Source organism: Streptococcus sp. 22.1, assembly GCF_016648645.1.
In the GTDB taxonomy this organism is placed as follows: Bacteria; Bacillota; Bacilli; order Lactobacillales; family Streptococcaceae; genus Streptococcus.
The window spans coordinates 1-115,343 of sequence record NZ_JACLQK010000002.1 but is presented as its reverse complement, the minus strand read 5'-3'; the positions used below and the strand labels follow the sequence as shown (position 1 = coordinate 115,343).

Genomic DNA, 115,343 nt, shown 5'->3' with positions numbered 1-115,343 from the left:
GCTAAAAAGGCCTATCAAGAAGGGATAATCTTGGCTAGATTGCTAGGAGACACCTCTTTAACTGACATCATATCAGAGAAAATGAGAGATGCTATGAAAGAATAGAGCAGGACATACGTGTCCTGTTCTTTTTTTCTAATATGCAGTATATTATACCCATAAGAAGAATTAAAGAATATAACTTATTTCATTGAGATTTTTGAAAATGACACAGTCTAAAATAGAGTAATAAGGAGAATTATTATGAAACCTGCTACAAAACGTTTCACAACTTTAACCGCACTCGCTTTAACTTCCGTTCTATTACTTGGTGCATGTGGTAATAACAAGAAGGAAGCTACATTAACATCGAGCTCTAGTAAGGTTAGTCAGAAAGTGAAATCGACAAAACCATCTTCAAAAGAAAAAACGAAGAAGTCTGAGCAAAAGACAAAATCTTCTAGTTCAGAAGAGGTCTCAAAGGCAACCTCTGGAGAAACGGCTTCACAACCATCAGCCGGAAATGTTGCTGGATCTACTCAACAAGAAGTTGCTCCAACAAATCCTAGTGAAGAAACAGCTGGAGTAAATCAAGGAACTCCTACAGAACAACCAGCTGCTTCAGCGGAACAAACACCAGCTACCACAGTGGTTGATGCTACGGCAATGGCTAATGGTGATTTCTCTAGTGTTGCTGGTACCTATCAAAATGACTTAGGGGACACAATTACAGTATCCCCATCCGGTAGTGTAACCCGTGTTGGTGCTGAAAGTGGTTATAGTGATACAAGTAGTCAGCTCTTTAATGGTTTTGCTCAAGATGGCGGTTATGTAGCAGGATTTGCTCATAATGATGGACCAACTAGTGACCCAATTTTCTTTGATAGTAATGGACAGATTCGTTTCGGTTCTGATGCGATATATGGTCGAATGCATGTTTACAATAAATTAGATTAATGGTATTGTCCCTCGGTACTTAAGAAAAGGAAATTACAAGTAGTAGAAGGAGTACGCTTTAAAAATGTCTCAAAAAGAACATGGAGAAGTGAGAAGTACTAGTGGTACCTTAAAGGGGACCTATCACTATTTGGATTCTCCCAGTCCTCATTTGTTTCCGTTTGTCTTTATTAGTAACGTAACAGATAGCCTTCAGATGTTTTGCGTGTGTAAGAATGGAAAGCCAATTGCCTTTCCATTACTTCTACCAAATCAGTATAAAATTGTTTACATTAAGGACTTTCAAAATGTTAGCTCCTGCGATGAGATTACAGTGACTGAACATTTAGAAGAATACATCTATGATGAATCATAGTTAGACCAGATTGATACCTATAGTCAAATCAACCCAGAATGAATTAATTAATCTATTCAGATTTGCTTAATGTGTCAAGGAATTAGATGTAGCAAAAGCCCTCAGGTAGTTCTTGGGGGTTTTCTTAATTATAGTTATTTGAAAGAATTAGATATCAATTTTCTACAAAATAAAGTTTAGTAATAATATTGAAATAATTGTAAAAAATATTTCAAAGGGGTATAATAGAAATGTGAAAACGGTTCCAAGTTTTATCAAACAGCCTAGAAAGTGAGAGTGATCAAAATGAGAAAGGCATATGTTGTTAAGGAACGTCAACGTTACTCAATTCGTAAATATTCTTTTGGAGCTGCATCAGTCTTGATTGGTGCGAGCTTGATGCTTGGTGGACATGCTTTGGCTCAGGAACAAGCCAATGGCGCAAGTTCCAGCAAGGATTATGAAGTTTTTGTAAATAATTCTGAACCACTTCAAATCGACCAGGCGACTTCAGAAGCTGTTACCGATGTCCTCAATCAACCAGCTTCAAGATCTGAAGCGCCAAGACCTAAGCTTGCCAGCAGTGAAGTTGCTTCTTCTGAAGCTAGTAGTGTAGTAGCTAGCGAGGCTGCTTCTTTGGAAGTACCGGCAGAGGTTGCTCATTCTGCATCTGCTGTTGCTACTGTTTCTAGATCAGAAGTGGCTAGTCCACGTTCTGAAGTGTCATCAGTAGCTAGCTCTGAAGCAGCAAGTGAGACTAACCGTTCCGCAACTTCAGAAGTAGCAGAAGTTAGAGGTACTGACCGTGAAGCTGTCGAAACACGTCAACCTGGTGTAGATGGTCCAGTGACTGCTGATGGTTCTCTTGATATCCCATCAAACGGTACTTTTTATTTCCGTCGCACAACTGAAATTCGTACAGCGCCTATCATGGATATCAAACCTGCCTTTGTCTTTAGTGCAGGTGACCATGTTATCTATGATAAGGTCTTGAAGAGAGACAATCATCAATGGATTTCTTACATTGGCTACGACTATGAACGCTACTACGCTGATATCGCAGCATTGAAGGCTGAAAACACTAATAGCACCACTGAAGCAACTAGAGATGAAGTCATCCCTGAACGTGGTACTTATTACTTTACTAAACCTGCAGATGTGAAGAACCAACCTAGCTTGACTGCCAAGACTGAGTTCAATTTTGATCCAGGCATGTCAGTCAACTACGATAGATCTTTGCTTGCTGACAACCACCGTTGGATTTCCTATGTGTCATACAATGGTACTCGTCGTTACGTCGATCTAGGTGCTGCAGCAGAGGCTGTAGCTAAACCAAGAGGCGATATTGCTATTGAAAGCCATGATAATGGTGACTTTAGTGTGGTTATCAGTAATGTTTCAGATCAAAACGGTGTCCTTGGGGTATCTGTTCCAATCTGGTCTGAAAAGAATGGTCAAGATGACATCATCTGGTACAATGCGACTCGTCTTAACAATGGTAACTACAAGGTTAACGTCAGTCTAACTGACCACAAGAATGAACGTGGCCTCTACAATGTTCATCTTTACTATGTTGAAACTAATGGTAAATTAGTTGGTGTGGGTGGCATAACTTACACAGTTCCTGCCAAAGTTGAAGAAACTCATACAACTACTAGCTATAGCCTTCCTGATGCAGGAACTTACACCTTCAAAGAACGTTCTAGCATCAAGGCAGAACCTCGTGTGGCAAGTCCAGAGTTGGCCTACTACGATGCTGGCATGTCAGTCAACTACGACAAGATTGTCAGTGGTGATGGTTACCAATGGCTTTCTTACCTCAGCTACAATGGCAACCGCCGTTATGTAGCCGTGTCTAAACTTGCTCAACAAGAAAGCAAACCAAGCGGTACTATCAATATTGAAAATCTCTCTAACCTTGGTTTTGACGTTCATATCACTAATGTTTCTGGTGGTGATAAAGCTATCCAAGGCGTAAGTGTTCCAGTTTGGACAGCTCAAAACGGTCAAGACGATCTTGTATGGCACCAAGCTAGCAGACAAAATGATGGTAGCTACAAGGTTCGTATCAATGTTAGTGACCATAAGGCTGAAGCAGGTGAATACATTGTCCATCTCTACTATGTCCAAGATGGTAAAATGGTAGGTATCGGAGGCACTAGCACAACTGTTCCAGTTCAAAATGCAACCCGCCACAACCTTCCAGCTTCAGGTTCATACACCTTTACTGCTCGTTCTGGCATTAAGACTCAACCTTTGGTAGCCAACCCAGATGTTAGCTACTACGATGCTGGTATGTCAGTCAACTATGACAAGGTTGTCAATAATGATGGCTATACATGGCTTTCTTATCTCAGCTATTCAGGACATCGTTTCTATGTTGCTATCGCACCAACAAGTGTAACTAAACCTGTAGAACAACCAGTCCAACCAAGTACACCTTCATCTGGTACCTATACTTTCAAGGAACGCTCTAGCATTAAAGCAGAACCAAGTGTGGCAAGTCCAGAGTTGGCCTACTATGATGCTGGTATGTCCGTTAACTATGACAGATTGGTGACTGCAGATGGTCATACCTGGCTCTCTTATGTTAGCCATGGAGGCAACCGCCGTTACATTGCTATTGATGCTAAGGCAACAGCAGTTGCTCAACCAGCAAGTCCAAGCCTAGCGGCAACTGGCACCTATACCTTTACCAAACCTAGCTCTATCAAGGATCAACCAAGCGTTGCAAGCCCAGAGTTAGCCTACTATGATAAAGGCATGTCCGTTCGCTATGACAAGGTCCTTACAGCTGATGGCCACACCTGGTTGTCTTATGTAACCTATAGCGGTGCAAGACGCTATGTGGATATTTCTTAAGATTCGTAACATCACTCTCTTTTGAGGGTGGTGTTTTTTAGTTTCAAGAGTTGAATAAATATATTGTTCAATATGTTTTGAAAATATTTGCCGTAAATTAGAGAAAGTTGTAGAATCAAAATGAAAGTATAGGATTCGTTCTATAAGTAGCTAATTCATCAAGTTATTGAAAGGAAATGTTATAAAACGGAGGTATTGAGCATGTTAGATATTTTTGTTTTAGAAGAAGATTATTTTCAACAAGCTCGTCTTGAGGATGCCATCCACAAGTCTAAACAAATATATATTTTAAGAATTGGGAAGGTCAATTTATACGATAAACCCAATCAATTATTAGAGCGTATTACGGAAAGGGGCTCGCATTTACTGTTTTTTCTAGATATTGGATCTGATAGTGATATCGAAGGGGGAGTATTGGTTGCTCAACAGATTCGTGAGCGAGATCCTTATGCTAGTATTGTTTTCATCACAGCACATCCCGAACTCCTACCTTCAACCTTTCAGTATCGCTTAGCTGCACTTGATTTTATTGACAAGAATTTGCCTGATATTGAATATGAAGATAGGATTATTTCTGATATTGGATTAGTACTTTCTAAAAATGGTTTGAGCCAAATAGAGTGTGCTTTTACGGTAGATACAAAGAATGCAACTATACAAGTTCCTTTTCATAAGATTCTTTATTTTGAAACATCTCCAACAGTTCATAAGGTGATTCTTCATACAACGGAAGAGCAGATTGAGTTCTATGGTCAATTGTCAAAAATTGTGAAACAAGACTGCAGACTATATAAATGCCATAAATCATTTGTTGTAAATCCCGAAAACATTGTGAGATTGGACAAAGAGTTAGGTGTAATTTATTTTGAAAATGGAGAGTCATGCTTGGTTTCGAAAGCTAAACAAAAAGAGATTGTTGCTAAGATGCTTGTTCCAAAACCCATGGCAGTTTGATATATATATATAGTATTTTTATTTTAAATGTTATTTTCTGATTATGACGAAAAAACGACCGTTTATGACTTCAATGAAAAATTTAGCTGTTTTTGTATTATAATATCCGAGTAAATTATCAGTAAAGGACATCACTCATGAAAAATACAAGTAAACTTATTGGTTTAGTATTAGCCCTTATCGTAGTTATCCTCGCTATCTTTTTGGTGTCTAAATTTAACAGCCATGAATCAGCTCGTGTTAGCACAAGTAGCAGTCCAGTCAAAACGGTTAAGAAGTCATCTTCAAGCTCAAGTAAGGCTGTTAAGAAGGATAAGAAATCAGTTCAATCATCATCTTCAGCAGTCACAAATGAAGAAAATGACAATCAGGCCTCAGCAGTAGCACCTAAAGTTTCCTCTCAAGAACAAGCTCAAGCAGGCACTACAGATGGTGGACAAGTGGCTGAATCTGCAGCTGGAACAGATAAGGCTAAATCTGAGAAGAACACAAATAATAGTCAATCATCGCTTGACTTTGGTGCCCTTGACAATGGTGATATTAGCTCTCTTGTGGGAACTTGGACTAATGCGAATGGTGAATCAGTTACAATTAATGCTGATGGTACAATTATTAAAAACTCAACAGGTTATACTGCTCAATTGAAGCCTCAAAGAGTTTCAGATAATATTTTCTATGCAGGAGTTTTCTCAGATACAAGCTCAGCTGCATTGAGAGCGATTTCTGGAGGTAGTAACGGCTCTGATTACCTTGTTATTGGTCAGGACCAAACTGCTGAAGGTGTCCCTTATTATCGTAACTAGTACGAAAAAGATTGCTATTTATGAACTGCACCCCAAAAGTTAGACAGATAAAATCTAACTTTGTGGGGTGTTTTTTTGGTTGATTGGAGCAAAAAAATGTTACAAACTATTGTTTTTTTTTGTAATAAAAATGTAAAATAAGTAAAGAGAACAATAAATCTCATTTTGAATAAATAAGAGAGGTTCATTTATTAAAGAAATGCTCTAACTTAGAATTTCTCTTAAGATTATGCTAAAGGAAGTTATGCCATGCTTAACATCTATGTTTTAGAAGATCATTTTATCCAACAAAATCGTATTGAAGAGGTTATTCATACGATTCTTAAGAAAAATAATATTAAAGTGGGGGACTTTGAGGTTTTTGACAAACCCAATCAACTGTTAGAGTCTATTACCGAGCGAGGGTCTCATCAGCTCTTTTTCTTGGACATTCAAATTAAAGACGATACTAAAAAAGGTTTGGAAGTGGCTAAGCAGATTCGCAAGAATGATCCCTATGCCAGTATTGTTTTCTTCACGACTCATTCAGAGTATCTTCCCTTAACTTTTCAATACCAACTGGTAGCTCTAGACTTTATTGATAAGTCTTTGGAGGGTGAGGACTTTCAAAAGCGTGTGGAAAGTATTATCTTATTAACCTGCAAAAAGATACAGAGTCAGAATCCAGAAGACGCTTTTCGGATTGAGAATGCTAAGACCGTTATTCAGGTTCCCTTTCATGATATCTTGTACTTTGAGACCTCGGATATCGTTCATAAGGTTATCCTTTATACTAAAGAGGAGCAGATTGAGTTTTATGGCAGTCTCTCACAAATTGAAAAGAGTGACCCTAGACTGTTTAAATGCCACAAATCTTTCCTTATCAACCCAGAAAATGTCATCAAATTAGATAAAAGTACGGGGACAGTCTATTTTGAAAATGGTGGCGTTTGCTATGTTTCAAAGTTGAAACTAAAGAAATTGCTTGAGAGAATCAGCCTATGACAGCAATCAATTTTTTGTTGGATAATCTAGACTTTTTAGCGGAGATTATCCTCTTTATTGTCATTTATCAATACATTACCTCCGAGAAGATAAAGCTAAGATGGTATATCATCATCCCCTTGATTATCCGATTTTTGTTTGTGCTTTCTCCAGCCCTATCCTATGTTTTAGGGCATGCCTTCTTGGTTGTTTATTCCCTCTACAGAAATCGTTATGGCAATAGGTTATTAGATATTTTCTATGGCTTGTTTCCAATCGTCATAGAGAGTCTTGTTCACAATCTTATTATTTATGGGATTGCCTTAGTCATCAATCGACATTATTTGATTGTACTTAACCATTTTCATTTAAACCTTGTCATTGAGTTGCTAGTCTTTCCTGTGTTTTGGTTAATCATTAAGACCTTAAAAGTAGATTTCAAAGCACTGAACTATGGTTTTAGAAAGTCATTTTCAAAGTACTTTTTATTGCTTATAGATATATCAATGTTATCTTATGCTCCCCTTCTCCAATATATCACCTTTTTTGTGCAACAGAGCCCTGGAGGAAGAGATTGGCATGTTTATCTCGTGGTGACCTATGCTTTACTCTTTCTTGCGACACTTGTTTACATTAATGCGACTTTCAGTGAAAGACTAAAAGAAGAAGTCCTACTCCAAAAAGATAGGCAAATTAGTGATTTGGCTCATTATAGTCAACAAATCGAGCAACTCTATACGGATATTCGTCGCTTCAGGCATGATTACCTAAATGTTTTGTCTAGTATCAAATATGGCATTGACTCCAAGGATATAGCTATGATTTCCGATATCTACGATAATATCCTTGAAAAAACAAAGACTCGGATTGAGGGAAAACAGTACGAAATTGCCAACTTGATTAATATTAAAGATGAAGCTGTTAAAGGTGTCCTGACTAGTAAAATCTTGGAAGCACAGGGACAGTCTATTACCGTTCACCTTGAGGTCAGCGACGTCTTTGAAGTATCGAGGATGGAATTGTTGGATTTCATAACGGTGCTGTCCATCTTCTTGGATAATGCTATTGAGGCTAGTTTGGATAGCAGTACTAAAGAAGTAAACATTGCTCTTATCAGTGGAGAGACAAAGGTAGTAATAGTGGAAAATACCATTGCTCCAGAATCTATCAATACAGTCGGTATCTTTAAACTTGGTCGCTCAAGTAAAGGAGAGGGACGTGGTATAGGTCTGTCCACTGTTCGAGAGATTTTAGGGAAGTATCCTAATTGTTCTTTGTCAACACAATCTAAAGACTATCGTTTTAAACAGACACTAAAAATAGAAGATGTGGTTTGATTATGACGAAAAAACCACCGTTTATGACTTCAATGAAAAATTTAGCTGTCTATATATTATAATAACCTAGTAAATTATCAGAAAAGGAACATCACTCATGAAAAATACAAGCAAACTTATTGGTATCGTGGCAGCTCTTATCGTAGTTATTCTTGCCATCTTCCTGGTGACTAAGTTTAACAGCCATGAATCAGCTCGTGTTAGCACAAGTAGCAGTCCAGTCAAAACGGTTAAGAAGTCATCTTCAAGCTCAAGTAAATCTACTAAGAACGATAAGAAAAATTCAAACCCGCATGTAAAAAATGAAGACACAAAAGATGAAACAGTTGAGGTTAGTGAGTCTTCTGTTGCCAAAGATTCTGCAACTAAAGACACTGATGAAACGGTCTTATCTTCAGGAGAAGTTTCTGAGCCTACAAAAGAAAAAACAGGAGAAGAAACACAATCATCATCATCGTTTAATGGGAAGCAACTAAGTTCAGGTGATTATAGTTCAATCGCTGGTACTTGGACAAACTCTCGAGGAGAATTTGTTACAATTTCACCAGATGGCACAGTACAAAATGGGAGTGGTTATACTTATCATCTCTATTCTGGACATTTAAATAATGGAAATTTTTCAGGAACAATTGCTTCTGATATTGATAGCGCAGCTTTTTGGGCTATTCCTGGAACTGGTAATGGCGATTCAGACCATCTTGTTATTGGTCAAAGTGATGATGCAGAAAATTATCCATTTTATCGCAATTAACATGAAAAAAGATTGCTATTTTAATAGTGATCTTTTATATTTCTCTTAACTTTTTTCTAACAAAATTACGAATAAATTAGTATGGCTTGCTTCGACTTTCGATTATGACAAAAATTGGACAGTTTATGATTTAGGTGTGAACAAGTCAAATAAATTTGGTATACTAATGGACAAGTGAGAAATATTCAGTAATATTCTGTAAAATACTTGTAATGTTTGTCACCGAGTGTTACAATCAAACAGTAACATCAATTCGATAGAGAGAATAATTGATATGAAACGAGAAAAATTTTTACACGAACAACAACGTTTTTCCATTCGTAAATATTCATTTGGGGCAGCATCAGTCCTTTTAGGAGCAAGTTTGGTCTTTGCAGGTCAAGCTTTGGCTGATGAGCATCATGAAGTTTCAACACCTTCAGATGCCACTTTGCGTGCTACCTCAGATAGTGATGCTGTGACAGCAGCTGATATTTTCAATGGTGTAGCGACCGATGGGGTAGCATCAAGCGAGAAAGCTAGCCAAGTCTCAACAACTAGCCAAACCGCTAGTGAAACTGCTACTAGCGAGGCTAGAAGTGAAGTGAGTGCTAGTACCTCACAAGCAGCTGATAAAATTTCTGAATCAACAGCTGCCAGCTCAGAAGTGACAAGGAACACAAATGCTTCATCTGAAACAGCCACTAACCTTGAGGTATCTGCCTTAACGAGAGCAGCTGTCAATACTAGTTTGGTGAGCCAACCAGCTACAACTACAGACAGCGACCTTCCAAGTCAAGGGACTCATGTCTACAAGGAACGTACAGAGATTAAGAATCAACCCAAGGTGTCTGCCAAGGCTGAATTTTATGTAAATCCAGGAGACAGCGTCCTTTACGATCAAGTCGTGACGGCTGACGGCTACCAATGGATTAGCTACAAATCATACTCTGGCGTGCGTCGTTATGCGCCAGTGAAACCAGTGGCAGCTGGTAGTGGTAACGGTAATAGTGGTAATGGGGATGGTAAGCCTTCTAATGGCACTCAAGCCACAACAGGTGCTTTGAACATCCCAGCGACAGGAACTTTCTACTTTACACGTGACACAGATATTAAGAAAGAACCAAAAGCAGACCTCAAACCTACTTTTGTTTTCAGTAAGGGTGACCATGTTATCTATGACAAAGTTTTGACTGCGGATAATCACCAATGGATTTCTTACCTTGGGTATGACTATGTTCGCTATTATGCCGATATTGCGACTTTGACACCTGCTAAAGCTGAAACACCAACTGTTAAACCAACAGAGACTAATCAAGCAAAACCAGAAACTACTGGTGCTGAAAAACTTCCAGCAAGTGGTACTTATAATGTGACACGTAGCTTGAATGTTAAAAACGAACCTAAGGCCTCTGCAGAAACGCTTTATACCTTGGAAAAAGGCTACAAAGTGAACTATGACAAGGTCTTGACTGCGGATAACCACCAATGGATTTCTTACATTAGCTACAGTGGTACACGTCGTTATGTGGATATTGCGACCTTGAAAACTACTGAGTCTAAACCACAAGAAAACCGTGTTTCTGGTAACCTTACCATCAACAACCAAACCTCTAATGGCTTTGATGTTGTCGTTACCAATGTTTCAGGTGGTGGCAAGGCAGTCCAAGAAGTTCGTGTTCCAATTTGGTCAAATAAAGATGGTCAAGACGACCTCACTTGGTATCATGCTGACAAACAATCGGACGGTAGCTACAAGGTTCATGTAGATACAGCCAGCCATAAGGGCGATGCTGGTACCTATTCTGTGCATCTTTACTATATGTTGAATGGTAAGAGAACCTATATCACAGAAACCAAAGCCACAGTCCCTGAATCTCAAGTAACAGGGAAATTGACTATCGACAACCAAACGTCTAATGGCTTTGATGTTGTCGTAACTAATGTTTCAGGTGGTGGCAAAGAAGTTAACGAAGTCCGTGTTCCAATCTGGTCAGATAAGAATGGTCAAGATGATCTTACTTGGTATCATGCCGATAAACAATCAGATGGAAGCTACAAGGTTCATGTAGATAAAGCCAGCCATAAGGGTGATGCTGGTACCTATTCTGTGCATCTTTACTATATGTTAGATGGTAAACGAACTTATATTACCGAAACTACAGCCACAGTTCCTGAATCTCAAGTGACAGGGAAATTGACCATCAGCAACCAAACGTCTAATGGCTTTGATGTTGTCGTAACTAATGTTTCAGGCGGTGGCAAAGAAGTTAAAGAAGTGCGTGTTCCAATTTGGTCAGATAAGAATGGTCAAGATGACCTTACTTGGTATCATGCCGACAAACAATCAGACGGTAGCTACAAGGTTCATGTAGACACAGCTAGCCATAAGGGTGATGCGGGTACTTATTCTGTGCATCTTTACTACATGTTGGATGGTAAACGAACTTATATTACCGAAACTACAGCCACAGTTCCTGAATCTCAAGTAACAGGAAAATTGACGATTACCAACCAAACGTCTAACGGCTTTGATGTTGTCGTTACCAATGTTTCAGGTGGTGGCAAAGAAGTTAAAGAAGTCCGTGTTCCAATCTGGTCAGATAAGAATGGCCAAGATGACCTCACTTGGTATCATGCCGACAAACAATCAGACGGTAGCTATAAGGTTCATGTAGATAAAGCCAGCCATAAGGGTGATGCGGGTACTTATTCTGTGCATCTTTACTATATGTTGGATGGTAAGAGAACCTATATCACAGAAACTACAGCTACAGTCCCTCAAATCACTGAAACTCAAGTGACAGGGAAATTGACCAATAACGGTTCTTACTATAGTGTTCGTGGTAAATATGATGATATTATCATTGTCAATAAGAAGCATGGTCTTTCTAAGGACTATAATCCAGGTGAAAATCCTACAGCTAAGGCAGCCTTTGTTCGCCTTCGTGATGATATGATTAACCAAGGTTTGAATGTCGGACGTTCATACAGTGGTTTCCGTTCTTATGACTATCAAAAGACTCTTTACGACAATTATGTTAGCCGTGATGGTCAGGCAGCTGCAGATCGTTACTCAGCTCGTCCTGGATATAGCGAACACCAAACTGGTTTGGTCTTTGATTTGACTGATAAATCAGGTAACTTGCTTGAGGATGCACGAGCTAGTCAATGGCTTAAAGACAATGCACATAACTATGGCTTTATCGTGCGTTTCCAAGCAGGTAAAGAAGCTTCAACCGGCTACATGCCAGAAGCATGGCATATCCGCTATGTGGGTAAAGAAGCTAAAGACATCCACGATTCAGGATTGAGCTTGGAAGAGTACTTTGGTATCGAAGGTGGCGATTATGCTACTAGCAGCAAACCTGCTGAAAGCAAACCAGCCACTACAGGTGCCATCAACCTTCCAGCGACAGGAACTTATACCTTCACAGGTCGTGCGTCAATCAAGGCAGAAGCTAAGGTTTCAAGCCCAGAGTTGGCCTACTATGACAAGGGCATGAGTGTTAACTATGACAAAGTTTTGACAGCCGATGGTCATCAATGGCTTTCATACATGACATCAAGCGGTGCCCGTCGTTACGTTGATATTGCAACAGTTAAAGCTACAGAAACTAAACCAGAAGTTAAACCGGTTGCTAAACCAGCGGACCAACCAAGTCTTCCAGAATCAGGCACTTATACCTTCACAGGTCGTGCGTCAATTAAGGCAGAAGCTAAGGTTTCAAGCCCAGAATTAGCCTACTATGACAAGGGTATGAGCGTTAACTACGATAAGGTTCTCACAGCCGATGGCCGTCAATGGCTTTCATACATGACAACAAGTGGTGCTCGTCGTTACGTTGACATTGCAGCAGCCAGGGCAGAGTCTAAGCCGGCAAGTCAACCAGAAGTTAAACCAGCGGATAAACCAAGTCTGCCAGAATCAGGCACTTATACCTTCACAGGTCGTGCGTCAATTAAGGCAGAAGCTAAGGTTTCAAGCCCAGAGTTGGCCTACTATGATAAGGGTATGAGCGTTAACTACGACAAGTTTTTGACAGCTGATGGTCGTCAATGGCTTTCATACATGACAGTAAGTGGTGCTCGTCGTTATGTTGATATTGCAGCAGCCAAGGCAGAAGCTAAACCAGAAACAAAACCCGTTGCTAAGCCAGCCGATAAACCAAGTCTCCCAGAGTCAGGTCGTTATACCTTCACAGGTCGTGCGTCAATCAAGGCAGAAGCTAAGGTTTCAAGCCCAGAGTTGGCCTACTATGACAAGGGCATGAGTGTTAACTACGATAAGGTTTTGACAGCGGACGGTCACACATGGCTTTCATACATGACAGTGAGCGGTGCTCGTCGTTACGTTGATATTGCTTAGTGTAATAATGATTAGGTTGGACATTATGTCCAGCCTTTTTTGATAGCCTTTCTTTATCATGAGATTGAATTTTTCAATTTTTGTGACGTCTTTTGGAGTGCTATAATGGTTAATATAGAATCGAGGTTATTATGAAAATTGCGTTGGTACAGATGGATGTCGTTCACGGGCAGCCTGTGGAAAATAAAAAACACGTCATAGAGATGTTGGAGAGGGCGCTTGATGACAATCATGATGTTATTGTGCTTCCTGAAATGTGGAATACAGGCTATGCTTTAAATGAACTTGATGGGCTTGCGGATAAGGATGGATTGGACTCTCAAGAACTCTTGTCTCATTTTGCTAGGAAACATGCTGTAGCTATTATTGGAGGGTCCGTTGCTATTGAGAAAGATGGCAAATTTTACAACACGACCTATGTCTACAATAAGTCTGGGGACTTAATCAATACCTATAGCAAGGTCCATCTCTTTGGCCTTATGGCAGAGGATCAGTACATGTCTGCTGGGTCGAATGAGTCTGTTTTTGAGCTTGATGGTGTGATAGCTGCCAGTGTCATTTGTTATGATATCCGTTTTCCTGAATGGGTGCGAACACAGATGGCACAAGGGGCAAAGGTACTTTTTGTGGTAGCGCAGTGGCCGGAACCTCGAGTGCAGCAATGGGAGATTTTGTTAAAGGCGCGTGCGGTTGAAAATCAAGCTTTTGTAGTTGCTGTCAATCGTGTTGGAGCAGGACCCAACGATATCTTTTCAGGACATTCTATGGTTATAGATCCACTTGGAAATGTGGTCTTACAAACCAAGGAGCATGAAGAGGGCATTTTTACGGCTGATATTAATCTTGAAGAGGTAGATAAGGTTCGAGGTCAGATTCCTGTTTTTGAGGATCGTCGCACGGACTTGTATCATTAAGGAGCGTTTATGTTATTTGAAGAATCTGACTTATTGAAGGCATTGCCAGAACAGTTTTTTGCAGGTTTGGTTGCTAAGGTTAATGCCAAGGTGGCGGAAGGAGCAGATGTTATCAATCTTGGTCAGGGTAATCCAGACCAACCAACCTATGACCATATTGTTGAGGCGCTTTGTACCTCAGCGAAAAATCCTGCTAGCCATAAGTATTCACAGTTTCGAGGCAATCGTCCTTTTAAAGAAGCTGCTGCTAGTTTTTACAAGAAACATTATGGGGTAGATTTGGATGCGGAGCGTGAGATTTGTGTCATGGGAGGTGCTAAAATTGGGCTTGTGGAATTACCCCTAGCTTTGATGAATCCAGGTGACCTCCTGCTCCTACCTGACCCAGGATATCCTGATTATTTATCAGGAGTGAGTTAGGACGTGTAGCCTATGAGACCTTTCCTTTGACGGCTGAAAATGATTTCTTGCCAGATTTGGATGCCATTCCTGAAGAGACAGCTCGGCGTGCTAAGTTTATCTATATCAATTATCCAAATAATCCTACGGGTGCTGTGGCGACTAAGGCCTTTTATGAAAAGTTGGTTGTCTGGGCTAAGACTTACGAAGTTGGCGTGGTGAGTGATTTAGCTTACGGAGCTTTGGGCTATCGAGGCTATGAGAATCCTAGCTTCTTATCAACACCTGGTGCTAAAGATGTGGGCATTGAGTTCTATACTTTCTCGAAAACCTTCAATATGGCTGGTTGGCGTTTGGCCTTTGCTGCTGGGAATGACCAGATGATTGAAGCCTTAAATCTGATTCAAGACCATCTTTTTGTGGGAATCTTTCCTGCCTTGCAGGAGGCTGGGATTGCAGCCCTCTTAGATCCTAAATCTGAGGAGGCTGTTGCTCAACTGAATGCGACTTATGATAGCCGTCGAGATGCTTTTGTCCAGGCAGCTGCTAAGATTGGCTGGAAGGCCTTTCCATCCAAAGGTTCTTTCTATGCTTGGATGCCTATACCAGAGGGTTACACTAGTGAGAGTTTTGCGGATCTTTTGCTTGAGAAGGCCCATGTTGCTGTGGCACCAGGTAAAGGATTTGGTCCTGCAGGAGATGCTTATGTTCGTATTGGGCTTTTGGTAGAGCCAGAACGTCTGGTCGAAGCAGTCGATCGTATTGCCAACTTGCAATTATTTAATAACTAGATAACAATCATGAAACAAGTAGTTGGAAAAGACTGCTTGTTTTTTTCATGTTAATTTCAATTCTTCCTTGACAAATGAATAAAAATACAATAAACTAGTTACATATTTATTCAAAAGGAGTGCATAAATGGAAGTTTCAATCGTTGGTATCACTGGTTATAGTGGTTTAGAGTTAGTTAAAATTTTGAATAATCATAAAAAAGTGGAACTTGTTTCTATTCACGCAACCAAGGAAGTGGGCCGACGATTGTCTGATGTGTATCCCTATCTGACAGGTGTTTGTGACTTAGAAATTGAAGCTTACGATGCGGAAAAGATTATGCAAAAGGCGGATTTGGTTTTCTTTGCCACACCTTCAGGAGTCGCTAGCTCGCTAGCAGAGGAATTTGTTCTAGCTGATTTTCCTATTATTGATTTGTCTGGCGATCATCGCTTGCCAGCAGATGTTTATCAAGAATGGTATAAAAAATCACCTGCTAAGCAGAGTGTTTTGAATAAATTTACATATGTATTATCAGAATATGCAGATGTGAAGGATAAGAAATTTATTGCCAATCCTGGATGCTATGCAACAGCGACAGAGTTGGCCTTGCTTCCTTTGGTTGCTACTGGTCTGATTGAGACGGATAGTGTCATTGTGGATGCCAAGTCTGGTTTAACTGGTGCGGGTAAGGCTTTGAGTGAGTCTAGTCATTTTGTCAATGTTCATGATAATTACGTGACTTATAAACTCAATCATCATCAGCATATTCCTGAGATTGTTCAAACCTTGCAGTTCTTTAATCCGGAAATGCCTGAGATTCAGTTTTCAACGTCGCTTTTACCCGTTAATCGTGGAATCATGGCTACGGTTTATTGTAAGTTGAAGAAGGACGTGACTGTAGCTGATGTAGCTTCAGCATTCACAAAGGCTTATAGTGATAAACCCTTTGTACGTGTGCAAGACAGTTTGCCAGAACTACACAACGTTATTGGATCGAATTTTACAGATATTGGCTTTGCCTATAATGAGAAAACCAATGTTCTGACAGTTATTTCAGTGATTGATAATTTGATTAAGGGTGCTGCTGGTCAAGCGGTTCAAAATCTTAACCTCATGCAGGGGTGGGATGAGACGGAAGGTTTGCTTCTGACACCGTCATACTTGTAGATGTAAGCATAGAGTTAGGAGAAAAAAAATGAAAGTCATAGATGGAACAATTGCTAGTCCGCTGGGATTCTCAGCAGATGGGCTACATGCAGGATTTAAAAAGAGAAAAATGGATTTTGGTTGGATTGTCTCTGAAAAACCAGCCAGTGTGGCAGGGGTTTACACGACTAATAAGGTTATCGCAGCTCCTTTGATTGTGACCAAGACCTCAGTTAAAAAGGCTGGGAAAATGAAGGCCATCGTTGTTAACTCAGGTGTAGCCAATTCTTGTACAGGGACTCAAGGATTGGAGGATGCTTACACCATGCAGGAGTGGACCGCTGAAAAGCTAGGTGTTGAACCAGATTTGGTTGGTGTGGCTTCTACAGGGGTTATCGGTGAGTTGCTACCAATGGATACACTGAAAAATGGTCTTTCCAAGTTGGTGGTCAATGGGAATGCTGATGATTTTGCCAAGGCGATTTTGACGACGGATACAGCAACTAAGACTATTGCTGTGACGGAGACTTTTGGTCGTGATGTTGTCACTATGGCTGGTGTCGCTAAGGGTTCAGGCATGATTCACCCGAATATGGCAACCATGCTTGGGTTTATTACTTGTGATGCCAATATTTCTAGTGACACCCTTCAATTGGCCTTGAGTCAAAATGTGGAAAAAACCTTTAATCAGATTACAGTTGATGGGGATACATCAACTAATGATATGGTTCTTGTCATGTCAAATGGTTGCACGCTCAATGAAGAGATTCTGCCAGGTACACCAGAGTTCGAAAAATTTTCGAAAATGCTTAATTTCGTGATGCAAGAACTGGCTAAGAAAATTGCCAAGGACGGTGAAGGTGCCAATAAGCTCATCCAAGTTGATGTGGTTAATGCCCCTAATGCCCTTGATGCTCGTATGATGGCAAAATCTGTTGTCGGTTCAAGCCTGGTCAAAACAGCCATTTTTGGTGAAGATCCTAACTGGGGGCGTATTCTAGCTGCTGTTGGCTATGCCGGTGTGGACGTTCCTGTGGACAATGTTGATATTATGCTTGGCGGTCTGCCAGTCATGCTTGCCTCTAGTCCTGTGACCTTTGATGATGAGGAAATGAAAGACATCATGCATGAGGATGAAGTGACCATTACGGTAGATCTTCATGCTGGACATGAAAAGGGAACCGCATGGGGGTGTGATCTTTCTTACGATTACGTTAAGATTAATGCCCTCTATCACACTTAGACTATCTAAGGAAAAGGAGTTAACTGATGACTGCTGAATATATTGTAATTAAGATTGGTGGAGTAGCCAGTAAGCAGCTAACTCCCGAGATATTGGCTAAACTGTCAGAATGGCAGCAGGCTGGTCAGAAAATTGTTATCGTCCATGGGGGTGGTTTTGCTATCAACCAACTCATGGAGGAACATGACATCCCAATTCATAAGGTTAATGGTCTTCGTGTGACGGGTCAGTCAGATATGGACTTGATTAAAGAAGCCTTGGTTGACATAGTTGGGAAAAACTTAGCAGGTGAGCTGACAACTGCAGGTTTGCCAGCCTATCAGCTTGTAGATGAATTGCCAGACCTTGTTCATGCTGATTTTTTGGATCAAGAGACTTATGGCTTTGTGGGTGAGGTCAAAAACATCGCCAATCAGACCTTAGTAGCACTCCTTGCTCAAGGTAAGATCCCCTTGATTCCTAGTTTGGGTTACAGTGAGCAGGGTGATTTGCTCAATATCAATGCGGATTACCTTGCTAGAGCTGTGGCAATTAGTCTAGGTGCCAAAAAACTTATCCTTATGACAGATGTCAAGGGAGTTTTAGAAAATGGTCAGGTTTTGGAGCATCTGAATTTTGTGGACGTTCAGAAAGAAATAGAGTCATGCGTGATAACTGGGGGCATGATTCCTAAAATTCAAAGCGCTGTTCAGACAGTTCAAGCCGGTGTTGAGCAGGTCATTATTGGTGATAACCTGACAGATGGTACCATAATCAAGGAGTAAGAGATGACAAAACTATTTTCAAACTATAAGCGGGCAGCGATTGATTTTGCTTCGGCACAGGGCAATTATTTGACAGATACAACTGGCAAGACCTACTTGGATTTTTCATCAGGTATCGGGGTAACCAATCTGGGCTATCATCCCTCTGTCAATCAGGCTCTAACAGATCAGGTAGGCAAGATTTTGCACCAGCCTAATCTTTATCACAATCAGTTGCAAGAAGATGTTGCTGGACTTTTAATTGGTGACAAGGACTATCTAGCCTTTTTCTGTAATAGTGGTGCAGAGGCCAATGAAGCAGCCATAAAAATCGCTCGTAAGGCATCAGGTAAACAAGAAATCATTACCTTTCAAAATTCCTTCCATGGTCGAACGTTTGGATCCATGTCTGCCACTGGTCAGGATAAAATCAAACAAGGCTTTGGTGAAGGTGTGCCCCACTTTAGCTATGCTATTTTCAATGACATAGATAGTGTCAAGGCCCTAGCTAGTGACGAAACAGCGGCTATTATGTTGGAGTTGGTTCAAGGGGAATCAGGTGTTCAACCTGCTGATAAGGACTTTGTTAAGGCTTTGGCTGACTTTTGTAAGGAGATGGGTATTTATCTTATTGTAGATGAGGTTCAGACAGGCCTTGGTCGTACTGGTAAGCTTTATGCTTATGAGCACTACGATATTGAACCAGATATCTTTACTCTGGCAAAAGGTTTGGCAAATGGGGTGCCAGTTGGTGCCATGCTTGCTAAGTCATCTCTTGGAGAAGCCTTCTCTTACGGAAGTCACGGCTCTACCTTTGGAGGAAATAAACTGGCTATGGCGGCGGCCAAAGCTACGCTTGAAGTTATGTTGGTCCCAGGTTTTCTAGATACTGCCCTTGAAAATGGAAACCAGCTACAAGCAAAATTGCAGGCAGCTTTATCTGATAAAGAGACGGTTACCACTGTACGTGGCTTGGGCTATATGATTGGGATTGAGACTACTGGCAATTTAGGAGAATTGGTCCAGTCGGCTCGAGATAAGGGGTTAATTGTCTTAACTGCAGGGACAAGCGTGATTCGTCTTTTGCCACCAATCACCCTAAGTGATGCTGAAATTGAAAAGGGTGTGGCTATCCTATCAGAAATATTTGACTAGAACATAAAAATCACTTGATTCTTGAATCAAGTGATTTCTTTTACTCATTGTCAGTATCAATCTCGCTGAGAAGTCCTTTAGCTGTTGTTGTTGGCAGAATACGGACACGATTAAGTGAGAGAAGACCATCCTTGGCACTGGCTAGCCCTTCGTTGGTTGTTAGTCCTAACTTGTAAGTTTTCTTAGCTAGGTCAAGTGTCGTTTGATTATAGCGACCTGATGGGTAGGCAATGGTATTGACCTTGGTATTGAGTTTATTTTCAAGGAAGTCAATAGAATCCGTTAATTCAACCTTTTGTGTCGCCTTATCAGTGGTTGACAAATCGGGGTGGTTAACCGTATGAGATTGGAAACTCATACCGTGAGCCATCATTTCTTTCATCTGTTTGACGGTTAGATTTCCAGCATTCCCTTTCTTGACAAAGCCAGTGATAATATTATTGGTTGCCTTAGCCTTGTATTTTTTGAGAATAGGATAGGCAATAGTATAGAAATCTTCGTTACCATCGTCAAAGGTCAGCCAGACAACCTTCTTAGCAGGTAGGGCGTTTTCAGTGAAGGCTTTGTAGGCTTCTTCAGGCGTTAGGAAGTAGTATCCTGCCTTCGCCAAGGCCTTGATTTGTGCCTCGAAGAGGTCTGGGTCAACGATAAGGTTGGCGTTGGAGGCTTCAGATGGATCCATGACGTGTACTGCATGATACATGAGGATAGGGATTTGGACAGGATCGTCATAGGTTTTCCATTTAGCTGTCGTCTTAGACTGACTGGTCTGAGCTTGTTGTTGCTTGCTTTTCGAATGATTTGGTCGGTTAAGCATAAAGACTGCTAGTAAGCCAAGAAGGACAATATTTAGGAAAAGCAGAAGAAGGTTCAGTTTCTTTCTGTTAGCTTGAGTTGTTTTTTTCTTTTGAGAAGTCATTGTATCCCCTTTCAAATAGGTCTAGTTATTATTCTAACAAAAATGGGATGGAAATGCACAGAATTTTCAGTAAAAAGAATACTTGCCTCCTTAAATGGCAACAATATTCTGTCAATTCCGATAGAAATGTGGTACAATTAAAGAAATGTATGTTTTTAAGGAGAAATCGTAAATGTCTATTAAAATTGGATTGCTTGGCTTTGGTACAGTAGCTAGCGGTATTCCTTTCCTCTTGAAGGAAAATGGTGAAAAGGTTCTTGCGGCCTCACGTGACCAACTCGAAATTGCCAAAGTTTTGGTTAAAGATGACGAGGAAAAAAATCGTCTTATCGCTTCCGGAAACGACTACAATTTTGTCACAAATGTTGACGAAATCCTTAATGATGAAGAGATTCAAATCGTGGTTGAATTGATGGGTCGTATCGAGCCAGCTCGTACCTTCATCACAAAAGCACTTGAAGCAGGTAAAAACGTTGTTTCTGCTAACAAAGACTTGATTGCTACTCATGGAAAAGAGTTGATTTCTCTTGCCCAAGATAAGGGAGTGGCTTTCTACTATGAAGCTGCTGTTGCTGGTGGTATTCCAATTTTGCGTACTTTGGCTAACTCTTTGACGTCTGATAAGGTGACACGTATCCTTGGTGTGCTTAACGGAACATCTAACTTCATGATGACTAAGATGGTTGACGAAGGTTGGTCATATGAGGACGCTCTTAAGACTGCTCAAGAACTTGGTTATGCCGAAAGTGATCCAACTAACGACGTTGAAGGTATTGATGCTGCTTATAAAGCTGTTATCCTTAGCCAATTTGGATTTGGTGCCACAATTGATTTCGACGATGTGACTCACAAGGGGATTACAAACATCTCTACTGATGATGTAGCTGTTGCTCAAGAATTAGGTTATGTCATCAAATTGGTTGGTGATGTGCGTGAAGTAGAATCAGGTATCTCAGCAGAAGTGTCCCCAACATTCTTGCCAAAAAATCACCCACTTGCTAGCGTCAACGATGTCATGAATGCAGTCTTTGTTGAATCTATCGGTATTGGCGAATCAATGTACTACGGTCCAGGTGCTGGTCAAAAACCAACAGCAACATCTGTTTTGGCAGACATTATCCGTATTGCTCGTCGTCTTTCAGATGGCAATGTGGGTAAACCATTTAATGAGTTCCGTCGTGACTTGCCATTGGCTAATCCAGCAGATGTTAAGAGCAACTACTACTTTGCCCTTGATACGCCAGACGAAAAAGGTAAAATCCTTCACTTGTCTGAAATCTTCAACTCAGAAGATATTTCATTTGAACAAGTCTTGCAACAAAAAGCAAATGGTACAACAGCTCGTATCGTTGTGATTACACATGCTATGTCTAAGACACAACTCAAAGCTGTTACTGAAAAACTTGAAGCAGCAGAAGACTTCACTGTTGTCAATACATTGAAAGTTTTGTCTAACTAATTGATAAGCCCATACTGGTGCGTATAAGAAAGGTATTCAAGGAGAAAAGTCGCTGATGGCTTTCCTCCTTTTGGTGTATTATTATGAAAATTACTGTTCCAGCAACATCTGCCAATATTGGTCCAGGTTTTGATTCTGTGGGTGTTGCCGTTTCTAAATATTTGACAATCGAGGTGCTTGAACCAGCGGATGCATGGCATATCGAACATGAATTGGGAGATATTCCTTCAGATGAAAATAACCTCCTCATTTCAACTGCCTTGCAAGTTAAGTCTGATTTGCAGCCCCATAAATTGGTGATGGCATCAGATATTCCCTTGGCGCGTGGGCTAGGTTCTTCAAGTTCTGTTATTGTCGCAGGAATCGAGTTGGCCAATCAATTGGCAAACTTGCAGCTCTCAGACGATGATAAACTTGATATTGCAACCAAGATTGAAGGTCATCCGGACAATGTTGCCCCAGCTATTTTTGGGAATCTCGTTGTAGCCTCTTATGTGGATGAACATGTTAATAGCATCGTGACAGACTTTCCAGAGTGTGCCTTTGTAGCCTTCATTCCGAGCTATGAGCTTAAGACGTCTGATTCACGTGGGGTACTTCCAAGTGACCTGTCTTACAAAGAAGCTGTAGCTGCATCATCTATTGCCAACGTTGCCATTGCTGCCCTCTTTGCAGGCGATTTGGTTAAGGCGGGACATGCTATTCAAGGGGATATGTTCCACGAACGCTACCGCCAAAAATTGGTCAAGGAATTTGCGACTATTAAGGAATTGTCAGGTCAATATGGTGCTTATGCGACCTATCTCTCAGGCGCTGGCCCAACAGTTATGACCTTGACGCCAAATGATCAGGCTGAAGCTCTTAAAACGGCTATCGATGGTCTTGGTTTAGATGGTGAAACCTTCATCCTGTCTGTGGATAAAGCAGGTGTTGTCGTTGACTAGAAAAAATCAAGGGCTACTCTTTGGTCTGGCCACCTATATTCAATGGGGATTTTTATCCCTTTTTTGGAAGCTTTTAGCAGGTGTTTCGGCTTACAACACCTTCTCGTGGCGCATTGTTTTTACAGTGGTGACTATGCTGACTTACGCCCTAGTCGCTAAGCAAAGTACACGTTTCAAAAAGGAGCTTGTGGAACTTTGGCAGGATAAGAAAGCCTTGCTTCGTATGCTACTTGCTAGTTTTCTCATAGCAGCTAACTGGTTGATTTATATCTATGCTGTGGGTCATGGTCAAGCGACGCAGGCTAGCCTGGGCTATTACATTATGCCTATTGTTTCTATCCTGCTTGCCCTCATTTTTCTTCGTGAATCATTGAGTAGGACCATGTGGGCAGCAGTAGTATTGGCCTTTATAGGAGTACTGGTTCTTGTTGCCAATACAGGAAAACTTCCCATGGTTTCATTGGGGTTAGCTCTGAGCTTTGGTTTCTATGGTCTAATCAAAAAAGGGGTTAGACTCTCCAGTGACGTAGCCATGCTAGTAGAAAGCGGCTTGCTACTACCTTTTGTAGCTATCTATCTCGTTTTCTTTTCTCCAGAATCATTTTCTTCCTATTCGAGCATGGAAATGTTTCTCCTAGCCATATCCGGTGTGGTGACGGCTGTTCCATTGCTTTGCTTCTCAGAAGCAGTCAAAAGGGCACCGCTTAACCTTATTGGTTTCATCCAGTATCTTAATCCTACGATTCAACTTCTCGTAGCCATCCTCATTTTTGGTGAGACGGTCAGCTTTGGAGAGTTGAAAGGCTTCCTCTTTATCTGGATGGCCATACTAGTCTTTGTAACTGGCCAAATAGTAACATTTCGTAGAAGTTCCTGATAGCTATCGGGAACTTTTTATGATGTTGTCCTAAAAATGAGCCAAGTTTATCTGACAATTTTAGAACTTTAAGATATAATAGTAGTATTAGATTAAAATAGCGGAGAATTTTATGCGAAAAATGAAAAAGCTAGCGGGCTATCTGCTTCTGCTCGCTATCCCAGTTGCCATCGCTGCAGGCCTGTTTATCTTTAACGGTTCAGGTTATCGCTTGTCAGAACAAGATGCGGCAGACATTGCTTACAAAAATGCAGGTGTCAAAACTTCTGAGATTTCTCAATCAACAGTTTCGAAAGCACGTTCTGGGCTTCACGGAAGTTATGAGATTAGTTTCACAACGTCAGACAACCATTTTGAGTATACAATTGATGGTCAGTCAGGATCTATTTTGAAACATAAGAGTGACCATCCAACAACTAAGGATGAGGATGACGCTCAAAAAGGTGAAGAACCTAAAGACGAGACTCAACCTAGTGAAAGCAAGGAAGAGACAGCTGTATCAAAAGAGACTGCGCAAACAACAGCTCTTAACCATGCTGGCCTAGCTGAAGGTTCTGTGACAAACTTGAAAACGGAATTGAAGACTGAAGGAGATGGTAAGGTCTACAATATCAGCTTTGACTATGCTGCTAGCGGTCTACGTTATAAATACGCGGTAAATGCTGATTCGGGAGCTATCGTAGCCTATACGACTGAGTATCTCACAGGGGCTGCGACTCCTGCTCAGTAGGTCGCAGATAGAGTGAAAGCTCTCCTTATTATTAAGGAAAATCCTTGCAATTTCTCTGAAATGGTGTAAACTAAAGGTGAAAACGGTAACAGTAGCTGTAGATCTTGCCGTAGAATCAAGGAGGCTTTGACCATGAAAGAATTCCAAGCATTTAAAGACACGCTTAGCAATAAGGCTCTCAAAGCCATTTACGAAGAAAGTAAATTGGAAGTCCAAGACGAAACAACTGAAGGTACAGAAGCCTTCTCGCTAGCCTTGGCAACCCAAATGGCTATCAATCTACTCGAAAGCTATGAAAAATGGCTAAAAGAAGAAAGAGCTAAGGAAGAAAAATAAGATGAAATCCTTGTCGGAAGACAGGGATTTTTCTAATAGAAAATAAAGTTATCTAGAATGTAGATTATCTGTCTTGAAATATCTATAATACCATCATTCATGTACTTAAAATAAAATAAATGCTTTTACTTATGATAAGTGAGCCATTTCTTGTGAAAACGGTCTCGATTTTAGCCGATGTTTTGTTACAATGGTTTCAGCAAGTTCCTTAAGAGAGGAGTAGAGAGATGATTTTCTTGGTGGTTAGGATAATTACTATGATGTTAGGGGTTATAGTTACTTACCTGCTATTGTGTTATTTTATTAGTCATACACAGTCCGAACATGTTTTAATTAGAGCACATCAAAGACGAGTTGCAGCTGGGAAAAAGCTCAAAGATGTTTGTGGGCTTGAATTAAAAGTTCATAAAGAACATTTTCAGAAGGATTTTGAAGGAAAGTGATGGTGAACTTCATGGAGTTAATTAAATCATTTCTTGTGGCGCCCTATTTTCTTGGGATGATTCTTGGTGGTGTATTTTTAGGGATTTATGTGTTGATAGATAAGATTATTAAGAATCCGATAAAAGATATCGATTATTACAAACAGTTTGTAGAATCTTACAAAGAAGAAGCAGTTTTTTATAAAATGTCCTCCGAAGAGTATAAAACGATGGCAATAACTTACCGTAAGAGATATTTGGAAAGCCAAGCAAAGTTAGAACTTGTCATGAAAGGTAATAGTAGCCATTGAAAATTGTGAGGAAAAGTAGGACAAAGGACATACTTTCAAATTCAAAAATCAATAAGATTTCCATCAAAATTTCATTTGTCTTGGTCTTAAAATTGTGATAAAATAAGACCATTCAGAGGTGCTTTGAAGCCCATTTGTCACAGGAAGCGGTGGTACTGAGAAATCCGCACAAATGTCAAAGCTGGTTGCTGATGGTCAAATTGAATCAAGAAAGCTGTGAGTGGTTACCACTCAAAACTGGGTGGTACCGCGGATACACATTCGTCCCTGTCATAGTTATGGCAGGGATTTTCTATAGCTTTTAAAGAACCAAGACCGAAGGTCGCAGGTGAATTTAGAGATATTGATGCAGACAGAGCGCAAGCGAGGTCTACGTTCCTATCAGAGGAGGGTGACATGAAGCAATCTTTTGAGACCAGTAAATTGTACTATGGTTTTCCCATTTTTATCTTGGGTTACCAGGACCAGACCTATGGCTATAATGTGACGACTTGTAGTTCTTCTTATAGTCTAGGAGATTGGCTCGTTATAGGGGTCGGTAGCGAGGAAAATGCGGCAGACCAGATTAAACATTATCAGAAGTTCACAGTGAATATTCCTGATGAAAGTTTTATGCTGGAGATGGAGCAGGCTGGTTTTATTAGTCATCGTGAGAAGATTGCTAAACTCGGCATAGATTTTCAACCTTCTGATTTGACACAAGCACCTATCCTGGATGCCTGTCCAGTCGTTCTGGATTGTGAGGTCGACAGAATTATTGAGGAAGATCGTATCTGTCATATCTTTGCTAAGATCCTAGACCGCCTTGCTGATCCTGGTTTGCTAGATGACAAGGGACATTTCCGTAATGATTCTTTTGCACCGACTTACTTTATGGGAGATGGTCATAAACGTGTCTATCGCTATCTAGATGACCGAGTCGACCACATGGGAAGCTTTATCAAGAAAGCGAGGAAGAGGGATGAAAAGAGCTGAGTTACCAGAACTAGTCGCTGAGAAGCTTGGCTTTACCCTTGAAGCTCGCATTCGAGACCGCAAAGATGCTTGAGGCAAGCGCTGTGATAAGTTGAGGCATGGCTTTCTTAGGAGTGAGTGGGAGGAGGAGAAATGAAATGGTTTGTTATCTTATTGCTTATACTTCTAAGTTTTTACTTTTATAAAAAAGAAAAAAAAGAAAAAGTTGGATATTAGTTATTCTAATGAAATTATCCCAAATACTGATTATGAAGTATCTCCAATAAACGAGGAATTTTTAGCTCTAATGCCTAAAATTGAGTTCTTACCTACAGAGATTAATCTTGATGAAAAACCTATTCATGAGATTTCAGATGGAAATGTTGTAGCGAAATTAGATGCTCTTGTGCCTCAAATTGTTCAAAACTTCAACAATCATGTCAAAAATAAATCTATTGAAGAGTTATTAAATAAAGTTAAAGAAGGTAATATTTATCAAGTAATTATCCCACCTGAAGCAAAACTTTATGATTCGAAAAAATTACAGGGAGCTTTTCGCGGTGGTTACAACATAAATAATAAGCTTGCAGGTCAAGCCAATCTTATACCAATAGATGCTGAAAATTTAACAGCTATCTCAAATACAGTAGCTGATGTAATGAATATTTCCTCCATGGTTGTAGGTCAATATTATATGGCTCAAATTGATACTAAAATGACCGAAATGCAAGAAGGAATCGATAAAATATATGATTTTCAACAGACTGAATTTAAAGCTAGAATAATAGCTTTAATAGGAAAAGTTGGTAACATATCCAAATTTAATATCGAAATCATTGAAAATGATGAATTGAGAAAACGTTCTCTAGATGACTTAAGTCGATATAGAGATGATGCAGTTGAATTATTACAGCAAGTCAATTTAACGATAGAAAATATTGTTTCTAAAGGTCATAACAATGAATTTGATAAGTACAAAGAGAGTATCGAGGAAGTTGATAGATTAATTAGCTTTCAACAATACTTGCTCTCGATTTTAGAAGAAATTGGAAGGTTAATTTATCTATTAAACAAGGGTACCGTATCTTCTGATCATTGTTATTCTTTATATAACATTTATATTGAACAATCTACTGATGCTAGAAATTTATTAAATCAATGGCATGATGAGAGCATCAAAACATTTGCACTTGATTTGGATAATAAGAGATATGCTAAGCAAGGTTGGGAAGGATTATTATTCGAAATTCCTGGAATGATTGTCAATGATTGGAAATATAATGAAATACCTAATTCTGTAATCACACAAATTTATAAACAATTAGATAATTCACTTGAGATAAAAAATACAACTGAGAATTTACTCAAAAAAGAAACTAAAATAATATCAAAAGACGGCAAATATTATTATTTAACAGAATAAAAGGAGAACACACATGTCTAAAGAACTTTCACCTAAATACAATCCAGCCGAGGTTGAGGCTGGTCGTTACCAAAAATGGCTTGATGAGGATGTTTTCAAGCCTTCTGGCGATAAAAAGGCTAAGCCTTATTCAATCGTTATTCCACCACCAAACGTAACTGGTAAACTTCACCTTGGTCACGCTTGGGATACTACTTTGCAAGATATTATCATCCGTCAAAAACGTATGCAAGGTTTTGATACGCTTTGGCTTCCTGGTATGGACCACGCAGGTATTGCCACTCAAGCTAAGGTTGAAGCACGTTTGGCTGAAGACGACATTTCTCGTTATGACCTTGGCCGTGAAAAATTCCTTGATAAAGTTTGGGAATGGAAAGACGAGTATGCCTCAACTATCAAGCAACAATGGGGTAAGATGGGACTCTCTGTAGACTACTCTCGTGAGCGTTTCACCCTTGACGAAGGTTTGTCAAAAGCCGTTCGCAAGGTCTTTGTAGAGCTTTACAAAAAAGGTTGGATTTACCGTGGTGAATTCATCATCAACTGGGATCCCAAAGCCCGTACAGCCCTCTCTGATATCGAGGTTATTCACAAGGATGTGGAAGGTGCCTTCTACCACATGAACTACATGTTGGAAGATGGTTCACGTGCCCTTGAAGTGGCAACAACACGTCCTGAAACTATGTTTGGGGATACTGCCGTAGCGGTTAACCCAAACGATGACCGCTATAAAGATTTGATTGGTAAAAATGTTATCTTGCCAATCTTGAACAAGCCAATCCCAATCGTTGGGGACGAACACGCAGACCCTGAGTTTGGTACTGGTGTGGTTAAAATCACACCTGCCCATGACCCTAATGACTTCTTGGTTGGTCAACGTCATAACTTGCCACAAGTCAATGTCATGAACGATGATGGTACCATGAATGAATTGGCTGGTGAATTCAACGGCATGGACCGCTTTGAAGCTCGTAAGGCTGTTGTTAAGAAATTGGAAGAAATCGGTGCCCTTGTTGAAATTGAGAAAATGACTCACTCAGTTGGTCACTCAGAGCGTACAGGTGTGCCTGTTGAGCCACGCTTGTCTACACAATGGTTCGTTAAGATGGATCAATTGGCGAAAAATGCTATCGCAAACCAAGATACAGACGACAAAGTAGAATTCTACCCACCTCGTTTCAACGATACCTTCCTTCAATGGATGGAAAATGTCCACGATTGGGTTATTTCTCGTCAGCTCTGGTGGGGTCACCAAATCCCTGCCTGGTACAATGCTGAGGGTGAAATGTACGTTGGTGAAGAAGCACCAGAAGGTGATGGATGGAAACAAGACGAAGATGTCTTGGATACTTGGTTCAGTTCTGCCCTCTGGCCATTCTCAACTATGGGTTGGCCTGAAGTGGAAGCAGAAGACTTCAAACGTTACTTCCCAACTTCAACCTTGGTTACTGGTTACGATATCATCTTCTTCTGGGTGTCTCGTATGATCTTCCAATCATTGGAATTCACAGGACGCCAACCATTTAAGAATGTCCTTATCCACGGACTTATTCGTGATGAGCAAGGACGTAAGATGTCTAAATCACTCGGTAACGGTATTGACCCAATGGATGTTATCGAGAAATACGGTGCCGATGCCCTCCGTTGGTTCCTTTCAAACGGTTCTGCACCAGGGCAAGACGTGCGTTTCTCTTATGAGAAAATGGATGCGTCTTGGAACTTCATTAACAAGATTTGGAATATCTCTCGTTACATTCTCATGAACAATGAAGGATTGACCTTGGATGTGGCGCGTGAAAATGTAGCTAAAGTGGCTGTTGGCCAAGCAGGTAACGTGACAGACCGTTGGATTCTCCACAACCTCAACGAAACTATTGGAAAAGTCACTGAAAACTTTGATAAGTTTGAATTCGGTGTGGCTGGTCACATCCTCTACAACTTCATCTGGGATGAGTTTGCGGACTGGTATGTTGAGTTAACTAAGGAAGTGCTTTATAGCGACAATGAGGACGAAAAAGTCATCACTCGTTCGGTTCTTCTTTACACCTTGGATCAAATCTTGCGTCTCCTTCACCCAATCATGCCATTCGTGACTGAAGAAATCTATGGCCAAATCTCTGAAGGAACAATCGTGACTGCTGAATACCCAGTGGTTCGTCCAGAGTTTGAAAACGAAGCAGCAGCAGCTGGTGTAGAAGCTCTTAAAGACGTGATTCGCTCCGTTCGTAACTCACGTGCTGAAGTGAATGTAGCACCAAGCAAGCCAATCACCATCTTGATCAAGACTAGTGATAGCAAGCTCGATGCCTTCTTCAATGACAATGTCAACTACATCAAACGCTTCACAAACCCAGAACACTTGGAAATTGCAGCAGATGTCGAAGTACCTGACTTGGTTATGTCAAGCATCATCACAGGCGCAGAAATCTACTTGCCACTCGCTGACCTTCTTAATGTCGAAGAAGAATTGGCCCGTCTTGAAAAAGAATTGGCTAAATGGCAAAAAGAACTGGCTATGGTTGGTAAGAAACTCTCTAACGAGCGCTTCGTAGCCAATGCCAAACCAGAAGTCGTCCAAAAAGAACGCGACAAACAAGAAGATTACCAAGCTAAATACGATGCGACAGTCGTACGTATTGAAGAAATGAAGAAATTGGTTAAATAAACAAAGAAGCACGGCGGAATGCCGTGTTTTTTTGGTATAATTGATCTCATACTAAATGATTAAGGAGAAGATAATGAATATAATTACTATGGAATTAAATTTTCTAGGAGTTAGTGAAACAGATTTGAAGCTGTTTAATTTTATTAGAGATAGTGATGAGATTAGTGTATCTATAAAAGTTGACCTATCTAAAAATTATTTTTTAAATCACAAGAAATTTTCAAAACAATTTAAAGAATATTTTGGTAGTGTCAGATTAGAAGAATTTTTGAATAAATTATCTTTGATTGAAGAAATAAAATTTTCGCATGAGGATAAATTAAATCATCAACAATTGGCTAGTGAAGCTATAAAAAACCAAAAAATTAAAGAGCTTGCTGATAGAGTTTACGGCGAGTATTATTATAATCTTCTAATTAAATTTGTCTCTTTATCAACTGCTATTTGGCTTTTGAAAGATTCTTGTGTACAATCGAATTTAGCTTATACGATTATTGAGAATGGGTATTATTCTGCTTCAAATTCTGATATGAATTATACAATGGCAAATGGGAGTCATCAAGTGGTTTCAGTTGACGGCAGAGAAATTAAGAGTATAAAAAAATATTATGAATTAGTATTTCCAATTATAAATTCTCGTATAGGAACCAAAGAAATTGAGAGAAATCATATTACCAATCATTATACTTCATTTGAAAACGATAAAATAGATAGAAGTAAATTTGCAAGTTATTCTAGAGCCCTTGTCTATTTACAAGAAGCACGTAAGAATAGTTTACTCGCTTCTAAAATTGATAAATATATGCAAGTTCTACAGTGCTTATATGCCTTTGGAGACGGTACGCGTAGAATGGGAAGAAAGCTAAAGTATATTACAGCTAATTTATTGTCAGAGGAATCGACAGAAAAGCAAAAAATAGTTGATAACATTGCCATTGCATATAAGATTAGGTCGCAGCATACTCATGGAAATAGAATAAAATTTGACCAAAATGAGATTGAGCGCATTTCAATAGTTCTTGACGATTATGTTAGGGAGGTTCTAAAAAAGTTATTACCGAATAAAGAATTAGAATATTCAGATGAAAAGACAAGACTTTTTGTTGAAAAACAAATGCGAAGATTTAATGAAGGAAAATTTTCGAATTTCTTTAAGAAAATTTTTAGATAAAATAAAACTAACTTCCGAAAAACTACATCAAAACTAAACTATCTTTTATTTCAAGAAGCAGTAATTTTATGGCTATATCAACTTTAGTCCGTTCGTCAGATGAACTGAATGAAAAACTGTCTTTATAGACGAGATAGACGAGTGCTTACAATATTCTAAATCAGATTTTTTTCATAGATTTTGACTGAAAAAGATAGCGGATCTTTATGGGAACCAAGAAGCTGACTTTGCGAAGCAGGAGTGTTTTAATGGTAGCTAAGAACTCTATTCTCATGATGAGAGGATTATGCGTAATAGCTAGATATTAGGTTTGCTATATTTTAACTTTTTCAAGACCATTAATAAATTGGATAGAAGGGCACAGCATTTCATTATCAAGTGGAATGCTAAACACTTGGTAAATGTTGACTTTCCTAAGGGAGGAGTGAAAGATTATGAAAACTATTAACTTTAGGGCACTAATTTAAGATAAAAACATGATTAAATATCCTTTTTGAGGTATAATTGTGATAGATTAATTTTTGAGGAAATGTTTATGGCTAAGAATACTGAAAATTATAATTTGCTTTTACATTGATGTTAGTATGATTTTATGGACACGTTTTGGTGGAATAGTATCTAACCAAAAGGAGATGTCCAAATGAGCCAAAAATATACCAAAGAGTTCAAGGAAACAATTGTTCAATTGCATGAAGCAGGACAGCCTGTTTCAGATTTAGTCAAAGAGTACGGAGTTGCCAACCAAACTATATACAAATGGCTTCAACTATATGGGAAATTTAAAGATCAAAATGTATCCCTTCATGAACTCCAACAAATGCGCAAAGAGATGGCTAAAATGAAGGAGGAAAATGAAATCTTAAAAAAGCCTTGACGATCTTTGCGAAGAAATAAAAGATTCTACTATCTTTCAAATGATCGATCATCTTTATGCTAGTCACCAGTTTTATATTAAGGTGACGTGTAACCTATTCCAAGTTTCACGGTCTAGCTACTACGCCTTTAAAAGCCACCAACCAAGCCAACGAGATCAAGAAAATAAACTTCTTTAAAAAGGAGATTATGATCTCTTATCTTGCCTCTTCTAAGCGATATGGTGCTCCAAAAATCCATAAAGATTTATTGGAAAAGGGATACCAGATTTCTGAAAAGAGAGTACAAAAACTGATGACTGAATTAAATATTCGTTCGATCGTCAGAAAGAAATACCGACCTGCTTCATTGTCAAAACAAGAAGCTAAAGAATACCCTGATTTGTTAAATCGTGATTTTTCAACAGATAAAATCAATCAAAAGTGGGTAACTGACATAACATATATCTACACACTTTCGGATGGGTGGCGAAGAATAAATAATTATTTTCATATTTTATAAATAATTCCCGCCTTCAGCTTTCTTTAAGGAACTCAAGTTATACTATAGTCATCCTAATAAGTATTACTGAACGTCGTTCGGTAGCGCTCACATGTTCTGGTTTTAAGTCAGACAGTGTATCTTTCTTTTTTCATAAATCTCCCAAACAAGTCTAATCTCACAAGGTTAGGCTTGTTTTTATGAAATAAGCAGAAAGTTTTTCATTAAAAGTAAACGCTTGTGTAAGTAAAATGAAAACGTTAGGTAAAGTCAGTGAAAACGTCTTAAAAACCGTCAATTCATTGACTTTCGTGGAAAATAGGACTAAAATAACAGGGTAAAAAAAATTAAAAGGAGAATTCTACTATGAATCTAACTATCTTAGCCCTCGGTTTGGCCGTTATGGGTGTATCTGTTGGTGAGGGTATCCTCGTTGCCAATATCGCTAAAGCTGCAGCTCGCCAACCTGAGATGTTTAGCAAACTTCAAACATTGATGTTTACTGGTGTTGCCTTTATCGAAGGTACCTTCTTCGTATTGTTTGCCCTTAGCTACATTGTCTAATAGACAAATAAAAGATGAAGGAGGGATGAGCAGTGGAAACTACAAGTAATCCAACCGTCTCATTATTTGGGATTGATTTTGACTTGACTGTCCTTGCCATGTCTCTCTTGACAGTAATTATCGTTTTTGGAGTGGTTTTTTGGTCAAGTCGTAAGATGACCATTAAACCAAAGGGAAAACAAAATGTGCTTGAGTTCATCTATGAGTTTGTGAATAGTACCATTTCTCAAAGTCTTGGGAAATTCACGAAGAATTATAGTTTGCTCTTGTTTGTAATTTTCACCTTTGTTTTTACAGCAAACAACTTAGGTTTGCTTGTGTCTGTAAAAAGTGAGCATTACAATTTTTGGACTTCTCCAACATCGAACTTCGGTGTTACTATCACTCTTTCTTTGATTATTACCCTCATTAGTCATATTGAGGGGATCCGTAAAAAAGGGTTTAAAGGCTATCTAAAGGGCTACCTTTCACCATACCCAGCTATGCTCCCAATGAACATTTTGGAACAATTAACCAACCCTGCTTCATTGGCCTTGCGTTTGTTTGGTAACATTTATTCTGGTGAGGTACTTACTGGCTTGATTCTTCAATTGGTGACCTGGTCTGCTTTTGCAGCACCTGTATCCTTTGCTTTGAACCTTGTCTGGGTTGCCTTTTCAGCCTTTATCGGCTTTATCCAAGCCTATGTCTTTATTATCCTAAGTTCAAACTATATTGGTGATAAAGTCAACGAAGAATAATTAAGAAAGGGAGAAATGAAATGTCAATACTTATTAATAGTACGACACTTGGTAATATCATTATCACACTCGGCTCAGTTTTTCTCTTGTATTACCTCATCCGTAAATTCGCATGGGATCAAATTACAGGAATCTTTGCTGCTCGTGAAAAGAAAATTGCCACAGATATTGATAGTGCTGAAAATGCTCGTCAAGAAGCAGAAAGCTTGGCACAAAAACGTCAAGATGAGTTGGCAGGTGCTCGCACTGAGGCAGCTCAAATTATTGATGGGGCCAAGGAAACTGGTAAAACTCAAGAATCAAAAATCATTGCAGAAGCACATGATGAAGCTAAACGCTTGAAAGAAAAAGCAAATCAAGACATTGCCCAAAGCCGTGTGGAAGCACTTGCTGGCGTTAAAGGTGAAGTTGCAGACTTGACTGTCCTCTTGGCGGAAAAAGTTATGAAACAAAACCTTGATGCTAAAGCGCAATCTGACTTGATTGATAGCTATCTTGATCAATTAGGAGATGCTTAATGGATAAGAAAACACAAGCTCTTGTTGAGCAGTATGCCAGAAGCCTGGTAGAAGTCGCTTTTGAACAAGACGCCGTGTCAACAATCCAAGAAGAAGTAAGGCAAATCCTAACAGTTTTTGCTGAAACAAATCTAAAAACCTTCTTGTCGCAGGAAAATGTGACAAGTGAAGCTAAAAAAGAAAGTTTGAGCTTGTTTCAAGAGTCTTGTTCAGTGTATATGAACAATTTTCTTGAGGTAATCTTACTCAATGACCGTGCCAACATTCTCTATGATGTGTTGAAATTGGTCCTTGAGCTCTTTGACCAAGAAGACAATAGTTACGATGTCACAGTGACATCAGCAAGTCCCTTGTCTGAGGAACAAAAAGCCCGACTTTTGGCGATTGTTTCACAAAAATTTGAGATTAAGACACGTCGTTTAGTAGAAAAAATTGATGAGGACCTCATCGGAGGATTCGTCATCAAAGCAAAAAATAAGGTTGTTGACACGTCAATTCGCAGTCAATTGCAAACCTTTAAAACGAATTTGAAATAGAAAGTGGTGTGACTTTTGGCAATTAACGCACAAGAAATTAGCGCTTTAATTAAAAAGCAAATTGAAAACTTCCAGCCAAACTTTGACGTCACTGAAACTGGTGTCGTTACCTATATCGGTGACGGTATCGCACGTGCTCGTGGTCTTGATAATGCCATGAGTGGTGAGTTGCTCGAATTTGAAAATGGTGCCTATGGTATGGCCCAAAACCTTGAATCTAATGATGTCGGTATCATTATCTTGGGGGATTTCGTAGCAATTCGTGAAGGCGATATTGTTAAACGTACTGGAAAAATCATGGAAGTTCCAGTTGGTGAAGCCCTTATTGGTCGTGTAGTAAACCCACTTGGGCAACCAGTTGATGGTCTTGGTGACATCGAAACAACAGGTTTCCGTCCAGTTGAAACACCTGCTCCAGGTGTTATGCAACGTAAATCAGTTTCTGAGCCATTGCAAACTGGTCTTAAGGCCATTGATGCCTTGGTTCCAATTGGACGTGGTCAACGTGAGTTGGTCATCGGAGACCGCCAAACTGGTAAAACTTCAGTAGCCATTGATGCTATCTTGAACCAAAAAGGACAAGATATGATCTGTATTTATGTGGCTATTGGTCAAAAAGAATCAACAGTTCGTACACAAGTAGAAACTCTCCGTAAACATGGTGCTCTTGATTACACAATCGTTGTGACTGCCTCAGCATCACAACCATCACCATTGCTTTACATCGCACCTTACGCTGGTGTTGCAATGGCTGAAGAGTTCATGTATAACGGAAAACACGTCTTGATTGTTTATGATGATTTGTCTAAACAAGCCGTGGCCTACCGTGAACTTTCATTGCTTCTCCGTCGTCCACCAGGTCGTGAAGCCTACCCAGGGGATGTCTTCTATCTCCACTCACGTCTTTTGGAACGTTCAGCTAAAGTTTCAGATGATCTTGGTGGTGGTTCAATTACTGCCTTGCCAATCATCCAAACGCAAGCCGGAGATATCTCAGCTTATATCGCAACAAACGTTATCTCAATCACAGATGGACAAATCTTCTTGCAAGAAAACTTGTTTAACTCAGGTATTCGTCCAGCCATTGATGCGGGTTCTTCCGTATCACGTGTAGGTGGATCAGCGCAAATTAAAGCGATGAAGAAGGTTGCTGGTACACTTCGTCTTGACTTGGCTTCATATCGTGAACTTGAAGCCTTTACGCAATTTGGTTCAGATTTGGATGCTGCGACTCAAGCGAAATTGAACCGTGGTCGTCGTACAATCGAAGTTTTGAAACAACCGCTTCATAAACCACTTCCAGTTGAGAAACAAGTTGTTATCCTTTACGCTTTGACACACGGTTTCTTGGATAGTGTTCCGGTTGATCAAATCTTGGATTTTGAAGAAGCACTCTATGACTACTTTGATAGTCACCATGAGGATATCTTTGAAACTATTCGTACAACTAAGGATATTCCTGAGGAATCTGTACTTAATGAAGCTATCCAAGCTTTCAAAGATCAGTCAGAATACAAATAGAAATAGGGAGGACAGCATATGGCAGGCTCTCTAAGAGAAATCCAAGCAAAAATTGCTTCAACAAAGAAAACGAGTCAGATCACAGGAGCCATGCAAATGGTTTCTGCATCAAAATTGACACGTTCTGAGCAAGCTGCTAAAGATTTCCAAATCTATGCCTCAAAAATTAGACAGATCACAACAGATCTTCTACATTCAGAATTAATTAATGGTTCGTCAAATCCAATGTTGGATGCACGTCCAGTTCGTAAGACAGGTTACATTGTCATTACTTCAGATAAAGGACTTGTTGGAGGTTATAACTCAACAATTCTTAAAGCTGTGTTGGACATGATTAAACGTGACCATGATTCTGAAGATGAATATGCTATCATTTCCATTGGTGGAACAGGTTCAGATTTCTTCAAGGCTCGTAACATGAATGTTGCTTTTGAACTTCGTGGCCTTGAAGATCAACCTAGTTTTGATCAAGTCGGAAAAATCATTTCTAAAGCTGTAGGAATGTATCAAAATGAACTTTTTGATGAACTCTATGTGTGCTATAACCACCATGTTAACAGTTTGTCTAGCGAAGTTCGTGTGGAACAAATGCTTCCTATCGCTGATTTGGATCCCAATGAATCAGAAGGTCATGTGTTGACCAAGTTTGAATTGGAACCAGATCGTGACACTATTTTGGATCAACTCTTACCACAATATGCGGAGAGTCTTATCTACGGTGCTATCGTAGATGCCAAAACAGCTGAGCACGCAGCGGGTATGACTGCAATGCAGACAGCCACTGATAATGCTAAGAATGTGATTAACGATTTGACAATCCAATATAACCGTGCGCGTCAAGCTGCCATCACTCAGGAAATTACTGAAATTGTTGGTGGTGCAAGTGCACTTGAATAGCTAGAGATTTGTCTTAATTAGACACACATGAAAAAGGGATGATTGTCATCCAAAAAACTATCATAAGGAGAAAACAATGAGCTCAGGCAAAATTGCTCAGGTTGTTGGTCCTGTTGTAGACGTAGCGTTTGCAGCCGGTGATAAACTCCCTGAGATTAACAATGCATTGGTCGTTTATACTGATGAACAAAAGTCTAAACGTATCGTGCTCGAAGTAGCTCTTGAACTTGGAGAAGGTGTGGTTCGTACCATTGCCATGGAATCTACTGATGGATTGACTCGTGGACTAGAAGTTCTGGACACTGGTCGTCCAATCAGCGTTCCTGTTGGTAAAGATACCCTTGGACGTGTCTTTAACGTTCTTGGTGATACCATTGACTTGGAAGCACCTTTTGCAGAAGATGCAGAGCGTGAACCAATTCACAAAAAAGCACCAACTTTCGATGAATTGTCAACATCTACTGAAATCCTTGAAACAGGGATTAAAGTTATCGACTTGCTTGCCCCTTACCTTAAAGGTGGTAAAGTCGGACTCTTTGGTGGTGCCGGTGTTGGTAAAACCGTTCTTATTCAAGAGTTGATTCACAACATTGCCCAAGAGCACGGTGGTATTTCCGTGTTTACAGGTGTTGGTGAACGTACACGTGAAGGTAATGACCTTTACTGGGAAATGAAAGAATCTGGCGTTATTGAGAAAACAGCCATGGTCTTCGGTCAAATGAACGAACCACCTGGAGCACGTATGCGTGTTGCACTTACTGGTTTGACAATTGCGGAATACTTCCGTGATGTCGAAGGTCAAGACGTGCTTCTCTTCATCGATAACATCTTCCGTTTCACTCAAGCAGGTTCTGAGGTTTCTGCCCTTCTTGGTCGTATGCCATCAGCCGTTGGTTACCAACCTACACTTGCTACTGAAATGGGTCAATTGCAAGAACGTATCACATCAACTAAAAAAGGTTCTGTTACATCAATCCAAGCCATCTACGTTCCAGCCGATGACTATACTGACCCAGCGCCAGCTACAGCATTTGCTCACTTGGATTCAACAACCAACCTTGAACGTAAGTTGACACAAATGGGTATTTACCCAGCCGTTGACCCATTGGCATCAAGCTCACGTGCCCTTTCACCTGAAATTGTTGGTGAAGAACACTATGCTGTTGCGACTGAAGTTCAACGTGTGCTTCAACGTTACCGTGAATTGCAAGATATTATCGCTATCCTTGGTATGGATGAATTGTCAGACGAAGAAAAAACATTGGTTGGACGTGCTCGTCGTATCCAATTCTTCTTGTCACAAAACTTTAACGTTGCTGAACAGTTTACAGGTCAACCAGGTTCTTATGTTCCAGTTGCTGAAACCGTTCGTAGCTTTAAAGAAATCCTTGAAGGTAAATATGACAATCTTCCAGAAGATGCCTTCCGTAGCGTAGGTCCAATTGAGGATGTAGTAGCTAAAGCTAAAGCTATGGGCTACTAATGAGGTGAAGATATGGCACAAATGACCGTACAAGTGGTAACTCCGGATGGTCTGAAATATGACCACCATGCCAGCTTTATCCACGCGGTTACTAAAGATGGTCAAATTGGTATCTTGCCAGGCCATATTAACTTGATTGCGCCACTTGAAGTGGATGAACTCAAGGTTCGTCGTGTGGATGACGAGAGTCACGTCGATTGGATTGCCGTAAACGGTGGTATCATCGAAGTTAAAGATGATTTTATTACTATCGTTGCCGATTCAGCAGAACGTGAACGCGACATTGACGTTTCTCGTGCCGAACGTGCCAAGCAACGTGCCGAACGTGACTTGGAAGAAGCAACTAAATCTGACCGTATTGATGAAGTTCAACGTGCTCAGGTTGCTCTCCGTCGAGCACTTAATCGTATCAGTGTCGGTACAAAATAAGACAAAAAAAACGAGACTTTGGTCCCGTTTTTTATTTGTCGTAAAAGAAAACATGAGAAGTAGCAAAGTTATCAAAGAAAGTTCATTGTAAAACCTATCTGAAGGTAAGATAAAAAATCAGATTTCCAGTCCTGAAAACGGTTAATTTAGCTTTTACTTTAGTTTAAGGTATCAAAGTGTTATAATATAAGCTGTTAGCTTTATATTTTAAGAGAAAATGTAGAGTAACGTAATAGAAAGTATGAGTTTTTTAAAGATATGAAAATTGAAAAGAAGCATCTTTTAGATTACACCATCTTGATACCTTATTTAATCTTATCCATAGTTGGTTTAATAGTAGTGTATTCAACAACAAGTGCTCGTTTAGTAGCCTTGGGAGCCAATCCCTTCGCATCTGTTATAAACCAAGGAGCCTTTTGGTTGGTATCCTTGTTCTCTATTTTTTTCATCTACCGACTGAAATTGAACTTTCTCAGGAAAGATAAGCTTTTGGGTGTTGTTATTGCCTTTGAGATTTTACTTTTGGTCATTGCCAAATTTTTCACCAGGGAAATCAATGGTGCCAATGGTTGGATTGTGCTAGGTCCCTTGTCTTTCCAACCAGCGGAGTACCTTAAAATCATTGTTGTTTGGTTTTTGGCACACACCTTTTCAAAAAAACAGTCTGCCATAGAACGTTATGACTACCAAGCCCTGACGAAGAATAGATGGATTCCTAGGAATGGTAAGGAACTTAATGACTGGCGTGTCTATTTGCTTGTAATGATCGGTTTGGTTGCTATCCAACCTGACTTGGGGAATGCGGCTATCATTGTGTTGACTACAGTAGTGATGTTTTCAATTTCTGGTGTTGGCTACCGTTGGTTTACGGCCTTGTTTGCCAGTATTGTTGGGATTTCGTCAGCCTTCCTTGGGTTAATTGCCTTGGTTGGGGTTCAAACCATGGCTAAGGTACCTATCTTTGGATATGTTGCCAAGCGTTTCGCAGCATATTTTAATCCGTTCAAGGATTTGACAGGATCTGGTCTTCAGCTATCTCATTCATACTATGCTATGAGTAATGGGGGCTGGTTCGGCCTTGGACTTGGAAATTCGATTGAAAAAACTGGTTATCTCCCAGAAGCTACAACAGACTTTGTGTTTTCAATTGTAATTGAAGAGTTAGGTCTTATCGGAGCTGGCTTGATTCTGGCCCTCCTCTTTTTCCTCATTCTTCGTGTTATGATTGTGGGAGTCAAGGCACGAAATCCTTTTAACTCTATGATGGCATTGGGTGTAGGTGCCTTAATGCTAATGCAGGTCTTCGTTAACATCGGAGGAATCTCAGGGCTGATTCCATCAACAGGGGTTACCTTCCCCTTCCTTTCGCAAGGAGGTAACTCTCTTTTAGTGACTTCAGTTGGGATAGCCTTTGTCTTGAACATCGCTGCTAATGAAAAGCGTGATAATATTGTTCAAGCGATTGAGGATGAGTTATCTCAGACTCAAGAATTGGAAAATCAAGATGAAAAAATCGTGCCTTTAAGAAGAAGTCGTTAATACGGCTTCTTTTTTCGTTAGATGGTGTTAGGCAGTAGTATGAAGATAGTGAAAGCTAATAGGAGCAGTAGAAATAGAATTATTGAAAGGAATATTTGTAATTACTCTAAAGAAAAACTGAAAACTATATAAAATACTTGCAATTCTATGACATTTTGATAGAATAGTAGAGTAAAGTTAGACTGTATTGCCTACTGTCTATCTATAAAATATATTTTATTGGAGGCTTTTCCTAAATGGCAAAAGAAAAATACGATCGTAGTAAACCACACGTTAACATTGGTACAATCGGACACGTTGACCACGGTAAAACTACTTTGACAGCTGCTATCACAACTGTATTGGCTCGTCGTCTTCCTAGCGCAGTTAACACACCAAAAGACTACGCTTCAATCGACGCTGCTCCAGAAGAACGTGAACGTGGTATCACAATCAACACTGCACACGTTGAGTACGAAACTGAAAAACGTCACTACGCTCACATCGATGCGCCAGGACACGCGGACTACGTTAAAAACATGATCACTGGTGCCGCTCAAATGGACGGTGCGATCCTTGTAGTAGCATCTACTGACGGACCAATGCCACAAACTCGTGAGCACATCCTTCTTTCACGTCAGGTTGGTGTTAAACACCTTATCGTCTTCATGAACAAAGTTGACTTGGTTGACGATGAAGAATTGCTTGAATTGGTTGAAATGGAAATCCGTGACCTTCTTTCAGAATACGATTTCCCAGGTGATGACATTCCAGTTATCCAAGGTTCAGCTCTTAAAGCTCTTGAAGGTGATTCTAAATACGAAGACATCATCATGGACTTGATGAACACTGTTGACGAATACATTCCAGAACCAGAACGTGACACTGACAAACCATTGTTGCTTCCAGTCGAAGACGTATTCTCAATCACTGGTCGTGGTACTGTTGCTTCAGGACGTATCGACCGTGGTGTTGTTCGTGTCAATGACGAAGTTGAAATCGTTGGTCTTAAAGAAGACATCCAAAAAGCAGTTGTTACTGGTGTTGAAATGTTCCGTAAACAACTTGACGAAGGTATTGCCGGAGATAACGTCGGTGTTCTTCTTCGTGGTATCCAACGTGATGAAATCGAACGTGGTCAAGTATTGGCTGCACCTGGTTCAATCAACCCACACACTAAATTCAAAGGTGAAGTTTACATCCTTTCTAAAGAAGAAGGTGGACGTCACACTCCATTCTTCAACAACTACCGTCCACAGTTCTACTTCCGTACAACTGACGTAACAGGTTCAATCGAACTTCCTGCAGGTACTGAAATGGTTATGCCTGGTGATAACGTGACTATCGACGTTGAGTTGATCCACCCAATCGCCGTTGAACAAGGTACAACATTCTCTATCCGTGAAGGTGGACGTACTGTTGGTTCAGGTATCGTATCTGAAATCGAAGCTTAATTAATATTAAGTTCCCAATACAATTATTCGTCAGACAATAATTGAGAGAGTCGAGTTTACTCGGCTCTTTTTGGTGTTTAAAAATACTTGTGATTTTATACTTTTAAGGTATTTTAGATGCTTAAGCTAAGTTTTGATAGTGATAAATAGACATAAAGCAGGTTGAGTTTTCGGAATTTTCCTAAAATCCTAGTAATAGTAAGGGATTTGTGATAAAATAAACGAGTAAATAAATAAAAGAAGAGGTATGTGAAATGTCACGTAAACCATTTATCGCTGGTAACTGGAAAATGAACAAAAATCCAGAAGAAGCAAAAGCATTCGTTGAAGCTGTAGCATCAAAACTTCCTTCATCAGATCTTGTTGAAGCTGGTATCGCAGCTCCTGCAGTTGACTTGACAGCTGTACTTGCTGCCGCTAAAGGTTCAGACCTTAAAGTTGCTGCACAAAACACTTACTTTGAAAATGCTGGTGCCTTCACTGGTGAAACTAGCCCACAAGTTTTGAAAGAAATCGGTACTGACTACGTTGTTATCGGTCACTCAGAACGTCGTGACTACTTCCACGAAACTGATGAAGACATCAACAAAAAAGCAAAAGCAATCTTTGCTAACGGTATGCTTCCAATCATCTGTTGTGGTGAATCACTTGAAACTTACGAAGCTGGTAAAGCAGCAGAATTCGTAGGTGCTCAAGTTTCAGCTGCTCTTGCTGGATTGACTGCAGAACAAGTCGCTTCAACAGTAATCGCCTACGAACCAATCTGGGCTATCGGTACTGGTAAATCAGCTTCACAAGACGACGCACAAAAAATGTGTAAAGTTGTTCGTGACGTTGTAGCTGCTGATTTTGGTCAAGAAGTTGCCGACAAAGTACGTGTTCAATACGGTGGATCAGTTAAACCTGAAAACGTTGCTGAATACATGGCTTGTCCAGACGTTGACGGAGCTCTTGTAGGTGGTGCATCACTTGAAGCTGAAAGCTTCTTGGCATTGCTTGACTTCGTTAAATAATTTTAGATAAAGTCGAGGTTTCCCTCGGCTTTTTTCTTGTTTGTCTTAAGTGTTTTTCTAAAAAAAGCCAGGTTTCTCTTATCCTGTTTTGGGGAGCAAAGGTGCTTAAATGTAGAACAAAAACTCCTATTTTGTAAGCCCTATCTTTTTGTTTGGATTTTTTAAAACTTTGAGCCTAGGCAAGTACAATTGGATTGTCCCAAGAGGCAGATAATATGCTATAATGAGAGTAGTATAACTAGAGCGCAGGCACTGATAGTCTGTTTGCTCCGCATTTTTCCAAGAAGAGGAGAATTAGAAATCATGACTTTTGATGCAATTGACCAAATGGCGGTCAGCACTATTCGTTCGCTTTCGATCGAGGCCATTCAAGCCGCGAATTCTGGACACCCAGGTCTTCCTATGGGTGCAGCGCCAATGGCATATGTACTTTGGAACCATGTGATGAATGTTAATCCAAAGACTAGCCGTAACTGGACAAACCGTGACCGTTTTGTTCTTTCTGCAGGTCATGGTTCTGCTTTGCTTTATAGCCTCTTGCACCTTTCAGGCTATGATGTATCAATGGATGATTTGAAGAACTTCCGTCAATGGGGTTCTAAGACTCCAGGTCACCCTGAAGTTAATCATACTGATGGTGTTGAAGCAACATCAGGTCCTCTTGGTCAAGGAATTGCTAATGCTGTAGGTATGGCAATGGCTGAAGCGCACTTGGCAGCTAAATTTAACAAACCTGGTTTTGATATTGTTGACCATTATACTTATGCCCTCCATGGCGATGGTTGTTTGATGGAAGGTGTTTCTCAAGAAGCTGCTAGTCTTGCTGGTCACCTTAAACTTGGTAAGTTGGTACTTCTTTACGATTCAAATGATATCTCACTTGATGGACCAACTTCAATGGCTTTCACAGAAGATGTTAAGGCTAAGTTTGAAGCTTATGGTTGGCAACACATTCTTGTTAAAGATGGTAATGATTTGGAAGCTATTGCTAAAGCTATTGAAGAAGCTAAGGCTGAGACAGATAAACCATCTATTATCGAAGTTAAGACAATCATTGGTTACGGAGCTGAAGGCCAAGGAACATCAGCTGTCCACGGTGCTCCAATTGGTCAAGACGGCATTGATCACGCAAAAGATGTTTATGGTTATGATGCCCCAGCCTTTACAGTTCCAGATGAAGTCGCTCGTCGTTTCGAAGTTGGTATTAAATTCCGTGGTGAAGCTGCTGAAAATGCTTGGCAAACTAAATTTGCAGAATATGAAGCTGCTTACCCAGAATTGGCTGCTGAATACAAGGCTGCCTTTGCGAATGAACCTGTACACGTTGACTTGAATGCTCATGAATTGGGTTCAGCAGTAGCTAGCCGTGTGTCAAGCCAACAAGCTATCCAACAGATTTCTGAACAAGTTCCTTCATTCTGGGGAGGTTCAGCAGACCTTTCAGCTTCTAACAATACTATGGTTAAGGCTGAGTCTGATTTCCAACCAGACAACTATGCTGGACGTAATATTTGGTTCGGTGTACGTGAGTTTGCTATGGCTGCAGCGATGAATGGTATTGCTCTTCATGGTGGTACTCGTGTTTATGGTGGTACTTTCTTCGTCTTCTCAAACTACTTGCTTCCAGCAGTACGTATGGCAGCACTTCAAAACTTGCCAGTAACTTATGTTATGACACACGACTCAGTAGCAGTTGGTGAAGATGGACCTACTCACGAACCAATCGAACAATTGGCAAGTGTGCGTTCAATGCCTAACCTTAATGTTATCCGTCCTGCAGATGGTAATGAAACTAATGCAGCATGGAAACGTGCCTTGGCTGAGACTGAACGTCCAACAATGCTAGTCTTGACACGTCAAAACTTGCCAGTCCTTGATGGTACAGCTGAAAATGCTGAAACTGGTGTCAATAAAGGGGCTTACATCATCTCAGAAGCTAAAGGTGATCTTGATGGTATCATCATTGCGACAGGTTCTGAAGTGAAATTGGCTCTTGATACTCAAGCGGCTCTTGAAGCTGAAGGCGTGCATGTCCGTGTTGTTTCAATGCCATCACAAAATCTCTTTGATGAACAAGATGCTGCATATAAAGAAGAAGTTCTTCCAGCAGCTGTGACAAAACGTTTGGCTATCGAAGCTGGAACTAGCTTTGGTTGGGGCAAATACGTTGGTCTTGCAGGTAAAACACTTACTATTGATACTTGGGGTGCCTCAGCACCTGGTGACCGTATCTTTAAAGAATATGGTTTCACTGTTGAGAATGCAAGTCAACTTTACAAATCATTGTAAGAAAAGAAAGAGCGGCTCTTTGTCAACTGTAGTGGGTGACGAAAAGCTAACATCTAGAGAGAACCTGATAGGTTTTCTCTTTTTGTATGTTCAGAGTGATGAAAACACGCTTCCTAAAGTTAATAAAGTTTCTAAAACCGAAGCCCAGACGTTTGATGTCTTTGATAAGCTTATTGGTCCCCTCCAATTTTGCATTTGAGTAATGTGTTTCTAGTGCGTTTTTGATGTATGGTTTGTGTCTAAGGAAGGTCCTAAAGACAGTTTTGAAGTAATGATTGACCTTGCTTATATTCTCCTCTATGAGCTCAAAAAACTCATCTACCCTCTTCTCTTGAAAGTGAAACAGCAACAGCTGATAGAGGTTATAATAATTAGCGAGTTCTTCTGAAAAGTCTAGTGTCTTCCTAACGACTTCATGTGGACTTAAGGTTTGACCAAAGGTCTTCGAGTGAAATGATTTACAAGATAACTTACGGCTGTCCTTTTGGAAGAGTCGCCAGTGATTTTTCAAGGCTCGGTAGGGGAGTGATTTCTTATCAAACTGGTTCATAATGGCAATCCTTGTCTTTAAAAAGGCTCGACCAAGGTGCTGGATGATGTGGAAACGATCAATAATGATTTCGGCGTTTGGGAAAAGTCTGCGAGCTAGTGGGATATAGGCTCCTGACATATCCATTGTAATAAACTGTACCTTTTGTCGAACTTTCAATGGGTACTTTAAAAAGTGGTTTCGAATCGTGGTTTGACGGCGATTATCAAGAATGGTTATGAGTTTGTTGGTCTCATAGTTTTGCGCCACAAAAGCGAGTTCACCTTTCTTGAACCCAAACTCATCCCAAGACATAACAGCTGGGAGCTTGTCATAATGCTCCTTGAAAGTAAACTGGTCAAGCTTACGATAGACAGTGGATGTCGACACACGAAGTCTTCTGGCAATATCCGTTAGTGATACCTTCTCAGTTAGAAGTTGTGCAACCTTTTGCCGGACTAGATTGGAGATTTGGCAGTTTTTCTCAACGATTGATGTCTTAGCTACCGTGACTCTCCTACAATTTTTACACTGGAAGCGACGTTTCTTCAGACGTAGTAGTGTTGAAGTTCCCGCTTGCTCGAGAAGAGGGATTTTAGAAGGCTTTTGAAAGTCGTACTTGATCATCTTTCCATGGCAATGAGGACATGATGGTGCAGGGTAATCAAGTTTTGCTTGAATCTCGATATGAGTGTTAGTTTCAAAAACAAGTGAAATCTTGATATTTTGGTCTTTAATTCCGATTAATTCTGTGGTATTCTTAATAAGTCTCATAAGTTCTTCCTAATGATAGTTTGGTCGCTTTTCATTATAGTTCTTATGGGACTTTTTGTGTACACTCAAAAAGCTCTATAATCTCTACAGTGGTTTTACCCACTACAGAAATTATAGAGCCGAAAGAGCTTGGTTCGTCCAAGTTCTTTTTTCTAAATTTCATACAGAACTTGACTTTTTAGGACATAGTGCTAGAATGACTGTGTCAGCCGATTTAGCTCAGTTGGTAGAGCAACGCACTCGTAACGCGTAGGTCACAGGTTCGAAACCTGCAATCGGCATGGTCAGAAGTATTAAGATAGTAAAAAGAGATTTTTAGGAATCTTTTTTCTTATCCTTTTAGATAACCTATATTTCAATTGAGATTGTGCTTTTAAGCTAAAATTTGATAAAATAGAAGATGAAAAAAATCAGAAGGAAGTATCATGTCAAAAGGGTTATTAATCTCAATTGAAGGGCCAGACGGTGCTGGAAAGACTACAGTTTTGGAGGCTCTTTTGCCTCGTTTAAGAGAGGTTTATCCAGATCAAGTCGTGACGACACGTGAACCAGGCGGAGTGGCTATTGCAGAGCAAATCCGAGAGGTTATTTTGGATGTGGATAATACGGCTATGGATGCTAAGACAGAGCTCTTGCTCTATATTGCGGCTCGCCGTCAACATCTGGTTGAGAAGGTCTTACCAGAGCTTGAAAAAGGCAACATGGTCATCATGGATCGTTTTATTGATTCATCAGTTGCTTATCAAGGTACTGGTCGTGGCTTGAATCAGGATGAGATTGCCTGGTTAAATGCCTATGCGACTGATGGGCATAAACCTGATGTGACTCTATTGTTTGATGTGGATTCTGAGACTGGTTTGGCCCGCATTGCAGCCAGCGGTGAACGTGAAGTCAATCGGTTGGATTTAGAGAAGCTTGACTTGCATCAGCGTGTACGTCAAGGTTATTTAGATTTAGCACAGGCTGAACCAGAACGTATCAAGCTAATCGATGCCTCACAGGCTTTTGAAGATGTTGTAGAGGACGCTTGGAAAGTAATTAAAGGCTATTTATAAGGAGCAAGATGAAGTTAGCTGAAAGTCAAAGCAAACTATTTGAAGAGTTTTCACAAATTATCAGGGAAAATCGTTTGAGTCATGCTTATTTGTTTTCGGGTGATTTTGGAAGTCTCGACATGGCTATTTGGCTAGCACAGAGTCGATTTTGTGTGACTCCTGAGAATAGTCTACCTTGTGGTCATTGTCGTCCCTGTCGCTTGATTGCACAGGGGGACTTTTCTGATGTTAAATTAGTAGAGCCACAAGGACAGATTATTAAGACGGACACGATTCGTCAGTTGACCAGAGAGTTTAGTCAATCGAGTTTTGAGGGGCAGGCTCAGGTGTTTATCATTCGTGATGCAGATAAGATGCATGTCAATGCTGCCAATAGTCTATTAAAGTTTATTGAAGAACCTCAAAGTCAGATTTATATTTTTCTTTTGACAGCTGATGATAGTCGTATGTTACCGACGATTAAAAGTCGAGCTCAACTCTTTTATTTTCCTAAGAATCGGGCTTATCTGGAAGAATTGCTGCAGAAGGAAGGCTTGTTGTTGACACAAGCCAAAGTGTTGGCGGATTTTGCCAAAGATGATGTTCAGGCTTTAGATTTAGCTAAAGATAATAAGATTCTTGATCTGATTAATACAGTAGAGCGTTTCACACAGTCCCTGCTATCTAATCAGGACCTGCTTTATTTGGACGTTGCAAAACTGGCTGTCCAGTGTAGTGAAAAGTCGGAACAAGAGATGGTCTGGGCTTTTTTATCTTATCAATTGGGGAAGGATATACAAAATCCACAAGCAAGACGATGGCTAGACTTAGTTTATGAGGCACGAAAAATGTGGCTAGCTAATGTCAGCTTTCAAAATGCGATGGAGTATATGGTATTATCATGACAGAAGTCATTGGAATAAAATTTGAAGAAACTGGAGCAGTTGAATACGTTGTTCCTGATAAAAATTACGCCAAAGATGACTTTGTAGTCGTTTTGGAGAAAAAAGATAAGCGCCTAGCCCAGGTTGTCATGGAAAACACTGATTTTCCTGAGCTTAGTTTGCCTGCGGATTTGAACCGGGTTGAAGGATTGGCAGGAGAGAAAGATTTCGCTAGATATAATGAAAATCTTTTGAAGGCTGAAAAGAGTATGGGAGTAGTGGCTGATTTAATTGCTCAAAATCAGCTAGATATGAAGGTGGTTGATATTGTCTTTCCACTAAATAGCTCTTATGTGTTAATCAGTTTTGTAGCTGAAAAACGGGTAGATTTTCGTCAGTTGCTCAAAGATCTGGCTTCTTACTTTAAGACACGCATTGAGTTGCGTCAAATTTCAAGTCGTGAGGAATCAAAAATCTATGGTGGCTTAGGACCTTGTGGACGGGCACTTTGTTGTTCTAGTTTTTTGGGTGAATTCCCACCAGTATCGATTAAGATGGCTAAAAATCAGAGTTTATCTTTGAATTCTGGTAAGATGAATGGGGTCTGTGGTCGACTTATGTGTTGTCTCAGTTATGAAGATGACTTTTACCGAGATAGCAAGGCTAGTTATCCTGACTTGGGTGATGACATTGAAACCAAGGATGGCACAGGTCAGGTCGTTGCCATTGATGTAATTGCAGGGACCATTAAGGTTGTATTTGAAAAAGGGCGTGCGCCCCTAACTTATGGAGTGGAGGAAGTTCAGCTAAATGGAAAAGCGTGAATTGTATGATAAATTCGAGGAATTATCACAAAATTTGATGTCGATGTTGGCAGAAGTGGAAGCAATTAAGGCGAACTTCTCAGGGATTCTTGATGAAAATACGGCCCTCAAGTTGGAAAACGACAAGTTGCGTGAGCACTTGAGTCAAGTGGTTCAAGAGGAGACAGGGACTAAAATGTCTCATGGTAAGGTGAACCTCGAGGCTATTTATGATGATGGATTCCATATTTGTCCAGATTTTTACGGCCAACGTCGTGATAATAATGAAGCTTGTGGCTTCTGTGCAGAATTGTTGTACGGAGACTAAACATGCAGGTTCAAAAGAGTTTTAAGGGGCAATCTAGCTACGGTACCCTCTATCTGGTTCCCACACCTATTGGGAATTTGCAGGATATGACTTTTCGTAGTGTGCAAATCCTGAAAGAGGTGGATCTTATTTGTGCGGAGGACACGCGCAATACGGGTCTCTTGCTCAAGCATTTTGAGATTGAAACCAAGCAGTATTCTTTTCATGAGCACAATGCTTATGAGAAAATTCCAGATTTACTGGAGCGCTTGAAGTCAGGTCTTTCTTTGGCTCAGGTTTCTGATGCGGGGATGCCTTCTATTTCGGATCCTGGGCATGATTTGGTCAAAGCTGCCATTGCTGAGGATATTCCAGTGGTGGCCTTACCGGGAGCATCGGCTGGTATTACAGCCTTGATTGCCAGTGGTTTAGCACCCCAACCTCATATTTTTTATGGCTTCCTACCCCGTAAAAAAGGACAGCAGATTGATTTCTTCAAGGAAAAACTGTCTTATCCTGAGACACAGATTTTTTACGAGTCACCTTACCGTGTGGCGGACACCCTTGAAAATATGCATGAGGTCTATGGGAACCGTCAAGTAACTTTAGTTCGAGAATTGACCAAGCTTTATGAAGAGTACCAACGAGGATCTATTTCAGAAGTTTTAGATTATATTGCTAGTAATCCTCTCAAGGGTGAATGTTTACTGATTGTGGCTGGAGCTTCTGAAAATGATAAGGAAGAAAATCTAACATCAAATGTTACCCCGGTAGAGGCTGTAGAAGCTTTAATTGCCTCTGGAATGAAACCTAATCAGGCTATAAAAACCGTTGCTAAAGAGCGAAAAATGAATAGACAAGAGCTTTATAACCTTTTTCATGGGGTTTAAGAGGCTCTTTTTTGTGGCAACACAAGATGTTAGAAAAGAAAGAATTATCAAAAAATTCCGTAAATACACTTGTTTGTCTCATGATTTTGTGTTATATTATCTGACATAAAATAATTTATGCATTGGAGTGGTTTCATGGATACAGGTAGCAGTGCCTTTATATTGATTTGTTCTGCCATGGTTTGTTTGATGACACCAGCCTTGGCTGCCAATGGTTTGGCGGTTCACGCGCTAATAACCACTCATGTGTCAGCTGCTGCAGCCATGTTTTCATGGTTGGCAATTGAAAAACATGTCACAGGACATCCATCCTTGGTTGGTGGTTCAACCGGTTTGGTAGCAGGTCTAGTTGCAATCACACCTGGAGCTGGTTTTGTTTCAATTTGGAGTGCTATCCGTATTCGTACTGGTGAACGTGGTGGAGACGCCATTTAATATAATGGAGGCTTAAACCGGTTGGTTTGGGTCTTTTTTAGTGAATTTTGATATACTTAGAGGAGTTAGTATGATTGAGGGGGTGACCGATTGGCAAAAGGAAAAAAGAAAAGCAACACGAAAGCTAGACCTAAGAAAACTAAAAAGAAAAAGAAGTCTTTCTTGCTCTTTCCTAAATTTTTCCAGAAGTGGAGTCTGATTTTTATTGGCCTATTTGCCTTATTGGGACTCCTTGCTAGTTTGAATTTTCCAAGGTTGACCATGGAAAAGAACATGACATCTACGGATGAGACGACGGTTGCTTTTATTGCCGAGATTGGCGAGACGTCCCGCTATTTGGCGGCTAGAAACGATCTTTATGCATCTGTCATGATTGCTCAGGCCATCTTGGAATCTGACTCTGGACAATCTACTTTGAGTCAGAAGCCGTCCTATAACTTCTTTGGAATTAAGGGGGACTACAATGGTCAAAGTGTAACCCTACCAACCTGGGAGGATGATGGTAAGGGCAATCCTTACTATATTGATGCAGCTTTTCGTTCTTATGGCTCTGTGGAAAATTCTTTACAGGACTACGTAGACTTCCTTGAGGGCAGCTACTATGTAGGGGTACACCGTTCCAAGACTAAGAATTATAAGGATGCCACAGCTGCCCTAACAGGGGTCTACGCTACGGATACAACCTATGGAGACAAATTAAACAGCATCATTGAACAATACCAGTTAACCATTTATGACACTTATTAGGAAGGTGAGAGCGACAATGAGTGATTTAGATAAAACAGTTGATTTTATTAAAGAAATAGAGAAATTGAAGTCCGTAACAAGATTTAATAGAACCCTTGATGGAAGATTTGAAAATAGCGCTGAGCATTCCTGGCAGGGTGCGATAGCTGCGATGGTTTTTCAAGATTATTATCCTGAAAAATTGAATATGGAAAAGGTCATTTCTATGTTACTGATTCATGATCTAGGTGAGATTTATGCTGGAGATACTTGGGTTTTTGACGATAAAAAAAAGGTTCACTCTCATGATAGAGAGCTAGAATCTATTAAAAAAACAATGAGCATCCTTCCAGAAGAAAAATATTTGAATATGAAAAAATCTTGGCTAGAATTTGAAAAAGGGCAGAGTGCTGAGGCAAGATATGCAAGAGTCATTGACGCATTGGTACCACTAATAAATCACTTGGAAGTGTCAGAATGTAATTATAATCCAGATAATATTAGTTCAGACATGGTATTAGAAAAGAAAAAATTTATAAAAAGTGAGTCTGAAGAGTTATGGAAGCTGACGGAAGAGTTGGTTAAGAAAAGTGTAGAAAAGGGCTTGTATTTGTAATATCAATAGGCCCCCTACGGAATGGTTTATAGACAACATGATGTGTCGATTCGGCACGTCTTTTTTGATTTTTATGTGTTATAATGGAGGTAGTTACATTAGGAATTGAGATGCACACCTCGATGGATTTTTGCACTCCCTTGAAAGAGAGAAGGTTAGATAGTATGATTAAATTGATAGCAATAGATATGGACGGGACGCTCTTAAATAGCCAAAAAGAGATTCCTGAAGAGAATATCAAGGCTATTCAAGAAGCGGCTGCGGCAGGTATCAAAATTGTCCTTTGTACAGGACGCCCACGTTCAGGCATTCTTCCACATTTTGAGAAATTAGGACTGAGTGAAGAAGAGTACATTATCATGAACAATGGTTGCTCTACTTATGAAACTAAAAATTGGACCTTGCTTCAATCTGAAAGTTTATCTCGCCCTGAAATGGAAGAACTCTTGCAGGCTTGCGAAGATTTTCCAGAGGTGGCTCTAACCTTGACTGGAGAAAAGACTTACTATGTTGTGGGCGATGAGGTGCCTGAGTTAGTAGCTTATGATGCTAGCACTGTCTTCACAGAAGCGAAAGCTAGGAGTTTGGAAGAAATCTTTGCGGAAGGTCAAGTGATTTTCCAAGCCATGTATATGGCTGATTCTGAACCTTTGGACGCCTTCCAAAATGCCGTGCAAGATGGACTTAGTCAGAGCTATAGTACAGTTCGTAGTCAAGACTATATCTTTGAAATCATGCCACAAGGGGCAACAAAGGCTAGCGGGCTTAAACATTTAGCAGAAAAGCTTGACATTAACCCAGATCAAATCATGGCTCTAGGCGATGCTGCCAATGACCTTGAAATGCTTCAATTCGTCGGTCAAAGCGTTGCCATGGGTAATGCGAGTGACGGCATTAAGGCTTTGTGTAAGTATGTGACTTTGACAAATGACGAGGCAGGTGTGGCACACGCCATTCGTACTTGGGCTCTATAAGAAAAAGACCTTTAGCTTTATTGTTTGCTAAAGGTTTTTCGATTTCTGATAATGGCAATGAGAGTAGTAAGTGTGATAGTGACATCAGTGATGGCAGCTGGGTAAGCCTGAATGGTCAAATCGTAAATTAGCCAAAGTAACATATTTTCAATAATGACCCAGCGAAGCCACTGAAGGTTTGGTGTGGCAGCAATAGCTAGGCTATAGGAAACTGAAGAGATGATAGGTAAATAACCAATAATCCCAAGTTGATTGAGATAGGTTCCGACGATGATTTGAATAATGATGAGGATGGTCAAGATAGTCTTGGTCATCTTCTTTTTGACCATCAGGCTATTACGTATGATGGAAATACTAATGGTTAAAGCACCGGTATAGCCTCCGAGAAGCAGGTTGGCAATAGCAGTAAAAATATAGTCGGTAATTTGCCAGACGAGCATGTTATTTTTTGATTTTGCAAAAGAGGATATGGCGACACATAGGGCACCTATGGCTGAGAATACTTGTGCTAGAAGATAGAATGTCATGGTATAACTTTCAATTTTTTGTCTCTATTATATCACAAGGATTCAAGATATTTTCATCTCTATTTTAGGATTTACAAGGCTAACATGTTAGCGTTTACATTAGAAAATGATATAATAAAAGTGTAGAAGATATTCTTCCCTTAAAAGTAGAGAGAACCTGATGTTTCCTTATAATATAGGCCCTATCTTTACTTTTTATGAAAGACTAGAAATGAGGAAATGATTATGAAAAACAAATTTTCCCAAGCAATCGTGCTTTCAATGGTTACCCTTTCCTCAATGGCTTTTCTGACGGCCTGTTCCAGCCATAAGGAATCGAGTTCAGCAGATAAGACGCCTAAGAGTAGCCAGGTGACCTCATCAAGTAGAGTTAAATCATCCAATAAAGATAGTGGTAAGACCAGCAAGCCTAGTGCTAAAGTCAAGGAGTCTTCTGGTTCAAATACTGAATCTTCAAGTGCACCAAGTAGTAAAAAGTCTTCTGCACCAAGTTCAAGCAGTAGTCAGACTCAGTCATCATCTTCAAATAGTTCATCAGTTCCCTCAAGCAGTCAGTCACAGGCTCCTAAATCTTCAAACGAGAGTCAGTCTTCAGCCAGTCAATCCCAAGCGCCAAAGAGCTCAAGTGATAGTCAAGCTTCAAGTAGTCAATCTAGCAGCCAAGCTCAAGCTAAAACGGATATGCAAGTGACCACTGTAGATATGGATGTGAGTGCGGTAGCGCGTGGTCAGTTTGATAGTATTGCCGGAACTTGGAAGTCTAGTGATGGCAGTCGTTTGGTCTTTGACAACACTAGCCTAGTAGGAGATATAACTGCACAAGGCCAAGCGACAGTTCATAATTATGTACACCCGAAAGATGATTATCAAGAGGGCTCAGGTAAGTATGATGCTACCCTCTCAAGAGATAGGGGGGACACCTCTGGTATCGTTGGAGATATTAGCTTTGTCTCTAAAAAAGCAGCTATTTCTGGTCCAAGCTACGAACAAGATACCATTCAAGTAACCAGTACTGGAGGAACAAAGGTCTACTTAAAAGAATCAGATAATATGACGCTACCTAAAGACGTGACAGTTACTGACAATCAACTTCCAATTGATGGTGGCATAGCAGAATCTGGCAGCTACAAGCTTACCAAACGTACGGCTGTCAAAAATACTCCTAGTGATAAGGCTCCAGTTGAATTTTACTTAGAAGCAGGTGATCAGATTAACTTTGATATGAAGGTTATTCAAGATGGTCATAGTTGGATTTCTTACATCAGCTATAGTGGTGTTCGCCGTTATGTTCAAGTGGATTAATTGAGATATCTAGAAAGGTCAGATTTTCTTCTGATCTTTCTATTATTTTGGGGAAAGGTCTTGTTAATTCCTTAATAAATAGATACAATAGAAAGGTCGGTTTTACCGAAAAATTTTAAATAATGAGGACAAAAATGTGTCAGTAAATTGGCAAGATATTGCGTTTTCTTTCCTCGGTGGTTTGGGGCTTTTCCTCTTTAGTATCAAGTACATGGGAGATGGTCTTCAACAAGCAGCCGGAGATAAGTTGCGTTTTTACATCGATAAGTATACCAGCAACCCGTTTTTAGGGGTTTTGATTGGTATTGTCATGACGGCCTTGATTCAGTCGAGTTCAGGGGTTACCGTTATTGTCGTCGGTCTGGTTTCGGCAGGACTTTTGAGTCTTCGTCAGGCTATTGGTATTGTCATGGGGGCAAATATCGGTACAACGGTAACTTCCTTCATGATTGGTTTCAAGCTTGGTGACTATGCCCTTCCAGTGATTTTCCTGGGGGCTGCGCTTCTCTTCTTTACAAGCAATAAGAAGCTCAATAACCTAGGTCGTATCTTGTTTGGTGTAGGGGGAATTTTCTTTGCCCTTAACCTTATGGGAGATGCGGTAGAACCTTTGAAGTCAGTTACAGCCTTTAAGGACTACTTGGCAACCTTGGGTGATCGCCCAGTCATGGGGGTTATCATCGGTGCTGGCTTGACCATGTTGATTCAATCGTCAGCAGCGACCATCGGTATTCTTCAGAGTCTCTATTCAGGTGGTTTGCTTGACCTGCAAGGTGCCCTTCCAATCCTCTTTGGGGATAATATCGGAACAACTATTACAGCGGTTCTAGCTGCTCTTGGTTCGAACATTGCAGCTAAACGTGTGGCAGGGGCTCACGTACTGTTCAACGTCATCGGGACGGTCTTGTGTTTGATTCTCTTGGTACCATTCACAGCCTTGATTCAATGGTTTAAGTCTGTGCTTGGTTTGACACCTGAGATGACTATCGCCTTTGCTCACGGTACTTTTAACATCGCAAATACTATTGTTCAATTCCCATTCATCGGACTCTTGGCTTACCTTGTGACTAAGATTATTCCTGGTGAAGATGAGATTAACAAGTACGAAGCACTCTACTTGGACCGTTTGCTTATCACACAAGCACCAGCTATCGCCCTTGGTAATGCTAAGAAAGAATTGGTGCACTTGGCATCGTACGCCATCCAGTCTTTGGAAGCTTCCTATGCTTTCTTTGCTAAGGGAGATGAAAAATACTTCGATAAGGTTGAGAAGTATGAAACAGCAGTTAATAGTATTGACGAAGAGTTAACAACTTATTTGATTGACATCTCTAACGAATCTCTAAGCGTTTCTGAAAATGAAGTGTTGGCAAGTGTGCTTGACTCTGTTCGTGACTTGGAGCGTATTGGTGACCTTGCAGTTGCAAGTGCAAACCTTTCACAACACATTCATAATAAGGGAATTGAATTTTCTGATACTGCCAAGGCTGAGCTTGCGGATGTTTACAACCGTACTCACCGTATCGCCCTTGATAGTATTCGTGTTGTTGTAGATGACGATAAGGTACTTGCAGGTCAAGTCATCCTTCGCCATGAAGAGTTGGAAAAACTTGAAAAACAATTGCGTAAAATACATACCAAACGTCTTAACAATGGTGAGTGTACTGCGCAAGCCGGTATCAACTATGTTGATTATCTCTCACATTACACACGTATCGCAGACCATGCGATTAACCTTGTTGAAAAGGTTACAGAAGGTGTGATTTAATAGAGAAAGTCGAGAAAATTTCTCGGCTTTTTTGTTATAATGAAAGCGTATTAAAAACATAGAAAATTGATGAGAGGTGGTCTTATGACCTATTATATTTCAGCCAAACGTTTTTATTTTGAACATAAAATCAAGGAAGGTGGCTACCTAGCGGTTGAGGATAGCCGTTTTGGTGACTGGACGGAAAATGTACCAGAAGGTGCAGAGGTGCTAGATTACAGTGATTATCAGATTTCTCCGGGTCTTGTAGATACTCACATTCATGGATTTGTGGGTTATGATGTCATGGATAATTCTGAGGAAAGTCTTCTAGGCATGAGTCAAGCCTTGCTTTCAGCAGGTGTGACCTCCTTCTTACCGACAGCTTTAACGGCGCCATTTGAAGGGTTGAAGGCTATTTGCCAAACAACAGCTAATACGGTTGGTAAGGAGACTGGTGCCAAAATTCAAGGGCTCTTCTTTGAAGGACCTTATTTCACTGAAACCTACAAGGGAGCTCAAAATCCTAAGTATATGGGCAATCCAAGCGTGGAACAATTGAAGGAATGGCAGGAGGCGGCTCAAGGAAAACTGATTAAATTGGCCCTTGCTCCTGAACGTGAGGGAGTAGCTGAATTTATCCAAGAAGCAACCAAGCAAGGTGTGACAATCGCTCTAGGTCATTCCAATGCTACATATGAAGAAGCCATGGCAGCAGTGGAAGCCGGGGCGTCCGTTTGGGTTCACGTCTACAACGGGATGCGTGGCTTTACCCACCGTGAGCCAGGTATGGTTGGTGCAGCCTTCGATAGTCCAGAAACTATTGGTGAGCTGATTGCAGATGGTCATCACGTGGTCCCTGCAGCTTGTAAGGTTCTTATCAAGCAAAAGGCACCTCAAGGAGTTGCCCTAATTACAGACTGTATGTCAGCGGGAGGCTGTCCGGACGGCGACTATATGTTAGGCGAACTTCCTGTTATTGTTGAAAATGGTACCGCCCGCCTCAAAGAAGGTGGTAATCTAGCTGGATCTATCTTACAACTTAAAGACGGTGTCAAACATGTGGTTGATTGGGGACTTGTGACAGTTGCTCAAGCCTTACAAATGGCCACTAGTGTTCCAGCTAAATCGGTTGGGCTTGAAAATACTTGCGGAAGCCTAAAAGCAGGTTTACCAGCTGATTTTATTGTATTAGATGACTCCTTGGAATTACAAGCAACCTTTGTTGATGGACGAAAAGGTTGGGAAAAATAAGAGTATGAGTAGCACTTTCTTATGAAGGTGCTGTTTTTTATTGATTTTTACAAAGGTGTTAGAGTAGTGTAAAATAGAAATACTTTGTATTTTACAGGAGGTAATATGTCAAAACGTATTTGGAGCATTGCCCTGGCCTATGTCGGTGTGATGATTGGTGCAGGGGTATCTTCAGGACAGGACCTCTTACAGTATTTTGTTAGTTTTGGAGCCTGGGGACTGATAGGTGTCATAGTTCTAGGAATCTTGCATGTTGGCTTTGGGCGACTCATGATTGCTCTGGGAAGTTATTATCGCTCAGACGATCACTCAGTAGTCCTGGCAGAAATCAGTCATCCTGTTATCTACCGTATTTTAGATATCGCTTTGATTATCACTTGTTTCCTGTTTGGCTTTGTTATGACAGCGGGGGCAGGGGCTAACCTAAACCAACAGTTCGGCTTTCCGATTTGGGTAGGTGCCTTCCTGTGTACAGCTCTGACTATCTTTGTGAGTTTCTTAGATTTCAAAAAAATCATCGGTGTTATTGGAGTTTTTACCCCTATGATTTTGGTTATGATTGCCATGATATTCGTGACCAATGTTTTAGGACGTCATTGGGATTTTGCTGAGATGGATAAGGTGTCGCAAACCATTCAATCTCCCTTCCCAAGTATTTGGCTGTCTGTGGTTAATTATTTTGCTGTTTGTGTCATGTCAGCTATAGCGATGGCCTTTGTCATGGGTGGCTCTATTCTCAAAATCAATGAAGCTGAAAAGAGCGGAGCCTGGGGAGGGTTTATGGTTGGTGTGATTTTCTTTGTCACAACATTGATCCTCTTTGCTAACAGTGATAAAATTGCTAGCTCGGATGTTCCTATGTTGGCTATTGCTAAGGAAGTGAATCCTATCTTTGCGACACTTTACGCCTTGGTGATTTTTGGTTTGATTTTTAATACCGTCTTTAGTCTCTACTATGCCCTTGGTAAACGCTTTTCAGCAGGTAGTGAGAAACGTTTCAAGTTCTTCGTGGCTGCATTTGCCCTTGCTGGCTTTGCTATTTCCTTCATGGGCTTCCGTCAACTGGTAGCGGTTATGTATCCTATTATCGGTTATTTGGGAATGCTGATGTTGGTAGTGCTAGTTGTTGCTAGCTACCGCAAAAAAGCTAAGATTCGTAAGGAAAAGGAAATTCGAAATCATCTCTTGTCCATCGTTGAGAAAGCTTATGATCCCAATCAAGACTTGACCCATCGAGACAAGAAAGAGGCAGAACAACTTCGAGAAGCCTCAATTCTTGATAATGATATTCTCCATGAAGACTCCCATGCACATGTTCGTCAGGAAATGGGGATTAGTAAGAATGATTAGAATTTTATTTTACAAGTTTCTCTATTTCTGCTATAATACTGACAAGAAAGAAGGGCTTATGGCGTTTTTCTAGCGAGCTTGGGATAGTGAAAGCCAAGTAGAGCAAAATGAGCAGTGGCGCTTTCTATCAGCAAATAGCTGAAGACAAACAGATAAAATGAAGTAATAAATTAGGGTGGAACCGCGTTTCTGACGCCCCTAGTCGCAAGGCTTGGGTGTTGAAATTCGGTTCTTTTTGAATTCGTCTAATGCCTAGGTAGAAAGGAGTACAATGCTTAAAGGATCTTGTTTATGTAAAGCAGTGACTTACACTCTAGATGAGGAATTATCTGAATTAGTTTTTTGCCACTGTTCATTCTGTCGGAAAGCAACTGCGTCTGCCTATACAGTTAATGCTAAAGTTAGCAGTAAAAATCTAGTATTGCATGGAAAAGAAAAGCTTGTTACGTATAGTTCTTCTCCAGGAAAACAGCGTTATTACTGCCAGAACTGTCATAGTCAAATTTTCACTATTCAAGAAAATATACCAGAAGTCTGTGCTTTGAAATTAGGTACAATAGATGAATGCGATCAGAATTTACAAACTATTCCCAAACGTCATATTTTTCAGGATCCAGCTTTTTCTTGGTTGCTTGATAAATAAACCTAAAAAGATAATATAAATTAAAGGAGTAAATAATGTCTAAAAAACTAACCTTCCAGGAAATTATCCTTACTTTGCAACAATACTGGAATGACCAGGGGTGTATGCTCATGCAGGCTTATGATAATGAAAAGGGTGCGGGAACTATGAGTCCTTACACCTTCCTTCGTGCCATTGGTCCTGAGCCATGGAATGCGGCTTATGTAGAGCCATCTCGTCGTCCAGCAGATGGTCGTTACGGGGAAAACCCAAACCGCCTTTACCAACACCACCAATTCCAAGTGGTTATGAAACCTTCTCCATCAAACATCCAAGAGCTCTACCTTGAGTCATTGGAAAAATTGGGCATCAATCCTTTGGAACACGATATTCGTTTCGTTGAAGATAACTGGGAAAACCCATCAACTGGTTCAGCTGGTCTTGGTTGGGAAGTTTGGCTTGACGGTATGGAAATCACTCAGTTCACCTACTTCCAACAAGTTGGTGGATTGGCAACTGGTCCGGTAACTTCTGAGGTCACTTATGGTTTGGAACGTTTGGCTTCTTACATCCAAGAAGTAGATTCTGTTTACGATATTGAGTGGGCTCCAGGCGTTAAATACGGGGAAATCTTCCTTCAACCAGAATACGAACACTCAAAATACAGCTTTGAAGTTTCTGACCAAGACATGCTTCTTGAAAACTTCGAAAAATTTGAAAAAGAAGCAGGACGTGCTTTGGAATTGGGTCTTGTTCACCCTGCCTATGACTACGTTTTGAAATGTTCACATACTTTTAACTTGCTAGATGCTCGTGGCGCTGTTTCTGTTACAGAACGTGCCGGTTACATTGCCCGCATCCGTAACTTGGCCCGTGTCGTAGCCAAAACCTTCGTTGCAGAACGTAAGAAACTTGGTTACCCACTTCTTGATGAAGCCACACGCGCAAAACTCCTAGCAGAAGAGGAAGAATAAGCAAAGTTACAAGAATGGAAAATGGGCGAACCTAGTGAGCCCACATGGCTACCCAGAGGCAAGTCGAAGACTTGCTAAAGGGATAGGCACCGCTGTACTGGTATATGGGAATTTTTGAAACGTTAGGTTCAAAAATCAGTTAGCTAAATCCACTTTGATGAGACTGTTGGAAATCTATGTCAAGGAGACACCAGATTTCTATACAGCCTCACAAAGTTAGTTAGCAACGTCCCCAGTACCTAAGGCGCCTATCGAAAAAAGAATTTTGTAAAGGAAAAAACATGACAAAAAACTTATTAGTAGAACTTGGACTTGAAGAGTTGCCAGCCTACGTTGTCACACCAAGTGAAAAACAACTCGGTGAAAAAATGGCAGCCTTCTTGGATAACAACCGTCTCTCATACGAAAGCATTCAAACCTTCTCAACACCACGCCGTTTGGCAGTCCGTGTGATTGGTTTGGCTGATCAACAATCCGATTTGACCGAAGATTTTAAAGGCCCTTCTAAGAAAATCGCTTTGGATGCAGAAGGTAACTTCTCAAAAGCGGCGCAAGGATTTGTCCGTGGGAAAGGCTTGACTGTTGACGATATCGAATTCCGTGAAGTCAAAGGTGAAGAGTACGTTTATGTTACTAAACACGAAGCTGGAAAACCTGCTAAAGAAGTTTTGGTTGGCGTTCCAGAAGTGCTTGCTTCATTGACTTTCCCTGTCAGCATGCACTGGGCTAACAACACATTTGAATACATTCGCCCAGTTCACACCTTGACAGTTCTTTTGGGCGACGAAGCGCTTGACCTTGACTTCTTGGATATCAAGTCAGGTCGTGTGAGTCGTGGACATCGTTTCCTTGGACATGAAGTGGAAATTACCAATGCGGATTCTTATGAGGAAGACCTTCGTACTGTTTACGTGATTGCGGATAGCAAAGAACGTGAAAACATGATTCGTGAGCAAATCAAAGCTATCGAAGCAGAACAAGGTGTTCAAGTCCAAATCGAAGAAGGACTTTTGAATGAAGTCTTGAACTTGGTCGAATACCCAACTGCATTTATGGGAAGTTTCGATACTAAGTATTTGGACGTTCCAGAAGAAGTCTTGGTGACATCAATGGAAACGCACCAACGTTACTTTGTTGTACGTGACCTTGACGGTAAGCTTAAACCAAACTTCATCTCAGTCCGTAATGGGAACGCTGAGCACTTGGAAAATGTTATCCGAGGAAATGAAAAAGTATTGGTGGCACGTCTTGAAGATGGTGAATTCTTCTGGCGAGAAGACCAAAAACTTAAGATTGAAGACCTCGTTGCTAAATTGGCACACGTGACCTTCCATGAAAAGATTGGTTCACTCTCTGAACACATGGCCCGTGCTGGTGTCATTGCAGCTTCCTTGGCTGAGCAAGCTGGTTTGACTGCCGAAGAAAGGGCAGCCGTAGCGCGTGCAGCTGAAATCTATAAATTTGACCTCTTGACTGGTATGGTCGGAGAGTTCGATGAATTGCAAGGAATCATGGGTGAAAAATACGCCCTCCTTGCTGGTGAGGATGCTGCGGTTGCGACAGCTATCCGTGAGCACTACCTTCCTGATTCAGCAGACGGAGCTCTTCCAGAGACTAAGGTTGGTGCCATCCTTGCGCTTGCAGATAAATTGGATACTCTCCTTTCCTTCTTCTCAGTTGGCTTGATTCCATCAGGTTCTAATGACCCTTATGCGCTTCGTCGTGCAACGCAAGGGATTGTTCGTATCTTGGATGCTTTTGGTTGGCACATCCCTATGGATGAGTTGATCGACAGCCTTTACGCCCTTTCATTTGATAGTCTTTCTTATGACAATCAAGCAGAAGTCATCAACTTCATCAAAGCGCGTGTGGACAAGATGATGGGACGCACATCTAAAGATATCAAGGAAGCCGTTCTTGCTGGTTCAAACTTTGTCGTGGCAGATATGCTTGAAGCAGCTGACGCCCTCTCAGAAGCTGCTAAGGCTGATGGTTACAAGGCGGCTGTTGAATCACTCTCACGTGCCTTCAACTTGGCAGAAAAAGCAGATGCTTCAGTAGCAGTCGATGCCAGTCTCTTTGAAAATAATCAAGAAAAAGCCCTTTCTAAAGCAATTGAAGAGCTTGAATTGACTGGTTCAGCTAGTGACAAATTGGCTCAGCTCTTTGCTCTTAGCCCAGTCATCGATGCCTTCTTTGACAACACGATGGTAATGGCAGAGGATGAGACTGTTAAAAATAACCGTTTGGCCCTTCTTGCAGGTCTCGTAGCGAAAGCTAAAGCTGTTGCAGCCTTTAATCAATTGAATACAAAATAAGTACCTGTTGACAGGTAGAAAGTAGGTCTTGTTATGACACCTGAAAAAATTGCTCGTATCAATGAGCTTGCCAAAAAGAAAAAAACAGAAGGCTTGACACCAGAAGAAGAGGTAGAACAAGCAAAACTTCGTGAAGAATATATTGAGGGTTATCGTCGCTCAGTTCGTCACCACATCGAAGGAATTAAAGTGGTTGACGAAGAAGGTAACGATGTGACACCTGAAAAACTACGTCAAATACAACGTGAAAAAGGCTTGCATGGTCGTAGCCTTGATGATCCTGAATCATAATAACTAGTAACAAGGGTTTGGAAGTTTTCCAAGCCCTTGTTTTGAAGTATAAAATTCTGAATATTCTGTATAATATTGACTAATTGTTTCAAAAATGGTATAATATAAGTTATGTTAAAAATTGCAGGACTCAATGAGTCTTGTTTTATAGAATTGGAGTGAAAAAAATGTCGCAAAAGCAACATCATAAAGACGACGACAACCAGACTGAGAATGGGATGGTGCGTGGTCTTCAAAACCGTCACGTCCAGCTGATTGCCATCGCTGGTACAATCGGTACAGGTCTCTTCCTTGGGGCAGGGCGTTCCCTTTCCCTAACAGGACCTTCAATCATACTTGTTTATATGCTGACAGGTGTCTTCATGTACCTCATGATGCGAGCTATCGGTGAGATGCTCTACATGGACCCGGACCAACATACCTTTATTAATTTTATTACGAAATACCTTGGTAAAGGCTGGGGATTCTTCTCAGGTTGGTCTTACTGGGTATCACTGGTATTTCTTGGTATGGCAGAAATTACGGCTGTATCGAACTATGTGCAGTTTTGGTTTCCAAGTTGGCCTGCCTGGCAGATTCAGATTGTCTTCTTGATTATCCTGAGTTCGGTTAACCTGATTGCGGTTAAGATTTTCGGGGAAGTTGAGTTTTGGTTTGGGATGATCAAGATTGTCACCATTCTTGCCTTGATAGCTACAGGGATATTTATGGTAGCAACTAACTTTGAAACGCCAGCTGGACATGCTAGTCTTAACAATATCACACAAGGTTTCCAGATGTTCCCTAAAGGTTGGGTGAGCTTTGTCATGACCTTCCAAATGGTCTTCTTTGCCTACCAAGCCATCGAATTTGTAGGGATTACAACATCTGAGACAGCAAATCCACGTAAGGTTTTACCAAAGGCAATCAAGGAGATTCCGATTCGTATTGTCATTTTCTATGTGGGTGCCCTCATTGCCATCATGGCTATCTTCCCATGGCAAAAACTTCCAGTTAATGAATCACCCTTCGTAACGGTCTTCCAAATGGCTGGTATCAAATGGGCAGCGGCTTTCATTAATTTTGTTGTTTTGACAGCAGCAGCCTCTTCTTTGAATTCAACACTTTATTCAACTGGCCGTCACCTTTTCCAAATCGCTAGGGAAACACCAAACAGTAAGGTTATGAAATCTTTGAAACTTGATACCTTGGCCCGTAATGGTATTCCTTCACGTGCCATCATTGTATCAGCCATTGTAGTTTGTGTTTCAGCCTTCATCAACGTCTTACCTGGTGTATCTGACGCCTTCGCTTTGATTACCGCATCTTCATCAGGTGTCTACATTGCCATCTACATTTTGACCATGCTTGCTCATCTCAAGTACCGTAAGTCTCAAGAGTTTATGGCAGATGGCTTCCTTATGCCAGCCTATAAGATTCTTAATCCATTGACTATCCTTTTCTTCATCTTCGTCTTTGTTTGTCTCTTCTTGCAAAAGTCAACAGTTGTCGGAGCTATCGGAGCAACCATCTGGATTGTAGTGTTTAGTATCTACAGTAACTGGAAACACAGTAAATAAATCGATTTAGCTCACCTTTATGGTGGGTTTTTTAGTTGCCAAAAAAGGACACAAGGTGTCCCAATTATTATCTATGCAATACTTTCTTGGCCTCCATGGTGAAAGAAACCACTTAAGAGGCCCTTACTACGATGGAAAATAGCAGGCTTGTGATCGTTGTGCGAACGACCATTAACATCAAGTTTAGCCCATTCAAGAGCCTGGTGGGCATTTCGGTCTGAGACTGTAGATGTCCCAATATAGCTGTAGATGCCTGCCTGAGCGAGAATAAAACCTTGCAGTTGGCGAATATGTTCATCATTGAGTGCTTCGGAAAAATGAATCTTTACTGTCTTATAAGTTAAAGATTGGACAGACTCAACGATAGGTGACTCTGCTAAGAGGTGCAAAAGTTCTTGATGCTTAGTAAAGGACTTATCATAGTCCATTGGAAGAATTATAGTATGGGCAATCCAATCTTTCAAGTTGGCTTTAGCCTTTTTACTAAGACCTCTTGCTGTGATACTGAGGTTATCTATATTGAAAGGAAGTTGGTCGATGTGAGCAATATTTGAACCATATACCTTTCTGAAAAGCGGTGTACTTGATAGAATATGTCCAGTAGGAGAAATAATAGCTAAGGCAGTTTCCTTGGTTTGGTAACCAAGCTCGTGACATTCCATGCTAGCGTATGTATCTTTAAATTCAATAATTGCACTTGTTTTCATCGTGTAACTCTCTTTCTGTTAGTTTATAAACTAACAATAGTTTATCATGACTTATTATCTTGGTCAAGATTTTACCTCAAAAAACAAAAAATATTTTTGTAAGGGCTTGCAAAAATATTTGAACTCTGATATTATATAACCCTAGCAAAAGGATTGTTACTGGTCAGCAGGCAAAACCTAGATAAATACGAAAAACTAATGGGAGTAGTGTATACTCACCCTAATTGGTTCTTGGTATTTATTTAGGTTTTTTTCGTTGAAAAAGCCTCGAAAGAACTAAAATCCTAGAAAAGAAAGGAGCCCTTATGGATAAATATACTGAATTAGCTGAAGACATTCTCAAACACGTCGGTGGTAAAGAAAATGTCAATAGCTTGAAACACTGTGTGACACGCTTACGCTTTGATTTGAAAGATGAGTCTAAAGCAGATGATGACTACCTTAAGAACCGTGACGGTGTTGTTACTGTTGTTAAGGCAGGTGGTCAATATCAGGTGGTTATCGGTAACCATGTCCCTGATGTTTATGCGGAGGTTCTCCAAGTTGGCGGTCTTCCAGCAGGTGGTAGTCTTGATATTGATGAAGGTGATGCGCCTAAAGGGAATCTTTTTGACCGCTTTGTATCTTTGGTTTCAAGTATTTTCCAACCTTTCCTTGGACCTTTGGCTGCGGCGGGGATTATCAAAGGGATAGTTGCTATCATGGCAGCTTGTGGCTTGTCAGCTGCAACGAGTCCTATGTATGTCATCTTTAATGCAGCAGGAGATGGTTTCTTCCAGTTCTTGCCAATCTTGATTGCATTAACATCTGCCCGTCGTTTCAAGGTTAATGAGTTTACAGCTATTGCGATTGCAGCGGCACTTGTTTATCCTGATATTGCTACGCTGGTGACTGCTCTTCAGAAAGCTGGTCAAGGTCATGTTCTAGGAGTTATTCCATTTGCGCTTCCTGCAGGTGGCTATCTCTCAACTGTAATGCCTTCTATCTTGGCCGTTTGGGTGGCTTCATACATTCAAAAATTCTTTACCAAGATTACTCCAGATGTCATTAAAGTCTTCGTAGTGCCTTTCTTTACATTACTCATTACTGTCCCATTAACATTCTTGGTGGTAGGACCAGTTGCCAATACTTTCTCTGATGGATTGACAAGCCTTTTCCAAGCAATCATGAATTTTAGTCCGATTGTCTTTGGTCTTATACTTGGTATTTTGTGGCAAGTCTTGGTTATGTTCGGAATGCACTGGGCACTTGTTCCCCTTGCTATCTTAGATGTGGCAACAAACGGAAGTTCTACTATTCTTTCAGCGGCTATCCTTCCATGTTTCACGCAAACAGGTGTGTTGGGAGCTATCATGCTTAAAACGAAAGAAGAAAAAGTCCGTACCATCTCTATGCCAGCCTTCATTTCATCTATTTTTGGGGTTACAGAACCTGCTATCTATGGGGTAACTCTTCCAATGAAAACGCCATTCTACATTTCATGTGGTGTTTCAGGACTTATGGGGGCTGCCATGATGGCCCTAGATATTAAGACGTATTCAATAGGTGGTCTGGGTGTCTTTGTCTTCCCAAGCCTTATTGGGCCTGACGGTAATCTTTCTAAAGTTATCATTGCCATTATCATTGCCATTGTGGGTGGTGTTCTTGCCTTCCTTATCCAACTCTTTGTACGAGTACCAAATCTATACGGTGGTGGAGTAGCTAAGGTTGAAGAAAAAGCTGAGGAAGCTGCACCTGCTCCTAAGGAAATTCAACAAGAAATCATTGCTAGCCCACTCATCGGGAATGTCGTACCACTTGACCAAGTACCTGACCAAGTCTTTGCTTCAGGAGCTATGGGTAAAGGAATCGCTATTGACCCAACTGATGGGGTGATTGTAGCACCGGCTAAGGCAACCGTTAATTTAGTCTTCCCTACTGGTCATGCGATTGGTTTGACAACTGAAAATGGTGTAGAGCTTCTCATCCATATTGGTATGGACACTGTTTCTCTTGCTGGAAAAGGGTTCAAGACCTATGTGGAAGCAGGGGATGTCGTAGAAGCGGGTCAAAAACTTATAGAATTTGACCTAGCAACTATCCGAGACGCTAAATTACCAGTTATCACACCAGTCATTGTTACCAATACAGCTGACTTTGATGATGTCTTAACAACTAAAGAAGCTCGTGTTAACACTGGTGATTATCTCCTCACCGCTGTTAAATAAAAAAGAAATCCGAGAATCAGCTTCTCGGATTTTTGTTTATTTGAATTTGTAGTCTTTAACGACTTCAACGGAATTGACCGTTACATTTTCTTTTGGTTTGCTGTTGTCATCAACTTCAAGGTTAGCAATAGTATCAACGACATCCATGCCTTTGATGACTTGACCAAAGACGGTATATTTAGTATCGCCAGCTGGGTAACCACCTTTTTTGTAGGCGTCAATGATAGGTTTTGGATAGCCAGCATTTCCTAGTTGTTTGCTTTGATCATCCTTGTTTTGAACAATGTAGAATTGGCTGCCGTTTGACTCTTTAGCACCAGTATTAGCCATAGCAAGTGCGCCACGGATGTTGTATAGGAATGGTGTAGGCTCAACAGCGAACCCTTTCTTCCAGATAGATTCTCCACCAGTACCGTCACCCTTAGGGTCACCACTTTGAATCATGAAGTCCTTGATTACACGGTGGAAGGTAAGCCCATCATAGTATTTGTCCTTGGCATGCTTCAAGAAGTTTTCAGAAGCCTTAGGAGCAAGTGTAGGGAAGAGTTTGACTGTGATATCACCCTTTGAAGTGTGGAGGATAACTTCAGCTTCGTCCTTACCAACCTTGTCTGACAACTGTGGAAAGGCATCTTTTCCAGATTTTTGAGCCTTTTCTAATTGTTTAGTGAATATCTTGTTATCAACGTAGGCATCTCCACGAACGGCGCGTGAGATGTTCTCACGAAAGGCAAAACCTAGGCCTGCGATAACAAGTACAATAATTAATGGAATGTACTTTTTAATGTTTTTCATATATAACTCCTTTGGTGCATTATACCTACTATTGTAGCAGAAAAAAACCTTTTGGGAAACGGTTAACAGAGGTCTTTAAATATGGTAGAATGGAACTATCAACAAGAAAATGAACATGGGACTAGATATAGGGAAAGGTTGCCTCAAGTTGTAAAGTGAGGTCGGACTTTTTAAGGGACATATGCTACTTGCTCTTATCAGAGAGAGGTGTCTAACTCCTAACTATAGAAAACTTCGCCAAGTCGAAGGGGTCTCTTGTTTAGATTTCTTGATAAAAGGAGATTTTTATGTCAACTAAAGCAGAATGGGCTGAACTCTTTGAGTCGGTACATGGGCGTAAGCCTAGCCCCCAAGAATTTTTGGATGCTAAAGCAGCTGACTTTGATACAAGTGCTTTGACTGCTCAAGCAGCATCTGTAGAAGCACCAGCTAATGAACCTGTCGCTGAGGCAGTAGCGACAGAACCAGTTGCTACTGAAAAAGTCACAGAACAAGATGACATCGCAGATGTGGCTGAAACAGCTGAAGATGCTGTCGCAGAACAAGCAAGCAGTGAATCACCAGTTGGTGCAGAAGCTTTCTCAGAAGCACCTGTGCAACAACCAACCCCACAATTTGATTCAAGCATGTTTGAAAAGGCACCTATCTCTTCAGCTCCAGGATTTGGAACAGTTCCTAATCCAGCAGCTGGCTCAGCAGATAAACCTCTTTTCAATCTTATCTTGCCAATCGTTGCGATTGCACTTTCAGTAATCTTTGCAATCTTGGCATGGTTTGTAGGTCCTGCTTGGCTCTTCATCATCTTGACAGTCCTCGCAGTTGCAGTGGCAGTTGTTTCACTTGTCTTTAGCCTTAAATCAAGCAAGAAATTGCTTTCAATCATCGCAACAGGTGTTGCTGGTCTCATGCTCTTTGTTTCTATTGGTGGTTTGATTTTCCAAATCTCTCAAAACTCTAGTGACAACACAAGCTCAAGCAAGACATCAAAAGTTGCTGATAAAGACGATGATGACGCTGACAAGAAAGATGATGACAGCGATTCAAAATCTGACTCTAAATCTGATTCTAAATCTGATTCAAAAGGTGATAGCACTGACGTCAACGATTACATTGACAAAAATGCTAAATTTGACTGGAATGAATCTAAGTTCAAGAAGTTGAAAGCAGGTAAGGATACCGTTAAGGCTATCGTTAAAACATACGGCAAGGCGTCAGATGCTGAGATGTCAGGTGATGAGTTGAAGTTGACATACTCTGGTAAAGACTATGGCGAAAGTGTCTACCTAAGCTTTAAGAAACAATATGATGGTACTTTCCTCTTGTCATATGCTTCAGGTAGATTCCCTCAAGATAAGGTAGAAGTTGATAAGTCTTACAAAGCTGACTGGACGAAAGAACAGTATGATGGACTTAAAGAAGGAGACTATAGTGACCCATCTAATGGTACGAAACTAGAGGATGTTATTAAAGATCACCCTAAAGCTTCAAGGGCAGAATACACAATCTCAACATCTCGTGAAGGTGAGTTCAAGAAAGAAATAAATCTCTCTTATAGTGACTTTGATGCAGAAGAAGGTAAACTAAAGAGTGTTTACTTGTATTTTGATACTAAAGAAGGTGACGATACGTTCTACCTTACTTATAAATCAGGTTTGGGAGATGACTAAATAAGGAAACAGGAGGGGATGCCTTCCTGTTTTTTCTTGATAAAAGGAGAATGTTATTGAAATTCTTAAATTATACATTCGAACAAAGTCAGTCTCTTGTCACTAAGGATATCGTTGAAAAGCTCAATCAAAAAGGGAGCTGGAAACGATTTATGGCTTGTTTATCACTTCAATTATTATTTATTTCTTCTCTATTATCACACCCATGTTTATAAAAGGATTGACGCTTGATCAAAATCCAACATTTTCTTGGATTCAGTGGCCTATGATTCTCTTGTATTTAGTCATGTATCTGGTCTATCTGCTCTTTTCAATAAAGCACAGAAGAAGCCCGATGAAATTAAAATTTTGCACCTACTTTTACATGGTGGTCTTACTCGCTATCTTTACAGTATGTGCTGGTATAATGATGATGACACGACGAAATATTGTCAGCATACTATCGGGTGCTATGTTTCTTCTTTCCATTTATTACTTGATTCGAACGGTTCCCCGTAAACTGAAAGAAGCTCTTCAAAATCAGACAGAGTTTAGCCCCATGGCAGCACTTGTGACTGAAAAGGTTTCAGATGGCTTGGTATTTTTAGGTGGGACAGGGATTACAGGTGCCCTTGTGCTGTTTGACCGCTCCACTGGAAGTGACACTAGAGAGAGCATTGATGCGGTGTTGATGCCTATTATGCCTGCCATATTTGTCTTTGCGACTTATGTCTTTTCCATTGATTTGCTACGAGGTTATTACCTCTTCAAATACTCTGAGCAATATAGAGAGCAGTTTGACTACTCAGCTAAGGATTGGTATGGCGAGAAATCGAAGGAGTATATGAGGATGCAGGGTTAAGTTGTGGTTAAAGTAATGTATGAAATTGATGGCAAAATGCTTGAAGTTAAAACAATTTTAAACCGTATTGGAGGATAAAATGGAAAAACAAATTAATGAAAAAATTCGTGAGATTGCTCAGAGTGTTAATGAAGAGGGGAAAAATGAGTATATCTACAATCTCTATATTCCAAAGCAATATAATTTTCCTAATAATACTGAAATTATAGATATTGAAAAAATAATTGAACAAATTAAAGGGAATCTTCCAAATCAAGGGATAATCTTAAATGACTAACATAACATTTTCACAAGTTCAAAAGAGTTTTCACAAGAAGTTGGTGTTAGACATTCCTGATTTTCAAGCGGATTCAGGTGAAATCTTCTCCATCGTTGGTGGCAATGGTGCCGGGAAGTCGACTTTTATCAAGCTCTTGGCAGGGATTTTTTTGCAGGATAAGGGCGAGGTTCGTGTTCATGGCGTTTCTAATCGCTCCAAGAAAATCCACTCGCTGGTCAAGTTTGTCTTGGAGAGCGGACAGGGGTTGTACAGTTATTTGACAGCTATGGAAAATCTTCAATATTTTCTAGGATTGAATGGGATTGCCTTGTCTCATATCAAGGCAGAGGTGGATGTCTTGTGTGACCAGCTGGCTTTTACCCCTTATAAGGACACGCTGGTTTCAGAACTGTCCCAGGGCAACCGTCAGAAATTGACCTTAATCTTAGCTTTAGTACAGAAACCGAAAGTACTCTGTTTGGATGAGCCGACTAATGGGCTAGATTTGCTGGCAAAAAAACAGCTGATGACTCTTTTACAGGATTATGCTCGTCACCATCAAGCCAGTATTTTTATCACCAGTCATGATGCTAGTTTTATCGAGAAGGTCAGTACTCGGGTGGTGGTAATTCAGGAGGGGCGGCTTTATCGTGAAGGAACCTTTGAGGAGATTTTTGGTAATGTCCACCAGCATGAAGTCTATCACTTGCTGTTAGATAAGAGTGCAGAAAGTGTACTGAAACAAAGATTCCCTGAGCTGGACTACAAGGTGCTTGATGGTGGGATTTCGGTAGAGACCAGAAATTCAGACCTTAATCGGCTATTGCAAGAAGAAACGGAAGTCTTGCAGTTCGCCCGAGAACCTGCCTCTTTGGAAGATTTGCTGTATGAGGTGCTCAAATGATGCTAGCAGCGATTGGGCGAGAGTTTAGTCGCCAACTCAGTGAATACAAACAGTTCAAAGTCAATCTTCTCTTTGCCAATCTGGGAATTTTCTTTCTGGTTACGGGTTTTCTGAACTATTTTGACAGTCAGCAAGATACTTTTGAGCTGTTTATCTTGCTTTTTACTTGGTATTTTTCTAGCCACAGTATCACTCATCCGACCTATTTTATCGAAGATGAGATTGCAGACCGCACCATTATCAACGTGATTCAGAGTCGGAGGAGCATCTTTGGCATGCTTTTTATCAAAATTATCGTACAGATTTTGTTGGACTTGGTCAAGGCCATTCCTTTGTTTTGCTTGGTTGCCTTGGTTCAGCAGATTGCCTTTCCTACTGACTGGGTCGATACATTTGTTACCTTTCTTCTGTCCTTTGTGGTTATTGCGTCCCTTTATGGTCTAGGCTTTCTCTTTGCCAGTTTTTCCTTTGTCTTTACAAAAATTTCCAGTATTACTAGCCTCCTTGCTTACGGGATTCTCTTTTGGGTTGGTTTTCAGGAACAATCGAGTCATTTGATTGCTACTTTAACTCGTTTCTTGCCTTTCCATCTCTTGGTGAGTTTTATCCGCCAGCCAAGTTGGTTCGTTCTTTTATTATTACTGGGATACGGTTTGATTTACTGGCTCTTGGGTTACTTGTGCTTTCAAACTTGTTTGACCTATGCCAAAAAGAAGGGAAGTTTGTTCCATGTATAATGAAGTGAAGCGATTTTATCTCTTTCGCAGGAGACGCTGGGCGGATACCCTGTTTGACACCCTCTACCACGTCATTTTCATTCTTGGTTTTTATAGCCTTTTGAGGGGCAATTCTGACTTTCAGTTGTCCTATTTCTATTATTATTTCATCTTGACCCATGTGGTTTCCTTGGGAAATGAAGAGTTGGAGTACGAGATTCGGTCTGGGCAATCTTTTGGCACCCAGTATGCTTTGCAATCAGTGTATAGAATTTACCTGCAACGAGCAGTGGTTTACTTTGTTTGGTTGTCTTTGATCTTCTGGATTGCTCTGCTTTTGATTCATCAGGGTTTACCAACTCACTTTTCTTTGAAGGTCATCAGTTTTCAAGGACTGTTCGTGGTACTGATTGGTTTCCTGATTTTCCTCGGCTATTATCTTGTCATGATTCGACTGACTATCCGCTTCCAACGAATTTCAGTCTTGGTAGATTTTCTAAACACCGTGCTCTTATTCTACTCAGGACTCGTCTTTCCAGTGGTGAGTTTTGGGAATTTGAAGAAATTATTTGATGGGATTATAAGAAATTAAGGATTCTTTTTCAATGCAGAGTCCTTTTTCTATTGAAATCTTCTTTTAATTCCTATCCTCTGAGACGGTGAAGGTGATATACTCCCACTTACAGTGGACAGTGAAAATACTATAATTCACTAGAAGTGAACTGCCCCAAAAAGTGTGACAGAGAAAATCAAACTTTTTGGGGTAGTTTCTTTTCTTCTTCCATCCATTTTGATGAGATGACTTGACACTAAAGCACATCAGGCAGTCTCAAAAAATTCTCTATTATATCCGACCTTATTTTCATAAGACTAGATTAAAGTATGATAAAATAAAGAAAAAGAGATAAAGGAGTCAGCTATGGCAACTAGAGAAGAATGGGTGCGTCACTTTGAGGACGTCAATGGTCGTAAACCAAGTCCTGAGGAGTTTATGGAAGCTAAGAAAGAGGGCTTTGTCATTGCTTCGGAGGGACCAAGTGCCCAAGTGTCTGAGCAGGTTGAGGCTCAGCAGGTGGATAGCTCTGAAACTACTGAAGAGGTGACAGCTGACTCAGTAGTAGATACGCAACCAGACGAGGCTCAGGTGGCATTAGAGGAGGAAGCTCCTAAGCAAATGCCTGAGTTGAATCTGGAGAAAGAGCAAGAAAAAGAAACTCCAAAGACAAGTCAGATACCTTTGGAAAACCCTTATTACAAGCCAAAAGTAACCAAGAACAATGCTTTTGTTAATATTGCTTTGCCAATCATTATTCTAGTTTTGGGGATTCTATTTGTCATTTTGTCTTGGACACTTCCTATCGGTTTTGTCTTTACCTTCCTTGCTTTCTTTCTTATCATTTTGGCGATTGTGACTTTGGTTTTGAGTCTGAAATCGACACGCAAGGCACTATCTATTATTGCCCTAGTCATGTCAATTATCTTCTTCATGACTTCGCTTGCTGGAGCAGGTTATCAAGCGGTGAAATATGTCATGAACCATGCTGAACAGTTCCAAAGTGACGGTCACGATAGAGCTTATCTGTACATCGATGAGAATTATAAGTTTGACTGGACTGAGGATCAGTTTAAGGAGTTGAAGGTTGGTACTTTGACATTGGACGAGGTCTTGGCTACTCACGGTAAGGCGACTGATGCCGAGTATAGTGATGCTTACGAGGAAGATAAACCAGATTTACTAGATCTTACCTATAGAAAAGAAAATACAGATGGAAACAACTATGTTCGTTTGACTTTTGAGATAAAAGACGGTGTCTATGTTTTGAAATCTGCCTCAGCAACCTTCGACTATGATAAGGTCAAAGAAGTCGATGACTATCATAGCAACTGGACAAAAGATGACTATGAAAAGTTGTCTGTAGGTACACAAGCTGATTTGCTTAAGGGGACACGACTTTCTGAAGTGGTTGAAAAACACCCAGAGGCTAGCTTCACTTATCATGAAATGACACAAACTGAACAGGGCGATCTCACTCAGTCAGTGAGTCTTAGCTACCGTGATTATAATCCAGAAAATGGTAAGGTAGATACTGTTCGTTTGACCTTCGACTATGACAAACGTGAAAACGAGTACTTCTTGACAGATAAATCAGACGAATAGGACTACTTTGTTAGTCATTCAAGCTCAGGGTTGCCTGGGCTTTTTAGTATCAACAAAAGAGGATAAAATCTGGTATAATAAAATTGATTGATTTTTCAAGAAAGAAGTGTCACAGATGAACATACAACAACTACGTTATGTCGTAGCCATTGCCAACAGCGGAACCTTCCGTGAGGCAGCCAGCAAGCTCTTTGTGAGCCAGCCTAGCCTATCAGTGGCTATCAAGGATTTGGAGCAGGAGCTGAATTTTCAAATTTTCACCCGTACAACGACGGGGGCTGTCTTGACCAGTCAGGGTATGACCTTTTATGAGCGTGCGCTTGAGGTGGTACGCAGTTTTGATAGTTTTGAAAATCGCTATCTCAATGCTTCTGAAAAGGGTAACCAGTATTCGATTGCCAGCCAGCACTATGACTTTTTGCCACCTTTGATTACGACTTTTTCAGAGCGTTACCCTGATTACAAGGATTTCCGTATCTTTGAGTCTACGACCATTCAGATTTTGGATGAGGTAGCCAAGGGGCACAGTGAGATTGGGATTATCTATTTGAATCGTCAAAATAGCAAGGGAATCCAGCAAAATATGGACAAGCTTGGGCTTGAGGCTATTGATTTGATTCCGTTTAAGACTCACATTTATCTCCGTAAGGGGCATCCTCTGGCTAAAAAAGAAAGTCTGGTCATGGAGGACTTGGCAGCCTTGCCTACGGTGCGTTTCACTCAGGAGAAGGACGAGTACCTTTACTATTCTGAGAACTTTGTGGATACGTCAGATTCGTCTCTTATGTTTAACGTGACAGACCGTGCGACTTTGAACGGTATCTTGGAACGGACGGATGCTTATGCGACGGGGTCTGGCTTCTTGGATGCACAAAGTGTGAATGGGATTACGGTGATTCCGCTTGAGGATAATTTGGATAACAAGATGGTTTATGTCCGTCGTAAGGGTATTAACTTGTCGTCTTGTGCTCTCAAGTTTGTCAATGTTATGTTTGACTACTTTGATACATACAAACCATAGGAGGATTTATGCGTAAGGTTGCGATTCCTTTGGCTATTCTAGCTCTGATTGGTTTGGATCAGTGGGTCAAGCATTGGGTTGTGGCAAATATTGCCCTTAACCAAGTTATCAAGGCTATTCCTGGACTTTTCAGCTTGACCTATCTACAGAACCGTGGTGCTGCCTTTTCGATTTTACAGGATCAGAAATATTTCTTTGTGATTTTGACGGTTCTAGTGATTGGTGCGGCTCTGGTTTATCTGGTTAAGAATTATCAGAAGAGTCTTTGGCTGGTGCTATCTTTGGTTTTGATTATCTCAGGTGGTATTGGTAACTTTATTGACCGTCTGCACTTGGGTTACGTGGTTGATATGGTTCAGCTTGATTTTATTGATTTTGCGATATTTAACGTGGCAGACTCCTATCTAACGGTGGGCGTGTTGCTCTTGATTTTAATCTTATGGAAAGAGGAAAATGGAAGTCATCATTAAAGAGGCGGGAAACCGTCTGGACAAGGCTTTGGCAGATTTGACAGAATTGTCACGTAGTCAGGCCAATGAAGCAATCAAGGCTGGGACAGTCTTGGTTAATGGTAAGTTAGCAAAGGCCAAGTATGCGGTTAAAGAGGGTGATGTCATCACCTATGAATTGCCAGAAGAAGAGGTCTTGGAGTACAAGGCCGAGGATATTCCTTTGGATATTATCTACGAAGATGCGGATGTGGCAGTGGTCAACAAACCTCAAGGTATGGTGGTCCATCCCTCAGCTGGTCACACGTCTGGTACCTTGGTCAATGCCCTGATGTATCATGTCAAGGACCTTTCGTCTATCAATGGTGTGGTTCGTCCAGGAATTGTCCACCGTATCGACAAGGACACGTCAGGTCTCCTTATGATTGCTAAGAATGATAAGGCTCACAATGCTTTGGCGGCGGAGCTTAAGGATAAGAAGTCCCTTCGTAAGTATGTGGCTATCGTGCATGGCAATCTGCCTAACGATCGAGGTGTGATTGAGGCTCCGATTGGGCGCTCAGACAAGGACCGCAAGAAGCAGGCGGTTACAGCTAAAGGAAAACCTGCAGTTACACGATTTACCGTTCTTGAACGTTTTGGCAACTATACGTTGGTAGAGCTGCAACTGGAAACAGGTCGCACGCACCAGATTCGTGTGCACATGGCTTATATCGGTCACCCGGTGGCGGGAGATCCTCTTTATGGGCCACGCAAGACCCTCAAGGGCCATGGCCAATTTCTACATGCCAAGACCCTTGGTTTCACGCATCCTACGACTGGAGAATTGGTCGAATTTACAGCGAAAGAACCTGCTATTTTCAAGGAAACCTTGGAGAAGTTGAGAGAAGCTTAACAGTTATTAAGCGGATAGTCTTTCTTGGGAGAGGCGTCCGTTTTTTTCTTGTAAAAGAGTCTGAAATTTGCTATAATTTACCTAATTAAATAAGTCCTTTAATCACTGTCCAGAGAGGCAGGCAAGGAGCCATGAGAAGTGTACGGGTGAACTGTACTCATATTTTTGTGTATCTCCTTGTTTTCGAGGGGATTTTTTTGTATTTAGAAAGGTTCTTTTTATGAAGAAAAAAGAGATCGTCGATGACGTAACCATGAAACGTGCCATTACACGTATCACTTATGAGATTATTGAGCGTAACAAAAATCTCGACAAGATTGTCTTGGCTGGTATTAAGACACGTGGTGTTTATATTGCTCAGCGTATTCAAGAGCGCTTGAAACAGTTGGAAAACCTTGATGTGCCATTGATTGAGCTTGATACTAAGGCTTTCCGTGATGATGTTAAGGCTGAACAAGACACATCTGTTTTCCCTATTGAAATTGATGGAACAGATGTTATCCTTGTGGATGATGTGCTTTACACAGGTCGTACGATTCGTGCAGCTATTGACAATATCGTTAGCCATGGACGTCCAGCGCGTGTTGGTTTGGCTGTCTTGGTTGACCGTGGTCACCGTGAATTGCCAATCCGTGCGGACTATGTTGGTAAAAATATCCCAACAAGTGAGTCAGAAGAAATCGAAGTTTTGGTGACAGAAGTTGATGGCAAAGATAGTGTCAACATTATTGATCCAAGCTAAGTTGGCTGACAGATAGGGTGAAACGTCCTTTGTATCTTGTTAATTGAACACGGGCTAAGAGCTGTGTAAAATAGATAAATCTTCCTAGAAGCTAAAGCTTCGGCGTCAGATTTCCTAATTTTACTTTGCTCTTTATACGCCCTTTGTATCTTGTTAATTGAACACGCCCTAAGCCTTGTGCAAAAAAAGATAAATACTCTTAGGAGCTGGTGCTCCGTCATCGTATTTACTATTTTTGCTTTAGGCTATAGACGGGCTTTGTATCTTATTAATTGAACACGGGACTCATTTCTTAGGAAAAAGATAAGTCTCCTAGCACTCTTTGGAGTGCCTTGTCGACTTCCTATTTTTCTACAGAAATGTTTGGCTTAGCCAAAACGTCCCTTTGTATCTTATTTAACTGAACACGGGCTAAGAGCTGTGTAAAATAGATAAATCTTCCTAGAAGCTAAAGCTTCGGCGTCAGATTTCCTAATTTTACTTTGCTCTTTATACGCCCTTAGTATCTTATTTTAAGGAGTCCTTTGATATCGTGAATAACGTAAAATATGATGTGAATGATATGCCAAAACCTGGTTTATTGGTTGGTTTGTCATTCCAGCACTTGTTTGCCATGTTTGGTGCGACGGTGCTTGTGCCGATTTTGGTTGGGATTGATCCCGCTATTGCTCTTTTCTCATCTGGTTTGGGAACTTTGGCTCACTTGACGGTGACCAAGTACAAAATTCCAGCTTACATGGGGTCTAGTTTTGCCTATATTGCGGCTATGCAGACACTTATGAAGACTGATGGCATTGCGGCCGTGGCTCAAGGTGCCATGGCAGGTGGTTTGGTTTACTTGCTTGTGGCTCTGATTGTTAAGTATGCGGGTAAAGACTGGATTGATAAGGTCCTTCCACCAATTGTGGTTGGCCCTATTATCATGGTGATTGGTTTGAACCTTGCGGCTAATGCAGTCAATGATGCGACAACTTTAAATAAAAGCTATAGTATCTATGCTCTCTTGATTTCTATGGTGACCCTCTTTGCGGTTATCCTCTTTAACATGTATGGCAAGAAGATTATCGGTGTTATCCCAATTTTACTTGGTTTAATTGTGGGCTATATTTTCTCAGCGGTTCTTGGTTTACTGACAGGACATAGCTTTATCAATTTCTCAGAGGTAGCAGCGGCACATTGGATTCAGGTTCCAAACTTTGACATTCCATTTGTGGATTATAGCTTCAAGCTCTATCCAAGTGCGATTTTGACCATGGCTCCGATTGCCTTTGTGACGATGACTGAACACTTTGGTCACGTCATGGTTCTAAACAGTTTGACTGAGCGTGATTACTTTAAAGATCCAGGTCTTGACCGTACCCTTACTGGTGATGGTTTGGCACAGATTATCGCTGGATTCTTTGGAGCTCCTCCGGTAACTTCTTATGGTGAAAATATTGGGGTTATGGCCCTCAGTAAGGTCTACTCAGTTTACGTTATTGCGGGCGCAGCAGTGATTGCGGTCTTGATGAGCTTTATTGGTAAGCTGTCAGCACTCTTGCATTCTATTCCAACTCCTGTATTAGGGGGATTATCTATTGCCCTCTTTGGGGTTATCGCTGCTAGCGGTTTGAAAATTTTAGTTGAACATAAGATTGATTTTGATAATAAAAAGAATCTCTTGATTGCTAGTGTTATCTTGGTTTCTGGTATTGGTGGTTTGATGATTGACCTTGGTGGTCTTCAAATCACGGGTGTGGCAAGTTCAACTATTCTTGGTATCTTGCTCTACCAAATTTTGCCAGATCCTAAAAAAGGTAGCAAAGATTAGTCAATCAATTTAAAAGGAAAAACTATGGCGATTGCAGATGGAAAAGTGTCACTGAAACATTTGGTGACCATGGAAACCCTCACGAATGAAGAGGTCTTGGGCCTGATTCGTCGAGGTGGAGATTTTAAAAATGGCAGAGCTGATTTTCAGCTGGATCGACAGTATTTCGCTGCCAATCTCTTTTTTGAAAATTCAACACGAACACACAAGTCCTTCGAGGTGGCCGAGAAAAAACTAGGCTTGGATGTGATTGAGTTCGATGCTGGAACTAGCTCGGTAAATAAGGGTGAGACCCTCTATGACACGATTTTGACCATGTCTGCCTTGGGCGTAGACATCTGTGTGGTTCGCCACTCGGAAGTCGATTACTACAAGCAGTTGATTGATAGTAGGACCATCCAGACCTCTATTGTCAATGGTGGTGATGGTTCAGGGCAACACCCAAGTCAGTGTTTGCTTGACTTGATGACCATTTACGAAGAGTTCGGAACCTTTGAAAATCTTAAGATTTGTATTGCAGGTGACATTACGCATTCGCGTGTCGCTAAGTCCAATATGCAGATTCTCAAGCGTTTGGGTGCTCAGCTTTATTTTGCTGGTCCTGCAGAGTGGTACTCGAATGAGTTCGATGTCTATGGTCAGCATGTAGCTATTGACGACGTCATTGAGGACTTGGATGTGCTCATGTTGCTTCGTGTTCAGCACGAACGTCATGGTGACGATAAAGGATTTTCAAAAGAAGACTACCATGCTCTCTATGGTTTGACTGAAGAACGTTATGCCAAGTTAGCTGATCAGGCGATTATCATGCATCCTGCTCCGGTTAATCGTGATGTGGAGATTGCTGATAGCCTGGTTGAGGCGCCTAAGGCTCGTATCGTTGCTCAGATGCAAAACGGGGTCTTTGTCCGTATGGCAATTATTGAAGCTATTTTAAATGGCAAAGCGTAAACTACGTTAACCGATTCCTGAGAGAATCAGACGAAAAAGAACATGGGCTAAATCTTTGAAAAGAGACAAATCTTCCTAGAGGCTAGAGCTTCTTTGTTAGATTTGATTTTCATTCAGATGTTTAACGCCCTTTGTATCTTAGTGAAAGGAACAATTTACTATAATGGCAAAACGTTTACTTATTTTGGAAGACGGCACTATTTTTGAAGGTCAGGCCTTCGGTGCTGATGTGGATGTGACGGGTGAAATCGTCTTTAATACTGGTATGACAGGTTATCAAGAATCTATCACAGACCAGTCTTACAATGGTCAAATTTTGACTTTTACTTATCCACTTGTTGGTAACTACGGCGTTAACCGTGACGACTATGAGTCAATTAAGCCAACGACCAAGGGTGTTGTTGTGTCAGAGGCTAGCCGTCGTGCCAGCAACTGGCGTAACCAAATGACCTTGGATGAGTTTTTGAAAGCAAAAAACATCCCTGGTATCTCTGGTATTGATACACGTGCCTTGACTAAGATTATCCGTCAACACGGTACCATGAAAGCGACTTTGGCTAATCCTGGTGACAGTATCGAGCACTTGCAAGATCAATTGCGTGCGACTGTTTTGCCAACCAACAATATTGAGCAGGTATCAACTAAGACAGCCTACCCAGCACCAGGTGTTGGTAAAAATATCGTTTTGGTTGACTTTGGTCTCAAGCACTCTATCTTGCGTGAGTTTTCAAAACGTGACTGTAACGTGACTGTTGTGCCACATGATATCACTGCTGAAGAAATTCTCCATCTTAATCCAGATGGTGTGATGTTGTCAAACGGTCCAGGTAACCCTGAAGATGTACCGTATGCACTTGATATGATTCGTGGCATTCAAGGCAAAATTCCAATTTTTGGCATTTGTATGGGTCACCAGTTGTTTAGTTTGGCGAATGGTGCCAAGGCCTACAAGATGAAGTTTGGTCACCGTGGATTTAACCATGCGGTTCGTGAAATTGCGACTGGTCGTGTTGATTTCACCAGCCAAAACCATGGTTATGCCATTGACCGTGAGACACTTCCAGATTGCCTCATGGTAACACACGAAGAAATTAACGATAAGTCAGTTGAAGGTGTTCGTCACCGTGACTTCCCTGCATTCTCAGTGCAATTCCACCCAGATGCAGCACCTGGTCCACACGATGCGAGCTATCTCTTCGATGAGTTCTTGGAATTGATTGATGCTTTCCAAGCTGAAAAAGCACGTCGTTAATTGCAACTGTCTAGTGACTATAGTGGGGTGTGACTCTTGTTCGCCCCAGTCTACTACCTTATTTAATGACAACCAGAGAGTTGTCAAATAGAAAGGAGAAGATACAGGTTCACGGAAGTGAACACGCCCTAAGGACTGTGTGAAAAAGATAAACGGTGACTAGACGCTTGAGCGTCGTCGTCACGTTTCCTATTTTCACTGGGTCCTTAACGGGCTTTGTATCATAAATTATGCCTAAACGTTCTGATATTAAAAAAATTATGGTTATCGGGTCTGGTCCTATCATCATTGGTCAGGCTGCTGAGTTCGACTATGCTGGTACGCAAGCGTGCTTGGCCTTGAAAGAAGAAGGTTACAGTGTTGTCCTTGTCAACTCTAACCCTGCGACAATCATGACTGATAAAGAAATCGCAGACAAGGTTTACATTGAACCAATTACGCTTGAATTTGTCACACGTATTCTTCGTAAAGAGCGTCCTGATGCTCTCTTGCCAACACTTGGTGGACAAACTGGTTTGAACATGGCAATGGAATTGTCAAAAGCTGGCATTCTTGAAGAGCTTGGAGTAGAGCTTTTGGGAACAAAATTGTCTGCCATTGACCAAGCCGAAGACCGTGACCTCTTCAAACAATTGATGGAAGATTTGGAACAACCTATTCCAGAATCTGAAATCGTCAATACGGTTGAAGAAGCAGTTGCCTTTGCGACAGAGATTGGCTACCCAGTTATCGTTCGTCCAGCCTTTACCCTTGGTGGTACTGGTGGTGGTATGTGTGCCAACGAAGAAGAACTTCGTGAAATCGCTGAAAATGGCTTGAAATTGTCACCAGTAACACAATGTTTGATTGAACGTTCTATCGCTGGTTTCAAGGAAATCGAATACGAAGTTATGCGTGATGCCGCAGACAATGCTCTTGTGGTATGTAACATGGAAAACTTTGACCCAGTTGGTATCCACACAGGGGACTCAATCGTATTTGCCCCAACGCAAACCTTGTCAGATATTGAAAACCAAATGCTTCGTGATGCCAGCTTGAAGATTATTCGTGCCCTTAAAATTGAGGGTGGTTGTAACGTACAGTTGGCTCTTGACCCTAATAGTTTCAAGTACTATGTTATCGAAGTAAACCCACGTGTGTCTCGTTCATCAGCCCTTGCCTCAAAAGCAACTGGTTACCCAATCGCCAAATTGGCAGCCAAGATTGCTGTTGGTTTGACACTTGATGAAATGATTAACCCAGTCACTGGTACAACTTATGCTATGTTTGAGCCTGCTCTTGACTATGTGGTTGCTAAGATTCCGCGTTTCCCATTTGATAAATTTGAACACGGGGAACGTCGTCTTGGTACTCAAATGAAAGCAACTGGTGAAGTTATGGCTATCGGTCGTAACATCGAAGAGTCACTTCTTAAAGCCTGCCGTTCACTTGAAATCGGTGTTTACCACAATGAAATGCCTGAGCTTGCGGACGTCACAGACGACGCCTTGGTTGAAAAGATTGTCAAAGCTCAAGACGACCGTCTCTTCTACCTTTCTGAAGCCATCCGTCGTGGTTATACTATTGAAGAATTGTCAGAGTTGACTAAGATTGATATCTTCTTCCTCGACAAATTGCTCCATATCTTCGAATTGGAACAAGAATTGGCTACTCACGTAGGCGATGTTGAAGTTTTGAAAGAAGCTAAACGTAACGGTTTCTCTGATCGTAAGATTGCTGATCTTTGGAATCAAACAGCTGACCAAGTTCGTGCGACACGTTTGGAAAATAACATTGTTCCTGTTTACAAGATGGTTGATACCTGTGCGGCTGAGTTCGAGTCATCAACACCGTATTTCTACTCAACTTACGAGTGGGAAAATGAATCAATCAAATCTGATAAAGAATCTGTCATCGTTCTTGGTTCAGGACCTATCCGTATCGGACAAGGGGTTGAATTCGACTATGCGACAGTTCACTCTGTGAAAGCTATCCAGGCTGCAGGTTACGAAGCCATCATCATGAACTCTAACCCTGAGACGGTTTCAACAGACTTCTCAGTTTCAGATAAACTTTACTTCGAACCATTGACCTTCGAAGACGTGATGAACGTTATCGAATTGGAACAACCTAAGGGTGTCGTGGTTCAGTTTGGTGGTCAAACAGCCATCAACTTGGCAGAGCCATTGTCTAAAGCTGGAGTGAAAATCTTGGGTACACAGGTTGCTGACCTTGACCGTGCCGAAGACCGTGACCTTTTTGAACAAGCCCTTAAAGACCTCGATATCCCACAACCACCAGGACAAACAGCGACAAATGAAGAAGAAGCGGTTGAAGCAGCTCGTAAGATTGGCTTCCCAGTTCTTGTTCGTCCATCATACGTTTTGGGTGGACGTGCCATGGAAATCGTTGAAAATGAAGATGACCTTCGTTCTTACATGCGTACAGCCGTTAAGGCAAGTCCAGACCACCCAGTCCTTGTTGATAGCTATATCATTGGACGTGAGTGTGAAGTGGATGCCATCTCTGATGGTAAGGATGTCTTGATTCCAGGTATTATGGAACACATCGAACGTGCAGGGGTTCACTCAGGGGACTCAATGGCAGTTTACCCTCCACAAACTCTCTCTAAGAAAATCCAAGAGACTATCGCTGATTACACTAAACGCTTGGCTATCGGTCTTAACTGTATTGGTATGATGAACATTCAGTTCGTTATTAAGGACGAAACTGTCTATGTTATCGAGGTTAACCCACGTGCCAGCCGTACGGTACCATTCTTGTCTAAAGTGACTGATATCCCAATGGCACAAGTTGCTACTAACTTGATTCTTGGTAAATCATTGGCTGAACAAGGTTACAAAGATGGTCTTTACCCAGAAAGCAAGCATGTCCATGTTAAAGCACCAGTCTTCTCATTCACAAAATTGGCTAAGGTAGATAGTCTCCTTGGACCTGAAATGAAATCAACTGGTGAAGTTATGGGTACAGATGCGACTCTTGAAAAAGCCCTCTATAAAGCCTTTGAAGCTTCTTATCTCCATTTGCCAACCTTTGGTAATGTCATCTTTACTATTCATGATGATACGAAAGAAGAAGCCCTTGATTTGGCTCGTCGTTTCGATGCTATCGGTTACGGTATCTACGCCACTGAAGGAACAGCTAAGTTCTTGAATGAACATGGAGTTCACGCAACGCTTGTTAACAAATTAGGTGAAAATGACGACAACGACATTCCAGCCCTTGTTCGTACAGGTAAAGCGCAAGCTATTATCAATACGGTTGGTAACAAACGTACTTATGACGAAGATGGAGCAGCAATCCGTAGCTCTGCTATCGAAGCAGGAATCCCACTCTTCACAGCGCTTGATACAGCAGATGCCATGGTGCGTGTGCTTGAAAGCCGTAGCTTTACAACAGAAGCTATCTAATTTTAAAACAGAGTCTCAGCCTTGCTGGGACTTTTTTCTTACACAAATGTAAGCTAACAAATTAAAATGAAAGCTAAGACGATGGTTTTGTTTCCGAAGATTCTGCTATACTAGAAACATGATTATTACCACATCTTTACGTGAAAATGAGGCCTTGATTGCGCGTGCCCAAGAACTAGCTCTCGAGCTAGGAGCTGACTACCAGCCTCGGCGCAAGTTGTCCTTGGCAAAATGTTTAGAGCGCTTTGGACCTTTCTATCTCCTATATAAAGACAGATTGTCTTTTGTTAATGCGGATACTAGTGAATTGACCTTCCATCCAGATACGGCTGCTCTCAGGATTAAGGCCCCCCATGACGCTTTAGTCAGTCTTTTAGGTAAGTCTCCCAAGGCTATTCTTGACACGACTATGGGTCTGGCTTCTGATAGCCTAGTGATGGCAGCAGCGGGAAATCAGGTGACTGCCCTTGAGAGTCAAGATGTGATTTTTCAGGTGGTTTCTCGTGGTCTTGCCTCTTATCAGACGGATGATAAGCAGCTTGAAAAGGCCATGCGTTCTATTAAAGCTATTAAGAGCGATAGCTTGTCTTTTTTGAAGGTTCAAGCTGACAATTCCTTTGATATCATCTATGCCGATCCGATGTTTTCAGAGATCATCAAGGAATCGGAAAATCTAGAGGCTATCAAGCCTCTGGCCAATGGTAGCCGTCTGACAGAAGAATGGCTAAAAGAAACTAAACGTGTTGCGCGGGAAAAAATTATCATCAAGGCACATTTTCGAGATACTGTTTTTGAAGAACTTGGTTTTGAACGCCAGGTTCGGCCCAATCAAAAGCTGCATTATGGTGTCATGGATGTAAGCGAAGGCCATTGACACTGAAAGTTAAAAGTATTACAATTGTTTCATCCATGTGATACAAAAAGAAAAGAGAGACATATGCGAAAGAAAATCAGTCCAAAGTTATTTAAAAATAAAAAAAGAGTTTGGATCATTGGAGGAATTGGCTTCCTTGTCCTTTTGGTCCTAGGCTTTAACCTTTTTTCAGGTGGTGGCAAGAATGATAAGGCTTCTGAGTCCCCTACAGCAAGTAAGGTAACTAAGGGGCAGCTGGCCTCGTCGACCCTTCTGACTGGTATGGTGAAGGCTCAGTCGGAACAGTATGTTTATTTTGACAATACCATTGGACGCAATGCCACTGTGACAGTCTCTGTGGGTGAGGAAGTTAGCGTCGGTCAGCAACTGGTCCAATACGACAGCACCTCAGCCCAAGCGGCTTATGATACGGCTAGTCGTGCCTACAATAAGGCAGTTCGTGACCGTAATTATTTCCAACAGTATGGGACGGCTCCTGCGGCTTCAGCACAAACAAGTAGTGATTCGGATGAGGATGATTCGACAACTACCGTTAGTCCTCAACAGCGTCAGCAAACCGAGGCAAGTAATTACCAAACCTTGCAAGATTATAATGATGCCATTGCCAATGCAGCATCAGAGCTAGAAAAGGCACAAGATGTTCTCAACCAAACAGTCATTGTTTCAGATGCTAATGGGACAGTCGTAGAAGTCGCGGACTCTGTGGACCCTGCTTCAAAAGAGAGCCAAACCCTAGTTCATGTGACAAGTGAAGGCCAATTTGAGATTCAAGGGACCTTAACAGAATATGACATTCCAAATATTTCAGTGGGGCAAAAGGTCAAGATTACTTCCAAAGTATACCCTGATCAAACTTGGACAGGGAAGGTCAGCTATGTTTCCAATTATCCTAAGCAAAATGCTAACCAGTCAACGGGGACATCTGGCAACTCAGGTCAATCAGGTTCTCAGTATGAATACAAGGTTCAATTGACTAGTCCTATCGGAAAACTGAAACAAGGTTTTAATGTATCTCTTGAAGTGACCAAAGATGATGATGCCTTGTTGGTTCCTGTAACTGCTGTGACCAAGAAAGGCTCTGACAACTATGTCTGGGTTTACGATGATGAAACTCAGAAAATCAAGCAAGTCAAGGTCAAACTTGGCAATGCGGATGCCAAGCAACAGGAAATTGCTTCAGGACTTAAAGAAGGTCAAAAAGTTATCACCAAGGCAGATAAATCCTTTAAGGATGGCGAAACCCTAAAAGATGTGACGGATGCTGATAGCAAACAATCAAAAGACACTAGTGGAGAAGAGGTGAGGTCTAGTGACTAAGCCAGCACTTATGGTTTTAAAGAGTATCACCAAGTCTTTCAAAAATGGTCAAGAGTCCTTGCAGGTCCTTAAGGGGATTGACTTATCGGTAGAAGAAGGGGACTTCGTGGCAATCATGGGCCCTTCTGGATCAGGGAAATCAACCCTTATGAATATTATCGGACTCCTTGATCAACCGACTACAGGTTCCTATCAACTCGAAGGCGAGGATGTGGCTGATCTCTCTGAAAATCGCCTGGCCAAGGTAAGAAATGACCAGATTGGCTTTATCTTTCAACAGTTTTTTCTCTTGCCAAAGTTAAGCGCCCAAAAGAACGTAGAGCTTCCTTTGATTTATGCAGGGAAATCTCCACGTGAACGTAAGCAAAGGGCACAACAATTCTTGGAAAAAGTTGGCTTGTCAGACCGTAGCCATCACCTACCATCGGAGCTGTCTGGTGGACAGAAGCAGAGGGTTGCTATTGCGCGTGCACTGTCTAACGATCCGGCAATCATTTTGGCGGATGAGCCTACGGGTGCCCTTGATACCAAGACAGGGATGCAGATTATGGAGTTCTTAACCCAGCTGAACCGTGAAGGAAAGACTATCATCATGGTTACTCATGAGCCAGAGATTGCGGACTATGCCCGACGTAAGATTGTCATTCGTGATGGTGAAATCACTCAGGACACGACTGATAGCGTTCGGATTGACTAGGAGGTAAGAATGGAAAATTGGAAATTTGCTCTTAGTTCTATCCGTTCACACAAGATGAGGTCCTTCCTGACCATGTTGGGAATCATTATTGGTGTTGCTGCGGTAGTACTTATCATGGGGCTAGGAAATGGAATGCGTCAGAGTGTTACTGATAGTGTGACAGGTGATAAGGATACTGTTCAAGTCTACTATGAAGCCAAGGGTGAGGAGCTAGATCCTGCCTATGCGGACTTGTCACAACCGACCAAACCGGTTAAAGAAGTTTGGTTGGAGCAAGTGGCTAAGCAGACGCCTGGTATTGATAGTTATTTTGTGACTAACAGCCTAACTTCCTCTATCTACCTCCAAAAAAAGACCGTGAAGAATGTTAATATCACAGGTGCCAGTCAGGGCTACTTTAAAGCTAAAAAGTTAGAAATGTTGACTGGACGTTCCTTGCAAGACAATGATTATAAAAACTTTTCACGAGTTATTGTCATTGATCAGATGGTGGCTAAAAAACTCTTTGAGACGAATGGGGATGCCCTTAACCAAGTGGTTACTATTGGGAACAATGATTATCGTGTGATTGGTGTTTATAAGAATAAAGACACAGCAATCGGTGCCTATGGTGAAATTGGAACAGCTCTTGTGGCCAATACCCAGTTAGCGGCTGAAAATAACACTGATGCTATTGGCCAGATTTTTTTCCATGTGACCGATGTGAAAAATAGTAGTAGCGTTGCTAAGGATGCTGCTAAACGCTTGACCCAGTTGGCCCGAGATGACAATGGAGAATATAAGGCGGCAGATATGAGTTCGACCCTAGATCAGGTGAACACGATCTTTGGAACCATTACCACCGTTGTCGGAGCTATTGCTGGGATTTCATTATTAGTTGGCGGAATCGGTGTTATGAACATCATGTTGGTTTCGGTAACTGAGCGGACACGAGAGATTGGTCTTCGTAAGGCTTTAGGTGCTACACGTCGTAAAATCTTGACCCAGTTTTTGATTGAGTCGATGGTTCTGACTATTCTGGGAGGTTTGATTGGGCTAGGCTTTGCAGCCCTAGTCGTTGGTCCAATTGGGAATGCCATGGACCTTAAAGCGACGGTTTCTCTTGGTGTAGCCATGGGAAGCATAGCCTTCTCAGCAGCTGTAGGGATTATCTTTGGTCTCCTACCGGCTAATAAAGCTTCGAAACTCGATCCTATCGAAGCCCTTAGGTATGATTAGAAATAACCTCTTGAAATCTTTAGATTTTGAGAGGTTTTATGGTCTTCGAAAAAAGATAGAGAAAAAAATAAAAAAATTGCATTTTTTTCTTGACGTCTGATTTAGGTCATGATATTATAAATAAGGTTTGAAAAAACTGACCTAAGACAGTTGGGGAGCAAGACTCGTAAACATCCAACCGAGGCACAAAACGTAACTATTTTTTTGTAACGTATTGTACTTTCGTGTCTAGGTTTAGGTACGATTTTTTTGTGCCTAGCCCAAAAATAAAAACGGAGGTAAAACTACTAATGAGTGAAGCTATTATTGCTAAGAAAGCTGAACAGGTTGCTATCGTCGCTGAGAAAATGAAAGCAGCAGCATCTATCGTTGTTGTTGACTCTCGTGGACTTACAGTTGACCAAGATACAGTTCTTCGTCGTAATCTTCGTGAATCAGGCGTTGAATTTAAAGTTATCAAAAACTCTATCTTGAGCCGTGCAGCTGAAGAAGCAGGTCTTGAAGACCTTAAAGAACTTTTTGTTGGTCCATCTGCAGTAGCATTCTCAAACGAAGATGTTATCGCACCAGCAAAAGTTATTAGCGAATTTGCTAAAGACGCAGAAGCTCTTGAAATCAAAGGTGGTGTTGTTGACGGCGCGTTCACTTCAGTCGAAGAAATCAACGCTCTTGCATCACTTCCAAACAAAGAAGGTATGCTTTCTATGCTCCTTTCTGTACTTCAAGCGCCAGTGCGCAACGTTGCATACGCTGTCAAAGCGGTTGCAGAAAGCAAAGAAGACGGTGCTGCATAAGCCCATCTTCACAACTCGTAGCCTAAGCTACGTTTAAAACACTATATTAAAAAACACATTTGGAGGAAATCACAATGGCATTGAACATTGAAAACATTATTGCTGAAATTAAAGAAGCTTCAATCCTTGAATTGAACGACCTTGTAAAAGCTATCGAAGAAGAGTTTGGCGTAACTGCTGCTGCTCCTGTAGCTGCTGCTGCAGCTGGTGCTGCTGACGCTGGTGCTGCTAAAGATTCATTCGACGTTGAATTGACATCTGCAGGCGACAAGAAAGTTGGCGTTATCAAAGTTGTACGTGAAATCACAGGCGAAGGTCTTAAAGAAGCTAAAGCTATCGTTGACGGTGCACCATCAGTTATTAAAGAAGGTGTTGCTGCAGCTGAAGCTGAAGAAATCAAAGCTAAACTTGAAGAAGCTGGAGCTTCAGTTACTCTTAAATAATAAGGTAACGACTCAAGTCGCTTAATAAAGAAAACCAGGGTATAAGCTCTGGTTTTTTTTTACGATAAGCGATTGTTAGAAACTGATAAATTGATTTGGTTTCCTGCCAAAAATCCTGCCAAAAATTCTTTGGCAGTTTTTTGTTTTTCTATTTTAGACTGGTTTTGTTTATTTTTAATATGTGCTGTAATTATTACATATTGGTTTTTACTAATATAAAATATTTTGGGTCATATCTAAATGTTAAGTAGGTATGTCTTAGTCCAGCGCTATTTCGAATAAATAATTTTAAGTAAGAGTAATCCTAATTATGTTCTATATTTATGATTTTTCCTCTTGCAATAACTGTATTTCTTCTCCTATTTTTTATTTGGGAATTGACATGATTCATCATTTATTATCTCCTTATTTTCAATTTTTCTAAATATATTATGTTTGATATTAGTCGTAGAAAAAAATACGAGAACTAACCTTTTTATAAATTTTCATTTTCAATAGTCAATTCTTCACAATGAAAATCTGATTCATTATCAGTTTTAGCATCATATCCAAATAGTTGTGTAGGAGGTGGATCACGTCTTTCACCCTCTAAGTAATCTCGTTCGTGTTGTGCAAGTTTTTCATTTAATTCTGTATCATGACGAATAATATTATAAAGACCATCATTTAAAACAGACGCTAAAAATAGAAAATGTTGTCCTTTTATGACAAAAAAACTACTGTTTATGACTTCAATGAAACTTTAGTTGTCTTTATATTATACTAATCTTGTAAATCATAAGAAAAGGAACGTCAATCATGAAAACAACAACTAAACTCATTGGTATCCTATCAGCTCTTATTGTAGTTATCCTCGCTGTCTTTTTAGTGACTAAGTTTAATAGTCATGAGTCAGCACGTGTTAGCACAAGTAGTAGCCCAGTCAAGACGGTCAAGAAATCATCTTCAAGCTCAAGTAAAGCTGTTAAGAAGGATAAGAAATCAGCCCAATCATCAACTTCAGCAGTTTCAAATGAAGAAAATGACAATCAGGCTTCAGCAGTAGCGCCTAAAGCTTCCTCTCAAGAACAAGCTCAAGCAGGCACTACAGATGCTGGGCAAGTGGCTGAAGCAACAACACCAGCTTCTCAAGTTGGGGGAGTTGAAGGTGGTCGAGGTGCTTGGACAGCTACTTCTGGAACATTGACACTTGATGAGGAAACCCCTGTATATGCTGCACCAGATAAAGACAGTGGGGTTGTTTCTAAAATGCCTGCAGGTGATGTTGATTGGGATAAATATGAAATTTTACCTGATGGAAACTGGTATAGTTTTGTCAAAGATGGGCAACGTTATTATATTTCATATTCAGATGTAGGGCATTGATAAAGTATTAAGAAGTCTTTATAAACCACTTTTCAAGTCTATCAAGGCTTTAAGATAAACATGAAATAAAAAAGACAGTAACTATTCTGAAGTTACTGTCTTTTTGGGTCCTACGAAAACCACTAGCACAGCTAGTGGTCCCAAAAATTATTAAGCTATGTAGCAAAAAATACTAACAGACTATTTAACGGCAAAACCTAAGTCGATTAAAGAGGTTAAAGTTAAAAGTTGAGACTTACTTACAAAATCTGATAGTTTGAGAAAAGAGATGATTTGCACTACGAGTGGTAATCGTAGATTTAGGGTATTTTTCCAATACGCTATTTACATTATGTAACCCAAGACCTCTTCCTTCCCCTTTACTAGAGTATCCCCTAGCAAAAATATGACTAACATCCACTTTTTCTGATTTTATACTATTTTCAACGATAAGTACCAATGAATCATCATTATTTATGAAAACAACAGTCATTCTAGGACTTGTGGCTTTAATGGTGGCTTCAATGGCATTATCACAAAGGACAGAAAGAACAGTTATGAAATCTAGTAATTCTATCCTAAAATTACTAACAGGTTCGTCAATCTCAACAGAAATTGAAATTCCCCTATTTTGTGCCTCAAGTAATTTAGCGGAAAGAATACTTTTGATAGCATCATTCTTAATATTACTAAGTTTAGCAATATCAAACTTACTATCATAGAATTGGTTTGCACTATCTCTAAGTACACCATTGTATACAGTTTTAATAGCTTCAATATCTTGATTATCAATTCCTAATTTTAGACTGGTCAAAATATTAATGTAGTCATGACGGAAACTTCTAATTTCCTCATAAAGTGATTCAACATGATGGCTGTAAATAGATAGTTCATTTAATTGAGTATCTTTTTGATCAATTATTTCCTTCTCTAGTTTTTCTTTTGAAATTGCATTGAGATAGAGTAGCATTACAAAAAACAGAACAATATAAAAGTTATTAATATGTCCTCTCCAATTATCTGCATCAGCTAATTTGTCTCTATAAATAACAAGTATAGAAACTAAGAGCATATATACAAACATAGAGATGTTGATCAGTAACAATAAATACTTGAAATAGTAACGCTTGAAACCTTCTTTTATTTCGTTAAAATCTAACCTAAGAGATTTTACTATGAGTAAATGAAGAGGGAAAACCAGTAATTCAATTAAGATATCATACCAACTTAGTTTGACTTCATTGAAGACAGAGACTCCTAGTAGAGGGAAAACGTAGAATGCTAACATTCTACCTAGCAAGCTTTCAACGATAACGGGGTACAAGCCATAAAAAATATCAAGTGTTTTACTACCATACTTATTTTGATATATGTTATAAGCAATAAAGATAAAAAAGAAAGTAAAGTACCCAACAGGAGGACATATGATGAGGAGTAGAACATACAAAAATGGACCAATAATACACCACAAAGGTTTGATTGGTTGGTTACTAACCTGTTGAAACAGTAACAATGCTACTAACATCTTAGAATAGAACAGCAATAAATTTATAACTATATCCATAGAAACACCTTAGCTTTTCAGAGATTTAACTTTTTCTAGGAGGCCCTTATATTTCGTACGCGAAATGGGACATTCATTATTATTTTCAAACATTACCATTTTATCTTCTTTATTAATCCTAACGATATTTTCAGGATTAACGATAAATGAACGATGGCATCGAAATAGGCGGTCATCAGCTCGTTCAACTTCTGAAATACTGGCGTAGAACTCCATGCGTTCTTCTTTAGTATGCAAAATAACTTTATGTATTGTTGGAGACGTTTCGAAAAATAAGATATTGTTAAAAGGAACTTGAACTTGAGCCGTAGCTGTTTCAAAAGTAAATGAATCTTGGGCAATAGTGGCACCCATTTTATCCATGGTATATTCAATTGCTAAAAGAACACGTTCATAAAACTCTTCATCATCCAAAGCTTTATCAATAAAATCTAGTGCAGCAACTCTATATTTAAAAGTGACTGGCATAAATTCTGAATGTGTTGTTACAAAAACAATTGTTGCATTAGGGTCTTTTTTCCGAATTTCTTTTGCAATGTCTAGCCCCTTTTTTTCTTCTCCTTTAATTTCAATATCTAAAAAGAAAAGTTGATGAGAACCTCTTTCGGTAATCGCATCAAGTAGCTGGCTAGGTTTTCCAAAAATCTCAGGTCCTTTACATTTTAGAGATTTTTTTGCAATAACATCCTTAATAACGGTCTCTATTCGTGTTTGTTGTAAAAATTCGTCTTCTAAAATAAAAATATTTAACAATTAGTGTACTCTCCATTCGATAAAAAATTTAGTACTGTAGTAAAAGACATTGAAGTCTTTTTCCAGTATGAAAATATATTTGTTTTGTTTTTTTAGGACGTCTAAATAAAAATCCATGTTTCTTTACAAATACAGATAATTTTACCTAACATGCAGTACACATATAAGTATGTAAACTTTTAAGTAATGATAGTAGTCATAAAACCGGTATATCGTAACAGTTCTAGAAACTATTATATCGGTATACTTTTACTGTAAATGACAAAAAATGAACCGTTTATGATATATGACAAATTAAATGGTATAACCAAGCTATAATAAAAATAGGAATTGGAGGTGAAGTATGTTCAATATTGTGAGGCACTTTTGGTTGTTGATAACTGTTAAAAAGTATATTAAAAAATATAAGTTAAAAGTTAAAGTTAACAATCATTTTAATTCTATAAGGATTACTACAGCAACTAACACTCTTTATTTTATCACATTTACAAAGAATTGTAATTATGGAAAAAAGTCAAAAAAATTAGGAGGAGTAACGTTTATGCACAAATTATTTTATTGACAGCGAATATTGATTATAACAAAATATTTAATGAACATCTCGAACTATTAGGTGTCATTGATATCAAAAAGTCATTAGCGAATACCTCTAATGAAATCAGTGATTATCTAGATTATTTTTTTAATATCGAAAAGGTGCACTAACCTCCATGTACATGTAATATGTATTGGAGGTTATTTTTTATCACCTATTAAATAGTTTTTTCGATGTTTTATCGTAACAAATGTTTATTTATGTATGTTATAACAAAACGAAGTTCAAATCTGCAAACTTTTGAAACAAGGATGTACTTTAATTGTCTTAGAATCGCTTTCTAGGACAAATATATCCTATTTACTGGTTTTCTCTAAAAAATGCTATGATAAATCTAGGGAGGGGATTATGATGCAGATTAATCTTGAAAATTTAGTTCCCATTTCTGAAGCTAACCAAAATTTTTCTAAAGTTGCTCGTATGGTCGACAGCAAGGGGACTGCAGTGATTCTAAAAAATAATAAGCCCAAGTATGTATTGGTAGAATATGACACCTTAATTAAAAATGAATAAGGTGAGACAGAAGTTGCAGAGCAGGTCACAGTCGACGATGTGGCTAACTCTGTTTTGTCTCGTCATTTAGATGCCTTCAAGGAATTAGCTAAATGAAGCGATAAAACAGATAATTTAGTGATAGCAAAATAGATAGAAAACTAGGGCATAAGCTCTGGTTTTTTCTATTACTTTTAATATTTTCATTTGTTAGAATGTAGGTAATGTGCGTGCTTGTCACGCCCTTTTTCTGTGTCTTTTACGGCTTTAGTGGTTGTAAATAACTATAAAAATCTTAAAGGCATGGTAAATGCTAAAAAGAAAAGGAGAAATTTATGGCTTATATTTGGTCTTATCTCAGACGTTATCCTAAGTGGCTAGCAATGAATTTTACGGCGGCCATTTTATTTGTTATTGCTAACTTGGGTTTGCCGACGGTTCTTGCCAGAATGATTGATGATGCTTTCCAGTGTCTTTTTGATTTTGGCGACAAGTCCACAAGCAGGAGATATTATTTCCTTTGCGGGAGGAGGACATGGCACACCAGCAGAATACGGACTTGTGGCTTTCGTCGAAAAACTCTACCCAAATGGCTCATTCCTTATCTCCGAAACCAATTACAATGGCAATCCAAACTATACTTTCCGTAAATTATCTGGAGTGGATAGTAACTTGAGTTTTGCGTATACGACGAAATAAAAAAGGATATGCTAACAATGACTTGATTTGTTAGCATATTGTTTTGGAGGTGGTGATATGGATTTGTTAGAGAAACCCGTTTATAATTATATTAAAAATAATCATGGAGTAATAAATTTTCGTGATATGGAAGAGCTTAACTTTTCTTATCAACAACTGAATCAATTAGTCTCAAAAGGGAAAGTGGAATCAATTGAAAGAGGTAGCTATCATCTGCCAGATACCTATATCGATGACTATTTTAGTTTACAGTACCGTTTTCCAAAAGGAATTTATTCCTTAGAAACAGCACTTTGGTTACATGGTCTGTTCCTTACCATTCCATTTGAGCCTGTGATGACTTTTCCTTTCGGGACAAATACGAGGCCAATGAAAGAAGCTGGTGTCAAGCCAATTGTTGCTAGAAAGTATCATGAAATCGGTATTATTAGACTGGAGCGACAGGCTGGACAGTTTATCTCAGTATATGATATGGAACGAACATTAGTGGAGTGTTTGAGAACAGCTTATCATGTCGATATTCAAGTTATTGCTCCAGCTTTTCAAGCTTACTTTAAAAAAGGAGCTGTTGATTATGCCAAGTTGTATCACTATGCACAACTATTTAAAGTAACCGAAAAACTACAATCATATGTGGAGGTCTTGTCGTGAAATTTTCAAATGCTAATAGTTTCAAAGCTAAAATCAAGAATATTGCAAAAGAAAAAGGGATCTCTTTCTCAAAAGATTAGTCAAATATTTGAAGAATACGGTGCGAATATGTTGGATGTATTCGGTTGTTATATGTATAAATTAAACAATTGTGTTACAATGAAACCATATAGAATTTTAAGTTTTCTCAAAAACTTTCTATAACTAAGAACACATAAGGAGGTAAAATGGTGAAGTATTCTAAAATAACAAAAGTTTTTCAGCTTTCACTCGTCATCATATTTATTTTAGTCTTGTTAGGGCTCTTTGTTCCCCAGCAGTTTCAAAATATTAGTTTTTACTTAAAAAATCTCTTAACAACTAGTGTTGGCTGGTTTTACTTGTTATTGGTTACGGGGATTTTAATTTTTTGTGTCTTTTTAATTGTAAGTCCGATAGGGCAGATTCGCTTGGGTAATCCCACGAGTCGGCCAGAGCATTCGACGACGTCATGGATTGCTATGATGTTTTCTGCTGGAATGGGGATTGGTCTGGTATTTTATGGGGCAGCAGAGCCTTTGAGTCACTTTGCTATCTCGACGCCCAATGCAGAAATAGGCAGTGCGGATGCTCTCGCAGATGCTTTTCGTTTTACTTTTTTTCACTGGGGATTTCATGCTTGGGCGGTCTATGCCCTGGTGGGATTGTCTTTGGCTTATTTTGGCTTTCGTAAACGGGAGAAATATCAGCTCTCAGTCGTCTTTAAGCCTCTTTTTGGAAAATATGCGGACGGACCAATAGCAACCATTATCGATACCATCACCATTATTGCGACAGTGATTGGGGTAGCGACAACGCTCGGCTTTGGTGCCTCACAAATCAATGGTGGTCTCTCCTATGTCTTTGGTATTCCTAATAATAGTCTTGTGCAAGTCATCATTATCATCATTGCGACAATTCTTTTTCTTATTTCTGCCTTATCAGGTTTAGGAAAGGGTGTTAAAATCCTATCTAATACAAACTTGATTTTAGCTATTGTCTTGCTTGCTGGAGTCATAGTTTTGGGGCCAACGGTTAAGATATTTGACACCATGACAGACTCTATCGGCCTTTATTTTCAAAACTTCTTCCGTATGAGTTTTCGGGCGGCGGCTTTTGATGAGACCAAGCGGGCTTGGATTAACCAATGGACCATTTTTTACTGGGCATGGTGGATTTCCTGGTCACCTTTTGTGGGCGTCTTTATTGCCCGTATCTCAAAAGGTCGGACTATTCGCGAATTTTTGACAGTAGTGCTTTTGGCACCAACAGTCCTTAGTTTTATCTGGTTTTCTGCTTTTGGTACCTTATCTACTTCACTACAAGATTCGGGGGTTAATTTGATACGTTTTGCCACAGAAGAAATTCTTTTTGCCTCTTTTAATGAATATCCTCTGGGAAGTGTCCTTTCACTCCTGGCAATTATTTTAGTTTTAACCTTCTTTGTGACCTCGGCGGATTCTGCCACCTATGTTTTGGCCATGTTGTCTGAAGATGGCAATCTAAATCCAAGTAATCGTAAAAAGGTGATTTGGGGTGTCATGCTGGCCTTGATTGCTATTGCACTCATGTTTTCTGGTGGATTGACAGCTTTACAAAACACGCTCATTATTGTCGCTTTTCCATTTTCTATAGTACTAGTGTTGATGATGTGGTCGCTTATGAAAGAGTTATATCACGAAAAAGAGCAAATGGGACTCGCCATTACACCAGACCGATATCCTGAGAAGAATCAACCGTTTAAATCTTATGAGGAAAATTAGGAGGATGGCATGGAGTTAAGAGTGCTTCGTTATTTTATTACTATTGCTGAGGAGGGGAGTATCTCCAAGGCAGCTGAGAAGCTGATGATTACTTAGCCGACACTCAGTCGTCAGTTAAAAGATTTGGAGCAGGAACTTGGTGAACCTCTTTTTATCCGTGAACATATCAAGTCGCTTAATAAAGAAAACCAGGGCATCAGCTCTGGTTTTTTCTATTGCTTTTAATATTTTCATTTGTTAGAATGTAGGTGATGTGCGTGCTTGTCACGCCCTTTTTCTGTGTCTTTTATGGCTTTAGTGGTTGTAAATAACTATAAAAATCCTAAAGGCATGGTAAATGCTAAAAAGAAAAGGAGAAATTTATGGCTTATATTTGGTCTTATCTCAGACGTTATCCTAAGTGGCTAGCAATGAATTTTACGGCAGCCATTTTATTTGTTATTGCTAACTTGGGTTTGCCGACGGTTCTTGCCAGAATGATTGATGAGGGAATAAACCGTGGTGATGTTGATAAGCTTTACGCTTATGCTTGGGTCATGTTTGGTGTAGTTTTGACTGGGATTGTTGGTCGTATACTTCTGTCCTATGCGGTTGGTAAGTTGACCACTACTATGGTGCAAGTTATGCGTAATGACATTTATGCTAAGCTTCAGGAGTATTCCCACCACGAGTATGAGCAGATTGGGGTATCCTCTTTGGTGACTCGTATTACATCAGATGCTTTTGTGCTTATGCAGTTTGCGGATCAGGTTCTTAAGCTAGGGGTTATCACTCCTTTGATGATGGTTTCCAGTGTCTTTTTGATTTTGACGACAAGTCCATCTTTGGCTTGGATTGTGGCAATCTCCTTACCTTTCCTAGCCGTAGTTGTCTGGTATGTGGCGGTAAAAACGCGTCCGCTTTCTGAAAAGCAACAGGCAACTCTCGACAAGATTAACCAGTATGCTCGTGAAAATCTGACTGGACTTCGTGTCATACGTGCTTTCGCTAGAGAAGATTTTCAAGAGAAGAAGTTCGCTTCTGAAAATGCTGTCTATGCGGATAATTCAAACAAGCTTTTCAAATTGACTGGTTTGACCGAGCCACTTTTTGTGCAAATCATCATAGCCATGATTGTGGCAATTGTTTGGTTTGCCCTTGAGCCATTAGGCTCTGGAAGTTTGGCTATCGGTGACTTGGTTGCCTTTATTGAGTACAGCTTCCATGCACTATTGTCCTTCCTTTTCCTAGCCAATCTCTTTACCATGTATCCTCGTACAGCGGTATCTAGTGAACGTCTGCAGGAAATTATGGACATGCCGATTTCTATCAATCCAAATGAAGATGGCGTGACAGAAACCGAGACTAAGGGATATTTGGAATTTGACAATGTGACCTTTGCCTATCCTGGTGAAACTGAAAGTCCTGTCTTACACAATATTTCTTTCAAGGCAAAACCTGGTGAAACCATTGCCTTTATTGGGTCTACGGGTTCAGGAAAATCATCACTTGTACAGTTAATTCCACGCTTTTATGATGTAACACTTGGACGCATTCTTGTTGATGGTGTAGATGTCCGTGACTACAATCTTAAGGCTCTTCGTCGTAAGATTGGCTTTATTCCACAAAAAGCCCTACTCTTTACAGGGACTATCGGTGAAAATATCCGTTATGGTAAGGAAAATGCCAGTCATGAAGAATTGAATCAAGCTACTGATGTGGCTCAAGCCAAGGAATTTATCGAAAGTAAGGAAGAACGCTATGATTCTCACTTGGCTGAGGGTGGTAGCAACCTTTCTGGTGGACAGAAGCAGCGTTTGTCAATTGCACGTGCGGTGGTTAAACGTCCTGATCTTTATATCTTTGATGATTCCTTCTCTGCCTTGGACTACAAGACTGATGCGACCTTGCGCCGTCGTCTAAAAGAAGTGACTCAAGATGCAACAGTCCTGATTGTAGCCCAACGTGTGGGAACTATCATGAATGCTGATCAAATCATTGTTTTGGATGAAGGTGAAATCGTTGGTCGTGGCCGTCATGAAGAGCTTATGGAAAGCAATGACATTTACCGTGAAATTGCTAATTCACAATTGAATCAAAAGAGTCTTACGGAAGACTAGAAGGAGGTCAAAATGAAGAATAATAAAAAGAAAACAAATCATTCCTCAAGTTTTGGCCGTCTTTGGTCATACTTGCAGGCTTATCGTTTCCCACTTTACCTAGCCATTTTCTTGAAAATTGTTAGTGTCATCATGAGTGTCATTGAACCCGTAGTCATTGGTTTAGCTATTACAGAGCTGACCAAAAATACGCTGGATATCATTAAGGGGGTAGAAGGCGCCCATATCAATGTATCCTATGTTGGTTTGGTTCTGGTTGTTTATCTCTTGCGTGGTCTTATTTATGAGTTGGCTGCCTACTATTCCAACTATTTCATGACCAATGCTGTGCAAGCAACGGTTCAAGATATGCGAAATGAGATGACCGATAAAATCAATCGTATCTCAGTGTCATACTTTGATAAGCACCAGTTTGGGGACCTCTTGGGCCGCTTTACTAGTGATGTTGAGACAGTATCTAATGCCTTGCAGCAGTCATTCTTGCAGATTGTTAATGCCGTCTTTACTCTAGTCTTAGTTATTGGAACAGTGCTTTACCTTAATCTTCAATTGGGAGCTGTGGTTGTTATCACTATTCCCATTACTTTCTTTGGTGCCCGTTTTATCATGAGTAAGTCTCAACCTTACTTTAAGCAGCAGGCTGATGCCCTAGGTACTCTTAATGGTTTTGTTCAGGAAAATCTGACTGGTTTCAATGTGCTTAAACTTTTTGGCCGTGAGGATAGATCTTTAGACGACTTTAAAGAGATTACGGAAGACCTTCAGAAGGTAGGTTTTAAGGCCAATTTCATTTCAGGCCTCATGATGCCTGTACTTAATGGTTTATCTGACTTGACCTATCTCATTGTCGCTGTTCTAGGTGGTTTGCAAGTTTTGGCTGGTCGCTTGACGATTGGTAATATGCAGGCCTTTGTTCAGTACGTTTGGCAGATTAATCAACCTATTCAGAACTTGACTCAGTTGGCTGGACAATTGCAGAGTGCTAAGTCTTCTTTGGACCGTATTTTCCAACTGATGGATGAACCAGACGAGGCTAATGATGCTACTGAAGTGCTAGAGGGAGATTTGACTGGGCAAGTTAGCTTTAAGCATGTGGACTTCCAGTATGTGGCTGATAAACCTTTGATTCGTGACTTTAATCTTGAGGTTAATCCTGGCGAAATGGTGGCCATTGTCGGTCCTACCGGTGCTGGGAAATCAACCATTATCAATCTCCTCATGCGTTTCTATGATGTGACTGCTGGTTCTATTTCAGTTGATGGTCACGATATCCGTAACCTGTCACGTCAGGATTATCGTAAACAGTTTGGTATGGTGCTTCAGGATGCTTGGCTCTTTGAAGGAACTATCAAGGAAAATCTTCGCTTCGGTAATCTTGAGGCGACTGACGAGGAGATTGTTGAAGCCGCTAAGGCTGCCAATGTGGACCACTTTATCCGTACACTACCTGGTGGTTACAACATGGAAATGAACCAGGAATCAAGTAACATTTCACTAGGACAAAAGCAACTTTTGACCATTGCGCGTGCGCTTTTGGCTGATCCTAAAATCTTGATTTTGGACGAGGCAACCTCATCGGTTGATACCCGTCTGGAACTCTTGATTCAAAAAGCCATGAAGACCCTTATGCAAGGTCGAACAAGTTTTGTCATTGCCCACCGTCTGTCGACTATTCAAGAAGCAGACAAAATTTTGGTCCTTAAAGATGGTCAAATCATCGAACAAGGGAACCATGAATCCCTCCTTGCAGATAAAGGCTTCTATTACGACTTGTATAATAGCCAGTTTGCGGAGAAATAAACAAAAAATCCATCAGTTCATAACTGGTGGATTTTTTCTGAATGTGGAGATCAATAAAAGAGACTTCTCCTATAGAGGCAAGTCTCAAAATCAATATTATTTCTCAGCACGTCGTGTGACAAACATGGCATCTCCGAAACTGAAGAAGCGGTAGCGTTCTTGGACGGCGTGTTTATAGGCATCAAGGACGAATTCACGGCCAGCAAAGGCTGAAACCAACATCACCAAGGTTGATTTTGGAAGGTGGAAGTTGGTTGAAAAGGCATCTACGACTGTGAATTGGTAGCCTGGTTTGATAAAGATATTGGTCCAACCTGAGTCGGCTTGGAGTTGACCATCGTATTTATTGCCGATTGTTTCCAGTGTTCGGATAGAGGTTGTTCCAACTGCAATGATGCGTCCTCCAGCGGCTTTGACACTATTGAGTGTATCGGCAGCGTCTTGGCTGAGGGTGTAAAATTCTGAGTGCATTTCATGTTCGTCGACATTATCGACAGAAACAGGTCGGAAGGTTCCCAGTCCAACGTGGAGGGTGAGGTAGACCAATTTTACGCCTTTAGCTTCAATCTTTTGAAGCAATTCAGGAGTGAAATGGAGACCAGCTGTTGGTGCAGCGGCAGAGCCATTTTCCTTGGCATAGACTGTTTGGTAACGGTCACGGTCTTCCAATTTTTCATGGATATAAGGTGGCAATGGCATCTCGCCCAAACTTTCCAAGACCTCAAGGAAGATACCGTCATAGCTAAATTCTACGATACGGCCACCGTGATCTAGTTCCTCAGTGACAGTGGCAGTCAAACGGCCATCACCAAAACTGACTCTAGCACCTACTTTAAGGCGTTTGGCCGGTTTGGCCAAAACTTCCCATTGATCGCCTTGTGTATTTTTCAAAAGGAGAAATTCCACATGGCCGTGGGTATCAGGCTTTTCACCGTAGAGGCGGGCAGGAAGCACGCGCGTATTGTTCATGACCAAGGCATCGCTAGGGTTAAGCTGGTCGATGATGTGGTCGAAGTGGGTATCAGTCATTTCCTTGGTTACAGGATCAATGACCAAGAGTTTAGAGGCGTCACGTTGTTCCAATGGGGTTTGGGCAATCAGTTCCTCTGGTAGTTCAAAATCAAAATCGTTTGTATTCATTTCTTTCCTCGTTTAAAAATTTTCAGCCTTTTTATTATAGCACGATATAGGGCGACCGTCATTAAACTTATTGAGTGAAAGCGCTTGACAAAAAGGTTAAAAAAAGAGATAATAAAGAAAAATGGTATATACCAATATCGAGGTGAATAGAATGAAAAAGATTTTAGTAAAAAATCAAGTTGAGGGAGGCCAAGTTGCCTTTGATCTTCTTAAAGAGAGCCTTGCAGCGGGTGCTCAGACATTGGGATTGGCGACAGGTAGTTCACCTATCGCCCTTTACCAAGAGATGGTTGAGAGTGACGTGGATTTTTCGGAACTTTACAGCGTCAATTTAGATGAATACGTTGGATTAGCACCAGACCATGAGCAGAGCTACCATGCCTTTATGAAGGCTCAACTCTTTGATGCTAAGCCATTTAAAGAGAGCTTCTTACCTGACGGCATGGCTGAAGATTTAGAACAGGCGGCCAAGGATTACGATGACGTCTTGGCACAACATGCCATTGACCTGCAAATCCTAGGAATCGGAAGTAATGGACATATTGGCTTTAATGAGCCAGGTACGCCTTTTGATAGTCAAACTCATGTGGTCGACTTGACGGACAGCACCATTGAAGCCAATAGCCGTTTCTTTGCCAGTCGTGACCAAGTTCCTACAAAGGCTATTTCAATGGGGATTGCTTCCATTATGGCTGCCAAGAAGATTATTTTGTTTGCCTATGGTGACAAGAAGGCAGATGCCATTTTCAAGATGGTCAAGGGTCCAGTAACAGAGGAAGTACCGGCCAGTGTCTTGCAACATCATCCAGATGTGACTCTTATCTTAGATGAGGCTGCTGCTGCGAAATTGTAGGAGAAAACATGAGTTACAAAATTTACGACATGTGCTTTTCAAAGGTCTATCCTATGCTAGTGGCCAAGGCAGAGCGGAAAGACAGGAGTCGAGCAGAGGTGGATCAGGTAACTACGTGGTTGACCGACTATTCGTCAACGGCTATTGAGGAGGCTCTATCATCTGAAGTTAGTTACGGAGATTTCTTTCGTCAAGCTCCTGCCCTCAATCCTAAGCGTCATCTGATTACGGGATCCATCTGTGGGGTTAAGTTGACTGAAATTAAAGAACCTCTTATGCAAGATATTCGCTATCTGGATAAGCTAGTAGATGAGCTGGCTAAGGGGAGACCTATGGAAAAGGTAATAAGAAGTTAAGTTATTTAAACTCAGGTTGAGGCATCTGGTACTCAGCCTTTTTCTTTTGTGACAATTCTCCTCCAAACAAATCAATTGCCTAGTCCTCTTTGATAGCGCTATAATAGTTAAGTTGACTTTGACTATCAAACAACAGATATAGATATTTCATAAAGAAAGAGGACATACAATGGCAAAACCTATTCGAGTATTGCTTTATTATAAATACCTTCCCATCGAAAATGCTGAGCAATTTGCGGCTGATCACTTGGCTTTCTGTAAGTCAATCGGTTTGAAAGGACGTATCTTGGTCGCTGACGAGGGAATCAATGGAACGGTTTCTGGTGACTATGAAACCACTCAAAAATACATGGACTACGTTCACAGCCTTCCAGGGATGGAGGATCTCTGGTTCAAGATTGATGAGGAAGAAGAGCAAGCCTTCAAGAAGATGTTTGTTCGTTACAAGAAGGAAATCGTCCACCTTGGTTTAGAGGATGACAACTTTGACAGCGACATTAATCCACTTGAAACTACAGGTGCTTACTTGTCACCAAAAGAGTTTAAAGATGCTCTTTTAGATGAGGACACTGTTGTCCTCGATACACGTAACGACTATGAGTATGACCTTGGTCACTTCCGTGGAGCCATTCGTCCAGACATTCGCAACTTCCGTGAATTGCCACAATGGGTCCGCGACCATAAAGAAGAGTTCATGGATAAGCGCGTGGTTGTGTACTGTACTGGTGGTGTCCGCTGTGAGAAATTCTCAGGTTGGATGGTCCGTGAAGGCTACAAAGATGTTGGTCAATTGCACGGTGGTATCGCAACTTACGGAAAAGACCAAGAGGTTCAAGGGGAGCTTTGGGATGGTAAGATGTATGTTTTTGACGAGCGTATTGCTGTGGATATCAACCATGTAGACCCTGTCGTTGTCGGTAAAGATTGGTTCGATGGCACGCCATGCGAACGCTATGTTAACTGTGGTAACCCATTCTGTAACCGTCGTATCCTTGCTTCAGAGGAAAATGAAGACAAATACCTCCGTGGCTGCTCACACGAATGTCGTGTTCACCCACGAAACCGTTATGTCTCTGAAAATGGTTTGAGCCAAGAAGAAGTTGTCGAACGCCTTGCGGCTATTGGTGAGAGTTTGGATGTAACACCAGCCTAAGTTTAAATAGAGAAGAAGCTGAGAGCAATCTCGGCTTTTTATTTTGCAATTTATTTCTAAAATAATGACATATATATATTGCAATTAGAAATATATAGTGTATAATTAAGATGAAAATAGCTGGTGAACCTAATCAATTTCGACGATAATATCAGATATGATGTAAAGGAGGGGGCATGTGGCAAAGAATTTACGTTTAAAAGCAGCTCGAGCAGAGCATGATATGACCCAGGGTGACTTGGCAGAAGCTGTAGGTGCAACAAGACAAACCATAGGTTTGATTGAAGCTGGAAAGTACAATCCCAGCCTAGCCTTATGCATTGCCATTTGCAAGACACTGGACAGGACCTTGGATCAACTGTTTTGGGAGAATTAGGAAGGAAGTAAAGATGATGAAATTCAAACTGGTTAATAATAAGGTTACAGATGAACGCGAGAAAGCTCTAAATAATAAGGTTGCTGCTGAATGTTATTACATAATGATTGCAGGGACGCTTGTATGCTTGGTCTATAGCTCCTTCTTTAATAGGGGTGCCATCACCTCTAATTACTTGGCCTTTCCAATGTTGATAGCATGGATTTGGTCTATTTATAGATCTGAACGACTTAGTGTTAACACTTTTGGGGGTTCTGGTATGACAGTCCTAGGTTGTTTACTAGTGACTGGGCTTATCACCCTTATGATAATGTCAGCTAACTATCGGTACAACCATGATGTCTATCATAATAATCCCTTGGATCCTAGATATCTCATGGTTTGGCCAATTACTTATATCATATATGCTCCCGTTGTTTTCTTTATGAATTGGTCTATCGTTGCATTGGGAAGATATGAGAGAAGACGTCTCGAAAAACAGCTGGACGATTTGGAGAATGAAGAATAAATAGTGATAGAATCAGACTGTTCTGTTTGGTCTGATTTTTTTATGTTATAATGGGTCCTAAAATTAAGGAGGTCACGTATGCTACTAACTGAATTTGATGCGAATAGACAAGCGATTATCAATCCCGAGGACTTGAATGAGCCTCTTGAGGGGTTTCCTAAAATAGCTGTGTCCTGTTTTTCTCGTTCGACCTTTCAACGAATGCTTGAGATGTTTCCCCATGAACTTATCTATGAGACGTCCATGGCGAATGTGGCTATTCCGATTTATAAGCTTGTTATTGCTGAGCAGGAGTTGGCTCTTTTTAATGCACCTGTAGGCGCCTCTGCCTGTGTGGCTATTTTAGAGGATATTTTTGCCTTGGGAGCTGATAAACTTGTACTCTTTGGGACTTGTGGTGTTCTTGATGAAGATATTAAAGAGACTTCTATTATTATTCCTAGTCATGCCCTTAGAGATGAAGGGACGAGTTTTCACTATGTGGAAGCCAGCGATGAGATTGCGGTAAATGTGGGTGTTTTAGACCGTTTTCGTTCCTATCTCAATGAACGTCAGATTTCTCATAAGGAAGGCAAAGTTTGGACAACTGATGGCATTTACCGTGAGACGAATGGTAAACTCAAAGCTCGAAAGGCAGCAGGAGCCATTTGTGTGGATATGGAGTGTTCTGCAGTTGCAGCTTTAGCAAAGTTTAGAGGTGTTGAAATCTGTCATTTCTTCTATGCTGCAGACCACCTTTCTGAAGGTAATTGGGATGCCCGTAACTTGATGAATCATGCAGATTTGGATGAAAAGGACAAGGTAGCTTTATTAGCTTTGGAGTTTGCGTGTGACTGGAGTAAACCTTAAAAAATCCTACTTTTCAACCTTCTTATTTGTAATTATTCTAAATAACTGCTATAATATTTTTTAGAATGATTCTAAATAAGGAGTGAATAAATTGGAAGATAAGAATTTTGCAGAGCGTTTAAATATTTTGAGAGCTGGTGTTTTAGGTGCCAATGATGGAATCATTTCCATTGCGGGAGTGGTTATCGGTGTGGCTAGTGCGACATCAAACATCTGGTTTATTTTGATTTCTGCCTTGTCAGCCATTTTTGCCGGTGCCTTTTCGATGGCAGGTGGCGAATATGTCAGTGTCTCAACGCAAAAAGATACCGAAGAAGCTGCCATCGCTAAGGAACAAGCTCTCCTGGATCGCTCACCTGAAGCAGCTAGAGAGAGTTTGTACCGAACCTTCCTCAGTCAGGGGGATTGCGAAACAGCAGCCGAAGTCAAGGTCAATCAAGCCTTCAGTAAAAATCCTATTAAGGTCTTGGTTGAGGAAAAATATGGAGTGGACTTGGATGAAATTACCAATCCATGGCATGCTGCCGTATCTAGTTTCTTTGCTTTTTCGGTTGGTTCCTTGCCACCAGCACTAGCTATCATGCTTTTCCCAGAGCCTTACCGTATTCCTGTAACAGTGGTCGTGGTTGCACTGACTTTGCTCTTGACTGGCTATATTAGTGCCAAGCTCGGAAAAGCACCTATTAAACAAGCTATGTTGCGTAATTTGACAGTAGGACTCTTGACCATGCTTGTGACCTTCTTGGTTGGGCATATCTTCCATGTGAATGTGTAATTGTTAGTAGTATAAGTCTACCTTTTAGGTAGGCTTTTTTAGTCTGCTAGACCAAGCTTATCCGTGGTACAATAGGGTTATGCGTTTAGATAAATTATTAGGACAGGCAGGCTATGGTTCCCGCAATCAGGTTAAGAAGCTCATTCGTAGTCGTCAGGTGTATGTGGATGGTATCTTGGCGGATCGAGATAATCTTAATGTGGATGCTAGTCTTCAAACTATCACGGTTTCTGGTAAGGAACTGGAGCATACGCCAGAAGTTTACTATCTCATGAATAAGCCAGCAGGTGTAGTGTCAGCTCGAAAGGACAAGGAACACCAGACAGTCATTGATTTGATAAAGCCTGAAGATAAGAGAGACGGTCTCTATCCTGTGGGTCGATTGGATAGAGATACGGAGGGTTTGGTGCTGATTACTAACAATGGGCCTCTGGGCTTTGCCATGCTTCACCCACGTTATCATGTGGCTAAGACTTATTATGTTGAGGTCAATGATGTTCTTGGGCCTGATGCACCTGCATTTTTTGAATCCGGTGTTGTCTTTGAGGATGGTACTGTTTGTCAATCAGCTCAGCTGGAAGTTTTAAGTTCTGCGAGTGACAAGAGCTGTGCTAGAATTACGATTTCGGAAGGCAAGTTTCATCAAGTGAAAAAGATGTTTTTGGCTTATGGCGTCAAGGTAACCTATCTTAAGCGTATTTCTTTTGGAGAGTTTAAGCTTAATGAAGGGATGGTAGTAGGTTCCTACCGGGCGTTAACGGAAGCGGAAAAAGCAATCTTACGTACTTATCTTGGCTAGTAGCCCTATGTGGTTTAAAGTGCGATAGGAACTTTCAATCTCATGATAGGTTCCCTCTATCATGACCCTTAATACTGTAAGGCCCATAACGACGGTCTTTTCTAGGGGTATAAGTGAAACTTATGGCATTCCATAAGTTTTTTTAATTTCTCAAGCCTTGTTTCTGGTGGTATGATGGTATCAATTCGATTGAGAACTGAAGTAAGTCAGGAGCAATGACCAAGTCTAATCAGAGAGGGAGGTTCATTATGACAGAAGCATTTTATAATCATTTAGCAAAGACACGTCATCAGATTCACCAACATCCAGAGGTTTCTGAGGAGGAGCACGAGACGACAGTCTTTTTGAAAGGTTATTTGAAAAATCTAGGTATTGAGCCTTTAAATTATCCCTTGAAGACGGGACTCGTCGCTGAGATTGGGTCAGGTCATCCGATTATTGCTTTGCGTGCTGATATTGATGCCCTACCAATTAAGGAAAAGACAGGACTTCCTTATGCCAGCAACAATGGGGCCATGCATGCCTGTGGTCATGACTTTCACCAGACCTCTCTACTTGGAGCTGCTCAGCTTTTAAAAGAGAGAGAAGCAGAGCTTAAGGGGACTGTTCGCTTGATTTTTCAACCAGCCGAGGAAAATTTCCAAGGGGCCTATCAGGTCATTGAAGCGGGTGGTCTTGACGGTGTGTCAGCTATCATCGGTTATCACAATAATCCTCACTTGAAACCTGGTCAGATTGGTCTTCGTTCGGGAGCTATCATGGCAGGTGTGGAGCAGTTTAGGGTTGATGTTAAAGGTGTTTCGTCCCATGCTGCCCGTCCTGATTTGGGTGTGGATACGGTCTTGGTCACTACGACCATCATCAACAATTTACAACAGATTGTTGCTCGTACGGTATCGCCCTTTGAATCGGCTGTATTGTCAGTCACTCATATCGAAGTTGGAAATACCTGGAATGTCCTTCCGGCATCGGGATTTTTCGAAGGAACGATTCGTACCTTTGAGCCTAAGGTTCGTGAAGATGTCATTGCTCGCTTTGAAAAAGTTGTTCAGGCGACAGCTGACCAGTTTGGTGCTCAAGTTGACATTACTTGGGGTAATTCACCTTACGTGACCTACAATGACCAGACACTCACACCACTCATCTTTGAAAATTCTAAGGCCTTTGCAGAAGTGATTGAAACTTTGCCATCAACAGGGGGCGAAGACTTTGCGGCCTATCAAAAGGAAATACCAGGAGTCTTTGCCTTTATCGGCTCTAATGGTGAAGAAAATGCACCAGACTGGCATCATGATGATTTCCTTGTGAAAGATGAGGCCTTGCCAGTAGCTGTTAATTACTATGTGGAAAACGCCCTTTTCCTACTTGACTATTTTAAGAAGAAAGGCAAATGACCATTCCCTTAATCGGTATTACCAGTAATGAAAAACTTGTTAGGGAGTTGAGAGCTTCACTGACGCCCCATTTATAGGTGTTCAGTGGCATGCTGAGTTTCTCTTGGGACATAAGTTCTTAAAAGACCAAGGACTCTTTGATTATTTTGTTAAGAGTTTTAAATAAAGCTTAAGGACTTTAAATTGGTACTACTTTTGATATTGAAAAGGAGGACGTGCCTAAGGAAAAATATTCTTTTGATCATTTAGTTTACACTTAAGAACCCAGCCGATTGGTTGGGTTCTTTTGTCGTATTTTAGAAGCAAGATTTCAGGACTTAGAAAGGGAGGGAAGATTTTTCACTTGCTATTTTTGAGTTTTTTAGATAAAATGAAAGCGTTATCATTTCAAAAATAGATAGGAAGTGGTCAAGTCATCTTTTTGATGGTTGACCTTATAACTTCCGAATAAGGAGAAACGTATGTTAATTGGTATTCCAAAAGAAATCAAAAATAACGAGAACCGTGTGGCTCTAACGCCTGCTGGTGTGCAAAGTCTTGTAGCTAAGGGACATGTCGTGTTAATCGAAACAAATGCAGGCCTTGGCTCTGGTTTTGCGGATGCAGATTATGCCAATCAAGGTGCTAAAATCGTTGCAACTGCTGCAGAAGCATGGGCAGCAGAACTTGTTGTTAAAGTTAAGGAGCCACTTGCTGAAGAATATGGCTTCCTTCGTGAGGACCTTTTACTTTTTACTTACTTGCACATGGCAGCAGCGCCAGAATTGGCAGATGCTATGGTCAATGCTAAGACAACAGGTGTGGCCTATGAAACAGTACGTAGCCAAGAAGGTCACCTACCACTTTTGGTTCCAATGAGTGAAGTAGCAGGACGTATGGCCGTTCAAATCGGTGCACATTTCTTGACCAAACAAGAAGGTGGCTCTGGTGTTCTCCTAGGTGGTGTGCCTGGAGTTCCTAAAGGTAAAGTAACTATTATCGGGGGTGGTGTCGTAGGGACACATGCAGCCCGCATTGCCCTTGGACTTGGGGCTCAAGTGACTATCCTTGATATCAGTGCCAAACGTTTGTCTGTCCTTGAAGAGGTCTTTGGTAGCCAAATTCAAACACTTATGTCAAATCCACTCAATATTGAAGCGAGTGTCCGAGATGCTGACGTGGTTATCGGTGCAGTTCTTATCCCAGGGGCAAAAGCGCCGAAACTCGTTACAGACGATATGGTTAAACAAATGCGTCCAGGTTCTGTTATTGTTGACGTTGCCGTTGACCAAGGTGGGGTTGTTGAAACTGCGGATCGTGTGACTACTCACGATGAGCCTGTTTATGAAACACATGGTGTCCTTCACTATGCTGTTGCCAATATCCCAGGAGCTGTGGCACGTACATCAACCATTGCCCTTACCAATGTCACATTGCCTTATATTGAAGCCCTTGCAGGAAAAGGATTCAGAAAAGCCATTAACGACGACGAAGGTCTTCGTCAAGGGGTTACAACCTACCAAGGTCATATTACTAGCAAACCGGTTGCAAAGGGCTTAGACAGAGAGTATACATCAATTGATGAATTGGCATAAATAGATTATTTAGCATAAACAAAGAGGAGTCGCACCATGATTTGGTTGGCTCTTTTTTTGTGGTCTGAGACAAGAAGTGAATCATTTTTTTGCTAGTTGAGGGGTGAGTAGTTGCAAAGGATGGATTTTTTCTAATTTTGGTCTTATTTTATGCTATAATGAGTAGAAATATTAAGGGGAGTAATGAGTATCTATAATGCTTGCCATTAGGAGGTTTTATCGTGGCCAACCATATTCGTGTGATCACAGCAATTGTTTTCTCGCAGCTTGTCGTCTTTTATTTTGGTTTTCGTATGGATGTCTCTTTGACCAAACTGCTAACCACAGTAACTGTAGCATCTCTAGTTGAGATTATTTATCATGTGAGGCTTGTTCGTAAGATAGGAGCTAATATTTCTTTTGAAACTTTTTGGAAAAATTGTGACCAACTTTTTAGAAAAAATGCTGTGCTATTGGCTATTTTAGTTTGTGACCTACTTATTTTTAAAGGTGGGGATTTCATGGCCTTCACTCTTTGGCAAGTTACCTTTGTTGTCTTGGTAAGTATTATCATCATGGCATCAAATAATGCCCCAGACGCATGATACTACTTAAATCTTACAATAGAAAGTGTGTAGATAATGTTTACCATTCAAAGAAATCATTTGTCGGACCCAGGTGTAGATTATGTCACTTTTGGTAAGGGAGACAAAACTCTTATTATCATTACGGGATTAAGTTTGCAACGATTAGGTGATATGTCCAACCTGACTATTTACTCACTATTTTATCAATACGCTAAGGAGTACAAGGTCTATATTTTTGATAGAAGGGACCACATCGAAGAAGGCGTTTCTATTGAGGATATGGCGGATGACCTCTATCAGTCCTTGCAAGAATTACATATTGCTAATGCCTCTATCATAGGCATATCACAGGGAGGCATGATTGCTCAGCTATTTGCTATCAAATATCCTCAAGAGGTGAAGAAACTAGTATTAGCTCTGACACTCTCTCGCAATAATGCCATCAGTAGAGAAACCATAGGAGGGTGGATAGAGATGGCAGAAAATGGTGATATGGATAAGCTCAATATGGATTCCATGAGTAAATCATTTTCGTCACCTGTTTTAAAGAAATTATATGTGATTAACAGATTATTTTTGAAGTCTGTAAGCAAGGAAAAACGCCATCGCTTTGTCTGTTTAGCCAAGTCAATTCTAGCCTTTGATTGCTATAGTTCGCTTGATAAAATCACTTGTCCGACCCTTGTTCTGGGAGCCAAAAACGATTTAGTTCTGGGTGTGGATGGCGCCAGGGAGCTGGCAAATGGCATTCCAAATGCTTCCTATTATGAATTTAGCAAACTGGGGCACGCAGCCTTTATTGAAAGTAAGCAATTTAATAAAATGATATTAGAATTTCTGCGAGAAAACACTTAGGTAGTGGACTTATGGAAATCTATTAAAATAGAATGAGAAAGGGGTTACAGTGGAGCTTGTGAACTGCACCCCAAAAGTTAGACAGAAAAAATCTAACTTTTGGGGTGTTTTTATTATGAAATTGACTTATGAAGAT

102 protein-coding genes, 1 tRNA gene, 8 pseudogenes and 1 other annotated feature (1 of these 112 running past the window's edge) are annotated in these 115,343 nt (G+C 40.6%); of the genes and pseudogenes, 103 read left to right on the top strand and 8 right to left on the bottom strand.

Annotated features, from left to right (window positions below; translation table 11 throughout):
• The 16 genes and pseudogenes from H7U04_RS01390 to H7U04_RS01315 all read left to right on the top strand — a co-directional run.
• Positions 1 to 105, top strand: the end of a protein-coding gene (locus tag H7U04_RS01390) for a helix-turn-helix domain-containing protein (protein ID WP_037600468.1). The gene continues 819 nt to the left of window position 1, outside the view; the window shows 105 of its 924 coding nt (coding positions 820-924); its start codon lies off the left edge, out of view; it ends in the stop codon at positions 103 to 105.
• Between the two features lie 138 nt (positions 106 to 243).
• Entirely contained in the window at positions 244 to 936 is a 693-nt protein-coding gene (locus H7U04_RS01385; protein ID WP_038675425.1) for a DUF6287 domain-containing protein, read from the top strand.
• 64 nt (positions 937 to 1,000) lie between these two features.
• Entirely contained in the window at positions 1,001 to 1,291 is a 291-nt protein-coding gene (locus tag H7U04_RS01380) for a hypothetical protein (protein WP_201059247.1), read from the top strand.
• Between the two features lie 285 nt (positions 1,292 to 1,576).
• Positions 1,577 to 4,132 (top strand): SH3 domain-containing protein, encoded by a 2,556-nt coding sequence (locus H7U04_RS01375; RefSeq protein WP_201042635.1) that lies wholly within the window; start codon positions 1,577 to 1,579, stop codon positions 4,130 to 4,132.
• Between the two features lie 201 nt (positions 4,133 to 4,333).
• Positions 4,334 to 5,086 carry a response regulator transcription factor gene (locus tag H7U04_RS01370; protein ID WP_037600457.1) on the top strand — a complete coding sequence of 251 codons (753 nt, stop codon included), beginning with the start codon at positions 4,334 to 4,336 and terminating at the stop codon, positions 5,084 to 5,086.
• 137 nt (positions 5,087 to 5,223) lie between these two features.
• Positions 5,224 to 5,889: a DUF6287 domain-containing protein gene (locus H7U04_RS01365; protein ID WP_037600454.1), complete on the top strand. Its 666-nt coding sequence runs from the start codon at positions 5,224 to 5,226 to the stop codon at positions 5,887 to 5,889.
• Between the two features lie 249 nt (positions 5,890 to 6,138).
• Positions 6,139 to 6,873 carry a response regulator transcription factor gene (locus tag H7U04_RS01360; protein WP_037600451.1) on the top strand — a complete coding sequence of 245 codons (735 nt, stop codon included), beginning with the start codon at positions 6,139 to 6,141 and terminating at the stop codon, positions 6,871 to 6,873.
• Positions 6,870 to 8,189, top strand: coding sequence for a sensor histidine kinase (locus H7U04_RS01355; protein ID WP_037600449.1), 1,320 nt, complete (start codon positions 6,870 to 6,872; stop codon positions 8,187 to 8,189). Before H7U04_RS01360 ends, H7U04_RS01355 begins: the two co-directional genes overlap by 4 nt.
• 97 nt (positions 8,190 to 8,286) lie before the next feature.
• Complete coding sequence (locus tag H7U04_RS01350; RefSeq protein WP_037600446.1) at positions 8,287 to 8,940, top strand: DUF6287 domain-containing protein; 654 nt, start codon at positions 8,287 to 8,289, stop codon at positions 8,938 to 8,940.
• Between the two features lie 274 nt (positions 8,941 to 9,214).
• Positions 9,215 to 13,288: an LD-carboxypeptidase LdcB/DacB gene (gene ldcB, locus H7U04_RS01345; RefSeq protein WP_110981044.1), complete on the top strand. Its 4,074-nt coding sequence runs from the start codon at positions 9,215 to 9,217 to the stop codon at positions 13,286 to 13,288.
• Positions 13,289 to 13,419: 131 nt separating this feature from the next.
• Positions 13,420 to 14,202 (top strand): carbon-nitrogen family hydrolase, encoded by a 783-nt coding sequence (locus H7U04_RS01340; RefSeq protein ID WP_110981043.1) that lies wholly within the window; start codon positions 13,420 to 13,422, stop codon positions 14,200 to 14,202.
• A 9-nt stretch (positions 14,203 to 14,211) separates the two neighbouring features.
• Positions 14,212 to 15,392: pseudogene (locus H7U04_RS01335) on the top strand (pyridoxal phosphate-dependent aminotransferase).
• 127 nt (positions 15,393 to 15,519) lie between these two features.
• The gene (gene argC, locus H7U04_RS01330; RefSeq protein WP_156685158.1) at positions 15,520 to 16,542 is read left to right on the top strand and encodes an N-acetyl-gamma-glutamyl-phosphate reductase; all 1,023 of its coding nucleotides are present in this window, start codon (positions 15,520 to 15,522) and stop codon (positions 16,540 to 16,542) included.
• A gap of 28 nt (positions 16,543 to 16,570) precedes the next feature.
• Entirely contained in the window at positions 16,571 to 17,764 is a 1,194-nt protein-coding gene (gene argJ / locus H7U04_RS01325; protein ID WP_155198045.1) for a bifunctional glutamate N-acetyltransferase/amino-acid acetyltransferase ArgJ, read from the top strand.
• 26 nt (positions 17,765 to 17,790) lie between these two features.
• Positions 17,791 to 18,528 (top strand): acetylglutamate kinase, encoded by a 738-nt coding sequence (gene argB / locus H7U04_RS01320; RefSeq protein WP_201059246.1) that lies wholly within the window; start codon positions 17,791 to 17,793, stop codon positions 18,526 to 18,528.
• 3 nt (positions 18,529 to 18,531) lie between these two features.
• Positions 18,532 to 19,662: an acetylornithine transaminase gene (locus tag H7U04_RS01315; protein WP_107372619.1), complete on the top strand. Its 1,131-nt coding sequence runs from the start codon at positions 18,532 to 18,534 to the stop codon at positions 19,660 to 19,662.
• Between the two features lie 40 nt (positions 19,663 to 19,702).
• On the opposite strand, the gene H7U04_RS01310 is transcribed toward H7U04_RS01315, so the two are convergent.
• On the bottom strand, positions 19,703 to 20,581 hold the full coding sequence (locus H7U04_RS01310) for a polysaccharide deacetylase family protein (protein WP_201042637.1): 879 nt from the start codon (positions 20,579 to 20,581) through the stop codon (positions 19,703 to 19,705).
• A 172-nt stretch (positions 20,582 to 20,753) separates the two neighbouring features.
• On the opposite strand from H7U04_RS01310, the gene H7U04_RS01305 reads away from it, so the two are divergent.
• From H7U04_RS01305 to tkt, 26 genes and pseudogenes are all read left to right on the top strand, one after another.
• Positions 20,754 to 22,040, top strand: a complete 1,287-nt coding sequence (locus H7U04_RS01305; RefSeq protein WP_201042639.1) for a homoserine dehydrogenase — start codon at positions 20,754 to 20,756, stop codon at positions 22,038 to 22,040.
• Between the two features lie 83 nt (positions 22,041 to 22,123).
• Positions 22,124 to 22,984, top strand: coding sequence for a homoserine kinase (gene thrB / locus H7U04_RS01300; RefSeq protein ID WP_201042641.1), 861 nt, complete (start codon positions 22,124 to 22,126; stop codon positions 22,982 to 22,984).
• Complete coding sequence (rarD, locus tag H7U04_RS01295) at positions 22,977 to 23,861, top strand: EamA family transporter RarD (RefSeq protein WP_201042643.1); 885 nt, start codon at positions 22,977 to 22,979, stop codon at positions 23,859 to 23,861. The genes thrB and rarD overlap by 8 nt, the downstream gene beginning before the upstream one ends.
• 112 nt (positions 23,862 to 23,973) lie before the next feature.
• On the top strand, positions 23,974 to 24,591 hold the full coding sequence (locus H7U04_RS01290; protein ID WP_070576484.1) for a PepSY domain-containing protein: 618 nt from the start codon (positions 23,974 to 23,976) through the stop codon (positions 24,589 to 24,591).
• Between the two features lie 132 nt (positions 24,592 to 24,723).
• Positions 24,724 to 24,927: a hypothetical protein gene (locus H7U04_RS01285; protein WP_002886082.1), complete on the top strand. Its 204-nt coding sequence runs from the start codon at positions 24,724 to 24,726 to the stop codon at positions 24,925 to 24,927.
• Between the two features lie 227 nt (positions 24,928 to 25,154).
• A complete protein-coding gene (locus H7U04_RS01280) occupies positions 25,155 to 25,370 on the top strand; it encodes a hypothetical protein (protein WP_037612505.1) in 216 nt (71 codons plus the stop codon).
• 11 nt (positions 25,371 to 25,381) lie between these two features.
• A complete protein-coding gene (locus H7U04_RS01275) occupies positions 25,382 to 25,660 on the top strand; it encodes a hypothetical protein (protein ID WP_142390731.1) in 279 nt (92 codons plus the stop codon).
• A gap of 396 nt (positions 25,661 to 26,056) precedes the next feature.
• Positions 26,057 to 26,635, top strand: a complete 579-nt coding sequence (locus tag H7U04_RS01270) for a flavin reductase family protein (protein ID WP_201042645.1) — start codon at positions 26,057 to 26,059, stop codon at positions 26,633 to 26,635.
• A gap of 13 nt (positions 26,636 to 26,648) precedes the next feature.
• Positions 26,649 to 26,771, top strand: a pseudogene (locus H7U04_RS11565) (GNAT family N-acetyltransferase); the annotation flags it as partial.
• A gap of 69 nt (positions 26,772 to 26,840) precedes the next feature.
• Positions 26,841 to 28,037 carry a hypothetical protein gene (locus tag H7U04_RS01260; RefSeq protein ID WP_257056723.1) on the top strand — a complete coding sequence of 399 codons (1,197 nt, stop codon included), beginning with the start codon at positions 26,841 to 26,843 and terminating at the stop codon, positions 28,035 to 28,037.
• Positions 28,038 to 28,050: 13 nt separating this feature from the next.
• Positions 28,051 to 30,702 carry a valine--tRNA ligase gene (locus H7U04_RS01255; protein ID WP_201042654.1) on the top strand — a complete coding sequence of 884 codons (2,652 nt, stop codon included), beginning with the start codon at positions 28,051 to 28,053 and terminating at the stop codon, positions 30,700 to 30,702.
• A gap of 73 nt (positions 30,703 to 30,775) precedes the next feature.
• Positions 30,776 to 31,873 carry a hypothetical protein gene (locus tag H7U04_RS01250; protein WP_201042655.1) on the top strand — a complete coding sequence of 366 codons (1,098 nt, stop codon included), beginning with the start codon at positions 30,776 to 30,778 and terminating at the stop codon, positions 31,871 to 31,873.
• Positions 31,874 to 32,513: 640 nt separating this feature from the next.
• Positions 32,514 to 32,747 (top strand): transposase, encoded by a 234-nt coding sequence (locus tag H7U04_RS01245; protein WP_201042657.1) that lies wholly within the window; start codon positions 32,514 to 32,516, stop codon positions 32,745 to 32,747.
• Between the two features lie 188 nt (positions 32,748 to 32,935).
• Positions 32,936 to 33,247, top strand: a complete 312-nt coding sequence (locus H7U04_RS01240) for an IS3 family transposase (RefSeq protein WP_201042659.1) — start codon at positions 32,936 to 32,938, stop codon at positions 33,245 to 33,247.
• A gap of 345 nt (positions 33,248 to 33,592) precedes the next feature.
• A complete protein-coding gene (locus tag H7U04_RS01235; RefSeq protein WP_002890193.1) occupies positions 33,593 to 33,790 on the top strand; it encodes a F0F1 ATP synthase subunit C in 198 nt (65 codons plus the stop codon).
• 32 nt (positions 33,791 to 33,822) lie between these two features.
• Positions 33,823 to 34,530: a F0F1 ATP synthase subunit A gene (gene atpB, locus H7U04_RS01230; protein ID WP_037601951.1), complete on the top strand. Its 708-nt coding sequence runs from the start codon at positions 33,823 to 33,825 to the stop codon at positions 34,528 to 34,530.
• Between the two features lie 20 nt (positions 34,531 to 34,550).
• Positions 34,551 to 35,048, top strand: coding sequence for a F0F1 ATP synthase subunit B (gene atpF / locus H7U04_RS01225; protein WP_014634008.1), 498 nt, complete (start codon positions 34,551 to 34,553; stop codon positions 35,046 to 35,048).
• A complete protein-coding gene (locus tag H7U04_RS01220) occupies positions 35,048 to 35,584 on the top strand; it encodes a F0F1 ATP synthase subunit delta (RefSeq protein ID WP_037601953.1) in 537 nt (178 codons plus the stop codon). Before atpF ends, H7U04_RS01220 begins: the two co-directional genes overlap by 1 nt.
• Positions 35,585 to 35,599: 15 nt before the next feature.
• On the top strand, positions 35,600 to 37,105 hold the full coding sequence (gene atpA / locus H7U04_RS01215) for a F0F1 ATP synthase subunit alpha (protein WP_037601955.1): 1,506 nt from the start codon (positions 35,600 to 35,602) through the stop codon (positions 37,103 to 37,105).
• 18 nt (positions 37,106 to 37,123) lie between these two features.
• Positions 37,124 to 38,002: a F0F1 ATP synthase subunit gamma gene (locus H7U04_RS01210; protein ID WP_002890208.1), complete on the top strand. Its 879-nt coding sequence runs from the start codon at positions 37,124 to 37,126 to the stop codon at positions 38,000 to 38,002.
• 76 nt (positions 38,003 to 38,078) lie between these two features.
• Complete coding sequence (gene atpD, locus H7U04_RS01205) at positions 38,079 to 39,485, top strand: F0F1 ATP synthase subunit beta (protein WP_002890209.1); 1,407 nt, start codon at positions 38,079 to 38,081, stop codon at positions 39,483 to 39,485.
• Positions 39,486 to 39,497: 12 nt separating this feature from the next.
• The gene (locus H7U04_RS01200; RefSeq protein WP_002890211.1) at positions 39,498 to 39,914 is read left to right on the top strand and encodes a F0F1 ATP synthase subunit epsilon; all 417 of its coding nucleotides are present in this window, start codon (positions 39,498 to 39,500) and stop codon (positions 39,912 to 39,914) included.
• Positions 39,915 to 40,172: 258 nt separating this feature from the next.
• The gene (gene ftsW, locus H7U04_RS01195; protein ID WP_037601957.1) at positions 40,173 to 41,453 is read left to right on the top strand and encodes a cell division peptidoglycan polymerase FtsW; all 1,281 of its coding nucleotides are present in this window, start codon (positions 40,173 to 40,175) and stop codon (positions 41,451 to 41,453) included.
• A 236-nt stretch (positions 41,454 to 41,689) separates the two neighbouring features.
• Positions 41,690 to 42,886, top strand: a complete 1,197-nt coding sequence (tuf, locus tag H7U04_RS01190; RefSeq protein ID WP_002886182.1) for an elongation factor Tu — start codon at positions 41,690 to 41,692, stop codon at positions 42,884 to 42,886.
• A gap of 254 nt (positions 42,887 to 43,140) precedes the next feature.
• A complete protein-coding gene (tpiA, locus tag H7U04_RS01185) occupies positions 43,141 to 43,899 on the top strand; it encodes a triose-phosphate isomerase (RefSeq protein ID WP_002885895.1) in 759 nt (252 codons plus the stop codon).
• A 303-nt stretch (positions 43,900 to 44,202) separates the two neighbouring features.
• Positions 44,203 to 46,188: a transketolase gene (gene tkt / locus H7U04_RS01180; protein WP_201059244.1), complete on the top strand. Its 1,986-nt coding sequence runs from the start codon at positions 44,203 to 44,205 to the stop codon at positions 46,186 to 46,188.
• A gap of 53 nt (positions 46,189 to 46,241) precedes the next feature.
• Here tkt and H7U04_RS01175 read toward each other — a convergent pair.
• Positions 46,242 to 47,491, bottom strand: a pseudogene (locus H7U04_RS01175) (ISL3 family transposase).
• 208 nt (positions 47,492 to 47,699) lie between these two features.
• On the opposite strand from H7U04_RS01175, the gene H7U04_RS01170 reads away from it, so the two are divergent.
• From H7U04_RS01170 to H7U04_RS01125, 10 genes and pseudogenes are all read left to right on the top strand, one after another.
• Positions 47,700 to 47,772, top strand: a tRNA-Thr gene (locus H7U04_RS01170).
• Positions 47,773 to 47,916: 144 nt separating this feature from the next.
• Complete coding sequence (gene tmk, locus H7U04_RS01165; protein ID WP_064524810.1) at positions 47,917 to 48,546, top strand: dTMP kinase; 630 nt, start codon at positions 47,917 to 47,919, stop codon at positions 48,544 to 48,546.
• An 8-nt stretch (positions 48,547 to 48,554) separates the two neighbouring features.
• Positions 48,555 to 49,430: a DNA polymerase III subunit delta' gene (locus tag H7U04_RS01160; protein ID WP_107372642.1), complete on the top strand. Its 876-nt coding sequence runs from the start codon at positions 48,555 to 48,557 to the stop codon at positions 49,428 to 49,430.
• Positions 49,427 to 50,233, top strand: a complete 807-nt coding sequence (gene ricT, locus H7U04_RS01155) for a regulatory iron-sulfur-containing complex subunit RicT (protein WP_107372644.1) — start codon at positions 49,427 to 49,429, stop codon at positions 50,231 to 50,233. Before H7U04_RS01160 ends, ricT begins: the two co-directional genes overlap by 4 nt.
• Entirely contained in the window at positions 50,220 to 50,540 is a 321-nt protein-coding gene (gene yabA / locus H7U04_RS01150; RefSeq protein WP_002887582.1) for a DNA replication initiation control protein YabA, read from the top strand. The genes ricT and yabA overlap by 14 nt, the downstream gene beginning before the upstream one ends.
• A gap of 2 nt (positions 50,541 to 50,542) precedes the next feature.
• A complete protein-coding gene (rsmI, locus tag H7U04_RS01145; RefSeq protein ID WP_002890224.1) occupies positions 50,543 to 51,409 on the top strand; it encodes a 16S rRNA (cytidine(1402)-2'-O)-methyltransferase in 867 nt (288 codons plus the stop codon).
• Between the two features lie 198 nt (positions 51,410 to 51,607).
• Positions 51,608 to 51,811 (top strand): annotated as a pseudogene (locus H7U04_RS01140) (ammonia permease); the annotation flags it as partial.
• Between the two features lie 123 nt (positions 51,812 to 51,934).
• Positions 51,935 to 52,591 (top strand): glucosaminidase domain-containing protein, encoded by a 657-nt coding sequence (locus H7U04_RS01135; RefSeq protein WP_155198059.1) that lies wholly within the window; start codon positions 51,935 to 51,937, stop codon positions 52,589 to 52,591.
• A gap of 16 nt (positions 52,592 to 52,607) precedes the next feature.
• Positions 52,608 to 53,186 (top strand): HD domain-containing protein, encoded by a 579-nt coding sequence (locus tag H7U04_RS01130; RefSeq protein ID WP_156685439.1) that lies wholly within the window; start codon positions 52,608 to 52,610, stop codon positions 53,184 to 53,186.
• Between the two features lie 164 nt (positions 53,187 to 53,350).
• The gene (locus H7U04_RS01125) at positions 53,351 to 54,160 is read left to right on the top strand and encodes a Cof-type HAD-IIB family hydrolase (protein WP_155198060.1); all 810 of its coding nucleotides are present in this window, start codon (positions 53,351 to 53,353) and stop codon (positions 54,158 to 54,160) included.
• Between the two features lie 17 nt (positions 54,161 to 54,177).
• Here the strand turns inward: H7U04_RS01125 and H7U04_RS01120 are convergent, their stop codons facing one another.
• The gene (locus tag H7U04_RS01120; RefSeq protein WP_060971870.1) at positions 54,178 to 54,687 is read right to left on the bottom strand and encodes a YgjV family protein; all 510 of its coding nucleotides are present in this window, start codon (positions 54,685 to 54,687) and stop codon (positions 54,178 to 54,180) included.
• A gap of 225 nt (positions 54,688 to 54,912) precedes the next feature.
• Here H7U04_RS01120 and H7U04_RS01115 point away from each other — a divergent pair, with 225 nt between their 5' ends.
• From H7U04_RS01115 to H7U04_RS01075, 9 genes are all read left to right on the top strand, one after another.
• Positions 54,913 to 55,989: an SH3 domain-containing protein gene (locus tag H7U04_RS01115; RefSeq protein WP_060971869.1), complete on the top strand. Its 1,077-nt coding sequence runs from the start codon at positions 54,913 to 54,915 to the stop codon at positions 55,987 to 55,989.
• Between the two features lie 136 nt (positions 55,990 to 56,125).
• Positions 56,126 to 57,757 carry a Na/Pi cotransporter family protein gene (locus H7U04_RS01110; RefSeq protein WP_002890237.1) on the top strand — a complete coding sequence of 544 codons (1,632 nt, stop codon included), beginning with the start codon at positions 56,126 to 56,128 and terminating at the stop codon, positions 57,755 to 57,757.
• Positions 57,758 to 57,841: 84 nt separating this feature from the next.
• Positions 57,842 to 58,990 carry an N-acetylglucosamine-6-phosphate deacetylase gene (gene nagA / locus H7U04_RS01105; protein ID WP_175062752.1) on the top strand — a complete coding sequence of 383 codons (1,149 nt, stop codon included), beginning with the start codon at positions 57,842 to 57,844 and terminating at the stop codon, positions 58,988 to 58,990.
• 105 nt (positions 58,991 to 59,095) lie between these two features.
• Positions 59,096 to 60,340 (top strand): hypothetical protein, encoded by a 1,245-nt coding sequence (locus H7U04_RS01100; protein ID WP_175062753.1) that lies wholly within the window; start codon positions 59,096 to 59,098, stop codon positions 60,338 to 60,340.
• Between the two features lie 271 nt (positions 60,341 to 60,611).
• A complete protein-coding gene (locus H7U04_RS01095; protein WP_175062754.1) occupies positions 60,612 to 60,983 on the top strand; it encodes a GFA family protein in 372 nt (123 codons plus the stop codon).
• 35 nt (positions 60,984 to 61,018) lie between these two features.
• A complete protein-coding gene (gene glyQ / locus H7U04_RS01090; RefSeq protein WP_002886077.1) occupies positions 61,019 to 61,936 on the top strand; it encodes a glycine--tRNA ligase subunit alpha in 918 nt (305 codons plus the stop codon).
• Between the two features lie 281 nt (positions 61,937 to 62,217).
• The gene (gene glyS, locus H7U04_RS01085; protein WP_110981171.1) at positions 62,218 to 64,254 is read left to right on the top strand and encodes a glycine--tRNA ligase subunit beta; all 2,037 of its coding nucleotides are present in this window, start codon (positions 62,218 to 62,220) and stop codon (positions 64,252 to 64,254) included.
• A gap of 33 nt (positions 64,255 to 64,287) precedes the next feature.
• The gene (locus H7U04_RS01080; RefSeq protein WP_048790600.1) at positions 64,288 to 64,545 is read left to right on the top strand and encodes a DUF896 family protein; all 258 of its coding nucleotides are present in this window, start codon (positions 64,288 to 64,290) and stop codon (positions 64,543 to 64,545) included.
• A gap of 167 nt (positions 64,546 to 64,712) precedes the next feature.
• Positions 64,713 to 66,104: an amino acid permease gene (locus H7U04_RS01075; RefSeq protein ID WP_110981170.1), complete on the top strand. Its 1,392-nt coding sequence runs from the start codon at positions 64,713 to 64,715 to the stop codon at positions 66,102 to 66,104.
• A 71-nt stretch (positions 66,105 to 66,175) separates the two neighbouring features.
• Here H7U04_RS01075 and H7U04_RS01070 read toward each other — a convergent pair whose 3' ends face one another.
• The gene (locus H7U04_RS01070; RefSeq protein WP_179969310.1) at positions 66,176 to 66,811 is read right to left on the bottom strand and encodes a nucleotidyltransferase; all 636 of its coding nucleotides are present in this window, start codon (positions 66,809 to 66,811) and stop codon (positions 66,176 to 66,178) included.
• A gap of 305 nt (positions 66,812 to 67,116) precedes the next feature.
• On the opposite strand from H7U04_RS01070, the gene H7U04_RS01065 reads away from it, so the two are divergent.
• Positions 67,117 to 69,018 carry a beta-glucoside-specific PTS transporter subunit IIABC gene (locus tag H7U04_RS01065; RefSeq protein WP_073689622.1) on the top strand — a complete coding sequence of 634 codons (1,902 nt, stop codon included), beginning with the start codon at positions 67,117 to 67,119 and terminating at the stop codon, positions 69,016 to 69,018.
• A gap of 36 nt (positions 69,019 to 69,054) precedes the next feature.
• Here the strand turns inward: H7U04_RS01065 and H7U04_RS01060 are convergent, their stop codons facing one another.
• Positions 69,055 to 69,813 (bottom strand): peptidylprolyl isomerase, encoded by a 759-nt coding sequence (locus H7U04_RS01060; RefSeq protein ID WP_037601992.1) that lies wholly within the window; start codon positions 69,811 to 69,813, stop codon positions 69,055 to 69,057.
• A 287-nt stretch (positions 69,814 to 70,100) separates the two neighbouring features.
• Between H7U04_RS01060 and H7U04_RS01055 the strand changes: the two genes are divergently transcribed.
• The 22 genes and pseudogenes from H7U04_RS01055 (at position 70,101) to H7U04_RS00950 (ending at position 93,596) form a co-directional block, all read left to right on the top strand.
• Entirely contained in the window at positions 70,101 to 71,480 is a 1,380-nt protein-coding gene (locus H7U04_RS01055; RefSeq protein ID WP_179969311.1) for a hypothetical protein, read from the top strand.
• Between the two features lie 334 nt (positions 71,481 to 71,814).
• Positions 71,815 to 72,321 (top strand): hypothetical protein, encoded by a 507-nt coding sequence (locus H7U04_RS11355; RefSeq protein ID WP_257056727.1) that lies wholly within the window; start codon positions 71,815 to 71,817, stop codon positions 72,319 to 72,321.
• 79 nt (positions 72,322 to 72,400) lie between these two features.
• Positions 72,401 to 72,514 (top strand): annotated as a pseudogene (locus tag H7U04_RS11520) (TIGR01741 family protein); the annotation flags it as partial.
• Positions 72,515 to 72,590: 76 nt separating this feature from the next.
• Positions 72,591 to 73,484 carry an ABC transporter ATP-binding protein gene (locus H7U04_RS01040; protein ID WP_110981165.1) on the top strand — a complete coding sequence of 298 codons (894 nt, stop codon included), beginning with the start codon at positions 72,591 to 72,593 and terminating at the stop codon, positions 73,482 to 73,484.
• On the top strand, positions 73,481 to 74,221 hold the full coding sequence (locus H7U04_RS01035; RefSeq protein WP_048676147.1) for a hypothetical protein: 741 nt from the start codon (positions 73,481 to 73,483) through the stop codon (positions 74,219 to 74,221). The genes H7U04_RS01040 and H7U04_RS01035 overlap by 4 nt, the downstream gene beginning before the upstream one ends.
• Positions 74,214 to 74,792: a hypothetical protein gene (locus tag H7U04_RS01030; protein WP_014621870.1), complete on the top strand. Its 579-nt coding sequence runs from the start codon at positions 74,214 to 74,216 to the stop codon at positions 74,790 to 74,792. Before H7U04_RS01035 ends, H7U04_RS01030 begins: the two co-directional genes overlap by 8 nt.
• Before the next feature lie 327 nt (positions 74,793 to 75,119).
• On the top strand, positions 75,120 to 76,358 hold the full coding sequence (locus H7U04_RS01025) for a CD20-like domain-containing protein (RefSeq protein ID WP_201059242.1): 1,239 nt from the start codon (positions 75,120 to 75,122) through the stop codon (positions 76,356 to 76,358).
• Between the two features lie 115 nt (positions 76,359 to 76,473).
• Positions 76,474 to 77,379 carry a LysR family transcriptional regulator gene (locus tag H7U04_RS01020; protein ID WP_004183016.1) on the top strand — a complete coding sequence of 302 codons (906 nt, stop codon included), beginning with the start codon at positions 76,474 to 76,476 and terminating at the stop codon, positions 77,377 to 77,379.
• Between the two features lie 8 nt (positions 77,380 to 77,387).
• Positions 77,388 to 77,849: a signal peptidase II gene (gene lspA, locus H7U04_RS01015; protein ID WP_037602007.1), complete on the top strand. Its 462-nt coding sequence runs from the start codon at positions 77,388 to 77,390 to the stop codon at positions 77,847 to 77,849.
• Positions 77,833 to 78,723, top strand: coding sequence for an RluA family pseudouridine synthase (locus H7U04_RS01010; RefSeq protein ID WP_201059240.1), 891 nt, complete (start codon positions 77,833 to 77,835; stop codon positions 78,721 to 78,723). The genes lspA and H7U04_RS01010 overlap by 17 nt, the downstream gene beginning before the upstream one ends.
• Before the next feature lie 220 nt (positions 78,724 to 78,943).
• Entirely contained in the window at positions 78,944 to 79,465 is a 522-nt protein-coding gene (pyrR, locus tag H7U04_RS01005) for a bifunctional pyr operon transcriptional regulator/uracil phosphoribosyltransferase PyrR (RefSeq protein ID WP_002890254.1), read from the top strand.
• A 532-nt stretch (positions 79,466 to 79,997) separates the two neighbouring features.
• Complete coding sequence (locus H7U04_RS01000; RefSeq protein ID WP_048676126.1) at positions 79,998 to 81,275, top strand: uracil-xanthine permease family protein; 1,278 nt, start codon at positions 79,998 to 80,000, stop codon at positions 81,273 to 81,275.
• A 24-nt stretch (positions 81,276 to 81,299) separates the two neighbouring features.
• Positions 81,300 to 82,226 carry an aspartate carbamoyltransferase catalytic subunit gene (locus tag H7U04_RS00995; protein WP_002890256.1) on the top strand — a complete coding sequence of 309 codons (927 nt, stop codon included), beginning with the start codon at positions 81,300 to 81,302 and terminating at the stop codon, positions 82,224 to 82,226.
• 163 nt (positions 82,227 to 82,389) lie between these two features.
• Positions 82,390 to 83,478 (top strand): carbamoyl phosphate synthase small subunit, encoded by a 1,089-nt coding sequence (locus H7U04_RS00990; RefSeq protein WP_002890257.1) that lies wholly within the window; start codon positions 82,390 to 82,392, stop codon positions 83,476 to 83,478.
• Positions 83,479 to 83,708: 230 nt separating this feature from the next.
• Positions 83,709 to 86,888 carry a carbamoyl-phosphate synthase large subunit gene (gene carB, locus H7U04_RS00985; RefSeq protein WP_201059238.1) on the top strand — a complete coding sequence of 1,060 codons (3,180 nt, stop codon included), beginning with the start codon at positions 83,709 to 83,711 and terminating at the stop codon, positions 86,886 to 86,888.
• 118 nt (positions 86,889 to 87,006) lie between these two features.
• Positions 87,007 to 87,762 carry a class I SAM-dependent methyltransferase gene (locus H7U04_RS00980; RefSeq protein WP_201059236.1) on the top strand — a complete coding sequence of 252 codons (756 nt, stop codon included), beginning with the start codon at positions 87,007 to 87,009 and terminating at the stop codon, positions 87,760 to 87,762.
• A gap of 63 nt (positions 87,763 to 87,825) precedes the next feature.
• Positions 87,826 to 89,079: an efflux RND transporter periplasmic adaptor subunit gene (locus H7U04_RS00975; protein ID WP_156685448.1), complete on the top strand. Its 1,254-nt coding sequence runs from the start codon at positions 87,826 to 87,828 to the stop codon at positions 89,077 to 89,079.
• 10 nt (positions 89,080 to 89,089) lie between these two features.
• Entirely contained in the window at positions 89,090 to 89,776 is a 687-nt protein-coding gene (locus H7U04_RS00970; protein WP_207185728.1) for an ABC transporter ATP-binding protein, read from the top strand.
• A gap of 9 nt (positions 89,777 to 89,785) precedes the next feature.
• Positions 89,786 to 90,994 carry an ABC transporter permease gene (locus H7U04_RS00965; RefSeq protein WP_156685449.1) on the top strand — a complete coding sequence of 403 codons (1,209 nt, stop codon included), beginning with the start codon at positions 89,786 to 89,788 and terminating at the stop codon, positions 90,992 to 90,994.
• A 122-nt stretch (positions 90,995 to 91,116) separates the two neighbouring features.
• Positions 91,117 to 91,253 (top strand) — a sequence feature (ribosomal protein L10 leader region).
• Positions 91,254 to 91,284: 31 nt separating this feature from the next.
• Positions 91,285 to 91,788: a 50S ribosomal protein L10 gene (rplJ, locus tag H7U04_RS00960; protein ID WP_003095623.1), complete on the top strand. Its 504-nt coding sequence runs from the start codon at positions 91,285 to 91,287 to the stop codon at positions 91,786 to 91,788.
• A 74-nt stretch (positions 91,789 to 91,862) separates the two neighbouring features.
• Positions 91,863 to 92,231 carry a 50S ribosomal protein L7/L12 gene (gene rplL / locus H7U04_RS00955; protein ID WP_004183006.1) on the top strand — a complete coding sequence of 123 codons (369 nt, stop codon included), beginning with the start codon at positions 91,863 to 91,865 and terminating at the stop codon, positions 92,229 to 92,231.
• 798 nt (positions 92,232 to 93,029) lie between these two features.
• A complete protein-coding gene (locus H7U04_RS00950) occupies positions 93,030 to 93,596 on the top strand; it encodes a transcriptional regulator (RefSeq protein ID WP_110981158.1) in 567 nt (188 codons plus the stop codon).
• A 235-nt stretch (positions 93,597 to 93,831) separates the two neighbouring features.
• Here H7U04_RS00950 and H7U04_RS00945 read toward each other — a convergent pair whose 3' ends face one another.
• Positions 93,832 to 95,139: a sensor histidine kinase gene (locus H7U04_RS00945; RefSeq protein ID WP_201059234.1), complete on the bottom strand. Its 1,308-nt coding sequence runs from the start codon at positions 95,137 to 95,139 to the stop codon at positions 93,832 to 93,834.
• A 9-nt stretch (positions 95,140 to 95,148) separates the two neighbouring features.
• A complete protein-coding gene (locus H7U04_RS00940; RefSeq protein ID WP_201059232.1) occupies positions 95,149 to 95,892 on the bottom strand; it encodes a response regulator transcription factor in 744 nt (247 codons plus the stop codon).
• A gap of 946 nt (positions 95,893 to 96,838) precedes the next feature.
• Between H7U04_RS00940 and H7U04_RS11350 the strand changes: the two are divergent.
• From H7U04_RS11350 to H7U04_RS00905, 7 genes and pseudogenes are all read left to right on the top strand, one after another.
• A pseudogene (locus tag H7U04_RS11350) lies at positions 96,839 to 97,096 on the top strand (type II toxin-antitoxin system Phd/YefM family antitoxin).
• A gap of 366 nt (positions 97,097 to 97,462) precedes the next feature.
• Positions 97,463 to 97,678: pseudogene (locus tag H7U04_RS00930) on the top strand (CHAP domain-containing protein); the annotation flags it as partial.
• 57 nt (positions 97,679 to 97,735) lie between these two features.
• The gene (locus tag H7U04_RS00925; protein ID WP_110981154.1) at positions 97,736 to 98,329 is read left to right on the top strand and encodes a type IV toxin-antitoxin system AbiEi family antitoxin domain-containing protein; all 594 of its coding nucleotides are present in this window, start codon (positions 97,736 to 97,738) and stop codon (positions 98,327 to 98,329) included.
• Between the two features lie 227 nt (positions 98,330 to 98,556).
• Positions 98,557 to 100,110 carry a BCCT family transporter gene (locus tag H7U04_RS00920; RefSeq protein ID WP_064524851.1) on the top strand — a complete coding sequence of 518 codons (1,554 nt, stop codon included), beginning with the start codon at positions 98,557 to 98,559 and terminating at the stop codon, positions 100,108 to 100,110.
• A gap of 9 nt (positions 100,111 to 100,119) precedes the next feature.
• Positions 100,120 to 100,275, top strand: a pseudogene (locus H7U04_RS11345) (LysR family transcriptional regulator); the annotation flags it as partial.
• Between the two features lie 197 nt (positions 100,276 to 100,472).
• On the top strand, positions 100,473 to 102,209 hold the full coding sequence (locus tag H7U04_RS00910; RefSeq protein ID WP_110981153.1) for an ABC transporter ATP-binding protein: 1,737 nt from the start codon (positions 100,473 to 100,475) through the stop codon (positions 102,207 to 102,209).
• Positions 102,210 to 102,221: 12 nt separating this feature from the next.
• Positions 102,222 to 104,009 carry an ABC transporter ATP-binding protein gene (locus tag H7U04_RS00905; RefSeq protein ID WP_201059230.1) on the top strand — a complete coding sequence of 596 codons (1,788 nt, stop codon included), beginning with the start codon at positions 102,222 to 102,224 and terminating at the stop codon, positions 104,007 to 104,009.
• Between the two features lie 96 nt (positions 104,010 to 104,105).
• Here the strand turns inward: H7U04_RS00905 and queA are convergent, their stop codons facing one another.
• A complete protein-coding gene (gene queA / locus H7U04_RS00900) occupies positions 104,106 to 105,149 on the bottom strand; it encodes a tRNA preQ1(34) S-adenosylmethionine ribosyltransferase-isomerase QueA (protein ID WP_080610326.1) in 1,044 nt (347 codons plus the stop codon).
• Between the two features lie 151 nt (positions 105,150 to 105,300).
• On the opposite strand from queA, the gene H7U04_RS00895 reads away from it, so the two are divergent.
• From H7U04_RS00895 to H7U04_RS00840, 12 genes are all read left to right on the top strand, one after another.
• Positions 105,301 to 106,002, top strand: a complete 702-nt coding sequence (locus H7U04_RS00895) for a glucosamine-6-phosphate deaminase (RefSeq protein WP_156685451.1) — start codon at positions 105,301 to 105,303, stop codon at positions 106,000 to 106,002.
• Positions 106,003 to 106,010: 8 nt separating this feature from the next.
• The gene (locus H7U04_RS00890) at positions 106,011 to 106,358 is read left to right on the top strand and encodes a DUF2200 domain-containing protein (RefSeq protein WP_073689830.1); all 348 of its coding nucleotides are present in this window, start codon (positions 106,011 to 106,013) and stop codon (positions 106,356 to 106,358) included.
• Positions 106,359 to 106,527: 169 nt separating this feature from the next.
• Entirely contained in the window at positions 106,528 to 107,511 is a 984-nt protein-coding gene (locus H7U04_RS00885) for a rhodanese-related sulfurtransferase (protein WP_107372706.1), read from the top strand.
• Positions 107,512 to 107,689: 178 nt separating this feature from the next.
• Positions 107,690 to 107,887 (top strand): helix-turn-helix transcriptional regulator, encoded by a 198-nt coding sequence (locus H7U04_RS00880; RefSeq protein WP_004182985.1) that lies wholly within the window; start codon positions 107,690 to 107,692, stop codon positions 107,885 to 107,887.
• Between the two features lie 13 nt (positions 107,888 to 107,900).
• Positions 107,901 to 108,395, top strand: a complete 495-nt coding sequence (locus H7U04_RS00875) for a DUF6773 family protein (RefSeq protein WP_107372708.1) — start codon at positions 107,901 to 107,903, stop codon at positions 108,393 to 108,395.
• Between the two features lie 78 nt (positions 108,396 to 108,473).
• On the top strand, positions 108,474 to 109,244 hold the full coding sequence (locus tag H7U04_RS00870; protein WP_107372710.1) for a nucleoside phosphorylase: 771 nt from the start codon (positions 108,474 to 108,476) through the stop codon (positions 109,242 to 109,244).
• A gap of 91 nt (positions 109,245 to 109,335) precedes the next feature.
• Positions 109,336 to 110,019, top strand: a complete 684-nt coding sequence (locus H7U04_RS00865; protein ID WP_107372711.1) for a VIT family protein — start codon at positions 109,336 to 109,338, stop codon at positions 110,017 to 110,019.
• A gap of 79 nt (positions 110,020 to 110,098) precedes the next feature.
• Positions 110,099 to 110,818, top strand: a complete 720-nt coding sequence (locus H7U04_RS00860; RefSeq protein WP_201059229.1) for a 16S rRNA pseudouridine(516) synthase — start codon at positions 110,099 to 110,101, stop codon at positions 110,816 to 110,818.
• Positions 110,819 to 111,066: 248 nt separating this feature from the next.
• Positions 111,067 to 112,212, top strand: coding sequence for an amidohydrolase (locus H7U04_RS00855; protein ID WP_201059228.1), 1,146 nt, complete (start codon positions 111,067 to 111,069; stop codon positions 112,210 to 112,212).
• Positions 112,213 to 112,673: 461 nt separating this feature from the next.
• Positions 112,674 to 113,786, top strand: a complete 1,113-nt coding sequence (gene ald / locus H7U04_RS00850; RefSeq protein ID WP_155123833.1) for an alanine dehydrogenase — start codon at positions 112,674 to 112,676, stop codon at positions 113,784 to 113,786.
• 221 nt (positions 113,787 to 114,007) lie between these two features.
• The gene (locus tag H7U04_RS00845; protein WP_195914466.1) at positions 114,008 to 114,370 is read left to right on the top strand and encodes a hypothetical protein; all 363 of its coding nucleotides are present in this window, start codon (positions 114,008 to 114,010) and stop codon (positions 114,368 to 114,370) included.
• A 36-nt stretch (positions 114,371 to 114,406) separates the two neighbouring features.
• Positions 114,407 to 115,207 (top strand): alpha/beta fold hydrolase, encoded by an 801-nt coding sequence (locus H7U04_RS00840; RefSeq protein WP_155123835.1) that lies wholly within the window; start codon positions 114,407 to 114,409, stop codon positions 115,205 to 115,207.
• The last annotated feature ends 136 nt before the right edge of the window (positions 115,208 to 115,343 follow it).

What these genes read in the sequence shown, in the direction of transcription:
- H7U04_RS01285 (WP_002886082.1), top strand. Translation starts at nt 24,724, where the DNA reads ATGAAAGAATTCCAAGCATTTAAAGACACGCTTAGCAATAAGGCTCTC.
- atpD (WP_002890209.1), top strand. Translation starts at nt 38,079, where the DNA reads ATGAGCTCAGGCAAAATTGCTCAGGTTGTTGGTCCTGTTGTAGACGTA.
- H7U04_RS01290 (WP_070576484.1), top strand. Translation starts at nt 23,974, where the DNA reads ATGCGAAAAATGAAAAAGCTAGCGGGCTATCTGCTTCTGCTCGCTATC.
- H7U04_RS00970 (WP_207185728.1), top strand. Translation starts at nt 89,090, where the DNA reads ATGGTTTTAAAGAGTATCACCAAGTCTTTCAAAAATGGTCAAGAGTCC.
- H7U04_RS01305 (WP_201042639.1), top strand. Translation starts at nt 20,754, where the DNA reads ATGTCTATTAAAATTGGATTGCTTGGCTTTGGTACAGTAGCTAGCGGT.
- H7U04_RS01355 (WP_037600449.1), top strand. Translation starts at nt 6,870, where the DNA reads ATGACAGCAATCAATTTTTTGTTGGATAATCTAGACTTTTTAGCGGAG.
- H7U04_RS00995 (WP_002890256.1), top strand. Translation starts at nt 81,300, where the DNA reads ATGGCGATTGCAGATGGAAAAGTGTCACTGAAACATTTGGTGACCATG.
- H7U04_RS01360 (WP_037600451.1), top strand. Translation starts at nt 6,139, where the DNA reads ATGCTTAACATCTATGTTTTAGAAGATCATTTTATCCAACAAAATCGT.
- H7U04_RS01370 (WP_037600457.1), top strand. Translation starts at nt 4,334, where the DNA reads ATGTTAGATATTTTTGTTTTAGAAGAAGATTATTTTCAACAAGCTCGT.
- H7U04_RS01310 (WP_201042637.1), bottom strand. Translation starts at nt 20,581, where the DNA reads ATGACTTCTCAAAAGAAAAAAACAACTCAAGCTAACAGAAAGAAACTG.
- H7U04_RS01010 (WP_201059240.1), top strand. Translation starts at nt 77,833, where the DNA reads ATGGAAGTCATCATTAAAGAGGCGGGAAACCGTCTGGACAAGGCTTTG.
- H7U04_RS01120 (WP_060971870.1), bottom strand. Translation starts at nt 54,687, where the DNA reads ATGACATTCTATCTTCTAGCACAAGTATTCTCAGCCATAGGTGCCCTA.
- H7U04_RS01380 (WP_201059247.1), top strand. Translation starts at nt 1,001, where the DNA reads ATGTCTCAAAAAGAACATGGAGAAGTGAGAAGTACTAGTGGTACCTTA.
- rplL (WP_004183006.1), top strand. Translation starts at nt 91,863, where the DNA reads ATGGCATTGAACATTGAAAACATTATTGCTGAAATTAAAGAAGCTTCA.
- H7U04_RS00950 (WP_110981158.1), top strand. Translation starts at nt 93,030, where the DNA reads ATGAAAACAACAACTAAACTCATTGGTATCCTATCAGCTCTTATTGTA.
- yabA (WP_002887582.1), top strand. Translation starts at nt 50,220, where the DNA reads ATGGAAAAGCGTGAATTGTATGATAAATTCGAGGAATTATCACAAAAT.
- H7U04_RS00945 (WP_201059234.1), bottom strand. Translation starts at nt 95,139, where the DNA reads ATGGATATAGTTATAAATTTATTGCTGTTCTATTCTAAGATGTTAGTA.
- H7U04_RS00910 (WP_110981153.1), top strand. Translation starts at nt 100,473, where the DNA reads ATGGCTTATATTTGGTCTTATCTCAGACGTTATCCTAAGTGGCTAGCA.
- H7U04_RS01210 (WP_002890208.1), top strand. Translation starts at nt 37,124, where the DNA reads ATGGCAGGCTCTCTAAGAGAAATCCAAGCAAAAATTGCTTCAACAAAG.
- H7U04_RS00840 (WP_155123835.1), top strand. Translation starts at nt 114,407, where the DNA reads ATGTTTACCATTCAAAGAAATCATTTGTCGGACCCAGGTGTAGATTAT.
- tmk (WP_064524810.1), top strand. Translation starts at nt 47,917, where the DNA reads ATGTCAAAAGGGTTATTAATCTCAATTGAAGGGCCAGACGGTGCTGGA.
- H7U04_RS01025 (WP_201059242.1), top strand. Translation starts at nt 75,120, where the DNA reads ATGGCAACTAGAGAAGAATGGGTGCGTCACTTTGAGGACGTCAATGGT.
- thrB (WP_201042641.1), top strand. Translation starts at nt 22,124, where the DNA reads ATGAAAATTACTGTTCCAGCAACATCTGCCAATATTGGTCCAGGTTTT.
- H7U04_RS01385 (WP_038675425.1), top strand. Translation starts at nt 244, where the DNA reads ATGAAACCTGCTACAAAACGTTTCACAACTTTAACCGCACTCGCTTTA.
- H7U04_RS01095 (WP_175062754.1), top strand. Translation starts at nt 60,612, where the DNA reads ATGCTTAAAGGATCTTGTTTATGTAAAGCAGTGACTTACACTCTAGAT.
- H7U04_RS01080 (WP_048790600.1), top strand. Translation starts at nt 64,288, where the DNA reads ATGACACCTGAAAAAATTGCTCGTATCAATGAGCTTGCCAAAAAGAAA.
- H7U04_RS01220 (WP_037601953.1), top strand. Translation starts at nt 35,048, where the DNA reads ATGGATAAGAAAACACAAGCTCTTGTTGAGCAGTATGCCAGAAGCCTG.
- H7U04_RS01020 (WP_004183016.1), top strand. Translation starts at nt 76,474, where the DNA reads ATGAACATACAACAACTACGTTATGTCGTAGCCATTGCCAACAGCGGA.
- H7U04_RS00980 (WP_201059236.1), top strand. Translation starts at nt 87,007, where the DNA reads ATGATTATTACCACATCTTTACGTGAAAATGAGGCCTTGATTGCGCGT.
- atpF (WP_014634008.1), top strand. Translation starts at nt 34,551, where the DNA reads ATGTCAATACTTATTAATAGTACGACACTTGGTAATATCATTATCACA.
- H7U04_RS00855 (WP_201059228.1), top strand. Translation starts at nt 111,067, where the DNA reads ATGACAGAAGCATTTTATAATCATTTAGCAAAGACACGTCATCAGATT.
- H7U04_RS01250 (WP_201042655.1), top strand. Translation starts at nt 30,776, where the DNA reads ATGAATATAATTACTATGGAATTAAATTTTCTAGGAGTTAGTGAAACA.
- H7U04_RS01375 (WP_201042635.1), top strand. Translation starts at nt 1,577, where the DNA reads ATGAGAAAGGCATATGTTGTTAAGGAACGTCAACGTTACTCAATTCGT.
- ldcB (WP_110981044.1), top strand. Translation starts at nt 9,215, where the DNA reads ATGAAACGAGAAAAATTTTTACACGAACAACAACGTTTTTCCATTCGT.
- H7U04_RS00895 (WP_156685451.1), top strand. Translation starts at nt 105,301, where the DNA reads ATGAAAAAGATTTTAGTAAAAAATCAAGTTGAGGGAGGCCAAGTTGCC.
- H7U04_RS01235 (WP_002890193.1), top strand. Translation starts at nt 33,593, where the DNA reads ATGAATCTAACTATCTTAGCCCTCGGTTTGGCCGTTATGGGTGTATCT.
- H7U04_RS01280 (WP_037612505.1), top strand. Translation starts at nt 25,155, where the DNA reads ATGATTTTCTTGGTGGTTAGGATAATTACTATGATGTTAGGGGTTATA.
- H7U04_RS00860 (WP_201059229.1), top strand. Translation starts at nt 110,099, where the DNA reads ATGCGTTTAGATAAATTATTAGGACAGGCAGGCTATGGTTCCCGCAAT.
- H7U04_RS01315 (WP_107372619.1), top strand. Translation starts at nt 18,532, where the DNA reads ATGACAAAACTATTTTCAAACTATAAGCGGGCAGCGATTGATTTTGCT.
- H7U04_RS01030 (WP_014621870.1), top strand. Translation starts at nt 74,214, where the DNA reads ATGTATAATGAAGTGAAGCGATTTTATCTCTTTCGCAGGAGACGCTGG.
- ricT (WP_107372644.1), top strand. Translation starts at nt 49,427, where the DNA reads ATGACAGAAGTCATTGGAATAAAATTTGAAGAAACTGGAGCAGTTGAA.
- ald (WP_155123833.1), top strand. Translation starts at nt 112,674, where the DNA reads ATGTTAATTGGTATTCCAAAAGAAATCAAAAATAACGAGAACCGTGTG.
- H7U04_RS01365 (WP_037600454.1), top strand. Translation starts at nt 5,224, where the DNA reads ATGAAAAATACAAGTAAACTTATTGGTTTAGTATTAGCCCTTATCGTA.
- H7U04_RS01255 (WP_201042654.1), top strand. Translation starts at nt 28,051, where the DNA reads ATGTCTAAAGAACTTTCACCTAAATACAATCCAGCCGAGGTTGAGGCT.
- H7U04_RS01125 (WP_155198060.1), top strand. Translation starts at nt 53,351, where the DNA reads ATGATTAAATTGATAGCAATAGATATGGACGGGACGCTCTTAAATAGC.
- H7U04_RS00890 (WP_073689830.1), top strand. Translation starts at nt 106,011, where the DNA reads ATGAGTTACAAAATTTACGACATGTGCTTTTCAAAGGTCTATCCTATG.
- H7U04_RS01070 (WP_179969310.1), bottom strand. Translation starts at nt 66,811, where the DNA reads ATGAAAACAAGTGCAATTATTGAATTTAAAGATACATACGCTAGCATG.
- H7U04_RS11355 (WP_257056727.1), top strand. Translation starts at nt 71,815, where the DNA reads ATGAAATTAAAATTTTGCACCTACTTTTACATGGTGGTCTTACTCGCT.
- H7U04_RS00875 (WP_107372708.1), top strand. Translation starts at nt 107,901, where the DNA reads ATGATGAAATTCAAACTGGTTAATAATAAGGTTACAGATGAACGCGAG.
- H7U04_RS00905 (WP_201059230.1), top strand. Translation starts at nt 102,222, where the DNA reads ATGAAGAATAATAAAAAGAAAACAAATCATTCCTCAAGTTTTGGCCGT.
- H7U04_RS01245 (WP_201042657.1), top strand. Translation starts at nt 32,514, where the DNA reads ATGAGCCAAAAATATACCAAAGAGTTCAAGGAAACAATTGTTCAATTG.
- H7U04_RS00885 (WP_107372706.1), top strand. Translation starts at nt 106,528, where the DNA reads ATGGCAAAACCTATTCGAGTATTGCTTTATTATAAATACCTTCCCATC.
- H7U04_RS01055 (WP_179969311.1), top strand. Translation starts at nt 70,101, where the DNA reads ATGTCAACTAAAGCAGAATGGGCTGAACTCTTTGAGTCGGTACATGGG.
- nagA (WP_175062752.1), top strand. Translation starts at nt 57,842, where the DNA reads ATGACCTATTATATTTCAGCCAAACGTTTTTATTTTGAACATAAAATC.
- rplJ (WP_003095623.1), top strand. Translation starts at nt 91,285, where the DNA reads ATGAGTGAAGCTATTATTGCTAAGAAAGCTGAACAGGTTGCTATCGTC.
- argC (WP_156685158.1), top strand. Translation starts at nt 15,520, where the DNA reads ATGGAAGTTTCAATCGTTGGTATCACTGGTTATAGTGGTTTAGAGTTA.
- carB (WP_201059238.1), top strand. Translation starts at nt 83,709, where the DNA reads ATGCCTAAACGTTCTGATATTAAAAAAATTATGGTTATCGGGTCTGGT.
- H7U04_RS00990 (WP_002890257.1), top strand. Translation starts at nt 82,390, where the DNA reads ATGGCAAAACGTTTACTTATTTTGGAAGACGGCACTATTTTTGAAGGT.
- H7U04_RS01065 (WP_073689622.1), top strand. Translation starts at nt 67,117, where the DNA reads ATGGATAAATATACTGAATTAGCTGAAGACATTCTCAAACACGTCGGT.
- H7U04_RS01130 (WP_156685439.1), top strand. Translation starts at nt 52,608, where the DNA reads ATGAGTGATTTAGATAAAACAGTTGATTTTATTAAAGAAATAGAGAAA.
- H7U04_RS01270 (WP_201042645.1), top strand. Translation starts at nt 26,057, where the DNA reads ATGAAGCAATCTTTTGAGACCAGTAAATTGTACTATGGTTTTCCCATT.
- lspA (WP_037602007.1), top strand. Translation starts at nt 77,388, where the DNA reads ATGCGTAAGGTTGCGATTCCTTTGGCTATTCTAGCTCTGATTGGTTTG.
- H7U04_RS00975 (WP_156685448.1), top strand. Translation starts at nt 87,826, where the DNA reads ATGCGAAAGAAAATCAGTCCAAAGTTATTTAAAAATAAAAAAAGAGTT.
- H7U04_RS01075 (WP_110981170.1), top strand. Translation starts at nt 64,713, where the DNA reads ATGTCGCAAAAGCAACATCATAAAGACGACGACAACCAGACTGAGAAT.
- rsmI (WP_002890224.1), top strand. Translation starts at nt 50,543, where the DNA reads ATGCAGGTTCAAAAGAGTTTTAAGGGGCAATCTAGCTACGGTACCCTC.
- tkt (WP_201059244.1), top strand. Translation starts at nt 44,203, where the DNA reads ATGACTTTTGATGCAATTGACCAAATGGCGGTCAGCACTATTCGTTCG.
- H7U04_RS01350 (WP_037600446.1), top strand. Translation starts at nt 8,287, where the DNA reads ATGAAAAATACAAGCAAACTTATTGGTATCGTGGCAGCTCTTATCGTA.
- H7U04_RS00870 (WP_107372710.1), top strand. Translation starts at nt 108,474, where the DNA reads ATGCTACTAACTGAATTTGATGCGAATAGACAAGCGATTATCAATCCC.
- pyrR (WP_002890254.1), top strand. Translation starts at nt 78,944, where the DNA reads ATGAAGAAAAAAGAGATCGTCGATGACGTAACCATGAAACGTGCCATT.
- H7U04_RS01040 (WP_110981165.1), top strand. Translation starts at nt 72,591, where the DNA reads ATGACTAACATAACATTTTCACAAGTTCAAAAGAGTTTTCACAAGAAG.
- H7U04_RS01035 (WP_048676147.1), top strand. Translation starts at nt 73,481, where the DNA reads ATGATGCTAGCAGCGATTGGGCGAGAGTTTAGTCGCCAACTCAGTGAA.
- H7U04_RS01275 (WP_142390731.1), top strand. Translation starts at nt 25,382, where the DNA reads ATGGAGTTAATTAAATCATTTCTTGTGGCGCCCTATTTTCTTGGGATG.
- H7U04_RS01060 (WP_037601992.1), bottom strand. Translation starts at nt 69,813, where the DNA reads ATGAAAAACATTAAAAAGTACATTCCATTAATTATTGTACTTGTTATC.
- H7U04_RS01115 (WP_060971869.1), top strand. Translation starts at nt 54,913, where the DNA reads ATGAAAAACAAATTTTCCCAAGCAATCGTGCTTTCAATGGTTACCCTT.
- H7U04_RS01160 (WP_107372642.1), top strand. Translation starts at nt 48,555, where the DNA reads ATGAAGTTAGCTGAAAGTCAAAGCAAACTATTTGAAGAGTTTTCACAA.
- glyQ (WP_002886077.1), top strand. Translation starts at nt 61,019, where the DNA reads ATGTCTAAAAAACTAACCTTCCAGGAAATTATCCTTACTTTGCAACAA.
- H7U04_RS01100 (WP_175062753.1), top strand. Translation starts at nt 59,096, where the DNA reads ATGTCAAAACGTATTTGGAGCATTGCCCTGGCCTATGTCGGTGTGATG.
- glyS (WP_110981171.1), top strand. Translation starts at nt 62,218, where the DNA reads ATGACAAAAAACTTATTAGTAGAACTTGGACTTGAAGAGTTGCCAGCC.
- H7U04_RS00920 (WP_064524851.1), top strand. Translation starts at nt 98,557, where the DNA reads ATGGTGAAGTATTCTAAAATAACAAAAGTTTTTCAGCTTTCACTCGTC.
- queA (WP_080610326.1), bottom strand. Translation starts at nt 105,149, where the DNA reads ATGAATACAAACGATTTTGATTTTGAACTACCAGAGGAACTGATTGCC.
- ftsW (WP_037601957.1), top strand. Translation starts at nt 40,173, where the DNA reads ATGAAAATTGAAAAGAAGCATCTTTTAGATTACACCATCTTGATACCT.
- H7U04_RS00925 (WP_110981154.1), top strand. Translation starts at nt 97,736, where the DNA reads ATGGATTTGTTAGAGAAACCCGTTTATAATTATATTAAAAATAATCAT.
- H7U04_RS01200 (WP_002890211.1), top strand. Translation starts at nt 39,498, where the DNA reads ATGGCACAAATGACCGTACAAGTGGTAACTCCGGATGGTCTGAAATAT.
- tuf (WP_002886182.1), top strand. Translation starts at nt 41,690, where the DNA reads ATGGCAAAAGAAAAATACGATCGTAGTAAACCACACGTTAACATTGGT.
- tpiA (WP_002885895.1), top strand. Translation starts at nt 43,141, where the DNA reads ATGTCACGTAAACCATTTATCGCTGGTAACTGGAAAATGAACAAAAAT.
- H7U04_RS00965 (WP_156685449.1), top strand. Translation starts at nt 89,786, where the DNA reads ATGGAAAATTGGAAATTTGCTCTTAGTTCTATCCGTTCACACAAGATG.
- argJ (WP_155198045.1), top strand. Translation starts at nt 16,571, where the DNA reads ATGAAAGTCATAGATGGAACAATTGCTAGTCCGCTGGGATTCTCAGCA.
- argB (WP_201059246.1), top strand. Translation starts at nt 17,791, where the DNA reads ATGACTGCTGAATATATTGTAATTAAGATTGGTGGAGTAGCCAGTAAG.
- H7U04_RS01340 (WP_110981043.1), top strand. Translation starts at nt 13,420, where the DNA reads ATGAAAATTGCGTTGGTACAGATGGATGTCGTTCACGGGCAGCCTGTG.
- H7U04_RS01240 (WP_201042659.1), top strand. Translation starts at nt 32,936, where the DNA reads ATGATCTCTTATCTTGCCTCTTCTAAGCGATATGGTGCTCCAAAAATC.